This is a genomic window from Polynucleobacter meluiroseus (assembly GCF_900205755.1).
GTDB lineage: Bacteria > Pseudomonadota > Gammaproteobacteria > Burkholderiales > Burkholderiaceae > Polynucleobacter > Polynucleobacter meluiroseus.
Map to the genome: position 1 here is coordinate 1 of NZ_OANS01000003.1, position 113,657 is coordinate 113,657.

General features: G+C 45.3%; 112 protein-coding genes, 9 tRNA genes, 3 rRNA genes and 2 pseudogenes (1 of these 126 running past the window's edge). 72 read left to right on the top strand and 54 right to left on the bottom strand.

The window, feature by feature from the left end; all coding sequences use genetic code 11:
* Positions 1–718 precede the first annotated feature (718 nt).
* The 5 genes from CP950_RS05295 to CP950_RS05315 form a co-directional block, all read right to left on the bottom strand.
* Entirely contained in the window at positions 719–1,249 is a 531-nt protein-coding gene (locus tag CP950_RS05295) for a YeeE/YedE thiosulfate transporter family protein (protein WP_096673111.1), read from the bottom strand.
* Between the two features lie 2 nt (positions 1,250–1,251).
* Positions 1,252–1,806 (bottom strand): YeeE/YedE thiosulfate transporter family protein, encoded by a 555-nt coding sequence (locus tag CP950_RS05300; protein ID WP_096673113.1) that lies wholly within the window; start codon positions 1,804–1,806, stop codon positions 1,252–1,254.
* 45 nt (positions 1,807–1,851) lie between these two features.
* A complete protein-coding gene (locus CP950_RS05305; protein WP_096673115.1) occupies positions 1,852–2,064 on the bottom strand; it encodes a YgaP family membrane protein in 213 nt (70 codons plus the stop codon).
* A gap of 137 nt (positions 2,065–2,201) precedes the next feature.
* Positions 2,202–2,561 carry a hypothetical protein gene (locus CP950_RS05310; RefSeq protein WP_096673117.1) on the bottom strand — a complete coding sequence of 120 codons (360 nt, stop codon included), beginning with the start codon at positions 2,559–2,561 and terminating at the stop codon, positions 2,202–2,204.
* A gap of 22 nt (positions 2,562–2,583) precedes the next feature.
* Complete coding sequence (locus CP950_RS05315; protein WP_096673119.1) at positions 2,584–2,862, bottom strand: heavy-metal-associated domain-containing protein; 279 nt, start codon at positions 2,860–2,862, stop codon at positions 2,584–2,586.
* A gap of 11 nt (positions 2,863–2,873) precedes the next feature.
* On the opposite strand from CP950_RS05315, the gene CP950_RS05320 reads away from it, so the two are divergent.
* Positions 2,874–3,533: a Crp/Fnr family transcriptional regulator gene (locus CP950_RS05320; RefSeq protein ID WP_133092086.1), complete on the top strand. Its 660-nt coding sequence runs from the start codon at positions 2,874–2,876 to the stop codon at positions 3,531–3,533.
* A gap of 258 nt (positions 3,534–3,791) precedes the next feature.
* On the opposite strand, the gene CP950_RS05325 is transcribed toward CP950_RS05320, so the two are convergent.
* Complete coding sequence (locus CP950_RS05325) at positions 3,792–4,187, bottom strand: YkvA family protein (RefSeq protein ID WP_096673123.1); 396 nt, start codon at positions 4,185–4,187, stop codon at positions 3,792–3,794.
* Positions 4,188–4,316: 129 nt separating this feature from the next.
* Here CP950_RS05325 and CP950_RS05330 point away from each other — a divergent pair, with 129 nt between their 5' ends.
* Entirely contained in the window at positions 4,317–5,066 is a 750-nt protein-coding gene (locus CP950_RS05330) for a class I SAM-dependent methyltransferase (protein ID WP_096673125.1), read from the top strand.
* A gap of 111 nt (positions 5,067–5,177) precedes the next feature.
* On the opposite strand, the gene CP950_RS05335 is transcribed toward CP950_RS05330, so the two are convergent.
* The 9 genes from CP950_RS05335 to CP950_RS05370 all read right to left on the bottom strand — a co-directional run bounded on the left by CP950_RS05335 (position 5,178) and on the right by CP950_RS05370 (position 14,116).
* A complete protein-coding gene (locus CP950_RS05335) occupies positions 5,178–6,494 on the bottom strand; it encodes a tetratricopeptide repeat protein (protein ID WP_096673127.1) in 1,317 nt (438 codons plus the stop codon).
* Positions 6,495–6,619: 125 nt separating this feature from the next.
* On the bottom strand, positions 6,620–6,931 hold the full coding sequence (locus CP950_RS05340) for a hypothetical protein (protein WP_096673129.1): 312 nt from the start codon (positions 6,929–6,931) through the stop codon (positions 6,620–6,622).
* Between the two features lie 365 nt (positions 6,932–7,296).
* A tRNA-OTHER gene (locus CP950_RS09955) sits at positions 7,297–7,372 on the bottom strand.
* 249 nt (positions 7,373–7,621) lie between these two features.
* Positions 7,622–8,458: an alpha/beta hydrolase gene (locus tag CP950_RS05345; RefSeq protein ID WP_165766417.1), complete on the bottom strand. Its 837-nt coding sequence runs from the start codon at positions 8,456–8,458 to the stop codon at positions 7,622–7,624.
* On the bottom strand, positions 8,382–9,173 hold the full coding sequence (locus tag CP950_RS05350) for a hypothetical protein (RefSeq protein ID WP_133092088.1): 792 nt from the start codon (positions 9,171–9,173) through the stop codon (positions 8,382–8,384). The genes CP950_RS05345 and CP950_RS05350 overlap by 77 nt, the downstream gene beginning before the upstream one ends.
* Positions 9,173–9,610 (bottom strand): hypothetical protein, encoded by a 438-nt coding sequence (locus CP950_RS05355; RefSeq protein WP_096673135.1) that lies wholly within the window; start codon positions 9,608–9,610, stop codon positions 9,173–9,175. Before CP950_RS05355 ends, CP950_RS05350 begins: the two co-directional genes overlap by 1 nt.
* 26 nt (positions 9,611–9,636) lie before the next feature.
* Complete coding sequence (locus CP950_RS05360) at positions 9,637–12,795, bottom strand: CHAT domain-containing protein (RefSeq protein ID WP_207760221.1); 3,159 nt, start codon at positions 12,793–12,795, stop codon at positions 9,637–9,639.
* A gap of 305 nt (positions 12,796–13,100) precedes the next feature.
* Positions 13,101–13,176: transfer RNA gene (locus CP950_RS05365), tRNA-Phe, on the bottom strand.
* Between the two features lie 208 nt (positions 13,177–13,384).
* Positions 13,385–14,116, bottom strand: a complete 732-nt coding sequence (locus tag CP950_RS05370) for a hypothetical protein (RefSeq protein ID WP_096673139.1) — start codon at positions 14,114–14,116, stop codon at positions 13,385–13,387.
* 136 nt (positions 14,117–14,252) lie between these two features.
* On the opposite strand from CP950_RS05370, the gene CP950_RS05375 reads away from it, so the two are divergent.
* Together CP950_RS05375 and CP950_RS05380 are read left to right on the top strand one after the other, a co-directional pair.
* A complete protein-coding gene (locus CP950_RS05375) occupies positions 14,253–15,068 on the top strand; it encodes a hypothetical protein (protein WP_096673141.1) in 816 nt (271 codons plus the stop codon).
* A 65-nt stretch (positions 15,069–15,133) separates the two neighbouring features.
* Positions 15,134–15,829: an AAA family ATPase gene (locus CP950_RS05380; protein ID WP_096673143.1), complete on the top strand. Its 696-nt coding sequence runs from the start codon at positions 15,134–15,136 to the stop codon at positions 15,827–15,829.
* 72 nt (positions 15,830–15,901) lie between these two features.
* Here the strand turns inward: CP950_RS05380 and CP950_RS05385 are convergent, their stop codons facing one another.
* Together CP950_RS05385 and CP950_RS05390 are read right to left on the bottom strand one after the other, a co-directional pair.
* Entirely contained in the window at positions 15,902–16,294 is a 393-nt protein-coding gene (locus CP950_RS05385) for a DUF3568 family protein (RefSeq protein ID WP_096673145.1), read from the bottom strand.
* Between the two features lie 60 nt (positions 16,295–16,354).
* On the bottom strand, positions 16,355–17,053 hold the full coding sequence (locus CP950_RS05390) for an outer membrane protein (protein ID WP_207760222.1): 699 nt from the start codon (positions 17,051–17,053) through the stop codon (positions 16,355–16,357).
* Positions 17,054–17,215: 162 nt separating this feature from the next.
* Between CP950_RS05390 and CP950_RS05395 the strand changes: the two genes are divergently transcribed.
* Positions 17,216–17,605 (top strand): hypothetical protein, encoded by a 390-nt coding sequence (locus tag CP950_RS05395; protein WP_096673149.1) that lies wholly within the window; start codon positions 17,216–17,218, stop codon positions 17,603–17,605.
* Here the strand turns inward: CP950_RS05395 and CP950_RS05400 are convergent.
* From CP950_RS05400 to CP950_RS05410, 3 genes are all read right to left on the bottom strand, one after another.
* Positions 17,580–18,860 (bottom strand): tyrosine-type recombinase/integrase, encoded by a 1,281-nt coding sequence (locus CP950_RS05400; RefSeq protein WP_096673151.1) that lies wholly within the window; start codon positions 18,858–18,860, stop codon positions 17,580–17,582. The genes CP950_RS05395 and CP950_RS05400 overlap by 26 nt on opposite strands.
* Before the next feature lie 49 nt (positions 18,861–18,909).
* The gene (locus tag CP950_RS05405) at positions 18,910–19,482 is read right to left on the bottom strand and encodes a tyrosine-type recombinase/integrase (RefSeq protein ID WP_096673153.1); all 573 of its coding nucleotides are present in this window, start codon (positions 19,480–19,482) and stop codon (positions 18,910–18,912) included.
* A 431-nt stretch (positions 19,483–19,913) separates the two neighbouring features.
* The gene (locus CP950_RS05410; protein ID WP_133092089.1) at positions 19,914–20,396 is read right to left on the bottom strand and encodes a hypothetical protein; all 483 of its coding nucleotides are present in this window, start codon (positions 20,394–20,396) and stop codon (positions 19,914–19,916) included.
* Between the two features lie 335 nt (positions 20,397–20,731).
* On the opposite strand from CP950_RS05410, the gene CP950_RS05415 reads away from it, so the two are divergent.
* Entirely contained in the window at positions 20,732–21,169 is a 438-nt protein-coding gene (locus tag CP950_RS05415) for a DUF6641 family protein (protein WP_096673157.1), read from the top strand.
* Positions 21,170–21,225: 56 nt separating this feature from the next.
* Here CP950_RS05415 and CP950_RS05420 read toward each other — a convergent pair whose 3' ends face one another.
* Both CP950_RS05420 and CP950_RS05425 read right to left on the bottom strand, forming a co-directional pair.
* Positions 21,226–21,501, bottom strand: coding sequence for a type II toxin-antitoxin system RelE/ParE family toxin (locus CP950_RS05420; RefSeq protein ID WP_096673159.1), 276 nt, complete (start codon positions 21,499–21,501; stop codon positions 21,226–21,228).
* A 14-nt stretch (positions 21,502–21,515) separates the two neighbouring features.
* Positions 21,516–21,785 carry a type II toxin-antitoxin system RelB/DinJ family antitoxin gene (locus tag CP950_RS05425; RefSeq protein ID WP_096673161.1) on the bottom strand — a complete coding sequence of 90 codons (270 nt, stop codon included), beginning with the start codon at positions 21,783–21,785 and terminating at the stop codon, positions 21,516–21,518.
* Between the two features lie 138 nt (positions 21,786–21,923).
* Between CP950_RS05425 and CP950_RS05430 the strand changes: the two genes are divergently transcribed.
* On the top strand, positions 21,924–22,295 hold the full coding sequence (locus tag CP950_RS05430) for a hypothetical protein (RefSeq protein ID WP_096673163.1): 372 nt from the start codon (positions 21,924–21,926) through the stop codon (positions 22,293–22,295).
* A 483-nt stretch (positions 22,296–22,778) separates the two neighbouring features.
* On the opposite strand, the gene CP950_RS09960 is transcribed toward CP950_RS05430, so the two are convergent.
* From CP950_RS09960 to CP950_RS05445, 4 genes are all read right to left on the bottom strand, one after another.
* Positions 22,779–22,955, bottom strand: a complete 177-nt coding sequence (locus CP950_RS09960; RefSeq protein ID WP_165766419.1) for a hypothetical protein — start codon at positions 22,953–22,955, stop codon at positions 22,779–22,781.
* A gap of 276 nt (positions 22,956–23,231) precedes the next feature.
* A complete protein-coding gene (locus CP950_RS05435; protein WP_096673165.1) occupies positions 23,232–23,810 on the bottom strand; it encodes a hypothetical protein in 579 nt (192 codons plus the stop codon).
* Entirely contained in the window at positions 23,782–24,159 is a 378-nt protein-coding gene (locus CP950_RS05440; RefSeq protein WP_096673167.1) for a hypothetical protein, read from the bottom strand. The genes CP950_RS05435 and CP950_RS05440 overlap by 29 nt, the downstream gene beginning before the upstream one ends.
* Before the next feature lie 85 nt (positions 24,160–24,244).
* On the bottom strand, positions 24,245–24,685 hold the full coding sequence (locus CP950_RS05445) for a DUF6641 family protein (RefSeq protein ID WP_096673169.1): 441 nt from the start codon (positions 24,683–24,685) through the stop codon (positions 24,245–24,247).
* 337 nt (positions 24,686–25,022) lie between these two features.
* Between CP950_RS05445 and CP950_RS05450 the strand changes: the two genes are divergently transcribed.
* On the top strand, positions 25,023–25,472 hold the full coding sequence (locus CP950_RS05450) for a hypothetical protein (RefSeq protein ID WP_096673171.1): 450 nt from the start codon (positions 25,023–25,025) through the stop codon (positions 25,470–25,472).
* A 57-nt stretch (positions 25,473–25,529) separates the two neighbouring features.
* Here the strand turns inward: CP950_RS05450 and CP950_RS05455 are convergent, their stop codons facing one another.
* Positions 25,530–26,246 carry a hypothetical protein gene (locus CP950_RS05455; protein ID WP_133092090.1) on the bottom strand — a complete coding sequence of 239 codons (717 nt, stop codon included), beginning with the start codon at positions 26,244–26,246 and terminating at the stop codon, positions 25,530–25,532.
* 58 nt (positions 26,247–26,304) lie between these two features.
* Positions 26,305–27,267: a hypothetical protein gene (locus tag CP950_RS05460; protein WP_096673175.1), complete on the bottom strand. Its 963-nt coding sequence runs from the start codon at positions 27,265–27,267 to the stop codon at positions 26,305–26,307.
* A 108-nt stretch (positions 27,268–27,375) separates the two neighbouring features.
* Between CP950_RS05460 and CP950_RS05465 the strand changes: the two genes are divergently transcribed.
* Positions 27,376–28,227: a hypothetical protein gene (locus tag CP950_RS05465; protein ID WP_096673177.1), complete on the top strand. Its 852-nt coding sequence runs from the start codon at positions 27,376–27,378 to the stop codon at positions 28,225–28,227.
* Positions 28,228–28,231: 4 nt separating this feature from the next.
* Here CP950_RS05465 and CP950_RS05470 read toward each other — a convergent pair whose 3' ends face one another.
* The 3 genes from CP950_RS05470 to CP950_RS05480 all read right to left on the bottom strand — a co-directional run bounded on the left by CP950_RS05470 (position 28,232) and on the right by CP950_RS05480 (position 31,192).
* A complete protein-coding gene (locus CP950_RS05470; RefSeq protein ID WP_096673179.1) occupies positions 28,232–28,798 on the bottom strand; it encodes a tyrosine-type recombinase/integrase in 567 nt (188 codons plus the stop codon).
* A 464-nt stretch (positions 28,799–29,262) separates the two neighbouring features.
* On the bottom strand, positions 29,263–30,066 hold the full coding sequence (locus CP950_RS05475; protein ID WP_096673181.1) for a DUF3108 domain-containing protein: 804 nt from the start codon (positions 30,064–30,066) through the stop codon (positions 29,263–29,265).
* Position 30,067: 1 nt separating this feature from the next.
* Positions 30,068–31,192 carry a hypothetical protein gene (locus CP950_RS05480; RefSeq protein WP_096673183.1) on the bottom strand — a complete coding sequence of 375 codons (1,125 nt, stop codon included), beginning with the start codon at positions 31,190–31,192 and terminating at the stop codon, positions 30,068–30,070.
* A 315-nt stretch (positions 31,193–31,507) separates the two neighbouring features.
* Between CP950_RS05480 and CP950_RS05485 the strand changes: the two genes are divergently transcribed.
* A complete protein-coding gene (locus tag CP950_RS05485) occupies positions 31,508–31,870 on the top strand; it encodes a helix-turn-helix domain-containing protein (RefSeq protein ID WP_096673185.1) in 363 nt (120 codons plus the stop codon).
* 507 nt (positions 31,871–32,377) lie between these two features.
* Here CP950_RS05485 and CP950_RS05495 read toward each other — a convergent pair.
* The gene (locus tag CP950_RS05495) at positions 32,378–33,592 is read right to left on the bottom strand and encodes a tyrosine-type recombinase/integrase (protein ID WP_096673189.1); all 1,215 of its coding nucleotides are present in this window, start codon (positions 33,590–33,592) and stop codon (positions 32,378–32,380) included.
* A 495-nt stretch (positions 33,593–34,087) separates the two neighbouring features.
* Here CP950_RS05495 and CP950_RS05500 point away from each other — a divergent pair, with 495 nt between their 5' ends.
* Positions 34,088–34,402 carry a MarR family transcriptional regulator gene (locus tag CP950_RS05500; protein ID WP_096673191.1) on the top strand — a complete coding sequence of 105 codons (315 nt, stop codon included), beginning with the start codon at positions 34,088–34,090 and terminating at the stop codon, positions 34,400–34,402.
* A 12-nt stretch (positions 34,403–34,414) separates the two neighbouring features.
* On the opposite strand, the gene CP950_RS05505 is transcribed toward CP950_RS05500, so the two are convergent.
* Entirely contained in the window at positions 34,415–34,633 is a 219-nt protein-coding gene (locus CP950_RS05505) for a hypothetical protein (protein WP_096673193.1), read from the bottom strand.
* A gap of 197 nt (positions 34,634–34,830) precedes the next feature.
* Between CP950_RS05505 and CP950_RS05510 the strand changes: the two genes are divergently transcribed.
* Entirely contained in the window at positions 34,831–35,040 is a 210-nt protein-coding gene (locus CP950_RS05510) for a hypothetical protein (RefSeq protein WP_133092092.1), read from the top strand.
* Positions 35,041–35,066: 26 nt separating this feature from the next.
* On the opposite strand, the gene CP950_RS05515 is transcribed toward CP950_RS05510, so the two are convergent.
* Entirely contained in the window at positions 35,067–35,648 is a 582-nt protein-coding gene (locus CP950_RS05515; RefSeq protein WP_096673197.1) for a hypothetical protein, read from the bottom strand.
* A 92-nt stretch (positions 35,649–35,740) separates the two neighbouring features.
* Between CP950_RS05515 and ycaO the strand changes: the two genes are divergently transcribed.
* On the top strand, positions 35,741–37,450 hold the full coding sequence (ycaO, locus tag CP950_RS05520) for a 30S ribosomal protein S12 methylthiotransferase accessory factor YcaO (protein ID WP_096673199.1): 1,710 nt from the start codon (positions 35,741–35,743) through the stop codon (positions 37,448–37,450).
* A gap of 5 nt (positions 37,451–37,455) precedes the next feature.
* On the opposite strand, the gene CP950_RS05525 is transcribed toward ycaO, so the two are convergent.
* The 6 genes from CP950_RS05525 to def are packed head-to-tail and all read right to left on the bottom strand — an operon-like array spanning position 37,456 to position 43,866.
* Positions 37,456–38,139 carry a response regulator gene (locus CP950_RS05525; RefSeq protein WP_096673201.1) on the bottom strand — a complete coding sequence of 228 codons (684 nt, stop codon included), beginning with the start codon at positions 38,137–38,139 and terminating at the stop codon, positions 37,456–37,458.
* A gap of 2 nt (positions 38,140–38,141) precedes the next feature.
* Positions 38,142–40,454, bottom strand: a complete 2,313-nt coding sequence (locus CP950_RS05530; RefSeq protein WP_096673203.1) for an ATP-binding protein — start codon at positions 40,452–40,454, stop codon at positions 38,142–38,144.
* Positions 40,451–41,032 (bottom strand): DUF4390 domain-containing protein, encoded by a 582-nt coding sequence (locus tag CP950_RS05535; RefSeq protein WP_096673205.1) that lies wholly within the window; start codon positions 41,030–41,032, stop codon positions 40,451–40,453. Before CP950_RS05535 ends, CP950_RS05530 begins: the two co-directional genes overlap by 4 nt.
* Positions 41,016–42,344, bottom strand: a complete 1,329-nt coding sequence (gene rsmB / locus CP950_RS05540; RefSeq protein WP_096673207.1) for a 16S rRNA (cytosine(967)-C(5))-methyltransferase RsmB — start codon at positions 42,342–42,344, stop codon at positions 41,016–41,018. Before rsmB ends, CP950_RS05535 begins: the two co-directional genes overlap by 17 nt.
* 1 nt (position 42,345) lies before the next feature.
* On the bottom strand, positions 42,346–43,341 hold the full coding sequence (gene fmt / locus CP950_RS05545) for a methionyl-tRNA formyltransferase (protein ID WP_096673209.1): 996 nt from the start codon (positions 43,339–43,341) through the stop codon (positions 42,346–42,348).
* Positions 43,342–43,350: 9 nt separating this feature from the next.
* A complete protein-coding gene (gene def, locus CP950_RS05550) occupies positions 43,351–43,866 on the bottom strand; it encodes a peptide deformylase (protein WP_207760223.1) in 516 nt (171 codons plus the stop codon).
* A gap of 71 nt (positions 43,867–43,937) precedes the next feature.
* Between def and dprA the strand changes: the two genes are divergently transcribed.
* Together dprA and CP950_RS05560 are read left to right on the top strand one after the other, a co-directional pair.
* Complete coding sequence (dprA, locus tag CP950_RS05555) at positions 43,938–44,627, top strand: DNA-processing protein DprA (RefSeq protein WP_096673213.1); 690 nt, start codon at positions 43,938–43,940, stop codon at positions 44,625–44,627.
* Between the two features lie 171 nt (positions 44,628–44,798).
* The gene (locus CP950_RS05560; protein ID WP_243391929.1) at positions 44,799–47,465 is read left to right on the top strand and encodes a DNA topoisomerase III; all 2,667 of its coding nucleotides are present in this window, start codon (positions 44,799–44,801) and stop codon (positions 47,463–47,465) included.
* Positions 47,466–47,524: 59 nt separating this feature from the next.
* On the opposite strand, the pseudogene CP950_RS10080 reads toward CP950_RS05560, so the two are convergent.
* From CP950_RS10080 to rpmH, 6 genes and pseudogenes are all read right to left on the bottom strand, one after another.
* Positions 47,525–48,526, bottom strand: a pseudogene (locus CP950_RS10080) (FAD-dependent oxidoreductase); the annotation flags it as partial.
* 34 nt (positions 48,527–48,560) lie between these two features.
* Entirely contained in the window at positions 48,561–49,928 is a 1,368-nt protein-coding gene (gene mnmE / locus CP950_RS05570) for a tRNA uridine-5-carboxymethylaminomethyl(34) synthesis GTPase MnmE (RefSeq protein WP_165766426.1), read from the bottom strand.
* Between the two features lie 41 nt (positions 49,929–49,969).
* On the bottom strand, positions 49,970–51,646 hold the full coding sequence (gene yidC, locus CP950_RS05575; RefSeq protein ID WP_096673219.1) for a membrane protein insertase YidC: 1,677 nt from the start codon (positions 51,644–51,646) through the stop codon (positions 49,970–49,972).
* A 10-nt stretch (positions 51,647–51,656) separates the two neighbouring features.
* Positions 51,657–51,893 (bottom strand): membrane protein insertion efficiency factor YidD, encoded by a 237-nt coding sequence (gene yidD, locus CP950_RS05580; RefSeq protein WP_207760224.1) that lies wholly within the window; start codon positions 51,891–51,893, stop codon positions 51,657–51,659.
* Positions 51,894–52,211 (bottom strand): ribonuclease P protein component, encoded by a 318-nt coding sequence (locus CP950_RS05585; protein ID WP_243391930.1) that lies wholly within the window; start codon positions 52,209–52,211, stop codon positions 51,894–51,896.
* Positions 52,212–52,218: 7 nt separating this feature from the next.
* Positions 52,219–52,353: a 50S ribosomal protein L34 gene (gene rpmH, locus CP950_RS05590; RefSeq protein WP_011903922.1), complete on the bottom strand. Its 135-nt coding sequence runs from the start codon at positions 52,351–52,353 to the stop codon at positions 52,219–52,221.
* Between the two features lie 223 nt (positions 52,354–52,576).
* Here rpmH and dnaA point away from each other — a divergent pair, with 223 nt between their 5' ends.
* The 10 genes from dnaA to CP950_RS05640 all read left to right on the top strand — a co-directional run bounded on the left by dnaA (position 52,577) and on the right by CP950_RS05640 (position 63,274).
* Positions 52,577–54,013 (top strand): chromosomal replication initiator protein DnaA, encoded by a 1,437-nt coding sequence (dnaA, locus tag CP950_RS05595; RefSeq protein ID WP_096673835.1) that lies wholly within the window; start codon positions 52,577–52,579, stop codon positions 54,011–54,013.
* 262 nt (positions 54,014–54,275) lie between these two features.
* Entirely contained in the window at positions 54,276–55,391 is a 1,116-nt protein-coding gene (dnaN, locus tag CP950_RS05600) for a DNA polymerase III subunit beta (protein ID WP_096673223.1), read from the top strand.
* 11 nt (positions 55,392–55,402) lie between these two features.
* On the top strand, positions 55,403–57,901 hold the full coding sequence (gyrB, locus tag CP950_RS05605) for a DNA topoisomerase (ATP-hydrolyzing) subunit B (protein ID WP_096673225.1): 2,499 nt from the start codon (positions 55,403–55,405) through the stop codon (positions 57,899–57,901).
* Between the two features lie 4 nt (positions 57,902–57,905).
* The gene (locus CP950_RS05610) at positions 57,906–58,400 is read left to right on the top strand and encodes an SET domain-containing protein (protein WP_096673227.1); all 495 of its coding nucleotides are present in this window, start codon (positions 57,906–57,908) and stop codon (positions 58,398–58,400) included.
* 15 nt (positions 58,401–58,415) lie between these two features.
* Entirely contained in the window at positions 58,416–58,640 is a 225-nt protein-coding gene (locus tag CP950_RS05615; RefSeq protein WP_096673229.1) for a DUF3717 domain-containing protein, read from the top strand.
* Between the two features lie 97 nt (positions 58,641–58,737).
* Complete coding sequence (locus tag CP950_RS05620; RefSeq protein WP_096673231.1) at positions 58,738–59,499, top strand: ABC transporter ATP-binding protein; 762 nt, start codon at positions 58,738–58,740, stop codon at positions 59,497–59,499.
* Positions 59,496–60,200, top strand: a complete 705-nt coding sequence (locus tag CP950_RS05625; protein WP_096673233.1) for an ABC transporter ATP-binding protein — start codon at positions 59,496–59,498, stop codon at positions 60,198–60,200. Before CP950_RS05620 ends, CP950_RS05625 begins: the two co-directional genes overlap by 4 nt.
* Before the next feature lie 27 nt (positions 60,201–60,227).
* Positions 60,228–61,430 carry an ABC transporter substrate-binding protein gene (locus CP950_RS05630; RefSeq protein WP_096673235.1) on the top strand — a complete coding sequence of 401 codons (1,203 nt, stop codon included), beginning with the start codon at positions 60,228–60,230 and terminating at the stop codon, positions 61,428–61,430.
* A gap of 3 nt (positions 61,431–61,433) precedes the next feature.
* Positions 61,434–62,318 carry a branched-chain amino acid ABC transporter permease gene (locus tag CP950_RS05635; RefSeq protein ID WP_096673237.1) on the top strand — a complete coding sequence of 295 codons (885 nt, stop codon included), beginning with the start codon at positions 61,434–61,436 and terminating at the stop codon, positions 62,316–62,318.
* Positions 62,315–63,274 (top strand): branched-chain amino acid ABC transporter permease, encoded by a 960-nt coding sequence (locus tag CP950_RS05640; RefSeq protein ID WP_096673239.1) that lies wholly within the window; start codon positions 62,315–62,317, stop codon positions 63,272–63,274. The genes CP950_RS05635 and CP950_RS05640 overlap by 4 nt, the downstream gene beginning before the upstream one ends.
* Before the next feature lie 3 nt (positions 63,275–63,277).
* Here CP950_RS05640 and CP950_RS05645 read toward each other — a convergent pair whose 3' ends face one another.
* Genes CP950_RS05645 through CP950_RS05655 form a run of 3 tightly spaced genes read right to left on the bottom strand, consistent with a single transcriptional unit; the run spans position 63,278 to position 66,243 of the window.
* Positions 63,278–64,285 carry a phosphotransferase gene (locus tag CP950_RS05645; protein ID WP_096673241.1) on the bottom strand — a complete coding sequence of 336 codons (1,008 nt, stop codon included), beginning with the start codon at positions 64,283–64,285 and terminating at the stop codon, positions 63,278–63,280.
* 18 nt (positions 64,286–64,303) lie between these two features.
* The gene (locus CP950_RS05650) at positions 64,304–65,074 is read right to left on the bottom strand and encodes an SDR family NAD(P)-dependent oxidoreductase (RefSeq protein ID WP_096673243.1); all 771 of its coding nucleotides are present in this window, start codon (positions 65,072–65,074) and stop codon (positions 64,304–64,306) included.
* Complete coding sequence (locus tag CP950_RS05655) at positions 65,074–66,243, bottom strand: acyl-CoA dehydrogenase family protein (RefSeq protein WP_096673245.1); 1,170 nt, start codon at positions 66,241–66,243, stop codon at positions 65,074–65,076. Before CP950_RS05655 ends, CP950_RS05650 begins: the two co-directional genes overlap by 1 nt.
* A 203-nt stretch (positions 66,244–66,446) precedes the next feature.
* Between CP950_RS05655 and mnmG the strand changes: the two genes are divergently transcribed.
* From mnmG to priA, 15 genes are all read left to right on the top strand, one after another.
* Positions 66,447–68,366, top strand: coding sequence for a tRNA uridine-5-carboxymethylaminomethyl(34) synthesis enzyme MnmG (gene mnmG, locus CP950_RS05660; RefSeq protein ID WP_096673247.1), 1,920 nt, complete (start codon positions 66,447–66,449; stop codon positions 68,364–68,366).
* Positions 68,363–69,040 carry a 16S rRNA (guanine(527)-N(7))-methyltransferase RsmG gene (gene rsmG, locus CP950_RS05665; protein ID WP_096673249.1) on the top strand — a complete coding sequence of 226 codons (678 nt, stop codon included), beginning with the start codon at positions 68,363–68,365 and terminating at the stop codon, positions 69,038–69,040. Before mnmG ends, rsmG begins: the two co-directional genes overlap by 4 nt.
* 7 nt (positions 69,041–69,047) lie before the next feature.
* A complete protein-coding gene (locus tag CP950_RS05670; RefSeq protein ID WP_096673251.1) occupies positions 69,048–69,818 on the top strand; it encodes a ParA family protein in 771 nt (256 codons plus the stop codon).
* Positions 69,819–69,840: 22 nt separating this feature from the next.
* A complete protein-coding gene (locus CP950_RS05675; RefSeq protein WP_096673253.1) occupies positions 69,841–70,731 on the top strand; it encodes a ParB/RepB/Spo0J family partition protein in 891 nt (296 codons plus the stop codon).
* Positions 70,732–70,739: 8 nt separating this feature from the next.
* The gene (locus CP950_RS05680; protein WP_096673255.1) at positions 70,740–71,249 is read left to right on the top strand and encodes an ATP synthase subunit I; all 510 of its coding nucleotides are present in this window, start codon (positions 70,740–70,742) and stop codon (positions 71,247–71,249) included.
* A 32-nt stretch (positions 71,250–71,281) separates the two neighbouring features.
* Complete coding sequence (gene atpB / locus CP950_RS05685) at positions 71,282–72,130, top strand: F0F1 ATP synthase subunit A (protein WP_096673257.1); 849 nt, start codon at positions 71,282–71,284, stop codon at positions 72,128–72,130.
* A 49-nt stretch (positions 72,131–72,179) separates the two neighbouring features.
* Positions 72,180–72,446: a F0F1 ATP synthase subunit C gene (gene atpE, locus CP950_RS05690; protein ID WP_028818346.1), complete on the top strand. Its 267-nt coding sequence runs from the start codon at positions 72,180–72,182 to the stop codon at positions 72,444–72,446.
* Positions 72,447–72,509: 63 nt separating this feature from the next.
* Positions 72,510–72,980: a F0F1 ATP synthase subunit B gene (locus CP950_RS05695; RefSeq protein WP_096673259.1), complete on the top strand. Its 471-nt coding sequence runs from the start codon at positions 72,510–72,512 to the stop codon at positions 72,978–72,980.
* A 1-nt stretch (position 72,981) separates the two neighbouring features.
* Positions 72,982–73,518, top strand: coding sequence for a F0F1 ATP synthase subunit delta (locus tag CP950_RS05700; protein WP_096673261.1), 537 nt, complete (start codon positions 72,982–72,984; stop codon positions 73,516–73,518).
* Positions 73,519–73,563: 45 nt separating this feature from the next.
* Positions 73,564–75,105 (top strand): F0F1 ATP synthase subunit alpha, encoded by a 1,542-nt coding sequence (gene atpA, locus CP950_RS05705; protein WP_096673263.1) that lies wholly within the window; start codon positions 73,564–73,566, stop codon positions 75,103–75,105.
* An 18-nt stretch (positions 75,106–75,123) separates the two neighbouring features.
* Entirely contained in the window at positions 75,124–75,993 is an 870-nt protein-coding gene (atpG, locus tag CP950_RS05710; RefSeq protein WP_096673265.1) for a F0F1 ATP synthase subunit gamma, read from the top strand.
* 55 nt (positions 75,994–76,048) lie between these two features.
* Positions 76,049–77,449: a F0F1 ATP synthase subunit beta gene (gene atpD / locus CP950_RS05715; protein ID WP_096673267.1), complete on the top strand. Its 1,401-nt coding sequence runs from the start codon at positions 76,049–76,051 to the stop codon at positions 77,447–77,449.
* A gap of 21 nt (positions 77,450–77,470) precedes the next feature.
* Positions 77,471–77,887 carry a F0F1 ATP synthase subunit epsilon gene (locus CP950_RS05720; RefSeq protein WP_096673269.1) on the top strand — a complete coding sequence of 139 codons (417 nt, stop codon included), beginning with the start codon at positions 77,471–77,473 and terminating at the stop codon, positions 77,885–77,887.
* A 16-nt stretch (positions 77,888–77,903) separates the two neighbouring features.
* Positions 77,904–79,016 carry a uroporphyrinogen decarboxylase gene (gene hemE / locus CP950_RS05725; RefSeq protein WP_096673271.1) on the top strand — a complete coding sequence of 371 codons (1,113 nt, stop codon included), beginning with the start codon at positions 77,904–77,906 and terminating at the stop codon, positions 79,014–79,016.
* A 259-nt stretch (positions 79,017–79,275) separates the two neighbouring features.
* Complete coding sequence (priA, locus tag CP950_RS05730) at positions 79,276–81,405, top strand: replication restart helicase PriA (RefSeq protein WP_096673273.1); 2,130 nt, start codon at positions 79,276–79,278, stop codon at positions 81,403–81,405.
* A 16-nt stretch (positions 81,406–81,421) separates the two neighbouring features.
* Here the strand turns inward: priA and gcvH are convergent, their stop codons facing one another.
* Positions 81,422–81,814 carry a glycine cleavage system protein GcvH gene (gene gcvH / locus CP950_RS05735; RefSeq protein WP_096673275.1) on the bottom strand — a complete coding sequence of 131 codons (393 nt, stop codon included), beginning with the start codon at positions 81,812–81,814 and terminating at the stop codon, positions 81,422–81,424.
* Positions 81,815–81,894: 80 nt separating this feature from the next.
* Between gcvH and CP950_RS05740 the strand changes: the two genes are divergently transcribed.
* A complete protein-coding gene (locus CP950_RS05740; RefSeq protein ID WP_096673838.1) occupies positions 81,895–82,542 on the top strand; it encodes an MBL fold metallo-hydrolase in 648 nt (215 codons plus the stop codon).
* A gap of 2 nt (positions 82,543–82,544) precedes the next feature.
* Here CP950_RS05740 and CP950_RS05745 read toward each other — a convergent pair whose 3' ends face one another.
* From CP950_RS05745 to CP950_RS05755, 3 genes are all read right to left on the bottom strand, one after another.
* Complete coding sequence (locus CP950_RS05745) at positions 82,545–82,730, bottom strand: hypothetical protein (protein WP_096673277.1); 186 nt, start codon at positions 82,728–82,730, stop codon at positions 82,545–82,547.
* Between the two features lie 42 nt (positions 82,731–82,772).
* Complete coding sequence (locus CP950_RS05750; RefSeq protein ID WP_096673279.1) at positions 82,773–83,915, bottom strand: fatty acid desaturase; 1,143 nt, start codon at positions 83,913–83,915, stop codon at positions 82,773–82,775.
* Positions 83,916–83,996: 81 nt separating this feature from the next.
* Positions 83,997–84,072: transfer RNA gene (locus CP950_RS05755), tRNA-Arg, on the bottom strand.
* A gap of 105 nt (positions 84,073–84,177) precedes the next feature.
* Here CP950_RS05755 and CP950_RS05760 point away from each other — a divergent pair.
* Positions 84,178–84,387 carry a hypothetical protein gene (locus CP950_RS05760; RefSeq protein WP_243391931.1) on the top strand — a complete coding sequence of 70 codons (210 nt, stop codon included), beginning with the start codon at positions 84,178–84,180 and terminating at the stop codon, positions 84,385–84,387.
* A gap of 19 nt (positions 84,388–84,406) precedes the next feature.
* Here CP950_RS05760 and rsmI read toward each other — a convergent pair whose 3' ends face one another.
* Entirely contained in the window at positions 84,407–85,309 is a 903-nt protein-coding gene (rsmI, locus tag CP950_RS05765; RefSeq protein ID WP_096673281.1) for a 16S rRNA (cytidine(1402)-2'-O)-methyltransferase, read from the bottom strand.
* A 70-nt stretch (positions 85,310–85,379) separates the two neighbouring features.
* Here rsmI and CP950_RS05770 point away from each other — a divergent pair, with 70 nt between their 5' ends.
* From CP950_RS05770 to rplB, 30 genes and pseudogenes are all read left to right on the top strand, one after another.
* The gene (locus tag CP950_RS05770; protein ID WP_419185579.1) at positions 85,380–86,018 is read left to right on the top strand and encodes a phosphoheptose isomerase; all 639 of its coding nucleotides are present in this window, start codon (positions 85,380–85,382) and stop codon (positions 86,016–86,018) included.
* Between the two features lie 30 nt (positions 86,019–86,048).
* Positions 86,049–86,699 (top strand): BON domain-containing protein, encoded by a 651-nt coding sequence (locus CP950_RS05775; protein WP_096673283.1) that lies wholly within the window; start codon positions 86,049–86,051, stop codon positions 86,697–86,699.
* Positions 86,700–86,767: 68 nt separating this feature from the next.
* On the top strand, positions 86,768–87,070 hold the full coding sequence (locus CP950_RS05780) for a c-type cytochrome (RefSeq protein WP_096673285.1): 303 nt from the start codon (positions 86,768–86,770) through the stop codon (positions 87,068–87,070).
* Between the two features lie 438 nt (positions 87,071–87,508).
* Positions 87,509–89,045: ribosomal RNA gene (locus tag CP950_RS05785) — 16S ribosomal RNA — on the top strand.
* Positions 89,046–89,103: 58 nt separating this feature from the next.
* Positions 89,104–89,180 (top strand) — tRNA-Ile (locus CP950_RS05790).
* 29 nt (positions 89,181–89,209) lie between these two features.
* A tRNA-Ala gene (locus CP950_RS05795) sits at positions 89,210–89,285 on the top strand.
* Positions 89,286–89,556: 271 nt separating this feature from the next.
* A 23S ribosomal RNA gene (locus CP950_RS05800) occupies positions 89,557–92,430 on the top strand.
* A 105-nt stretch (positions 92,431–92,535) separates the two neighbouring features.
* A 5S ribosomal RNA gene (gene rrf / locus CP950_RS05805) occupies positions 92,536–92,649 on the top strand.
* Together the 16S, 23S and 5S rRNA genes with 5 tRNA genes alongside form the textbook arrangement of a ribosomal RNA operon.
* A gap of 103 nt (positions 92,650–92,752) precedes the next feature.
* Positions 92,753–92,837, top strand: a tRNA-Tyr gene (locus CP950_RS05810).
* Between the two features lie 5 nt (positions 92,838–92,842).
* Positions 92,843–92,916: transfer RNA gene (locus CP950_RS05815), tRNA-Gly, on the top strand.
* A 23-nt stretch (positions 92,917–92,939) separates the two neighbouring features.
* A tRNA-Thr gene (locus CP950_RS05820) sits at positions 92,940–93,014 on the top strand.
* 66 nt (positions 93,015–93,080) lie between these two features.
* A complete protein-coding gene (tuf, locus tag CP950_RS05825) occupies positions 93,081–94,271 on the top strand; it encodes an elongation factor Tu (RefSeq protein WP_096673287.1) in 1,191 nt (396 codons plus the stop codon).
* Between the two features lie 12 nt (positions 94,272–94,283).
* A tRNA-Trp gene (locus tag CP950_RS05830) sits at positions 94,284–94,359 on the top strand.
* 20 nt (positions 94,360–94,379) lie between these two features.
* Positions 94,380–94,757: a preprotein translocase subunit SecE gene (secE, locus tag CP950_RS05835; protein ID WP_096673289.1), complete on the top strand. Its 378-nt coding sequence runs from the start codon at positions 94,380–94,382 to the stop codon at positions 94,755–94,757.
* A 7-nt stretch (positions 94,758–94,764) separates the two neighbouring features.
* Positions 94,765–95,337 (top strand): transcription termination/antitermination protein NusG, encoded by a 573-nt coding sequence (nusG, locus tag CP950_RS05840; RefSeq protein ID WP_096673291.1) that lies wholly within the window; start codon positions 94,765–94,767, stop codon positions 95,335–95,337.
* Positions 95,338–95,504: 167 nt separating this feature from the next.
* Complete coding sequence (gene rplK / locus CP950_RS05845) at positions 95,505–95,936, top strand: 50S ribosomal protein L11 (protein WP_011901890.1); 432 nt, start codon at positions 95,505–95,507, stop codon at positions 95,934–95,936.
* A 2-nt stretch (positions 95,937–95,938) separates the two neighbouring features.
* Entirely contained in the window at positions 95,939–96,637 is a 699-nt protein-coding gene (rplA, locus tag CP950_RS05850; RefSeq protein ID WP_096673293.1) for a 50S ribosomal protein L1, read from the top strand.
* 237 nt (positions 96,638–96,874) lie between these two features.
* A pseudogene (gene rplJ, locus CP950_RS05855) lies at positions 96,875–97,393 on the top strand (50S ribosomal protein L10); the annotation flags it as partial.
* 168 nt (positions 97,394–97,561) lie between these two features.
* Positions 97,562–97,936, top strand: a complete 375-nt coding sequence (rplL, locus tag CP950_RS05860) for a 50S ribosomal protein L7/L12 (RefSeq protein ID WP_096673297.1) — start codon at positions 97,562–97,564, stop codon at positions 97,934–97,936.
* A gap of 225 nt (positions 97,937–98,161) precedes the next feature.
* On the top strand, positions 98,162–102,262 hold the full coding sequence (rpoB, locus tag CP950_RS05865; protein ID WP_096673299.1) for a DNA-directed RNA polymerase subunit beta: 4,101 nt from the start codon (positions 98,162–98,164) through the stop codon (positions 102,260–102,262).
* Between the two features lies 1 nt (position 102,263).
* Positions 102,264–106,526 (top strand): DNA-directed RNA polymerase subunit beta', encoded by a 4,263-nt coding sequence (rpoC, locus tag CP950_RS05870; RefSeq protein ID WP_096673301.1) that lies wholly within the window; start codon positions 102,264–102,266, stop codon positions 106,524–106,526.
* Between the two features lie 175 nt (positions 106,527–106,701).
* Complete coding sequence (gene rpsL / locus CP950_RS05875) at positions 106,702–107,082, top strand: 30S ribosomal protein S12 (RefSeq protein WP_062307031.1); 381 nt, start codon at positions 106,702–106,704, stop codon at positions 107,080–107,082.
* 168 nt (positions 107,083–107,250) lie between these two features.
* Positions 107,251–107,721, top strand: a complete 471-nt coding sequence (gene rpsG, locus CP950_RS05880) for a 30S ribosomal protein S7 (RefSeq protein ID WP_011901897.1) — start codon at positions 107,251–107,253, stop codon at positions 107,719–107,721.
* Positions 107,722–107,748: 27 nt separating this feature from the next.
* Entirely contained in the window at positions 107,749–109,851 is a 2,103-nt protein-coding gene (fusA, locus tag CP950_RS05885; RefSeq protein ID WP_096673303.1) for an elongation factor G, read from the top strand.
* A gap of 53 nt (positions 109,852–109,904) precedes the next feature.
* Positions 109,905–111,095: an elongation factor Tu gene (gene tuf / locus CP950_RS05890; protein ID WP_096673287.1), complete on the top strand. Its 1,191-nt coding sequence runs from the start codon at positions 109,905–109,907 to the stop codon at positions 111,093–111,095.
* 112 nt (positions 111,096–111,207) lie between these two features.
* Positions 111,208–111,519 carry a 30S ribosomal protein S10 gene (rpsJ, locus tag CP950_RS05895; protein ID WP_096673305.1) on the top strand — a complete coding sequence of 104 codons (312 nt, stop codon included), beginning with the start codon at positions 111,208–111,210 and terminating at the stop codon, positions 111,517–111,519.
* Positions 111,520–111,716: 197 nt separating this feature from the next.
* Positions 111,717–112,376 (top strand): 50S ribosomal protein L3, encoded by a 660-nt coding sequence (gene rplC, locus CP950_RS05900; protein WP_096673844.1) that lies wholly within the window; start codon positions 111,717–111,719, stop codon positions 112,374–112,376.
* Positions 112,377–112,387: 11 nt separating this feature from the next.
* Entirely contained in the window at positions 112,388–113,008 is a 621-nt protein-coding gene (gene rplD, locus CP950_RS05905) for a 50S ribosomal protein L4 (protein ID WP_096673307.1), read from the top strand.
* Positions 113,005–113,319: a 50S ribosomal protein L23 gene (rplW, locus tag CP950_RS05910; RefSeq protein ID WP_096673309.1), complete on the top strand. Its 315-nt coding sequence runs from the start codon at positions 113,005–113,007 to the stop codon at positions 113,317–113,319. Before rplD ends, rplW begins: the two co-directional genes overlap by 4 nt.
* A 2-nt stretch (positions 113,320–113,321) precedes the next feature.
* Positions 113,322–113,657, top strand: partial view of a 50S ribosomal protein L2 gene (gene rplB / locus CP950_RS05915; protein WP_096673311.1) — the start only. It continues 495 nt past the right edge of the window; 336 of the gene's 831 nt are visible here — the first part of the coding sequence; the start codon lies at positions 113,322–113,324; its stop codon lies off the right edge, out of view.

A 113,657-nucleotide genomic window follows, 5' to 3' on the forward strand; every position in this document is an offset into this window, starting at 1 on the left:
TGAGATTGATTAGCTGGTAGCTCAATAGGCATCACTGCCGCATGAATCAAGCTGGCAAATAGACTAAGGCAGAGGGCGACGCAGATCCTTCTCATGATTCAATTTTATGCTCATTATGGTTTTGTCGTTTTAAACGACGCGCCAAGCACTGACCTTAGATAAGCATCGCTTAAATCGACGCAAGGATGTCTAATTGGCACGTCCTTTTAAAGGGCATGTCTATATAGCGATATCCGGCTCTAATGGTGCCTAACCCTGCCAAGCCCCAAAAGAAAATAGCCCAACAAGTGGGCTATTGAGATGCTTGGTGGCCCGGGGCGGAATCGAACCACCGACACAAGGATTTTCAAATATCCTCCGATAGACCGCTTTCGCAAGCATTTCAAGGGCTTGGGTCACCAGTCTCGACTTGTCTAAAAATTGTGCGTCCTTGTGTCGGTCAAATTTGTCTATGGAATCAGAATCTTGCTACGGGCTGTTTCTCTGTGTGTACAGATTGTGTTGCCATATCCTTCCAGTCAACCACCATAGTGTCTATGAATGTCGTTTAAAACGACATCTATCGTTAATTATCGCGGCGACTTTTACTTGGGTTGCTATATATGCGTATATACGCATATATAAGATGTCCTTTTAAAGGACGTTTCAGTGAGTATCTATTTAATCGACGCTTAGGTTAAGGAATGGCGAGAGCCAACTACAAAGCTCTCGCATACCTTCAAAGTCCTTTTTTCTCAAACCAGCGAAACATACCAAGGGTAATCAACGCGAATACTACGGCAACAACCCATTGATTAACACCAATAGTCTCAGGTAAGCCAATCTTTCCTAAGTCGGCCCAAGCAAGCACCGTTGATTTAAAGAATGGATACATTTGGGCATAAATTCCAGCACCAACCACCATGCCGATGACGCCAAAGATTGCAGTCCAGCGACCTTCACCTACTGCGCCTACTGAGGTACCGGGACAATAGCCCAAGACTGCCCATCCAACACCAAACAATGCGCCGCCCACCAAAATACCGCCGACATTCATTGCTTTAAGGCTCAATGTAATAAGCCCCATCTCATGCAAAGCTAAAACACCAAACATACCCACAACAATGGCTGAGAGCATGAACTTAAATATGGTCATGTCTTTTAATAGCAATGCACCAACTTGCTTGTCATAGCGTAGAACACGCCCTTTTTGTAATAAGAAACCAAAGATAACGCCAGTTGCTAATCCTAATAGTTGATCTATAGACATGATTAGCTTGCCTTTCTGTACATGAAGTTTGCGACGATGACGCCAAAACCAAAGAACATGGCTAATGCGACAAAAGAACTTACGGATAACTGCATCATGCCGCTCAGTCCATGTCCACTTGGACAGCCATCAGCTAAGCGAGCGCCAATCATTGCCACGATGCCACCAACAAAAGCAAATACAGCACGCTTTGGAACTGAAGAGCCAAAACGTTTTTCCCATAATGGTGGCAAGCTTTCTAACTTAAAACTGCCATCCATTTTTGAGGGGAGCAATGCGCCGAAGAAGATGCCAATCACCATGAGAAATTGCCAATCAATGACAACCTTTTCTTTTGCGTAATAAACATTTTGTGTAACGTAGCTAGGGTCTACCACTTGAACTGCTAGACCTGCCGCGCGAACAAAAGTAGTTGATGCTCCTAAGTAGGTGGACTTGCCCATATAAACGGTAGTCAGATAGACAGAAACAATAGCCAGTACTCCAACTAAGGCTCCTGCCAAATAGGGGCTCCACCCTTTAGAGCTAGATGCTCTAGTTTGTTCTGGATTGATCATCGTAAATCCTTATTAGTGATTTGCTTTTTAGCTGTTGGCAAAAGATTACTTAGAACAACTACCATTGCCACGGCCAGCGCCACAAGAATTGATTCCCAAGATTGGATACATTGGGCAGAACTTAAATAAGCCAGTTGCCAAAGGAATAATGCCAATCCAGCCCCATACGCCAACCACATTGCTTGCGGCTAAACCAACTAAAACCAGTCCAACAGAGATGCGTAGTACGCGATCGATACGGCCAACATTACATTTCATATAACCCCCATTAATTATTATTTTTGCTTTGTTAAGACTATGCTCATAAGCACCAAGCCATTTGATCTATATCAATAACTTGTCTGCATTGAGCGGTGTTACCACCCGAAGGTGGCTTCTACCCACGCTCAACTGATTTATCCGCAGTTTCTGCCTGACATCATTTGCGGACCATGTCCTGCAGGCAAAGTAATGCCTTTTTCTTTGGCGCGCTTTTCCATCTCGGTATGTGTAGCTGTCATGATTGCTTGACGCTCTTCTACTGTCTTGGCGTCAATCATCTTGTCCATCATGGCCAATCTTTCGGCTGGGGTCATCAACTCACGCATAATTTTCATGTTGGCGTTTTGCTCCATCATCTGACCTTGCATCATTTGGCCGCGCATCATGCCTGGGCCCATGCCATTACCCATTGGACCTGGCTGAGCATAGGCCACAGCCAATCCAAGACCCATGACAGTGGCAACGCTAATTGCAATTTTGTTTACAGTTTTCATTTTGAATTTCCTATTCATTTAGTTAGTTACAGCAACAACTTGTGCCACTCTTACAAGAACCACTCTTAGCCTTTGCTTGAGGCGATGCATCAGAACTGATCTTTGCGGGATAACCATCCTCTTCTAATGCCGCAATAATCTCTTTTACCTGTTGCGAGATATTGCCTTCAACCTTGACTGCGCCAGAGGCAAGATCTACCTCAACCTTTTGCACCCCAGCAATTGAATTAATGGCTTTTTCAACATGCTTTACGCAAGCACCACAAGTCATTCCACTTACCGTTAAATTGATTGTTTCCATACCAACCTCCTTTGTATGAATTGATTATTCGCTCAATCATCCAAAGAGCGTATGATTTAAATCATATGGACATCTATATTCCTGAACTGCTAAAGGAGCTCCTGCCCAAAGGACTATTGGGGCAATGTCATGCCCATCACTTTGAAAAAGGTGATTACCTTTTCCATCAGGGCAAAAAACCTGAATACATGTTCTTTATTGTTTCGGGCGAAGCTGTTCTTACGAGAATCAGTAGCCATGGAGAGCCCACTACATTACAAAGATGTAAGGGTGGCTTTGTCAGTGAAGCCAGTTTGTTAGTAGATGCTTATCACTGTGATGCTATTGCGACTCACAATGGACAAGCGATCACGCTACCCATTAAATCTTTAAGAGAAGCACTCGCCGATAGCAAGTTCTCAATGAAATGGGTGCAGTTGCTTAGCAAAGAGATCATGCGCCTTCGAACACAATCTGAACGATTGGGGCTCAAAGACATTCGCAGTAAATTAATTCATCTGATTGAGACCGAAGGCAAACAAGGCGTATTGATACTTCAGTCTGATTTCAAATCCATGGCTTCAGAGATCGGCGTTACGCATGAGGCGTTATATAGGGCTATCGCCACATTAGAAAAAGAAGGTCTACTAGAAAAACATCCTGATTCCTTGGAATTGCTAAAGAAAAAATAATACTCAAGAGGTAATGTCGTTTAAAACGACATCTCAAGCACCGACCCTAGATGAGTGTCGCTTAAATCGACACTTGACCACTACAGGGATGACAAATCCCCCATTCATAAACTGTCCTTTAAAAGGACGCCTCTAGTCAAGAGGGAAGTTGGAAGAGCTTGGGAAATGGTGCCAAACCGCGGCCAACACTAGAGATTCTATGCGCCACATCTCGTGTTTGGAGAATTCTTGGTGGCCCGGGGCGGAATCGACCAGGGCTTAGGATATCTGGCTCTTAATAAACAGATATGCCATCCACACCATTAGTATCCAAATAACAGCAACGATCAAAAAGCCTAAGTTACTCTTGGGTTTGGATTGATTTTGTATAAGCCATTGATCAGCTCGAATTCTAGACTCTTGAAGGATAAAGTTTGGTATTAGTCTGACAGCCAGCCAAATCAAAATTGGCAACAAAAGTAAGTCGTCAACAAAGCCCAATATGGGAATAAAGTCAGGAATCAGATCAATTGGACTCAAGGCATACGCAACGATAAAAATACAAATAGCTTTGGGTGCCCATGGAGTATTGGGATTCTTGGTAGCAAACCAAAGCATCAATACATCCTGCTTTAGCAGTTGAGCCCAGTTCTTGAGTTTTTCTATCAAAGCCATTTGATAATGATATCCACCCCAAATAACTATCAAAGAAAATAGCCCAACAAGTGGGCTATTGAGATTCTTGGTGGCCCGGGGCGAAGGATTCCTTCTCCGCCCTTAGCAATGCTTTGCTAATATCAAGCTATGAAACGAATTGACTACGGTATTGATGCTCCCAATCTATTTAGGGGCTTTATCACTGGCTCGCTGATTAGCTTTAGCTTGCTGGTTATGAGTCGAGCCCTATTTGAGCCCAACCTCATTACATCTATTGTCGATATTCCTTTGGCTGTTATGGCTCTTTATTTAGGCTTTATGGGATGCCTAATGTATTGCTATAGCAAATTCGTCAAACTCATAGATGCTCAAAGGTTATTGGGTGTCAGAAATTGGACTGGTAACGAGCAAGTGCTTGATATTGGCTGTGGCAGAGGTTTGTTCTTGATCAATGCGGCACAAAGACTTTCCACTGGCAAAGCCATAGGAATTGATATTTGGTCTGCCACTGACCAGTCAGATAACTCACAAGCTCAAACCCTTGATAACTTAGCTTTAGCTAAAGTGACTGCCAAGTGTGAAGTTCAAACAGCGGATATGAGAAATCTTCCCTTTACCAATAATCACTTTGATGTCATTACCTCTGGTTGGGTAATTCACAATCTTGAAAAGCTCGAGGATCGCAAAGAGGTTATCCGAGAAATTGTTCGTACATTAAAACCCGGCGGAATGATTTTAGTCTCTGATATCGTCAATCAAACTGAGTATGTGGTGCTCTTCAAGGAGTTTGGGCTAATTAACATCACGCTTCATAGAAACCCTATTCGAGAGGCTTTCTTAAAGGCGGTATCTTTTGGAAGTTTTGGTCCTTTTGGAATATCCGCAACCAAGCCATAAAAGAAAATAGCCCTACAAGTGGGCTATTGAGATTCTTGGTGGCCCAGGGCGGAATCGACCAGGGGCCTAGGTTGTCGACTCATACTTAAGGATAATCACTTAAGCGCTTATTCAATGGGCAATTTGATCAAAATCATTGTTAAGTGCATCCTCTAATGAGCCCGAGAATAAATTGGTATGGCTTTTCTTAAACTCAGCTCCCTTGTTTAATAAAGCTTGCTTTTCAACTTTGGAATTATTTGCAACTGGGGCTCCAAATTTCGCTAACTCATGATTAAGCTCATAAGCTTTGAGTAATGCCTGATTAGCTTCTTCTAGTTTATCTTCTTTAGTTAATACTTCTGCCAATATCACAAAAGTGGCAGAGTCATTTGGAAAGGCGGTTACACCTTGATGTAACACTACATCAGCATCAGAGATTCTTCCCAAATTATTCAAATAGTCAGCCACTTTTACGTAAATAATCGGAGATGTGGGATGTAACGAAATAGCCTTCCTATAGCTTGACTGAGTTTGTTCTTTATTGCCGGACCCAGCATAGGCATCGCCCAAATTGATGTAAGACTGCCAACGCTCTGGATAAAATTCGGCCTCTTTTTTTGCAACCTCTAAAGCATCGCTAAATTTTTTCTGATTCAAATACAGCTGTACTTGTAAAGCTAATGCCGATGGAAACTTAGGATCAAGTTTTAATGCGGCGGACAAATCTTCCTGTGCTAATTTTAATTTACCCTGACGCATATATATATGAGCCCTTCCAGACAAAGCATAGGCATCATCCGAGCTGTCGTTATCCTGCAAAACTCGATCAATCATTGCAAGGGCTTTTTGATCTTGTTTATGATTTCTCAAGTAGGTTGCCGCCACTGCCGGATCTTTAGATTCAACGATGTTGAGTGCAATTAATTGAATCAGGTCTTTAGTCGGCATATCTACATTAAGATCTACAAGAATCTTATCTTCAGGCATTTGCCGAATCTTGACCCCATAAATTGTTTTCCCGCCCTCATTAATTGCGGTAATTTCCCCCGTCATCTTTTCATGCTTGATGCCAAACATATCTTGAATGAAGGTCTTTATAGACTTGACATCTAATGATCCTGCAACGGGCATTGAATCAAGCTTGATCAACTCATCACCAGGTTGATGGGCGTTAAACTTTTTATTATGTTTTGTACTGGTTACATTTATCAAAGCAATTTCATCCAAAACTCGCTTAGTGACCACCTCAGGAGTGTAGCCAGCCGACTCAAGACTACTGGGGACTTTAATTGGCTCTAAAAGAGTATTGTTCCAACTAAAGGCAGCAATAAACAAGGCACCAATAAGCAAAAGTGTAATGATTGAAACAATTGCAACCACACCGCTTTTGATACATTCAAATGCTTTTGTGATCTCATCAACTTTGGATAAAACTTTATTTTCCATTAGATTCTCAATATGTATTTCAAATATTCTTTATATCAGTTTCATATGACAAAACCCCCTTGGTTGGACATAGCGTCCAACTTTTGGGGGTCAGTTCAGAAGGTGGTCTATTTTTTAAAAAAGTACTAATAAACTACTCTTTGCCATCCACTAGGACAGGCTTGAGTTTGGGGATAGTACAAGCCATTTTCTGGACAGTAGGCTGCAGTCTGTTGTTGTGGGTAATAGTAGGCAGCAGGAGGGCCGTAATAAACGGGAGCTGGTCTGTAATAGGCGTTCGCCACTACTGCTCCCGCAACAGCACCCACCGCAAATGGTGCCCATCCACCTCCATGCCAACCACCGCCATAGCCACCTCGCCAACCATGGGCACTGGCGCTAGAAGCTAAGCTCAATAAAGTGACTGCAGTTACTAGGGAAACAAGAATCTTTTTCATTTTGACCTCCCAGTTATGAAAAGAGGTTATTTCACCTCTTGGTTCATTAACGTTTCACAAAAAGAGCGGGTTGACTTGATAAGGTGATTAAATTGTCGTTTTATACGACACGCCAAGCACCGACCCCAAATGAGCGTTGCTTAAATCGACGCTTGACCAACGTAGGGATGACAAATCCCCTGTTCATTAAGCGTCTTTTTAAAGGACACGCCATAAACCAGATACCCCAGTCTAGACTCAGAGTGGCTGAATCCTGATTGACGGATTAAATCTATAGGATTTGACTAAACACGCTAGGCGCTAGGTCTAAGCACCATTGAGTACTTCTAATAAAAATAACCCAACAAGTGGGCTATTGAGATGCTTGGTGGCCCGGGGCGGAATCGAACCACCGACACAAGGATTTTCAAATATCCTCCGATAGACCGCTTTCGCTTCTACTTCAAGGGCTTGAGTCACCAGGTTTAACTTGTCAAAAAATTGTGCGTCCTTGTGTCGGTCAAATTTGCGAATTAAATCAGAATCTTGCGAGGGGCATTTTTTCTGTGTGTATAGGTTGTGTTGCCATCCCTGCGCCAGTCACCCACCATAGTGTCTTTGGGTGTCGTTTTAAACGACATCTCTGGAAGCGTCTATTTAATTGACGCTTAGAGCCAGTTACTGCTCCAGGCTTTAGCTTTGCCTACCAACCTAATAGCTCAATATAAATTGGGCTGCAGCATCTATAAATTCAGGTTCAGTCTTATTAAAGCCATGATATGCAAATGCTTCACATTCATTGCTCTCACTGATGCCGCCGTCTATTAGTACCAGCTTAGAGGGGAGATTTTTAGGTCTGCCACCAATAATTCTTTTTGAATTTTCTGGAAGGCTTCCAAGACAAGAATCTTGAAAGTGATGTATCGCTTCTATTGGGATTGTTATATCATCATCTATCGATGCAGATCGAATAGTTCCCGCAATAATGGCGCCTTCAATCTTTTTCTGATTTCCAAGATTCCCATTCAGGAAATTTGATACTGTAGAAGTTCCCATGCTGTGTCCAAAAATCCAAATTGGAAGATTCAATTTAGAGCGATAGAAGTCAATGACTTCGTTTACTCGCTGTAAATGTTCTTCCCTACCGCGCATATCACCCCTTCTTAGATCACCCAAATCGTAGGGTGTATCAACCAATACTGCATCAATGCCATATTGAGCCCATAAATCTTTTGAGCGCACAAAGGTGTGTCCATTTCTCGTAGATCCGTCGCCTTGAAGTCTTAGCATGCCGCCCCCACCGGGATATAACAAAACCAATGCTTTTGGATTTGGAGTGGCTAACAGAAACGTCCTTGTCGGCTCACTATCTACATGAGCAATATCAAAAACTTGTGCGGGAGAGGAAAAGCTGGTTACTAAAAATCCTATTAGGACTAAAAGATTCTTAGCTTTCAAAGAAGACAACCCATCAAGACCCAATAATGCCCTTAAGGCCTGTATAGATTGAAAGAGCGGTTGTGCCCAAAGCCACAATTGTTCCACCATACTCTTGCAAGGTTTTCATCACTGCATGAATACCGCTGGGGCTAAGATGACCTTCAGCTAAACCAGTTGCCATTGCCTTCATAAATGGGTTGATTGTTGCAGCCCTACGATGTCTTTGTTTGCTCGCGTAGGCAACGCCACCAAGCAGCATTCCCGTTAAAAAACTAAATGCAATACTTGCAGAATACTCAATTACCTCTTTCCACTCAAAAAGACTTTGTGGAAAAACTGGCGAATGATCTACTTGGCTTGTAATCCAACTCATTCCAATCACCGATGAGATGGCCAAAAGAGCCACTCCAATAAACCATGGCAATAACTTATGTTGATGCCCTTTAAATAGCAAATAAGCAAAAGGCAAAGGAAGAATCATAGAGATGATTCTGAGATAAATCATTTTGGTGTCATAAACTACGGCAATCAACCAATGCGCAAACAATAGCAAAAGTAGTGGCACAAGCAAATAGAGAGTTATATCTATAACCCAGTTCGAAAAAGTCTTTGGCGAAATGAGCTTTTGCTCATGCTCATCAAGCATAACCTCAAGTTCTGCAATCCGTTTTTCGTATGCCTCTTGATTTGGAATCTCGCTCAGCTGCTTTTCTAATTCTGCAACCTTAGCCATCATTGGCTTAAATAGATACAAGTCGCGAGTACACGTCTTACAGACAACTGCCTCTTCTGCAACCTCAGATAAGCAATAAGGACAATTCATTACTTATTAACTACCAAGGTTAAAACGGAGTTCGTTTCACGCCCATCTGTATCTTTAACCGATATGCGGATTGTATGCGTTCCAGGCGGAACATCTGCCTTTGCAAGATCAATCCCATTGGTCGAGATTACACTCTTCAGTCTTGGGGTCAAATCCACAAATGGCGACTTCATATAAATTACTTTTACAGATGCAGGATCAATTTTGGCGTCGCCTCTAGCCTCAAATGCAACCTTGAAATCAAATGGAGACATCACGGGGGTATCAGCTTCAGGAGAATTTAATTTCACCGCCGGGCCGCGTGAAATACCACGCGTTGCCAATGTTCCTGATGCTGCTGGCAAAGCAGCTTCTTTCGCGCTGATTAAGGGCGCCGCAAAGATGATGGCTGAGGATAAAAATAAAACAGTAGAAATAGCAAATTTAATCAAGCTCATGTTTACTCCGACTTATAAGATATTCGTTAATCGCCTACGACCACAAAAGGTGCCCAAAATAAAGGGTGGGCATAGGCATACTTCATATTACCGCCTTCTTTCATGCCACCATTATCTATCTGATCAAGCATGGCTTGTCTGAGTAATTCTGCTTTACTTGTATTGCCTGCCTTTTGCTGATTTCTAAATAGGCCGGTCATCATAGTTCTTGATGCTACGGAATCAACTGGCCAATTTGAAACTAACAGGGCTTTTGCACCAGCAAAGAAAAAAGCTCTACCCAAGCCTGAAACTGCCTCAGAACCTGCCCCTTCTCCCGAAGCAGTGTTACAAGCTGATAGAACTACCCAATCAGCATCTAGTTTCAATGTCATTACTTTATCCATCGTAAGCAAGCCATCATCTTTGTCTCCCGTCACTTCTGGGGAGGATAGGGCTAGAGCTGGTTGCGTTAACCCATTAAGCTCTCCAGGCACCAAACCATGAGTAGCAAACATAACAACTTTTCGATTAGATAAATCGGTAGACATTACCTGCTTAACTGAAGCCTGTTGATGCAAATATATGTCGCCATCTCCCGCGCCAATTGCTTTGCCAACCTCCTCCAATTCAGTGCTGGTATCAGGTAGCCTTGGTAACAAAGCAAGTTCTGCCGAACTAACCCCAGAAGTTTTAGGGGCACTTCGTAAATTAAGCGGCTTACCTCGAGTAGCAAGTTGTGTAGCTTTAGCCTGCCTATCAGCTTGCTTTTCTTGATCTGCGCTAAAGTAAGGATCACCAAAACCAATAAAGTTTTTACGATTAACGTTACCTGGGGGTAATGAGCGCAACGCTGTCAGAGCAGTAACCGATGGCACTTGTGCTACTGCAATCTCGCGGGTTAACCAAGGCACGCTCTTATAGCCAATAAAGGGAGTAGCACCACCTTTAGCAGGTTGAGTGGTTGGCTTGATGACCAACAAAGATAAGGGTAGCTGGCCAAGCTCGGCGTGAGGCACTGTCAACATTACTTTCTTACCCATAAAAGCTGTTTGGACTGGACTCAAGACTTGTTGGTAAAGTTGGTTTGCAAGTGCAACGTCAAAGGCTGGAATCTCATCAATGGTAGCCACGCCAGGATCAAGAGCTTTACGGAGTTGAGCAACCTCTTTAGCAATTTGAGGGCGGCCAACTGAGAGTTGCGCAAACTGAACTGGCTTATCTTTAGTAATGGCCCAGACGTAACCAACGTTATCGCTAAAGTACCAAGATACCAAAACCTCGTCGGGCTTAAGTGCTTTTTGAGTCCGCTCTACTGAGGCAGGCTTAGGATCAATCAGCTCAGCATAATCAGGAAATTTGCGCTCAATCTCTCTTTTTAGTTCCTCGCGCTGAGTTTTAAAAGTAGTAATGTCATCACGTAACTTATTTTGAACTGCAGGTAATTGTTGTCCTGGAGGCGCAGACAAGAGGCCTGTTAACAACTCTGAAAGAGTATTGATACGCTTCTGTAAATCTTGCTCACGACGCGCAAGGGATGACAATTGCGGATCAGAGATGTTGGCACGAGCAGCGCTAGAGGTTAATGCACGCTGGACTCCACTTCCTCTGGCAAGATCGGCAATCTGAAATGCTTCTGAAGCAGCAGCACCTGAGGTGTCAGATTTAGCCTGTTGTGCCAAAGAGGCGAGATACTCTTCCAAAATAAAAGTCATTCGCTGAGTTTGACGAATACTTTCGGTTGCATTCTCAGTATCGTTACGAGCCTGATTAACAAGAATAGGGACTGACTGCTTAAATCCGGAAAGAGCCTGCACACCCTGCCCTGAAGCCTGCAAAGCAGCCGCGTTAAATGCTGTCAACATTGCCAACCTTGGGGACGTTTTTTCCATCCTGGACCCATCTTTTTCAAGCATCAAAGAGGTCATAGTCACCGCTTGAGAGGCCTTTCCAGATTTAACTAAAGCCAGCACCCAATCTAAATCTTGAGAAGGAAAACGAGCCGCTATTTCTGGGTCGCTCTTTACACCTTCGACCATTTCAGAAAATACTTTTTCGGCCTGCACATATTTTCCATCAGCAACTAATGCAGAGGCGAGAGTCTTGCGAGCATATGCAATAACAGTTGACCCTGGATAATTTGTTGATTGCTGAGCCACTTTTAATGCAGCAGTACCCAATAAAACAGCCTCTGCATTACGGCCCTGCTCTGCGATCACCCTTGTCAAAGTAAGGAGCATTTGTGAGGTTCTGCCTGAATTTGGACCAAACTGTGTAATCGACAGTAGCGTAGCTTCCCGAGCCCAATACTCAGCATCCACTAATCGTCTTTGCCCTAAAAATGCTTTAGACATATCGTTCATAAGATATGCACGCTGCATGTAATAACCACTTACATTTGTGGTGGTGTCTTGTAAGACCCGCTTTTCATTATCTAAAACATCTCTTCCTTTATCTTTAATGGCCTCTAATACTTGTTGATTGAGATATAGAGCCCTTCTAAATGATCTCTCAGCCTCTACAAATTTTCCCTCTGAAATAAAGTATCTACCTCGAGCCATCTCTAACCCAATTTCCCAAGCTGTTCTGTATAGAAAATTTGTATTTCTAGCTACGCCGACCAGAGCACTGTAATCTGTTTCTAAGGTATTTAAGCCTGACTTTGCACACTCAAAATCACCCAGGGCTAGACAATATGAAACAATTTGCCTATCAAAGTGCAATGTCCAACCTCTTAGGCTCTGAGGGATGATTGGCTTAGCATCCTCAGCAATTTTTTTTGCCTGCAACAAGCTTCCTTGAATAGATTCATACTGCATATAATGAGATAGCTCATCAATTCTCAAATCAATTTGAGGACTTGGATATTCAAGTACTGCTTTTTTAATTGCCTCTAAAGCGCCTTTACTGTTTTCCAAAACCTCTTCAGCCTTAGCTTTTCGATAGTAGTAATGATTGAGCACTTCAGGGTCATTGGCACTGGGGGCTGGCAATGCAAGAATTTTTGTTGCCTTCTCAATTAGAGTCTTATCTGGTCGCGCCTGATTAAGGACGAATAAAATGTCTTTTACGTCCCTAGGAGGCGCTTTTATGATCTCAATATCCACATCTTCTTTGCTTTGAGCTGCAAAAGCTGATTGCATAAAAATATTGCAACCAAACAAAATTGTGCAAACAAAGAAATTAATAATGAATTTTCTAGACATAAATCCCTCTCTAATTTTCATAAGTAATATATCAGTTATTAAAGGGGCGGGATGACACTTATTGGTCAAAAGTGCTCTCCTAGGTTTTAAGCATAAATTTTGTCGTTTAAAACGACATTACAAGCACCGACCCTAGATGAGCGTCGCTTAAATCGACGCAGGACCAACACAAGGATGTCGAATTGATTTGTCCTTTAAAAGGACGCTTCTACTCAAGGGGAAATCTGAAAGACTTAGGGAAATGGTGCCAGACCGCGGCTAACACTAGAGATTCTATGGACCAACTCTAATGTTTTGAGAATTCTTGGTGGCCCGGGGCGGAATCGAACCACCGACACAAGGATTTTCAATCCTCTGCTCTACCGACTGAGCTACCAGGCCATTTAAGACTGTCTATTATACGTAAACTGTAAAACCATTGCCCAATTTGCGGACTGTAGACTAATTCTGTCTGTCATTGTGCTTAAAACTGCCTACCTACCATAGCCAAATCTGCCTAAAAGTAGCTTGCGTACACGTAGCACACCGCACGTTGTTAAAAACGCCGCAAAACGTTTGGTTTACGTAAGTGACGTTTCAAAACGACTCTTTATGCGGGGAATTTACCCTCTGCTGTAGCAGCAATGATTTGTTTGGCTTGCTTAACGTAACGGCTAACGGACGCAGCTAATATATTGCGCCTCTCAATTTCCGTACGTCCCTCTTCTCCATATTTGGACTTTTCTGCTGATTTAACTACCCGCAGCTTGTCGCCCAACTGCCACACAGTTAACTTCTGCGCTTTTGGTAACTGGCTATTAGCAACATACGCTTCATACACAGTAAACGTTGTGCGTAAGTTATCTATTGTGTGGTTGCGGTTAATTGGGTATTTGGCTGTGCTTTTAGCCCACTGCTCTGCTGTACGTCCTCTTTCTGCTGTGTGATTCTTTTTAACTAAGTCCATAAACTTACTGTAGATATAGCGTTTACTCATACTCATTGGCACAGCTACAACCATTACGCTATCACCCCACGTATCGTCCCACTCTATTTTGTTAGTTAACTTAGTAAGGCTTTGTGGGAGAGGCTTTTCCGCAAACAACGCAACGGCTTTTTCATTCCACCACTGCTTAAAACTCTCACCCCTTACGTCACCAAAGTCTTTGTATAACTCTGCCAACTTGCCCTTACCGCCCAATTCACAACACTTAATGTAGTCCTCATTTAAGCGTAAGAAAGCCCACCACCAATAGTACGGACTGCGCTGTTGGTATGTGGGTGACTTTGGCTTGTGCTTAGTACCAAAAGTGGGGTGCTGTGCTGAAAAATGTACCTTCATTTATTAACATCCAAATAGTTATTAATTAGTTTGCCATCTACAAAATAGGGCAACTTCTGTATGATATTACATATGGTTAGTAAGGAATATTTGTTAACACTAACCTACTTTTAAACTACTTAAGAAAGAAACAAAAATGACACAAACTACTGTAACTACTGCTGTAAACACTATTGCTAACAACGCTGTTGTAACTGCTAACGCAGAGTCGTTTACAAACGACAACGCTAAAGCAATGTTAACAACTAATTCGCTGTCTTTTATTGAATTGCTTAAAAATGAGCAAGAGGTATGGGCAGACAATGCGTTTAAGAATAGCAATGACTTGTTATACGCAATTTTAGCTAAATGCTACGCAAAGTATGAAGAAATGTGCTTAGCTACTGAAAACGCTAAAACGCTGCGTACACAGTTGGACGACTATATGACACTACATAACGTAGCAGTTAATAAAAAGTCACACACACTACACAAAATTGTTAAATGCGTGTTTGGCGCAGACAGACGACGTGTAAGTGCGTACAGCATTGTTTTGCGTACTGCTAACGTTAATAAGATTAAAAGCGCAGCTATTGCGGACTTTATTAGAGAAAACGGCGGCGTAGAAGAAATACGCTTAGCTAAAAACGGCAATACGCTGTCCGCAAAGCAAAAAGCTGAAGTAGCTAAAACTACAGTAGCAAGTGCTGTTTTGGCTGAAGTTAGCAGCGAAGCTCTTGCTAAGCAAGTTGACGCTGCGTGTATTGGACGGCAAGTAGTGTTTGTTGCTACGCAGCAAGCTAATGGTAAGTTTGCTATTAACGCTGTAACTAATAGTACTACTGCGGTTAATGCTGCTTTAGCTGCGTACTACAGCGCAAACAAAGACGGCATTAAAAAGCAAGTGGCGGAGCGTAGCGTAGCAAGCAACGACGCACAGTTAAATGACGCTATTGCTAACGTAGCAGCTTAATTAACAACAACTATTGGGCAACGTGTAATAGCGTTGCTTTTTTTATTACAAATAAGGAGAAGTGTATGTTTAATGATTTTGAAGAGAAGTACAACCCAAAAACACTCAATGACATTGTATTTCACAGCGTTAACGCAAAGCAAACAGTAGAAGACATTGTTAGTGGCTTAATGGGCTTTCCAACTGGCGGCATTAACGGCATATTGCTATACGGCGTAAATGGCACTGGCAAAACAGCTTTAGCAAAGATACTGCCAGATTTAATAGAGGAAGCACGTGGTGGTGGCAGTCCGTATGTTGCCTATTACAAAATAGCGCAAGGTGGGGATAACGGCGCAAACGTAATTGAAAGCATTAAATCACAAGCGCAATTTATTCCGTTAATGGGTACGTACCACTACTTTATTTTGGACGAAGTAGATAACTTACGTGCTGAGTCAATGTCGTCCCTAAAAGTGGCAATGAATACCAACACAAACCAGTGTGTATATATCTTTACTACCAATAGGTTGGCGCTAATTGAAAATGGCGTACAAGATAGGTGTGAGCGTGTAGAGTGTAATGCTGCTACTGACGCTGAATGGCTACCAGTAGTTAAGCGCATATTGGCTGATTACAACGTGACTGGCGTAACAGACGGCGACATACTTAAAATTATTAGCTACTGTAATGGCAGCGCACGACGCATACTGAATGCGGCACGTAAGTTAGTGGTACAGCAATATAGGGCTAATAACTGGGACTTAAAGTTAGCAGCATAGTGCCGTCGTATACGCAGTCGTTTTAACACGACAACAAAAAAGCCCGCTGTAGTTAGCGGGTTTTTTTAATTGCTATTGATTTTTTAACGCAATATCAATTTCCTTAAATACATCTTCCGTCCAATCGGGCGCAAAAATGTTTGTTGCCATACTCTTTTTAGAAACTACTTCAACATTAGTTTCGTTATCAGTTTTCTTCCTTACAAAAACTGCTACATTCTCGCCATAGCTTCCCAGCGTCATACCTCTTTGCGCCAATATATAGCCCTTCTCTCTATTCTCACTTGCTATCTCCAACTTCAACTTATTAAGTGCTGTGTTACAAGCATTCCAAGTTTTTTCATACGAAACTGGGTATGTTTTTTTCACACCTTCACCCTCAGCCTTTCTTGCGTCAGCTAAAGTTGAACACCCCTGTATTAACAAAATACCAACCAATACAAGCAAAGAAATTAAACGCCTCATAAATAACTCCAAAGAAAAAGCCACTCTTAATGAGTGGCTTTAATTGTTACTAACTGTTAATTAGAACTTGTAACCAACACCCACAAGTACATTCATTGCGTTAGCGCTTACAGTTGATTTTACTGTGTATGTGCCGCCACCCGCCCAAGGGCCTGAGCCGCTTGAAGTTGTATTGCTATAGCTCGTGTAGTTAACCTCACCGAAACCATAGAGTCCGCCAGTGATAATTTGCTTGTAACCCAATCCCACCAAATAGCCGTTTAAATTATCCGTACCAGATGTTCCGCCAGTTGGAGTTGATTTAACTTGAGTAGCAGCGTAACCAAGTTTGGCATACACCAAGCTATCCTTAGTAACAGCCACACCAGGTGCGATATAGATGTTATAGGCGTTATTCTGCTTCCACTTACCTGTTGAAGTTGCTGGGCTCAATGAGTTATTTGTCATTGAATAGTTTGCCTCCTGTCCAGCAAATGGCTGATAGTCAACGCCCAATCCCAAAGTAAATTGCTTGTCCAAGTTAAATGTATAACCAGCAGACAAAACACCATTGAAACTATTTGAATTGCTGATTGAAGTAGAGAATGGATAGTTTGTACCAGATGGGATTGTCAGCGAAGAATTGCTAAGGCTTGGACTTACAGCAGAGTAGCCAATACCAGCTTGTCCATAAAAACCTTCAAATGCTGACTGTGCCATTGCGCTTGTCCCAGCTAAGGCAAATAAAGCGGCAACCAATAATTTCTTTTTCATTTTCATTTTCATACCCTATAGTTTTTAATATTGTTACGACATTTGTAACTATGTATGGTTATAAAAATTAGGTACATACAATATAAGTACGAACTTCGTAGCTTAATTTCGTAGGAATTTCAAAGTACTGAAATTACAGTACTTCTGTGCCTACCAATACTAACTACTGTGGAAATTAAGCAACAGCAAAGCGTTGTTGCCACACTTGCGCTTATACGCAAGCAAAGTGCTGCCCACTTGCCAATTGGGCATTCATTTATTCCGTACGATATTTTGGTAACAGTAGTTGACAGCTTTACAAGCGAAAAAGAGCTAACAGTAAAAGCGTTATTTGCCACTTTGCCTTATAGCGATATGGGATTACGTTACCACTTCCGCAAGCTGGTTGATACGGGTTGGATTGAATTACACGCTGTGAATGGCGACGCACGTGTAAAGCAAGTAAAGCCAACAGATAAGCTATCAAAACATTTTGAATTGCTTTCTAACTCTCTTACCCCGCTACTTAATATCCCGTCGTTTCAACACGACACTAAGATAACTTCTCCGCAGCCATAGTTGCCGTTAGCTTGCTGTAGTGCTTTTCTAACATTCCTACGCTTGTGCCCATTTGTCTTGCTAATGTGTGTATGTCTATTGCGTCGTCCATTAACGCCAACGTAGCGTAAGCGTGACGCAAGCTATATAAAGTCCTTTGCTGCTTTGTTTTAGCGTCATACGTTAAGTGGGCAAAGTGAAGTAGCCACTTAAACGTTGTATGTAGACTTTTGGGTTGTGTGCCGTCACTTAGCCTAAATACTCTAATTGTTGTTTTGCGCTTAATAGCTTCATTTAAGTTTTTAGCAATTAAGTCTTTCTGCCTAATAGCCAAACGCTCAAACGCAGCAATTCCAAAGTTTCTAACAATTAGCTGTCTACCGCCTGTTTTACCATTCACATACAAGCGTAAGTATCGTTTGCCAGTAACTGCCTCGTCATACCAGTCCACGTGCTTCCACTGTAAATTCATACTCTCTTTACCGCAGCGCATACCCGTTGCTATCAATATCTCTACATAGTCACGTAGCAGCTTACGCATATCACGTGCCAACTCTGTGTGTCCGCCATTAGCAAATTCTGGCAAGTACGCTAATAACTTGTGTACCTCTTCACGTGTAAAGCCCGCACGTGGTGTGCTTGCTTTGCCCCTTCTATTCAAAAACGCAATAGGACTATTGGCACTTACCCAACCACGCTGTACGGCTGATTTAATCACTCTGCTGTACGCACTGGCGTGTGTCATAAGCGTACTGGCTTTTGGCGTAATGCCCATTTTATTGTTACGCCACTGCTCATACTCGCTTACTACTTGCTCGTTAATGTTATCAACCATATAACTACCAAAAAACGGAATAAGGTATTTGTTAATGACACGCTTGTAGTCTTTATTGGTGTGCGCTTTAATGCCCGCTTGTATTTCTCTATCTATATCTTGTAAGCAGCGATTAGCCACAGTATCAAAACGACGGCTAACTACGGGCACACCAATGCGCTCCTTAAATCGTGCCTCGTCATACATTTCACAAGCTACTTGTTTAGCAAACTGTAGGTTGTAATGTTTAGTAGAGTGCCTGTGCCATTGCCTGTCAAATAACTTAAAACGCACTTGCCATACATTGCTACGTGCGTGTTTGTATAAAACTACTTCCCCGTCACGTAAGTAAATGATGTTGGTGTTTTCTTTACTGCTTAGCTTGGTGACAAACTCCCAATTAACTATTGGCTTTGCTGGTATTGGGAATAGTAGCTGCGTCTGTTTACGTCTTGTACGCATTACAGCCCCATATACGTAGTCGTGTCAAAACGACTATTACTTTCACTCATTACGCCAACTCCACTGCTTTACGCATTAACTCTGCGTTAACATCTATATATGACTGTGTAGTACTCATTGACTGGTGTCCTGCCAAACTCATTAGCACCCGCACACCTACACCCTTATTTGCTAATGACGTAATAAACGTACGTCTGCCACTGTGACTGCTTGCGCCGTCTATGCCAGCACCTCTGTACATTGTTAGAAAGTGCTGCGCTGCTGTATTGGGCGTAAAGCCACGCTCTCTATTCTTTTGTGTACCAAATAGTGGCTGCTGTGGACTGCGGATAGCAAGCGTAGCAACGTAAGCGGCTAACTCTTTACGTAACCGCTCGTTAATAAACACAGTACGTGCGTGTTGGTGTTTAGTACGCTCTTTGTCTAAATGTACTTCTGTCTTAATGGTGCCGTCTGCTGCTACTACGTCTTCTACCCGTAACTGCGCCAACTCACCTACACGCACACCACATAAAAATGTTGTCAAAATCATTGCTCTGTTGCGTAGTGCGTGTTTGCGGGTAGCAACGTAATCTAAAACACGGCGCACTTCTTGCTGGCTAAGCGTCTTTGCTTGTTTCATACACAGTCTCCTTAATCAATAAATAACTGTGTATAAGCGTAATTTCTGTTGTTTAGAAAGAGCAACCGCTTGTTGTGGGCGGTGCTCTTTCAGCTTTTTCAATGACTTACATAAAAAACCAAATACATTGCGTGTTGTATTTGGTTTTCTTTTTTACTTCTTTTCACTTGCTTTGTGGCTTTTAGACTACGGCTTGCTGTTATCTGCCTGCTAACAGCGCAGCAAGCCCTACAAGCTATTTAAGTGCTTCTCTGCTGTGCTGCTATGTACCCCACCAAATTGACAGCTTGTAGGGCTGATTAGCGGCGGATATGCGGTGAGTAAGCTGCGAAATGGGTACGCAGCACTTAAATTTCTGCGCTGCGGATTTTTTAACTTCTGTTTTTTATCAACCCCACCACTTTTTTACTCACCCCCCATTGCTTATTACGCTAAGCAGCTAAGTCGTAATTACTGGCAAATAAGTTGGGGCTGCGCTGCCCACTACTTGCGTCCCTACAACTTTTCACTGTTAGCCGCTCTTGTAGCTTTACGTCTTTCTCCTCGTCTATTACCAATAACTTAAAGTCACCAGTATTCAAATTCATTAAAGCAAAGCCAATAACACGAGGCTTTAATAAATTATTGTCAAATCGTTTAATCCAACTACACGCTAAGTCTTTGCGCTGTGCCTCTGTCTTAATGCCCACTTGCTCATAGCACTCTTCTGCGTAAGCCAATAACTCCATATCGTTATCTGTCTTAATGCTTGCTTCCCAATTAGCGTGTGGCACTAAGTCAATGAGGTACTTAATGCTTTGCTTATGTAAGTCCACTGTGCCATTCATTATTGCGTTGTGATATTGCCCTTTGCCATATGTCGTACCAAACTTTGGGTTGTTGTATAGGCGTACTGCTATTTCTGTTGTTGTCATTTCATTTTCCTTTTTCTGTTGTTGCGCTGTTGCTTCTTAGTTACAGAAGTGACGATGCCAAAAGAAGAAGTTACTTGTCTCTGTTGCTGTCACTAAGTCACATTACGAGTAACAGCAGTTACTTGTAACAAGTAACTTGTTTCTTTGTGTCACTACGTAACTGGCAACCAATAGCAACTCCAAAGCAACTCGCACTTTTATTTATCTAAACCAAATAAAACAGTAATAAATCTGGCTTAGAAATATGTGGTTATTAGGTATTTTGGTGAAATAGGTTGTCCATTTGTGGTGAGTGAAATTAACTTACAAGCACTCATTAACAAAAGGAGAAAGATATGAGCGCAATTGGTAACTTAAAACTAAGCAGCACTAAACGTCCAACAGCAATGCCTGCCGTACAGCTACGCCGTAATAAGCTGGCTAAAAAAGTATGGGAGCAAATTCAGTTAGCTAAAGCACAACAAAGCGGCACTACGTTTAGCGTTGTACGTCATAAAACTTTACGCAATGAAGACGGCACAAGTAGAAATGTTGAATTACATAAGCGTGTACGGCAATGGTGGTTTGTAGCGGATAACGGCAAGCTGTGCTTAAACGTCCGTTATGGCGCAAAGCTAATTGAAATTACAAAAGGTAAAAGCACAGTAGAAGTTGGCACAACAACAGAGCTTGTACCTACATTAGAAATTATTAAGGGTGCTGTAGAAGCTGGTGAGTTGGACACGCAGTTAGAGCAAGTTAGCGGCGCTGTAGCTGCTGCGTTCAAACACTAAGCGGCATTAAGCAGGTAAGGGTGCTGCCGTATGCGCAGCACCCACTTCTTATTCACTTATTTTTTGAATACTTCAGAGTGTGTACCAATGCGCACTAAGTACAACTCTTTTTCAATAATGCGGTAGATAAGCACACAGTCATTGGTAATGTGACAATCCCAAAAATCTTTGTATGTACCGATAAGCGAGTGGTTGGTATATTTCGCTGGTAATGCTTTGCCAGCAATAAGCAAACTCAACACCACCAAATATTCAGAGTGGTTAAATTTGGGGCTTTGGACAATCCGCTTAAAGTCTTTGCCGTACTGCGTACTGGTAATAGGAACAAGCATTAAGGTGGCGTCTATTAGCTACGAGCTAATGCTTTATTCATTTCTGCTACGGACTTATGACGTTTTAATTTAGCACGTGTTTTTGGATTTTCAATCTCCTCCATTGCCGCAATAGTTTTTGTGTTGGGCACACGCAAGTCAAACGGAATAGTACCGTCAGTAGCTACACGCTTTAAGAATAGGCGTATAGCGTCGGAGACATTAAGTCCCATTGCTTCAATCACCTCTGCTGCGTCTGCTTTTACTTTAGCGTCAATTCGGCAACGCACGTCTGTAGTTAGCATTTTGTGCTCCTTTTTCTATATGCCGCTATTGTAGCTACAAATTGTAACAACGTCAAATCTATGCCCTAATGCGCTTTTACTGTCGTTTCAACACGACTACGTAAGCATTTCCAATAAATACATAAAAGGAGAAGTGCTATGCGTATGAATGAATTTATGAAGGACGAGGATAAGAATGAATTGCTACAACTGCTAAACCAATTCTTTGCCAGTAAGTTTGCTGCGCCACAAGCTCAACCCAACCAACCCTCCCAACCTAAACCAACACCCCCGCCCAATAAAGCCATACCCTCACCAGCCTCTGCCCAACCCCCACAACAAAAAGCACCACCCCCACAAGCTAAGCCACCAACCCTTCCGCAAAAACTCCACAACGTACAGCAACGCAAAATGAATGCGCTTGCTAATCGCTATACCCAGTCCGCCTTAAAGCAGCAAGCCCAACCAACTGAAACAGATAAAGTGCTGGCGTTGCGTAACGTAGCGCAGCAAAAGTTTGACAACAAGTAAGTGTCGTTTCAACACGTCGCTTTATCTAAATGCGTTTATGCGCCAAAAGACGGGGTATTAGTGGTGAATATGGCTGTATAAAAAAATATTGGTGACACTGACGACAGGCATAGTAAAAATGGTTAAGCGTTGGCAACGTCACACGTTTTGAAATACGTAATTACGTTTTGCTACGCTACTTTTTATGTGAAGAAATTTTTAACGACTGTAAAAATATTCTGTGATTTTGTTTAGCAAACTTTGTAACTTACCAAACTCTAATCGCCCGCAAAGCCTTATTCTATATGGCTCTGCCGTCTTACAGGATGCTTTTCAATCCTCTGCTCTACCGACTGAGCTACCAGGCCAAGAGTTGGGATTATAAATGAAACTGTAAACAAGCTACGCAAATGTGTGTAACTGTAGTCAATCGCCTTGTATTTACTTAATCCTACGGCGAGTGGGGATGTGTAATCCTGTTCGACGGTGCTTTGCTTTTCCTGCTTACGCAAACAAGGCTTTAGTTAAGTTTTGCTGTGCTTTAACTACTTTTTGACGCTTGCGTTCGCTGTCTAACGCTCGGCTGACATTGTCTTTCTGCGTTTTTAATGCATCTAAGCGTGCTTGTTGCGGTGTAAGCGGACTAGTTTTAATCCTCTGCTCTATCTCTTTAATACGCATATGGCTGCATCCCTTATGCTACTTGGCTTGGCTGGTGGGGTACATTTGTCGTACCGAATATTGACTTAAACAACGCATACGCTTGTGCTTGATTTTGTGCGAACACGATTGTTTCTGTCCATAGTCCACTCGCTTTAACTGTTGCTCGGTATTTGTGCATATGAGTATTTATGAATGATGGGCTCTGGTGTCGAGTGCAAAACGACAGGCAACAAAAAACCCGCCTAAGCGGGTTGATTGATAATTAATGAATTAAATATTAATGGCTACTTCACCTTACTTTTGCTCAGCAGGCGTTAGTTCAATTGCCTGAACAAATAACGCATCGCCAATCTTTTTAAACTCTAGCGAATACAAATCAGGCTTTGTTATTTGCTCGCCTTTTAAATTATAAATTCTCATTCGCACGGTTGTCTCTTTTGGATTTGTAGCGACAACCTCATATTTAATGTTGCTCACCTGCTTCATCATATCGTCTTGTGCTACTGAAGCCATTCCAGCAGAAACAAGTCCACCAATAAATGGAATAAAGGCGGCTGCTGTTGCGCCAGCTGTATCAGCCTGCTTCGTATTCATTCTACAAGAGCCTTCCATACGCGTAAAAGAGCCATTAGCGGCAGTCGCTCCCGGCGCTTGGTAAATTGTGCAAGTGGCGCCCATGTCCTCTCCGCCATTTTTAATTGCCGAAGCTACTTCGTCCATCGGCTTTGTGAATTTTCTTGTTTGTGTTGCACGCAACTGAACAGGAGTGGCAGCCGCCGTATCATCATCAGCAGCGAAGGCAAATGAAGATGAGATGCACAGCAGGCAAGATAACGCTAAATTATTAATACGAAGTTTGTCTATATGCAACATTTGTCACCCTATGATTTTTATTAAATTTAAGCGTCACTATGAAGGTTCTTGTTGACCTTACAGCAACCGCACTTTGATATCCACCAGCAATTTCTGATTCAGTAGAAAATTTATCGTAAACCCAAGTTTCTGTTCCGTCGGGATTGGATGTAACAATATTTGGGCTGCCCATTACCTCTACCACTTCAGCTGATGATGTTCCTTCTTTGATTTTTGATTGAACTGCACCCAGCGTCAATTTCTGAGTCTCCATTTGTCTTGCTGGAATAGTTGCCAAAGGTGCGTAATTTGCACACGCACTAATAAAACAACAACCCATCAAAACAAATGAATAAGTCAATTTATTCATATTTTTACCATTTATATAAATTTTATAAAAATTAAATTTATCATAGTTTTTAATTAGGCTATTGTAAAAAACTAATAGTAAACCCTTACTTACCGAATCCTTTACGCAAATTCACACTTGCTGTTGCAATCTGAGCGTCTAGCTCACCTTGCTCTACAGCACTTTTAATAGTCTCCAATGCTTTAATTAAACCTTGTGCTGTGTCGCACTCTACGCTGTGCTTACCTTTTGCCAACTCAATAAGCTGACTGCCGTATTTAATGCTGACGCAAACTTTGCCAGCATCATTCTTAAACCACCATTCCCGAATACGCTTGGGGATTTCTACTTGGCGACGCAAACCAGTTTCTTTATCTTTAACGCTTTTGAACTTGGTCACAACAAATGGCGTGCCATCTATGTGACTTTTGGCTAGCTGGATTTGCTCCCATAGCTTGCTAGATAGTTTGTTCCTGCGAAATACTACGGCAGGGATATGGGTAGGTTTTTTAGCTGTTGTTAGCTTGAGTGATTCCAATGCGCTCATTTAATTCTCCTTGTTTGTTAATGGGCATATTTAATTTAGTACCTGATTTGCGATTTGGTCGACCTCAATTTGTCCAAAACCACCAAATATCACCATTATTTTTGTTTGACTTCCTTTAGCAAAGCTAAATAAGTGTGAGTGGCGAAGTGAGTTGCGAATGAGTTACTAAAGAGTCGCTGTAAAGAAGTAGTTGCTAGTTTCGATAGTTGCTATTGAGTTACTACTTGGGACAAATGAGTAACTCTGACTCGTAACTACGCAACCCGAAACAAGCAACCTTCTTTTGAGATCTGCAACTTCTTCTGCCACTCACTGCAACCAACAAGGAGAAATCAATATGCAGAAAGAAATCGCAGTCCGTCTATATCAAAACGCCAAATATGGCACCACCTACGCTAAAGGTGTGCGCCATCAAGCCCTGTTTAATGCTGCGGCAGATATTAAAAAACCCAAAGTCAAATATGTCTTGGATTTTTATACTTATGCACATTGGGAGTTTTTAGCTAAAGAAAATCAACTAGATATCGTCAATCAAGTTCGTAATGAAGTCGATAAAGACACATTGGTCAGTTGGGTACTGCGTTATGACTTGGCGACCAAGACAAAGACAGCAGTCTATGGCTTTAGCACACTCGATATGAAGACTAATAAGTTAATACTATGTATTTTAGATAATGATGCGGGAGTAGAAGATAGCTGGCAACTTACAGCCAAACCTTGCAGAGCGGTGGCTGGTAAGAATGTAGCTGAGCTATTGGCTACTAATTGTGAATTAGCCAGCTGGTAGGCAAGAAAAAACCACTGTCGTGCCAAACACGACAGTGGCTGTGGTCTTGCATATTGCTTATTGAGGCATAACACCGCCTAAACCTACTGCTGAAAAAACTATCTCATCCATAAAATTACGCATAGAGCCTTTTGCTTTTCCAGCTATAGCTTCAATTGCTTGGGAATTCATCGCCATTGAAGGCAATCCCATTACTTTAAGAATGGCTTGTCCAAGCGGGACATAACTGGCTAAATCCACTACTTGATTCATTTCTATAAGGTGACAGCGGTTTTGAATGCCGACATCCACTTTATTAAGATAATTTGTTGTATAGAAAAACATACAACGCTTTACCCCCATTACTGCTTTAAGTGATTGCTGAGCACCAACAGTTAATTTATCCACCTCATCAAATACAAAATAATGATGATTAGATTGATGCCAAATCGACACCTTGTCAGCACTTGCATATACGGCATTTGCAATACTGGTAATGCTTAAACCACCACCACAACGAAACATATCAGTCATTACACTATCACGGTTTGCTGCAGGCATTTCGCAAATGTTTTGCGATAAGTTCCATTCACCAGCATGACTTGCCTCAAATAATTCAGGCAATAGTTCAGCCAAGGTGCTTTTACCAGTACCCCAAGTGCCATGCAAAAGAATGCCATTTTTTCCAGCAAAAGGAAAAGGCATTTTTTGAGACAAAATATATTCCAGCTTCTGCTTTTCAGTTGCACTAGAAAATAAAAAGTCATTCAAACAATTTGGATTTAATCCATTCATTTCGATCTCCATTTCGTAAAGGAATAGGGAGGGCTTTCGCCCCCCCCCTTTATTTTTGTTAAGCAATTACTTCTTCAAACAAAGTGCTTACATGAGCTAAATTTGCCGCTTTACGCTCAGCCTCAGCTTTTTCAGCTTGCACTTTTACAAATTGCTCTGCCAACTTCTGTTCTTTTTTTGTTGCAGACTTTAGGACTTTTTCTTGTCCTGCCAATTCTTTGGCAAGCTCCTTTTCTGCATCCTTATCTGCCTTTAGATCAGCGCGAATCTTTGCCTGTTTAGAGCTGTAATAAGCCGCTAGTGCTGTATTAACTGCCCCATCATGGCGAATAACAGCATTTACTTCAAATTCGCCTGTAGGCAAGTAAGTAGCCACAAACACCACTTGCTTATCTACCCAGTCAGCATTTGCGCTCACTACTGAGGCATCAAACTTAACTGTATTTAGAACAGCTTCGCTTACTTCGGCTTTAACTAGCGCAGCTCGCTTAGTGGCTGACAAAGGCTTAGTGCCGCCCATACGAATTTGCTCAACACCACCGTTGTCTTGCAAAAATGCAACCAAGTCTTCAGCACCAACTTCTTGTCGCAATGCTTCGCGCAAGGCAATAGAGTAAGCAGATACACGACGACGATCTACGCCAAATACACACTTAACAACACGGGTCATATCGTGTGTTGTGGCGCCAAAGCTATTGGTATAGCCTTTATCAGCGATAAATGCTTCCATCGCTTCTAACTTAGCTTTACGCACTTCTTTATCAGCGTCTTGCTTCATAACTAGATAAAAGCTGTAAGCCTGCTTCAAAATACTATACAAGCGATTATTAGACTGAGCAAGCTCAACTGTTTCCCAGCTGATGCGAGCTGACTCCAAAGACTTCAATTGCTCAAATGCGCTAGGCTGAGTAGCAGGTGTCGTGTTTGACACGACAACATTGCTAGGCACGCCAAGAGCAGCCAAGTTGATGGATGGGTTTACTGAGTTTGCTACAGTAGAATCAATGATCAAATTTGTCATGATTTGTTACCTTTCTTAATAGCGCTTCCGTATTTGCAATATGCTTTTGGTCGCGTTAAATAAGATGATCAAGCCAATCTGAGGCTTCTTTTTAGGGTTTTGAAGAATATGGAACTACCTAAATCACCCGCAAAACCACCAGTCAAAAAAGCGCCTAAACCCAAGGCTGGTCAAGCACAGTTGTTCTTCAAGGGGTTGCCTGAGGATGTGCGCTTTAAGAGCTACAGCATTCCTGAGTCACTAGAAAGAGCTAAAGGAACGCTATACGAAACTTGGTTTAATGCCCTGCAGCTATCACCGCACTACCAATTACTTTGTGAAACTAATGAATTCCCAAGTAATGAAGCAAAACGCACATTTGAATTATTTGGCGACTTACGTAATGTCGTATTTGACACATGGTGGATAGAAGTGGGCTATGGCATCTTTGCTGAAAAAAAGCCATTTAATAAAGTTTCTGTAATCAATGAAACAGATGGCTTTGGTGAAGATGTCAAAGTCTTGCATTTAGAAATTCCACTTAATGTCTCACCTAAAACATTGCGAGCGCAGTTTGATAACTTATTGGAGCTACACCATCCTCATTACAAAGACTTTGATCGTTGGCATGCGAGCACAGCACCTGTGCGCATGGAGTCCCGCAAACTCACCTCAGTCTCACTCAATATTTGCTTGGATGTTTATCGCTTGTTTCTCGAAAAATCCAAGCAAGGTGAGGCATTGCTGTATGAGATAGGTGAGGAACTCAGAATTAACCCCAAGCTCAATGTAGTGCATTCAGATAGGGCAATTGAGGTTAACGAAAAACGCATCAAAATGTCATCTGCCGTCAGTGAGTATTTAGAAAAAGCTAAGAACTTAACGGCGCACGCTACTGAAGGGCGATTTCCTTGCACAGACAATCATGATTGGATTGAGCGACAAACCAGAGCGCCGCGCAAATCCCGCTACGGCGATTGAGTGCTCATATCAACTCAACTGCCGCTCTCTTCATATCGTCGTTCACATCAATGTATTTCTGCGTTACAGCAATACTCTTATGTCCCGCTAAGCTAGCCAAAATACGCACAGAGATGCCCTTATTCGCCAAGGTCGTAATAAATTGCCTACGACCACTGTGGCTACTAGCACCCGCAATACCCGCTCGCTTATAAAGCCAAAAGAAGTGCTGGCATAAGGTATTAGGCGTCCAGCCCAAACGCTTAGATGTATGGAACAAAGGAATATCGGGCATGGTGATATGGCGTGTTTTGAGATACACAGCCAATTCTTCTTTTAGCTTGGCTGGCAAGAATACGGTTCTGCCGTCATTCCCTTTGGTTTGCTGTGCACTTAAACGGATTTCGCTTTTAATCGTGCCATCGTCATTTAATACATCTCCCATTTTTAATTGGGCAATTTCTTTAACGCGAAGTCCTGCCCAATATCCCATGAGTAACATTGCGCGATTGCGCTCTGCATAAGTTGTGCTGCTGATGTAGCGTAAGACTTGTTCTAATTCATTTGTGGTGAGTGTTTTTGCTTGAGCCATTTTTGTCCTTTAGATAAATAAAACTGTGTATGCAGTTTGTATTCTTTTGCTCAAAAGGACGACCAGTTTGCGTCAAAAATAATCTTTCCAAGAATCAATGACTTAGCATTTAGCGCCGCCAAAGAAAATAGCAATAATCTTTGGTGGAGCTAAGTGTATTTATTCAAATCGTGGGATAAAGACGACGAATATAAGTAAACATCTCAAATCAGCTCTACACGCTTAAAACGGGGGTTCTCAGATGCACAGCTATTTGGCGCGCCGACAACACAGCGCATAGACGGTTTTTGAGGTGGATTTTTAGGGGCTACGGTGTCGTGTTGAACACGACGGTAATTAATCTCGCTCCAAACTCAACATAATTTTTTCAGCAAACCCTAAAAAGCCATTACTGACAACTTTAAAAAGCATCCCTATCGCATATGAAATGGACAGAGCTGTATATAAAAATGCCTTCTTAAACATTACAGAGCAGGAATTGTTTTTAGGTCTGCTTGTATAGTTGCGCCGTAGCGCTCACCAAGTCCAACAACCATCCTTAATGGAATATTATCTTTTTCTGTTAACCAAATCTCCAGTGTAGAACTGTCGTCCTTTGTGGCTGCTTTGAAATAGCGGTAGGCTTTGACCTTAATTCCATTAAATGGAAAATCCCACAACTCCGCCTTGGTCAGCGTATATTGTTTTAACGATTTTGAATCGGTAATGTTATAGCTAGCTGTTGTTGGTGGGGGCTTACGACCAACAAATGTGTACATCACATTTAATAAATCCAATAAGTTGCCTGTTATTGCAGCTGAGCCAGTCTCTGTTTTATCCTTAATAAAGAGGACTTTTCCAGCTTTGCTATCTAGCTTAGCTTGTAAGCGCTCAGTATTCCCACGCTTTTCTATGTAACTCATCGTAGAAAGTGAATCTTTGCTTACATCGCCATAAGACTGTCTGTGTAGTTTTTGATTTGATAGTGCCAAATTGAGCATGGGTGTGAGGGTACCGATAGAGTTTATTTGATAATTATCAGCGCCGATTTCAACGATATCGCTTATATCTGCTGCATGTACCGAACCAGAAATAAAACTTAGGGCTTTTTCATAAACAGCTGGTTCTTCACCGCTTTTTTTAAGAAACGCCTCTCGTTGCTTAAAGTCTACCTTCAAACGCAATTCGTAATCAAATTGTAATTTGGATGGAATTTGCTTTTGCCCATACGATGCATGAGTAAAGGATAGGAGGATGGCTACCATCAAAGTTTTATCTAATAACCCCATCTTATGCACTCTTTCCTTGCTGAGTTAGCTTTAGCGCAAAGGCTAACAGTAGGCCAGTAAAAAGACCAATCAACAAACCCATAGCCAGATATTTTATATGGGGTGGATTTTCAATATCTATAACTCCAGCCTGCTTAAGGCCGTATAATTTTTTTGTTTGGATCGTGGACAAAGATACTTTAATTTCCTCAACAGCAATTAACTGAATGTTATTCCTGATTTCTTTCTCGATTTGTCCAGCTACATTTAGCAACTTAGCCCCCAAATCATCCTCGCCCTGATTGTTCTCAACTAGAAGTATTGCTTGTTTTACAAATTGTTTATAAACAATATTTTGACTCTCTTCATCCCTGTATCTGGCCAGAGACTCCTTTAGATTATTAACATCTGTTGTGGCGGCAAAAATCTGAGTTGTGATGGGCAAATACTTTGCGCCACTGTCTTTTGCATCAACTACTTGACCCAATGTTGTTGTAGTTGCCGGAAACTGCCCCTTTAAATCATTAAGATTTTTGATTCTTTTTTGCAGATAATCTAACTCTACTTCTGCGCTACTGATTTTTTTTCTTAACCCACTATCAATGGTTATTGCCTTTAACTCGTATCCACGAACCAAATCTCTTAATTCGATATATGTTGAGCCATCAATAAAAAATTTACTTGCCTTCTCTACTCTTTTCTTCGCATCTTCTTGTGTAGCGCCTTTTGAATTTATCTGAATTGAAGAAATTTTTGATCCAGCAGCATTCAATGCAGTTGCATCAAGTAAATCTTTACTATCTGCTTTACTAACCAATATATTGGGCTTAATACTTTTTGACCAAAACGCCTCCGAACCCAAAAAGCTATCGTCGAGATTTTTTAGTTTTTGCTGATGTTCTTGCTCTAGCTTTGGTAATGCTGACTGAAGGTATCTAATGCGGGGTATATCCAAACCGTCATAGTTATAGAGGGTAATTGTTGCGGTATAAAGTCCAAAAATTATCGAGACAGCCAATCCGACAATGGCACCAATGAGTCCTACAACAATTATTCTTTTATAAAAATCTCTAATGAATTCAACAATATCTTTAATGCTTATTTCGCTCTGGTTATCTGATGGCGCAACTTCATTTACTGCCATCATTGTGAGATCCAATTCAGAATTATTGAAATGGCAAATACACAGATACCACTAAATATCAAAATATTTAGCAGAGCTATTTCTTTAAATATTTTCTTTAGATAGATTGCTCGTATATCAGTGGTAGGGTTTTCCATGAGGCTCGCTTATCATTAAAAACATAACTATTGAGCCTCAACACCAAAAGAACAAGTCAAACAAGATTTGTCTTTAAACATTTAATAAAAGTATTTAATTTAAATATTTTATTTCATTGACTTAAGTCAATAATAATTATATTTTTTATACATATACCTAATTTGAAAAAATGAGCAAATAATGAATGACAATGCGTTAGATGTGCTTGAAAAAATTCAAGCTGTGCGAAGCTGGGGTAAAGAAAATTTACCCTTCTATGAATCAGTTATCGCAAACGATCTAATCATTTTTCTGGCAATTGAATTTGTTAAGGGTAAGCCTTTAACTGTTAAGCGATTATTTGCCTCTCTTCCATATTCGTATACGGCAGTTAGACAACACTACAAGAGACTATTCAAAGATGGCTGGGTTGAACATATCTCTGATGATAGAGATAGGCGAATTAAGTACATCAAACCAAGTGAAAGATTTATTAATGTGATTGAAGCATACGTTCAAACTATCAAACATGCTTTTACCCCCCCCCGAGTTATCTCAACTTAATAATCAAGGATAAAAAAGCAAATATATGCTTAACAAATTATTTAGGTTTCTCTGCCCTATTCGAAGCTCTTTTGTAGTCGAAGAAATAGATCTATTGCGTAACATTGTTGTTTTAGAAGACAAAGCTTTTGGTATTCGTTGCGAAGTTAATATTGGCAATAAAGGATTAAAAGAGGCAAAAATAGCGGGGCCATATTGCGTATCCCTCTTATATAAAGACGGAAGCACAAAAAAAGCACACTTTTTACGCTAGCCCAAGACCATTTTGAAAAAACACGGGGTTTCAAATAACAACTCTTGATTTTGAGAGGCGATTAATCGTCGTTGAAAACATCTCAAAGGGCATTAGATATGAATTTCCTAATGAGTTTGAACAGCTTAAGAATGCACAAATTCATGACAACTATCTTTTAGTTATTGAATCAAAAGATGGAAGGAGAGAGTTAATTCAGTTGTTGGAATAACAATGCGTGCTGTCGTGTCAAACACGATACCCTGACCCCTCATTTACGCCAATCTCTCAGCTGCCATTGTTGCCGTCATCTTGCTGTAGTGCCGTTCAATCATATTTACACTTGTCCCCATTTGCCTAGCAAGCGTATGTATATCAATACCACTTGCTAATGCAAATGTCGCATAGGTGTGTCGCAAGCTGTATAGCGTTCTATGCTGTCCGCCACTATCCACACGCATACTGCTCCGCACCATTAAGTTTCTGAATATATTTTCCATATTGCTTATCTGCGTGTTGTTAGGCAAACAAAAGATGGCTTTGTCTAACTTAGCTTCAATTAGTCCATTCAAATTTGTGTAGTCCAACTTGTGCCAACGCATTAGACGCTCAAATACTTTTATCACTTCGTGCTTGGCAATTAAGTGTCGTGGACCAGTTTTGCCGCTTACCCAAATACGCAAATATTTTTTATTGCCAATCCAATGCCACTGCAAATGCTTCCAACGCAAGCGTAGTGCTTCTGTGCCGTGTCTTACTCCAGTGTTTACCAAAAATTTTATGTAAGCAACGCACAGCGTTCGCATTTGTCTTGTGCGTTCTGTATAGCTACTCTTTACCCAAGTCTCTGTATAACTTATCAACTCAATAATTTCCTCTTTAGTAAAGGCTGGGCGAGGCTGACTACGCTTGCCTTTGCTATCTAACATTGGCACAGCACGATTGTGTGCAACATAACCACGCTCTCTCGCTAAATTCACAACACGAATGTATGCGCTTGCGTGATTGCGTTTGGTACTTGCCATAGGCACTTTATTCATTTCAGTAATCCGCCACGCATCAAAGTCAGCAAGCATCTCAGTTGTAATGTTTTCTATTTCGTAGGCGCCAAAAAAAGGAATGAGATATTTATTGATTGCAAAAATATAATCTCTATAACAACGACGACCCGTGTTGTTATCCAATGCTCTACTCATATTTGCAATTTCATCTAATGCAATTTGCTTAAATGTTCTTGTTGTAATTGCCAAGCCAGCGTCTGTTTTTATTTTTACAGTCTCAATAATTGCAATTGCATTGATTTTTGCTTGCTCTATATCGTCTGTATTTGTTGTCGTGCTGTGCCACTTGTTGTTTGCTAACTTAAATCGTACTTGCCACTGCACCGACTGCGGACGCTTATACAGCAAGGCTTTGCCGTCCATCAGCCTTACTTGTTTAATAGCGTTTACGTCAAACTGTGTTGCGAATAATTGTTGTAGCGAGGACATACACGCAAGTATGTTTTCAAATGCCAACTTGGACGACGATTAGTTTTTTATCGTCGCAAAAATCCCACGCGATACTCTGCGAACAAAATTATGTGTGTGATTTTTTTATTGAGTGCCGCAGATTTTTCTACGAATTGAACGGCGCTGTGAAGAGGAGCTTTTGACTAATGTTTACAACTGTCAAACATCGAAAAATATTTTTTTCAATCCTCTGCTCTACCGACTGAGCTACCAGGCCAAGAGTTGGGATTATAAATGAAACTGAGTTTCCGCTCGGCAATCCCTGTTTAATGAGCTATTTAGCTCCACTTGGGTTGGTCGCGCTTAACTTTTTTGGCCATTTCACTGCGCTAGGTTAAAAGCAGTCAATTATTTAACCCGATCCCATAAATGGGGCTAACACACACTGATTAGTCAAAAACCTGACGCGATCGCTTTATTGTTTATTAAATTTATGGTTAAGTGTGTCTTTAGCCCTAAATTAAGTCACAAATAATGCTTAAGAAATACTTTGATTACCTTGCCATTTTGGATGACAGTAATCAGCAATTGAACTTGAACGCCATAGACGTTCTGCTATTGAACTACGTCGCCAAAGCAGAGTATGAGAACCGCAAGCTTAATGTAATGGATTTACTGTTGCAAAGACACATTGCTTCACAAGCTGCAATTCATGGCAGGCTGAAAAAATTAGTCGGCTCTGGCTTGATTGAGCTAAAAGAAAATAAGAGTGATGGCAGGGTAAAAGGGGTAACACTCACTAAGCTTGCGCGCAAACGCTACGAAATATTGAGTAAGGCTATTGCCTGAGTAGACCTCCCTTTACTCAAATAAATCAATAATATTCTCGTGAGCCCAACTCAGTAAATCCCTATTCTCGTCTTTGCTCAGCTCATTCTGCAAAATGTCACTCAGAATGACATCGCCACTATCGCTTAAAAAAAAGGGTGTATATCCATCGGGATAACGCTTATCTTTTCCATATAAGTCATAAATAATATCTAACAGTCTTACCGAATTTTCTGCGTGTTCGTTTGTCATATAAGTAAGGTTATTAATTTATAGAAACTATAATATTAAACAAGCATAGTTGAAAAAAGCGCGTTTTGGAATGAAAGAATTAATCTCAATAAGAAGCTACTAGCTTAATTCAGCACCTTAAATAGGAAGAGCTCATCAATGAGTTTTACGGTTTATGCAGCACTCAGATTAAAGTTTTGAATGCTTTGGCGATCCTTTTGTATGATAAAAAAGATGCTAAGGTGGGCGATCTCATTAGTCTTGGTCATATTGCCTCCCCGGCAACCATTCATGCGGCCCTAAAAAAACTTACCCATAGCGAGCTAATTTGCTTTAGAAATGCGGTGGATAGTCGTGCAAAATATGCAGAGTTGACTGAGCTGGGCTTAAAACGCTTTAATGAATTAGCTAAAGCGATAACCAAGTAATTCCATCAATTGGGCGTTTTTGGGCCTTATCTAACCCTATTAATAAGACTCTTAATCGAATCCTTATGCCGCATGATTAGCACTAAGGCGCAAACAAATATGGCATTGCCCGCAAAATTCGCGATGATAGCGGCGAAGCCGCTATGCAAGAGATTGCGGCTGATTTGACTGGTTGTGAGGCTGTTAACCCCATAGGCAAATACTATCCCGTTCACCACGCTGGATACGGTGGCCAGTGCCACCACTTGGTAATAGCCAAGATTTGATAAATCTTTGTTTACCTTAAACAATTTCAGCCCTAACACCACAATCATATAAAGCACTGAGCTGGTTGATAGCGCAACAATGAACCAGCTCATCCAAGGCTGGCTAGGATCAGTAATGAGAAGGCGTGTAAATGCTGCGACCGCGATGCCTACAAAACCCCGCCATTTGAATACCATCATCGCAAAGAGCTTGACTCCCGCCGGGAGAAACAAATAATAAGTGACTGGCCCAATCTGAAATTGCGGCAAGAAGAATACCGGTGCCACGAAAATCCAATACAGCACAAATGAGAGCAACATCTCAATAATGTAGCTTTTGTTAATTTGGGGGATTTTGATCATTCGTTGGCAGGACTCTTTACAAGTATTGTAAGTGCCTTTATTTCAAGCTGATACTTTGGCTTACTTGCTAGCTAAGCCCTTTAGAATAGGGAATGACTACAGAAAGCTTTATTCCGGGCAAAGATGCCTCTTTAGAATCCACAATTGCCACGATGCAAGCAAAGTTGGCGAGTCGCGGATTTTTTCTCAACGAGTCCTCTTTACTCAATCCAGTTCAAGGGATTTGGTCGACTCACGTTAAGGATAGAGACTGCCCGATGCTATTTGCCAATGGCAAGGGGGCAACTGAGTTAGCGGCTAGAGCCAGTGCGTTTGGCGAGTTCTTTGAGCGCCTTGGCACACATTACTTTTGGACCCACTTTTATCTTGGGAAGGCCCGCAGCGAACGTGCCTTTGTGCACTATCCGCAGGAAAAGTGGTTTCCGCTAGAGGGTCCAATCTGGCCCGCAGGCCTTCTAAATGAAGAGTTGCATGCTTTCTACAACCCGGAAGGAGAGATTGACAGCTCAGTATTAGTCGATTTGAATTCTGGCAATATTGAGCGCGGTATCTGCGCTTTGCCGTATGCCCGCCTACGCGATGGCGAAATAAGCTATTTTCCGGTGAATATTATTGGCAATTTGTATGTCAGCAACGGCATGGCCGCGGGTAATACGCTGATGGAAGCACGCAGTCAGGCGCTTTCTGAAATCTACGAACGCCATATTAAATACCGCATTATTAGTGAAGGTCTGTGTCTTCCAGATGTTCCGGAAGAAGTGATAAACCGCTATCCGAAGATAGCATCTGGAATTGCGGGATTACGTGACGCAGGTTTTGGCATCTTGGTCAAAGATGCCTCTCTTGGCGGCGAGTATCCAGTAATGAATGTCACCTTGTTGCATCCAAAAGATCAGGGATGCTTTGCGAGCTTTGGTGCCCATCCCCGCTTTGAGATTGCCCTAGAGCGCGCCCTAACAGAGTTGTTGCAGGGACGTGCCCTAGATGCCTTAGAGAACTTTGCTGAGCCAGGGTTTGATATGGATGAGATTAATTCAGTAGCCAATTTAGAGATTCATTTTGTGGATTCTAGTGGGGTGATTAGCTGGAACTTTTTGAGCAGTCAGGCTGACTTTCCCTTTGTGGACTGGAACTTTAGCAGCACTACTGCTGAAGATTACGAGTGGCTCTGTAAACGCATAGAGAAAGATGGTTACGACGCCTACGTGGCTGACTTTTCAGAACAAGGGGCATATGCCTGCCGCATTCTAGTTCCGGGGATGTCTGAAATTTATCCTGTGGAAGATTTAGAGTGGGAGAACAATAGTGTGGGCAACCTCATTCGCCCAGCGCTAGTGAGACTTTCGACGCTGAGTGACGCTGAAATAGAAAATCTCTTGGCTGAGCTACAAACACTGAACCTGAATGATGAGCGCCCCCTTTGGGAAATATTAGGCTTGGCTATTCCCGTACAAACCGCTTGGAAAGAGCTGCGTATTGGTGAGTTGAAAACCTTGCTGGCGTTAGCGATCGGCGATAAAGAAGCCGCCCTCGAGGGATGCGATTGGATTCATCACTACAAACAAATGAGCGCGTCGCGTCGCCTGGTATATCGCTGTATTCAGAATTGCTTGCAGTTAGAGGATCCCGGCCTTTACGATGCGTCGCTGGAGTTGCTGTACGGACCATCCACCCTGCGTCAAGCCAAAGCGCTTATATCTGGTGAAGAGCGCTTCTTTGATCTGGCGGATTTAGGTGAAAATATGGAAGCCAGCCAGATGCATCAAAGCCTACTAGCGGCATACGATAAGTTGTTTCTTTAGGGCGCTTAAGCCTCACCTTTATTACGCGATGTATCGATTCCTAAGGCCTTGAGCTTGCGATAAAGGTGGGTTCTTTCTAGGCCAGTGTAATCCGATATTTTGGTCATGCTGCCACCCATGATGAGCATTTGATGTTCAAAGTAGGCTTTTTCAAATAGGTCTCTGGCCTCTCGCAACGGCAGATCAAAGTAGGTTTTAGCGATGCCGCTAATATATTCGCCGCTCGGTTGCGCTGCTGGCTGCTCACTTGGCACAGGTTTAGCATTCTGGCCACCGGTGACCATCGTCTGCGTTAACTTGCCTTCAAGTGGCTCTACATATTTAGGCGAACTTTCCAAAGCTTTGTTAACTGTTTTCAGCAGCTTTTGTAAAGCAATCGGCTTCTCTAAGAAATTCAGGGCCCCAATGCGGGTCGCCTCAACAGCCGTATCAATGGTTGCATGACCAGACATCATGACCACTGGCATGGTCAGTTGACCGGTTTTAGACCACTCTTTCAGCAAAGTAATGCCGTCTGTCTCTGGCATCCAAATATCGAGTAAGACCATATCTGGGCGCATTTGCTCACGTATTTTCCGAGCTTGGATAGCACTCTCAGCCGCATAAACCGTATGGCCTTCGTCGGTGAGAATCTCGTTGAGAAGCTCGCGAATACCCATCTCATCATCCACCACCAGAATACTAGCCATGCTTAAGCTGCCTCATTTGCAAGATTCATAAATAAAATTGATACCCGAGCTCCAACCAGTTCTTCTCCCTGCTGACGATTGCGAATTTCAATCTTTGCGCCATGATCGTCAATAATTTTTTTAACTACTGCCAAGCCTAGGCCAGTGCCTTTAATTTTCGAAGTTACGTAAGGCTCAAATGCCCTTGCCAGTATCTTAGCTGGAAATCCTGACCCACTATCACTAATTGAGAGTCTTACCGCATTTTGAGCTACGCCACTCATTTCGCCATAGGGAACGACTTCTGTTTTTATCTCTACTGGCGCCTCTTGATGATGGCCCTCTAAAGTCGCATCTTGCGCATTTTGCAAAAGGTTATGAATCACTTGTCGCAGCTGAGTAGGGTCGCCCATGATGTTCGGGCAATTGGCATCCAATCTGGTGTTGATAGGGCTACCTTCATATAAGCCTAAGATTTCAGAGATCAAAGTATTGATCGAGACCGGTTTTAATTGGGGTGTAGGGGTTTTTGCAAAATCCCTGAAGTCATTGACCATTTCTTTCATGGCTTGCACTTGGCCAATGATAGTCTCCGTACTGCGGTTGATCATTTCTTCCTGTTCGGGACTTAATTTACCCGCTAACTTATGTTGCAGTCTTTCTGCTGAAAGCTGAATTGGAGTGAGGGGATTTTTAATCTCATGGGCTAGGCGTCTTGCCACTTCACTCCAGGCAATTGAGCGCTGGGCGCTCACAACGTCAGTAATGTCATCGAATACGACCATGCGTAAATCTGGCGCTAACTCAGTGCCGCGCACAAATAAGGTAACGCCGAGCTCGCTTTCAAATTCATTGGTGGCATGTAGTTGAATTTGCTTTTGCCAGACTGGGGAGGTCTTGTCTGTGGCTAACTGGGCAGCATCTTCAGGTGCAGTTAACTTCAGAGTATCGAAGCCCTCCTTAATCGCTTGCTCAAACTCAACCAAACTTGGATTGTCACTTAGTGGTCGCCCATCGTATTTGGTCAGGTCCTTACCAAAGATACGATCCGCTCCTGAATTGCTAGAGACTACATTGAAATTTGCGTCGAAAATACAAACCCCAGCAGTTAAGTTTCCTAAGACGGTTTCTAAAAAAGCTTTGGATTCTTGTAAAGAAGTTCGTGCATCTGCTAGCTGCCTCGTCATCACATTAAATTGACGAGTAAGCATGCCGAGCTCATCGCCGGTATTTAATTCAGGTTTCGGCGACAAGTCTCCCTGAGCTACGGCTTGCGTCCCCTTGAGCAACATCAGCAACGGTTTTGCCAATTGCCGCCCGAGTGTCAGGGCTAAAGTAACCGCAACAAACAAAGCAAAAAATAAGGTGAGCGTCAGGGTGCCCACAAACATCTTGCGCAAACCCGTTCTTCCTAGAGATTTTTCTTGGTAGTCACTATAGGCCGCCTGCACAGCAACAATATTTTTGGCAATATCTTCTGGCACGGTTTTGATCAGCTGAAGATACCAAATTTCCTTTTGTTGCTGAATGCTGAGCCCAAAGCCGCCACCGCTAGAAGGCCGCTCAAGCACGAGGGGAACCACCGCACGCAAGCGATAGGCTTGCTGTTCACCGTTATTTTGAGGCTCATCGATAAAGCCAACACTCTTTAGGCTTGAAGATTGTTTCATCAACTCTAAACTTGGGGGCGCTGATGGCTCCTGCACATTGCTGGAGGCTGCCATCGCTATCATTCCTTGCTGGCTATTAAAGATCGTAATTTCTTCAATACCAAATTGATCCCTGTAACGCGATAGAAGTAGACTGAGCTCGGCCGGACTTGAGCGATTAGGCAATCCCTGAATTTGATTCGCCACAATCTTGCCTTCATCTTGCAGCTCTTGTAGTGAAGTAGAAAAAGTGGCGCGCCCAAGTTGGAGTGCGGACTCTAAGGCGGACTCCACCTTAACGTCAAACCAGGTTTCAATACTGCGTGATACGAATTGCAAGGAAACGCCATACAAAATGAGGCCAGGTACCACGCCGACCAACGCAAAAATCATGGCCAACTTGGCGATCAATCTTGTGCCAAAGCGACCCTTACGCCAACGAATAGCAATCGCGATCACCAAAGTGAGGATGACGATGATAAGACAGATACCAACGACCACATTGGCCGCGTAAAGCCAAATAAAGTAATTATCAAAAAACTCTGTATTTGATGAAGCGATGGATAACAAGACCAATAACAGCAATGCAAAAACAATAATGGCTGCTGTCGCAATCGATAGAGCACGCCTTTTCCAAACATCCTTTTTAAAGAGGTTCAGAAATATAGGTGCGCCCAGACCCTTCATCGCTTAATGAGGTTAGGTCCGTTAGGAAGAAATGGAAAGCGCACCCAATCGCTAGTAATGTTCCAGTCCTTATTGTTGAGTGCATTCACCTGAAATGGCTTCGGCAGCTTACTCAGATCTAGCGTCATTCTGAAAGCAGCGGCATAGGACTTGCCAGGATCAATTTGAATATTATCAATCACTCGCCAACCCCCAATGCTGCCTACGGCTTGTAATGCTTCAGCAATGGTTTTCTCTGAAAAAGAAAAGCCCTCAGATGATATGCGGTATTGCTGAGTCAAGGGCTGGTAAGACAAGCGGGTCTGCCGTTGTGTCAAAACCGTTTTTTCTTCGAACCAATACCAGCGAGCGCGGGTTAACTCAAACTCAGTCTGGAAGTACAGTACGACGCCTTTTTGAACTGCGTCCTCAAGCCCAGGGGTGAGTTCAATTTGAAATGAGGCATTCAAGAGCCAGTCGTTATCCACCCGCTCGAGCTCAGCCGATCTGATTTTGATGCCCTCAGCATTGGCCGCACCCGACAGAACTCCTAGTAGCAGCAAACAAGCGCAGAAAAATTGTTTAATGCGTGGGCTCATGGCTCATTTTCTGAAATAAGGCATAGTAAAAACCATCATTTGTCTCAGTCGGCAAAATTTGTCCGGGGGCGTTCAATCGTAACGCATCGGACTGGTTTAGAGCAAACCAAATTGCTTGCACCTCGCCCTCCTCTGGAAATAGCGAGCAGGTCACGTACAAAAGTAAACCCCCTGGCTTAAGCATCTTCCAAGCCTGAGTCAATATTCCCCGTTGCTTCTCTTGCAAGTTGCGGATATCCGCCTCACGTCGCAGGAAAGGAATATCAGGATGCCGTGAGACGATGCCAGATGCAGAGCAAGGGGCATCAAGCAAGATCTTGTCAAATAGTTTGCCATCCCACCAGCTTGCTTTTGAGGCGTCGCCTCGAATAATCTTTACTACATCTGAATGCAATTGCAGGCGGTCTAAATTGCCACCTATCTTTCCTAAGCGACTCTGATCAAGCTCAAGCGCAATAATCTCGCAATCGGCCAGCTCCAATAGATGTGCGGTCTTGCCGCCAGGGGCAGCACAGGCGTCCAGAATGCGTTCACCAGGCTGTGGATTCAGAAGGACTGCTGCTAACTGAGCACCCGCATCTTGCACAGAAACAGACCCACTATAAAACCCGGGCAATGCGGAAACCGGGACGGGATTCTTTAATAGCAAGGCGGAGTGCAGGGGAATTTCGGCAAGTGCTGCAATTGGACTGGCAGAGATGCCTTCGGCCTCTAACAGCTCTTGATATTGACTACGCGTATATTGCCGTTGATTCACGCGCAAAATCATTGGGGCACGCTGCGCCTGCGCAATGAGCATTGCTCGCCATGACTGCGGATAGTTTTTCTTGAGACTGGCACGCCACCAGGGAGGAAAAAACATCGGAATAGGATCTGGTGGATAACTCTTTTCCCCTTTTGGCGGCGCTACTGTCAGACTCACTTTGCGCAGCACGGCGTTGACTAAGCCCTTGGCATACATTGTCTGATCATATAAATCGCAGGCGCGCACAGCCTGATCGACAATGGTGTGGGCGGCGTAACCTTTGCCGTCTGTATTTTCTTGCAAAAACAAAGCAATAGCTACGCTTAATAAGTGATCTACTTCAGGCGGAGGTGCTTTGGGAATCAATAATGCAATCAGCTCGTGCGAGCGCACCCATTTTCGTAGCGCATCGAAAGTTAAGCTTTGGACAATTGGTCGCTCATGGGCATCTAACTCTTCTAAAACTTCTGTGAGAGAGCGCCCTTGCATCACTTCAGTTACCACTTGAGCGGCAATGGTCATCGCTTCAGCTAGCGGCAAACTATGGGGTGTTTTTAAGTCAGACAAGCTATTCCTTTAGAAACTGCATCCTATTTTCTTGTGAAGTGGCGGATTGCAAACAAGCACTTGCACTCATTTTCTTCCCGCCCGGCTTTTGCATTTCCTGAACCTCAATCACGCCCTGCCCACATTGAATATAGGCCGAGCCATCACTCAATCCAAGAACCTCCCCGGCTAATGCCGTTTTGGTAACAGGCGCGCTTTCTGCTACAGCAGATTGCCAAAACTTAAACGCCTCTCCATTCAGGCTGCTAGTCGATCCAGGAAATGGATTAAATGCACGAATACGTCGATCAATTTCTACTGCACTTAAAGCCCAGTCAATCTCTGCTTCTTTTTTTAATATTTTTTCCGCATACGTAATGCCGTCGGTTGGCTGTGGGGTACGTTGCAATTCCTTGCCCTCCTGCAAGCGTGCCAAGGTTTCTACCACGAGAGTGGCGCCCAACACTGCTAACTTATCGTGCAGGGTACTGCTGGTCTCAGCTACCGCAATAGGAATCGCGCCCGTCAAAACGACATCTCCCGTATCAAGGCCGGCATTCATTTGCATAATACTTACGCCGGTCGTCGGGTCGCCTGCCTCTATTGCTCTTTGAATCGGCGCAGCACCACGCCAGCGGGGCAATAGAGAGGCATGAATGTTAAAACACCCATGGCGTCCTGCAGTCTGAGCAACGTCAAGAATCTCTTGGGGAAGTATTAGGCCGTAAGCCACTACTACCATTGCATCAAAGCTAATCTGATTTAAAAGCGCATACGCTTGCGATGCCTCTAATTGCTTGTGGGGATCAGAAGCATTGCGCTTAAGAGATTCAGGTTGAATAAGAGGAATTTGTTTCTCGAGGGCTGCCAATTTTACTGGGCTGGCGTGCAGCTGCATTCCTCTGCCAGCACGTCGATCCGGTTGCGTGAGAACTAAAACGATTTCATGACCAGCTTGTTCGATTGCACGCATCGCATGCGCAGCAAACTCCGGGGTACCAGCAAATACGATTTTCATTGGGGGCGCTTAGCGCTGACTCGCCAATTCTTTAGCGCGCTTTTTCATTTTAAGAGAGATCCGATTGCGCTTCAAGATGGATAGGTACTCCACGAAAACCTTGCCCCGCAAATGATCCATCTCATGCTGCAAGCAAACCGATAAAAGACCGTCGGCCTCAATCTCGAACTCCTTGCCATTTTGGTCTAAGGCTTTTACGTGAATAACGTCTGGTCTATCGACCTCGTCGTAATACTCCGGAACTGAGAGGCAACCTTCACGCCATGATTTTTTTTCGGTACTTGCCCAAACCAATTCTGGGTTGATAAATACCATCAATGCATCTTGGTTTTCTGACACATCAATTACCAAAATCCGTTCGTGAATATCTACTTGGGTTGCAGCTAGGCCTACGCCGGGAGCGTCGTACATTGTTTCCGCCATATCAGCCACAATTTTCTTGATGCGGGCGTCCACTTGCGCGACCGGTTTAGCAACCTTGTGCAAGCGGGGATCGGGATAGCAGAGAACTGGTAATAAAGCCATGTAGGAATTATCCAACAGAGTAATGAGACTGTCCTGATTGTGTAAATTTAAGCACGGTTCAGAATTTCTGCATGAACCCACTAAACACGCCAATTGTCACTTGCCTCTCTTGGCAGGACCCCGCATACCCCAAGCGCCTGAGGGATCTTTTTGACCCTCCTAAGGCTATATATATAGAAGGCGATATTGAACTATTAAAGCTTCCGATGATTGCCATCGTGGGCGCACGGGCTGCTAGCCCTAATGGGCTGCAAAATGCACTTTTCTTTGCCCAGGGGCTAGCCAGAGCGGGTGCCCTCGTCGTTTCTGGTTTGGCTCGTGGCATTGATGGGGCGGCTCATCGAGGCGCCTTGGGCGAAAAGCCCTATCAAGCAACACTGGCAGTGTGCGGCACTGGCCTAGACCTGGTTTACCCTCCAGAACACGTCTATTTGGCCAATTGCATTAGAAATAAGGGCTTGTTGTTATCGGAATTACCCCCGGGCGTTGGCCCAAAAGCATTTCATTTCCCTAGGCGTAACCGCTTAATCGCAGCCCTTGCTCTTGGCGTTGTGGTCATTGAGGCCGCCAATAAGTCTGGCTCGCTAATTACGGCGAGACTTGCATTGGAAATGGGCAGGGAAGTGTTTGCAGTGCCTGGCGCCATCAATAACCCCCTTTCTCAGGGCTGCCACCAATTGATTCAGCAAGGGGCCAAGCTGGTTTGTCGCCCTGAAGAGGTCTTAGAAGAGTTGTATGTTCAGCCTAAAAGTCGCATTTAAGGCCTCCAGCGCGGGGTTTTTAGCGAATTTGGCTCGTATTTGGACTTTTGTCAATTTATCGGTTAATAATAAAAAAGGGATAAATTCATAATCAACTTTCCATTTGGTTTAAATTGATCATCCTTTTTTAGTATCCAGAACTTCTTTTTAGGCTCTTATTTAGGCAAAAGCGTGGCTAAAGCATCTACCAAAAGCACTTCCAAAACCTCCAGTGTGGATCACCCAAAGGCGCTCATCATTGCGGAGAAACCATCCGTTGCAAACGACATCGCCAAGGCATTGGGCGGATTTACTAAGCACGAAGACTATTTTGAAAGCGACACTTACGTAGTTTCTTCGGCTGTAGGTCACTTATTAGAAATAGCTGCTCCCGAAGAATTTGATGTGAAGCGCGGTAAATGGTCTTTTGCCAACTTACCAGTAGTTCCGCCTTACTTTGATCTGCGCCCAATCGCCAAAACAGAGGCCCGCTTAAAGGTATTGCAAAAACTGATCAAGCGCAAAGATATTAACGAGTTGATTAATGCCTGTGACGCGGGACGCGAAGGTGAATTGATTTTTCGCTTAATTGCACAACATGCCAAAGCACCCCAATCAATTAAGAGGCTTTGGCTACAGTCGATGACACCGAATGCCATTCGGGAGGGCTTTGCCTCCTTACGCAGCGATGTCGACATGCAGCCCTTAGCTGATGCAGCGCGTTGCCGTTCAGAAGCAGATTGGCTGGTAGGCATTAACGGCACTAGGGCTATGACGGCCTTTAATAGCAAGAGTGGTGGATTTTTCTTGACCACCGTTGGGCGAGTCCAAACACCTACGCTCTCTATCGTGGTTGAGCGCGAAGAATTAATTCGTAAGTTCGTCTCAAAAGATTATTGGGAAGTAAAGGCGGAATTTATTGCCTCTGCCGGTGTCTATGAAGGTCGCTGGTTTGATCCTAAATTTAAGAAGGATGCCGCAGAGCCCGATGCGCGTGAAAATCGCTTGTGGAGTGAGGCCGCCGCCCAAAGCATTGTGGCCGCTTGTCGCGACAAAAAAGCGGCCGTTACTGAAGAAGCCAAACCAGCTACTCAGTTAGCGCCGCAACTGTTTGATTTAACTAGCTTGCAGCGCGAAGCCAATGCCCGCTTCGGCTTTTCTGCAAAGAATACTTTGGGCTTAGCGCAAGCGCTTTATGAGCGTCATAAGGTACTAACCTATCCGCGTACCGATTCAAAAGCACTTCCCGAAGACTACTTGGATACTGTCAAGCAGACCATGGAGAATTTGGTCGAGAATTCACTAGAGTATCGTCCGTTCGCCAAACAGATTCTGCAAGGCGACGGCAAGGACACAAAAGCGGGTTATGGCTGGATTAAGCCTAACAAGCGTATTTTCGACAATACAAAAATTTCAGATCACTTCGCCATTATTCCTACTTTGGAGGCCCCAAAAACCTTAAGTGAGCCGGAGTTGAAGTTGTATGACTTGGTAGTGCGTCGTTTCTTGGCCGTCTTTTATCCAGCCGCTGAATTCCGGGTCACTACCCGCATTACCGAAGCGCTCGGTCACCACTTTAAAACTGAAGGACGCGTCCTCGTTCACCCTGGTTGGCTCACGGTCTATGGCAGATCAAACCAAGCGGATGATGAGCTCGTGCCAGTACAAGAGGGTGAGAGCGTCCAAACAGACTCTATTGCAGCTGTGCCATTAAAAACCAAACCGCCTGCACGCTATACCGAAGCCACTTTACTGTCGGCCATGGAAAGCGCGGGTAAGTGGGTTGACAATGACGACATGCGTGAAGCGATGGCCGAGAAAGGTTTGGGTACGCCCGCTACCCGCGCCGCAATTATCGAAGGCTTATTGGCTGAGCGCTATATGGTTCGTGAGGCGCGAGAATTAATTCCCACTGCAAAAGCATTTCAGTTGATGACTTTATTGCGCGGTCTCGATGTCGAAGAACTGACTCGCCCCGACCTTACGGGTAACTGGGAAAACAAGTTGTCGCTGATTGAACAAGGCAAGATGAATCGCGATACCTTCATGCAAGAAATTGCGCAGATGACGCAGCGAATTGTGAAGCGTGCCAAGGAATATGACAGCGACACCATTCCCGGCGACTATGCCACGATGGCTACACCATGCCCTCATTGCAAGGGTCATGTCAAAGAAAACTACCGTCGCTTTGCTTGTGAAAAATGTGGTTTTACAATCAGCAAAACACCTGGTGGGCGTGCCTTTGAATACCCCGAAGTAGAAGAGCTCTTGCGTGAAAAAACGATTGGGCCTTTACAAGGATTCCGTAGCAAAATTGGTCGCCCATTCGCCGCTATTATTAAATTAAGCGAGATCCCCGAGGATGACGCAGATTATCCAAATGCGGGATTCAAACTTGAATTCGACTTTGGCAATTCCCAAGAAGATGAATCTGAGGCGATTGACTTTACCGGTAGGTTGGCCTTGGGCGTGTGCCCCAAATGTTCGGGCGCAGTGTATGAAGACGGCATGCGCTATTTATGTGAGAACAATACGGGCCCCAATAAATCCTGTGATTTCAAAACGGGCAAGGTTGTTCTCCAGCAAGAAATTGCTAGCGAGCAGGTCCAGAAATTACTTAAAGAAGGTAAGACGGATTTGTTGACCAACTTTAAATCGAATCGAACCGGTCGTGGCTTTAAGGCTTATTTAGCTTTAGACGCTACAGGCAAAATCGGTTTTGAATTCGAAGCTAAAGCCCCCAAGGCTGAAGGCGCAGCTAAGGCTCCAGCGAAAAAACGTGCGGGGGCCAGTGCGGCTAGCAAATCAGCCGTTAAGCCCAAGCGCGTGAGTAAGGCTAAGTCTTCCTCGAGCACTTGAGCGCAGATTAGCTTTGCCGCTAGGGCGGACCACAAAATGCCGCGCGACCCAAAGGCGGTTGCTAAAAAAATGCCGGGTCGCTGAGCAAGCTTTCCAATAATGGGTAGGCGGTCACCTGCGACGCAGCGCACGCCAATGAAACTATCTTCTTTAATTAGAGAGTCGACGTTGCCTTGCGGATAATTCAGCAGACCTTTCGCTTGCTCGCGATTGAATTGGTCGCTGGAATCACGTTCGGCGAGATCGTCTTCCCCCTCATCAAAACTAGAGCCCACTATCCAGCGATAGCTTCCGTCTGCACGCTGCTCTGCTGGTAAGCAATAACCTTCTCCGGAGATAGCCGTTTTGGGGAGTCTGTTGACCCAAGGGTCATCAGCGGTCACTGAGAATATGCTGAGCTGGCCGCGCACCGGTCTTAAGGGCAGGCGGATGTCCATGCTTGCAGCCAAGGGCTTGCTACCCATTGCGGCAGCAATGATGACCTTGTTAGCACTCACCTTACGCACTCCGGCTTCATCACTTAAGACCCAAGAGTTACCGAGTTTTTCTAAATGCGTAATTTGAGTGCTCCATTGAGAATGGAGAAGGGCATGGGGCTTAAGTAAGTTAAAGGCTGCGGTGGCAAGATCAAGTGAGGCACCGACCTGCATCCAAACACCATTTTGCTCTAAACCACAGCTCCTTTTGGCCTCTTGAGCATCAAGAACCCGCGCAATACCCTCATCCAACTCGAGGTCAAGCAAGTGCTTAACGAGCTCTTCACGATCAAAGACTCTATCTTTTTTACTGGGCTGAAATACGCCATGCTGATTCCAGTCCTCACCCCAACGCGCCCGCGCCAATAAGAAGGCGATCCGTGTAAGGCGCAACAAGCGCGGTGACCCCTTGCCAATGTGTGGATGGGCAAGCGCATAGCTGTGCTTAGAGCATGCGGTGGCTGGACCCTTCGCAGAATCAATAATGCATACCGCCTGTCCACGCATCAAAAACTCATTAGCAATTGTTGCGCCCGCTATACCGGCGCCAATAATAACAATCTCGTGGTGGGGGAGTTGCTGCATTAATGAAAGATAAATCGCCAGTTGGGGACGATCTTTATTTGCCTATGCAAAATTGACTAAAAATCTTTCCCAATAAATCATCGGGTAGAAGTTTTCCGGTGATTTGCCCTAACTGATCCTGGGCCAAGCGAAGCTCTTCTGCAAACAGCTCTAAAGAAATATTGCCGTGACTTGCGAACGCCGCAGATTGATGAAGATGTTCGGCAGCGCGCTCTAGGCAATCAAGGTGGCGGCGGCGCGCTGAAATAACGCCTTCGTGCGCTCCACCCCAACCAACCATTTTTAGAATTCTTGCCTTGAGGTCATCGATACCCTCTCCCGTCTTTGCAGAAATATAAAGGGTTTCTGGATTTGCAGTTCCTTTGACTTCTAGGCCAAGCAAGTCTGCTTTGTTGCCAAGCTCCAAGACTGGGCATCTCGGAGGAATGGCTTGTAAGATTTGTGCTCTTAAAAAATTATCTTCCTCATCTGGCGTCCGCGCATCGCGCAAAAAGATAACCAAGTCCGCCAAGCGGATCGCATCCCAGGAACGCTCAATGCCTTTGGCCTCAACCACATCGCTTGTATCTCTTAGCCCGGCGGTATCAATAATGTTGATGGGGACGCCATCAATACTGATGCTTTCTTTAACGCGGTCCCGTGTAGTGCCGGCAATCGGGGTTACGATAGCCACCTCTTCGCCAGCAAGGCGGTTGAGGAGAGAGCTTTTACCCACATTAGGGGCGCCAGCTAGAACCAACTGAATACCCTCGCGCAAAATCTTACCTTGTTGCGCGCCTTGTCTTAAAACTGCTAACTGATCGCTGACCTTCTTGAGGCGTTCGCGTGCTTGAGCGCTTTCTAGAAACTCAATTTCTTCTTCAGGAAAATCTAGGGTGGACTCCACCAATATTCTTAGTTGGGTAATCTCTTCAATCAAGTTGTTGATGTCTGTAGAAAATACACCCTGCAAAGAGCGTGCTGCGCCACGAACAGCGGCCTCGCTTTGGGCATCTATTAAATCAGCAATTGCCTCCGCTTGGGCTAAATCAATTTTGTTGTTTAGGTATGCCCTCAGGGTAAACTCGCCCGGCTCAGCAATTACCAGTCCTGCAATTTTTCCCAGCTCAAGACAGCGCTTCATCACCAACTCAAGGAGCTGTGGCCCACCATGGCATTGCAGCTCTAAAACATCTTCGCCCGTGAAAGAGGCGGGGCCAGCAAAATAGATTGCAATCAACTGATCAATCGCTTGCCCATCCACTTCATGCAAAGTGAGGAGAGTGGCCTGCCTAGGTAAAAGATTTTTTTGAAAGAGGGCGCCAATAATGGCGTTCAAGTTGCGCCCGCTGATTCGGATGACGCCAACCCCAGCTTTGCCGGGGGCAGTAGCCACGGCAATGATGGGCAGCTCTCTAGTCATCATTGCAGGGCGTTCGTATTTGTGAGTCTACTAAGCAAAAACTATTTGGCTATCTTTTTTCCAAACATCTTATTGATCTGCCATTGCTGGGCAATTGACAGCATATTGTTCACCACCCAATAAAGCACGAGACCCGCTGGGAAGAAGAAGAACATGACAGAGAAAAGAATTGGCATATACAACATCACCTTCGCCTGGATTGGGTCTGGTGGTGTTGGGTTGAGTTTAGTTTGCACAAACATCGATACGGCCATGATGACGGGCAGAATGTAATAAGGGTCCGGTACCGATAGATCTTGAATCCAGAGAATCCAAGGTGCGCCACGCATCTCTACGGAAGATAACAGCACCCAGTACAAGGAGATGAATACCGGGATTTGAATTACTACTGGTAGACATCCGCCAAGGGGATTAATTTTTTCCTTACGATACATCTCCATCATGGCTTGATTGAGTTTTTGTGGTTCGCCTTTATATTGCTCTTTCATGGCTGTTAGGCGTGGCTGAACTTCCTTCATGCGTGCCATGGATTTATAGCTCGCTGCAGAAAGCGGGAAGAACACCAGCTTAATAAGGATGGTTAAGAGAATAATTGACCAACCCCAATTACCAACGTAGGTATGGATATTTTCTAAAAGCCAAAAAATGGGTTTTGCCAGAATGGTGAGATAGCCATAATCTTTTAATAAGGCAAAGCCGGGCGTGATGCTTTCCAACATTCTTTCTTCTTGGGGACCGATAAATAGTCTCGCTTTTTCTTCAACAACAACTCCTTGAGAAATCACCCCCAAAGGTGTCTGCATGCCAATGCGATAAAGATTGTTATCAATTTTTCCAGCGTAAATATCGCGCGCCAATTTGTCGCTGGGTATCCATGCGCTGGCAAAATAATGCTGCACCAATGCAATCCAAGCTGGGTCACCCGCCGGCACTTGAGTTGGAATGCTGATTTTATTTTTATCTATTTCTGTAAATTCGAGTTTATTAAATTTTTCTTTTTCGGTATACGCTGCTGGCCCAGTAAAGGTGCTTGCAGAAAAGGCGCCATTGAATGGTCCAATTTTCTTTTCTTGTGAAGCGTCACGCACAATTTCTGTATAGAGGACGAGTGGGGTGTTAACACCGCCACCTTGGGTAACTCGATGACTTACTTCAATCACATAACTACCGGGTGTTAGGGTAAATGTTTTCTCTAGCTTAACTCCGCCACGCTCACTTGCCAAAGTCACAAAAGATAGGCCCGACGCATCTTTGCCAGTCTTCACCAATTTAAAGGTGCTTGTGTGATTTGGTAAATCGGCATTGCCCATGGCAATCAAGCCTGAGCGAGCAAAGTATTTATGAAGCGGGTTGTACTGCAGGAGCTCTACCGGCTTTCCGTCTTCAGTGAGCTCTTTAAGTAATTTGGCGTCTACGACATTGGCGCCGTTGGCACTAATTTGCAGTTCCAAAACATCATTTTGTAGTTGGTACTTTGCGGAGTCTTCGATTGAGCCAGAATTCACACTGGGCGTTTGAGCCACTAAAGGTGTACCGCTTGCCGAGCTCGCAATAGGAAGATCGGGTTTTTGAGTATTTGCTTTTTCACCGGCTATTGGGGAGCTCGCTACAGGGCCGCCAAAAAGGGCTGGTTTGCCGTCGCTTACCAACCAATTGTTGTAAAGCATGATTCCTGATATTGAAAATACTGCCCACAATATTGTTTTTTTAAAGTCCATTTGTATTCTCTTAATGTTCAGGGGTTTGTTTTACAGCAGGGTCATGACCACCGTGTGACCATGGGTTGCAACGCAATATGCGCCACACCGTAAGCACCAAGCCTTTTGAAAAGCCGTAATGCTTAAAGCAATCACAAGCGTATTCAGAGCAGGTGGGTAAATATTTGCATTGCATGCCCACGTATGGGCTAAGAAATATTTGGTAGGCTCGTATCGAACCAATTGCGGCTTGGTTAAGGATGCGCATTTACACCAGCCCCGCAAATTCACGACGCAAAAGATGTTGTTCTTTTTTTCTGAGTCTTCCGCGCGTTTCTCGGCCGATGGGCTTTTTAAGCTTGACAACTACATCTTGATTAAGCTCGGCTGCTTGTGCGGTCCAGACCAATGCTCGAATCATGCGCTTTAATTTGTTTCGATCGACCGCGCGCTTAGCCAATTTCTTAGCCACGGCGATGCCCAAGTCAGGCTTGGCACTAGGATGTGGGGATGCCAAATACATACCCCAATACTGACTTGTCTTGGGGCGCGTTTTTAGTAAATCCGCAATCCTTGCGCCGTTCAATGCTTTTTTAAACTGCTAGACGTTTACGGCCTTTGGCACGACGAGCATTTAACACTGCGCGCCCACTCTTGGTTTTCATACGAATACGAAATCCATGGGTGCGTTTGCGGCGGGTTACTGAGGGTTGGTATGTTCTTTTCATGATTCATCCTGCAAAACCCAGTATTTTCCTTGTTGCAAGGCAAAAGGTCAACCTCTTAAAAGAAATATATAGGTGTTTTTCACTATTTTGTAGGTTGTTGTGCTTTAAACCATTGATTCATATTGTGTATTTATCTTTGTACACAAGTTATCCACAGGTTTTCCACGATTTTCCGTCTTGTGGATAACTTTCAGCCATGGCTACACTGGATCCTCCAAAAAATATGCATAAATTACAAAACCCCCTCGTTTTAAGCTCTACCAATCCTTCCGGGTTTTGGGAAAGTGCGCTCAACTCACTGTCTCGTGAGCTCTCCCCCCAACAATTTAAGACCTGGATATCACCATTGACCTTGGTGGCGCACGATGAAGGTGATCACTCACTTACGATAGGTGCGCCGAACAGATTCAAGCTCGACTGGACAAAGAAGACTTTTGCCGATCGCCTTCAGGAGTTAGCGTCCCAGCACTTCAACCGCCCTATGACCATTCACTTTGTGTTGGCTGTTGAGGGTGGTGGCGTCGAAAACCCAAACCCAACCGTCATGGTGAAGCAGGCGCCAGCACCACTTGATCATGCTGGGGGACCGAAAACTGAAGAGCGGGTTTTAGTTGAGGAGCAGTCCTTTGAAATCGAGGATCACTCTAAACTCAACCCCAACCTCACTTTCGAGACTTTTGTAACCGGCAAGGCAAATCAACTCGCTCGCGCTGCATCTATTCAGGTGGCGCACAACCCTGGCACTTCATATAACCCAATGTTTCTATATGGTGGGGTTGGGTTGGGTAAAACCCATTTGATTCATGCCATAGGTAATCATTTATTAAAAGAACGTCCAGGCGCCCGAATTCGTTATATCCACGCCGAGCAATACGTCTCCGATGTTGTGCGGGCGTACCAGCAGAAGGCGTTTGATCGCTTTAAGCGCTATTACCACTCATTAGATTTATTGCTGATTGACGATATTCAGTTTTTTAGCGGCAAGTCTCGCACTCAAGAAGAATTTTTTTACGCTTTTGAGGCGCTTTTAAGCAACAAAGCTCAGGTCATTATTACGAGCGACACCTACCCCAAGGAGATGGCGGGGATAGATGATCGTTTAATTTCACGCTTCGATTCAGGTTTAACTGTCGCAATTGAGCCCCCCGAACTGGAGATGCGCGTTGCGATTTTGATGAAAAAAGCCTTAAGCGAGGGCATCCCCATGAGTGAGGATGTGGCTTTCTTTGTAGCCAAGCACTTACGGTCAAACGTTCGTGAGCTCGAGGGTGCCCTGCGGAAGATATTGGCCTATGTGCGCTTCCATGACCGCGAGGTGACTATTGAGGTGGCGCGAGTTGCCCTTAAAGACCTGTTATCCATTCAGAATAGACAAATCTCTGTGGAGAACATTCAAAAGGCGGTTGCTGATTTTTATAGCATTAAGGTTGCCGACATGTACTCCAAAAGAAGGCCCGCCAACATTGCTAGGCCTCGTCAGATTGCGATGTTTATGGCAAAAGAGCTTACCCAAAAAAGCCTTCCAGAGATTGGTGAGCTTTTTGGTGGCAGGGACCATACGACGGTACTACATGCGGTTCGTAAGATTGGGGAAGAAAGGGCTCTTGATGGGCAACTTAACCATGAAATCCATGTTATTGAACAAACTTTAAAGGCTTAGTTTGGCCTGTGGATAAGCTTGTGGATAGTAGAAGGGATAACTTTGGGGAATGTATGTGGATAAATTGTGGAAAGCTCACGCTTCATGCAAAAATAGCGTATTGAGATAAAGTTATGCAGAATTTATGCAGCGCTTATACAAAAGTTTTCCACAGGTTTTTTTGCTTGCAACACACTGTTATAGATAGATTTTTTGACTTATCCACTAAAAAACGAAGCCTTATTACTACTACTAATAAGATATATACAAGGATTTAAAAGCAATGCAACTAGTAAACACTTCGCGTGATAATTTATTAAAACCACTTCAGGTTGTTAGTGGCATTGTTGAACGTCGTCACACCTTGCCAATTTTGGCGAACTTGTTGTTAAAAAAGCAAGGGGAAAAGATTTCCTTTGTTTCAACAGATATCGAAATTCAAATTACTACCAATGCCAATTTTGGGGTTGGGAGTGAAGATGTCACCACCACGGTTGCCGCCAGAAAATTATTAGATATTTTGCGCGCTCTCCCAGAGGGGCCTGTGTCACTAAACTTAAAAGACAATCGCTTGGTGGTTCAGAGTGGCAAGAGCCGTTTTTCTTTACAGACATTGTCCGCAGCAGAATTTCCCACCATGCAAAGTGTGAGTAAGGTTTCATCAACTTGGACGATGACACAGAAAAGCTTTCGGCAGCTTATTAATCAAGTTCACTTTGCCATGGCGCAGCAAGATATTCGCTACTACCTAAACGGCATGCTTTTAGTGGTGGATGGCAAGCAAGTTATTGCAGTTGCTACTGATGGTCACCGATTAGCTTACTCACAGGTTGAGCTAGCAGAGGCGCCCACCGGCTCTGGCGAGCGTCAAGAAATAATTATTCCCCGCAAAACCATTTTGGAGTGCCAGCACCTACTCGAGGATTCCGATGAGACATTGGAAATTAGCTTAAGCGCAAATCAAGCTAAGTTTCAGTTTGGGGATATTGAGTTAATTTCCAAACTTGTTGAAGGTAAATTCCCGGATTTTCAAAGAGTCATTCCTAAGGGACATAAAAACTCTTTAGTTGTAGGGCGTGATGTTTTGCAAGCCGCCTTACAGCGCGCAGCAATCTTAACAACTGATAAGTTTAAAGGGGTGCGCTTTTCTCTTTCACCTGATCGTATTACGGTTCAATCAACCAATGCCGAGCAAGAAGAAGCGCAAGAAGAAATTGAAACAGAATATGGTGGCGACGAAGTGGAGATCGGTTTCAATGTGAGTTATTTGCTAGATGTTCTTTCTAATTTAAAGAATGAAAAAATTCAAATTAGTTTAGGGGATGCCAACAGCAGCGCAGTTGTCACCCTTCCGGGGTCCGAGAACTTCAAGTATGTTGTGATGCCCATGCGTATTTAATTTAGAAAAAAATGATAGAAGAAAAAAAAGTAGTTGAGCAGTATGGTGCTTCATCAATTCAAATTCTGGAGGGTCTTGAAGCGGTTCGTAAGCGCCCAGGTATGTACATTGGCGACACCTCGGACGGTACAGGTTTACATCATCTCGTCTTTGAGGTTTTAGATAACTCGATTGATGAGGCTTTAGCCGGCTACTGCTCTGAAATCACGGTTGTTATTCAAACCGACAACTCTATTTCTATTGTTGATAACGGTAGGGGCGTACCCACAGGCATTAAGTTTGATGACAAGCACGACCCTAAGAGAAGTGCTGCAGAAATTGTAATGACCGAACTGCACGCAGGTGGTAAGTTCGATCAAAACAGTTATAAGGTTTCAGGTGGTTTGCACGGGGTTGGCGTTAGTTGCGTTAACGCCCTATCGAAATGGTTAAAACTTACCATTCGTCGTGATGGTAAAGCGCACTACATGGAATTCGCGCGCGGCGTCATTCAAAATCGCAATATAGAAGAAATCAACGGCGTCATCACGTCGCCCATTACAGTAACCGGTGATACGGAGTTGTCGGGCACTGAAGTGCACTTCTTAGCGGACGTGGACATTTTTGGCCACGTTGAATTCCATTATGAAATTTTAGTAAAGCGAATTCGTGAACTTTCTTTTTTAAATAACGGGGTTCATATTAAGTTGATTGACCAGCGCACAGGTCAAGAAGAAGACTTTGCCTTTTCTGGCGGCGTTAAAGGGTTTGTGGAGTACATCAACCAAACTAAAAATGTATTGCACCCCAATGTGTTTTACGCGGAAGGTATTCGTCCTTCTGATTTGGGCGGCAACATTACTGCAGAAGTGTCGATGCAGTGGAACGATAGTTTTAGTGAGCAAGTACTTTGTTTTACTAATAACATTCCCCAGCGCGACGGCGGTACCCACCTCACTGGTTTGCGCGCAGCAATGACGCGCGTCATCAATAAATATATTGATGAGCATGAGGTTGCTAAAAAGGCGAAGGTAGAAATTTCAGGTGAAGATATGCGCGAGGGGCTTGCCTGCGTTTTGTCTGTCAAAGTTCCCGAACCTAAATTTTCTAGTCAAACAAAAGATAAATTAGTTTCTAGTGAGGTCCGCGGACCTGTAGAAGAGATTGTTGCAGAGGCATTAAGCGCCTATCTTCAAGAGCGCCCAGCCGACGCGAAAATCCTGTGCGGCAAGATTGTTGATGCCGCCCGTGCGCGTGAGGCTGCCCGTAAGGCGCGGGACATGACGCGTCGCAAAGGCGTTTTAGATGGCTTAGGTTTGCCTGGGAAGTTAGCAGACTGCCAAGAGAAAGACCCAACCAAATCTGAATTGTTTATTGTTGAGGGCGACTCCGCGGGAGGCTCTGCTAAACAAGGCCGTGACCGCCGATTTCAGGCGATTCTTCCTTTAAAAGGAAAGATCCTGAACGTCGAGAAAGCCCGCTTCGATAAGATGTTGGCTAGTCAAGAGGTGGTGACATTAATTACCGTTCTCGGTACTGGCATCGGCATTGAAGAATATAAGGCGGATAAGTTGCGCTATCACCGCATTATTATCATGACCGACGCGGATGTCGATGGTAGCCATATTCGCACTTTATTACTCACCTTCTTTTACAGACAAATGCCGGAGCTCATTGAGCGAGGACATATCTATATTGCCCAACCGCCACTATATAAAGTGAAGTTTGGTAAGCAAGAGCAATACATTAAGGACGATGCCGAGCTAAATCAATTGTTGCTGAAAATTGCGCTTGAGACAGCATCCCTGCAAACCCCTTCAGGAGAAATTATTGAGGGAGCAGCGCTAGATGAGTTGGCCAAACACTATCAAGTGATTCAGTCGATTGTTGATCGCCTCTCTCGCACAATTGATGGGGATGCTTTGCGCGCCATTGCTTCCGGCACCCAGTTAAATCTAGATACTGAAAAGTCGGCACATGAATCCGCGGCGCGGCTTGGCTTGGCTCTTGCCGATGCCTTAAACCCTTTAGCCCTTCCGCCTGAGATTATTGTTCAAAAAGAAGAGCGGACCGAGCGCTACAAGCTCTTACTGTCCCGTCGTATTCATGGTAATTTGAGGTTGTCAGCGATTAATTCAGACTTCGTCCATGGTGATGATTATCAGAGCTTAGCCAATGCAGCCGCGGTACTGTCCGGCAAAGTCTTGCCTGGCACAAAGGTGCGCCGTGGTGATCCAGATAAAAACCAAAAACAACAGGCCGTTCAAAACTTCAGGGCAGCCTTTGCATGGCTTCTATCTGAGGCGGAGCGTATTCTGAGTCGCCAACGCTACAAAGGTCTGGGGGAGATGAATCCCTCACAGCTTTGGGAGACCACCATGGATGCAAATTCTCGCACCTTGCTACAGGTTCGGATTGAGGACGCAATTGCAGCGGATCAGGTCTTTACAACACTAATGGGTGATGATGTTGAGCCACGGCGCGCTTTCATTGAGAAGAATGCGCTTATCGCCCGCAACCTAGACGTTTAAGATTATGGGAAAGAAAAAACCTTCACCCCCCAAGGTCGATCGGTCAAGCATTGTTGTCAAAACCTCTCCCATTCATGGCAAGGGTGTTTTTGTTGTTAAGCCTATTAAAAAAGGCGCACCAATTATTGAGTACAAGGGCGAGATTATTGGTTGGAAATTGGCTGAGAAGCGCCACCCTCACGATAAAAGTGATCCCAATCACACTTTTTACTTTTCTCTAGAGGATGGTCGTTGTATTGATGCTAAGTTTGGTGGCAATGCGGCCCGCTGGATAAACCATTCTTGTAAGCCAAGTTGCGAGACTAGGGAAGAAAATTTTGGTGGTGAGCCGCAAGTATTTATCTTCGCCAAGCGCAACCTAGAGGTTGGCGAAGAACTTTTTTATGACTATTCCTTGGGTATTGATGGCCGCATTACCAAGAAAATGAAAAAGGATTACGAGTGTCGTTGTGGCGCCAAGAAGTGCCGCGGCACCATGCTAGCCGTTAAAGAAAAATAAACCAGGCCCATAAGCATGCTTTTTTTATCAATTCAAGAACTTGAGGCGGCCATCAATTATTGGCGTAGCCAGTCACCAGCCTATGGTGAAGAGCTTCGTCTTTGTCCAGAGGCCGCCAGTTTAGCTAAGCCTTATGCGCTGATGATTGTGCAGGGCTCTCAAAGAGTCCCGATGGATGTGCTTGATGAGACTGCAAAGCAGGCAATTCAAAGCTTTCTTATCAACAAAGCAAAACCCTAAATTGACTTTACCTATTTAGGGTTTTCGCTATATTGCGCTCTTAAAATTTAAGCTATCCTTTATCTCTTGCTTTGTTGGGTAGTTATGGGACGCTAAATTGCAAGAAACAATACTAAAGACGATTGGACTAGGAAAAACCTTCAAAGGTTTTTCTGCTGTGACAGATGTCAACCTAGAGGTTGCTCGCGGCTCAATTCATACTCTTATAGGCCCCAATGGCGCCGGCAAAACAACCTGCTTTAACTTATTAACTAAATTTTTGGAACCCTCCAGCGGGCAAATTTTATTTAATGGCATTGATATCACTCGCGAGGCGCCTGCGGAGATTGCGCGACGTGGCGTTATTAGATCTTTTCAAATATCAGCGATATTTCCCAACCTAACCGTATTGGAAAATGTGCGCATTGCATTGCAGCGCAACTTGGGTACAGAGCTTCATTTTTGGAAATCAGGGCGTTCGCTCGAAAGATTAAACTCGCGTGCGATGGGGTTTTTAGAAGAGGTCGGCCTAGCCGATTTTGCTAACGAAGACGCGGTGAGTTTAGCTTATGGGCGAAAAAGAGCGCTAGAGATTGCCACAACTTTGGCAATGGAGCCAGAGCTTATGTTGTTAGATGAGCCTACCCAGGGTATGGGGCACGAAGATGTTGAGCGTGTCACTGAGTTGATAAAGCGCGTTGCAAAAGGCCGCACCATCTTAATGGTTGAGCACAACATGAAGGTGGTTGCTTCTATTGCGGACACAATTACCGTTTTACAAAGGGGCGAGGTCTTGGCTGAAGGTAGTTACGGCGAAGTATCTAGGAATCCCTTGGTAATGGAGGCTTATATGGGTAGCCATAGAGGTGAAGCGCTGTGAGCACACTGGCATTGGGGGTTGACAATCTTCAATCTTGGTATGGAGAGTCGCACATTCTTCATGGGGTTAATTTCTCTGTAAGCGATGGTGAAGTGGTCACCTTGCTGGGAAGAAATGGTGCCGGCAGAAGCACTATCCTTAAAACAATTCTTGGCCTTACCAGCAAACGAACCGGCTCTATTTTGGTATACGGCAAAGAAACGATTGGTATGCCCACCTATCAAATTGCCCATCTTGGAATTGGTTATTGTCCAGAGGAAAGGGGTATTTTCGCCAGCTTGAGTACGGAAGAAAATTTATTGCTTCCACCCCAAATAGCGAAAGGCGGAATGAGCCTTGATGAAATTTACGAAATGTTCCCCAATTTATATGAGCGCCGAAGTAGTCCGGGCACCCGTTTGTCAGGCGGGGAGCAACAAATGTTAGCCATGGCAAGAATTTTAAGGACTGGAGCCAGATTACTATTGCTCGATGAGATTACTGAGGGTCTTGCCCCAGTGATTGTTGAAAAATTGGGTGAAGTGGTTTCCAAACTCAGAGTGCGGGGATACACCATTGTCTTGGTTGAGCAAAACTTTAAATTTGCCGCCCAACTTGCGGATAGGCATTACGTTGTGGAGGGTGGTTTGATTGTTGAGGTGGTGGAAAGGGTTGAGTTAGGGGCCAAAGCAGATGTGTTGAATGGGTACTTGGGTGTGTAACGGAAACTTTACTTTTAGGGAAAAATAATGAAAAAAACTTTAATTTCTATAGCAACAGCGGCTTTAGTCGCAGTTTCAGGTGCAGCCGCAGGCGCGGATCAACCACCACTTAAAATCGGATTTATTACAGATATGTCTGGCTTGTATGCAGATATTGATGGTCAAGGGGGTTTGGAGGCCATGAAAATGGCGGTCGCTGACTTCGGAGGCAGTGTGCTGGGTAGGAAGATAGAAATTATTTCTGCCGATCATCAAAATAAAGCAGAAATTGCTGCATCTAAAGCAAGAGAGTGGATTGATCAAGATGGGGTTAGTGTCATCTTTGGCGGCACCAATTCAGGTACTGCGTTGGCAACCTCAAAAGTGGCGGCTGAGAAAAAGCGCATTTATATCAACAATGGCGCTGGAACCTCTGCATTAACCAATGAGCAATGCACCCCATACACCATTCATTACACCTACGATACGATTGCCCTGGCCAATGGCTCTGCTAATGGCATGCTCGATAAGGGATATAAGAATTGGTATTTTTTAACCGCGGATTATGCGTTCGGATACGCGCTTGAAAAAGATGCTTCAAATGTAGTTATTGCGGGGGGCGGCAAAGTCTTAGGCAATGTAAAGCACCCACTAAACGCAAGCGATTTTTCATCCTACCTATTGCAAGCGCAAAGCTCTAAAGCGCAAGTACTTGGTCTTGCCAATGCTGGCGGCGACACCATCAATTCAGTGAAGGCCGCAAATGAGTTTGGTATTACAAAGACCATGAAGTTAGCTGGATTGTTAGTCTTTATTTCTGACGTCCACGCTATTGGTCCTAAGAATGCACAAGGGCTTTTGGCTACCACCGCATGGTATTGGGATCAAAACGATCAATCGCGTAAGTTTGCCGCCCGTTTTTTTGAAAAAATGAGAAGAATGCCAGGCATGGTTCAGGCTGGAGACTACTCATCAACTATGACATATTTAAATGCGGTTAAAGCGGCAGGAACCGATGATTCAGACAAGGTGATGGCGCAATTACGCAAAACCAAAATTAATGACATGTTTACGAAGAATGGTTATATCCGCAAGGATGGCACGATGGTTCACGATATGTATCTTTACGAGGTTAAGGCGCCCGCTGATGTGAAGAGCCCTTGGGATTATTACAAGTTGGTTTCGACCCTTCCAGGAGAAAAGGCTTTCACTATTCCGCCTGACTCTAAATGTGCTTTGTTAAATAAGTAAGCCTTGGAAATCTTCGGACTTTCTAGCTCAATGCTGTTAAGCCAGCTCCTTTTGGGGCTGGTTAACGGCAGCTTTTATGCCATCCTTAGTTTGGGGCTGGCGGTGATATTTGGCTTGTTAAATGTAATTAATTTTTCACATGGCGCCATGTTTATGTTGGGCGCTATTGTCACTTGGATGGGCGGTCAATACTTTGGTATTAACTATTGGGCGATGCTTATCTTGGCCCCCCTAACTGTTGGCTTGGTGGGCATCATCATTGAGCGTTTATTTTTAAAACACCTATACCACCTTGACCACCTATATGGGCTTTTGCTTACGTTCGGGCTAACCCTATTCATTGAAGGCATTTTGCGCTCTATTTATGGGGCCTCAGGACTTTCTTACAGTGCGCCCGAGCTGCTCAGTGGGGCTACCGATTTGGGTTTTATGGTGTTGCCAAATTATCGCGCATGGGTGGTGTTTTCTTCGCTCATAGTGTGCTTTGCAACTTGGTATGTTATTGAAAAAACGAGCCTTGGGGCCTACTTGCGCGCGGGCACAGAAAATCCAAAATTGGTTCAAGCGTTTGGAGTCAACTTCCCACTGATGACCACTTTGACTTATGGTTTTGGTGTGGCGCTTGCCGCATTCTCGGGTGTTCTTGCCGCGCCCATTATTCAAATTTCTCCTTTGATGGGATCTAACCTCATCATTATTGTTTTTGCGGTAGTAGTAATCGGAGGTATGGGCTCAATTATGGGCTCGATTCTTACTGGGCTTGGCCTAGGTTTGATTGAGGGACTTACAAAAGTTTTTTATCCACAAGCCTCTAATACCGTAGTGTTTGTAATCATGGTGATTGTTTTATTGTTTAGACCCGCTGGATTATTTGGGCGAGAAAAATGAAGTTGTTAAAAAATCTCCTCCTCATCATTCTGATTGGCGCTGCGATTGTTGCGCCCTTATATGCTTATCCAATTTTTTTGATGAAGATTTTATGCTTCGCTTTATTTGCCGCAGCATTTAATTTGTTACTGGGCTATACCGGGCTTTTATCTTTTGGTCACGCTGCATTTTTTGGTGGTGCGGGCTATTGTGTGGGCTATCTTATGCGTGATGCGGGCTTTGGCCCTGCTGGCGGCATTATTTGTGGGGTGTTGTTTGCTGCAACTTTGGGTGCTTTGGTAGGGGGCTTAGCCATTCGTCGACAAGGTATTTATTTTTCAATGATTACTCTGGCCTTGGCGCAAATGTTTTATTTCATTTGCTTGCAAATTCCTTTATCAGGTGGCGAGGATGGGTTTCAAGGAATTCCGAGGGGCGAACTCTTTGGCTTGCTAAATCTACAGAGCGATTTAAATTTGTACTATCTGGTTTTGTTGATTGTTCTTGGCGGCTTCTTTTTCATCAACAGGGTTATTTCCTCTCCGTTCGGCCAAATTCTAAAAGCCATTAAGGAGAACGAGCCGCGGGCAATTTCTTTGGGTTACAAAGTTAATCTTTTTAAGTTTTTAGCTTTCGTGCTGTCTGCATCAATCGCTGGTTTGGCTGGGGGCACTCAAGCCATCGTATTTGGTTTTGAAACACTAAGCGATGTGCATTGGACCATGTCGGGCTTAGTCATTTTAATGACCTTGTTGGGTGGAGTCGGCACGATGTTGGGCCCTTTGGTGGGGGCTACGGTAATCGTATTACTCGAGCATAAGGTTGGTGAGCTTGGTAGTTATTTAACCCAACTCACCGGGGTTGCTTGGTTTAATTCTTTAGGTGAATCGGTAACGATTGTTACTGGTTTCATATTTATTATTTGTGTCATGTCTTTCAGACGTGGCTTGGTCGGTGTCTTTATAAAAAAGAATTAGTCTTTATTGCATTGCGCAGGACCAACCGAGATCTGCAAGCGCCCCTGCTTTTCGGCCATTTTCAATAGCATCACTAGCATTTGCATTGCCATCCAGAGCGCGCTTGCTTACCCCATGCAAAATAGCCGCGATGCGAAATAAGTTGTACGCCATTAAGAAGCGCCAATGCGCTCCTATTGACTGTCCAATGATTTTTTCATAAGCGGAGATATATTCCACTTCATTTGGAATGCCCAAGGCAGAAAAATCAAGCCCTTGAATGCCTCGCCACAAGCTAGGCGAAATTCTCCAGGCCATACATTGGTAAGCAAAATCTGCTAACGGGTTTCCCAGGGTCGAGAGCTCCCAATCTAACACCCCTATTACACGCAATTGCGTCGGATGAAATAGAAGGTTGTCCATGCGAAAGTCGCCATGAATTAAGGAAGTAATATCTTCGTTGGGGATGTGCTCTGGTAACCAGGTCATTAACCGATTTAGTGATTCAGGTATAGGAATGTTTGCCTCGCGCACCTGTCGTGACCATCGATTAATTTGCCTAAAAAAATAATTACCTGGCTTACCAAAATCTTCCAGCCCCAGCGAGACATAATCCAATTTATGGATTGAAGCGATGGTGCGATTCATTTCGGCATAGATAATCGCGCGCTCGTGGTTTTTTAATTGTGGCAATGACTGATCTACAAACACGCGCCCTTCAAGATATTCCATGATAAAAAAAGCGGTTCCAATAATATTTTCATCGGCGCAGTAGTGCAACATTTTGGGAACAGGAACATCGGTGGTGGCAAGTGCAGTCATCACTCGATACTCTCTATCAACGGCATGTGCGGATGGCAAGAGCGCTCCCTCAGGTTTTTTCCTGAGCACAAATTGACCATCGCTACAGCTCAGTTTGAAGGTTGGATTGGATTGTCCGCCAGTTAGCGGGCTCAGCTCAATTGCGCCTTTAGTAAAACCAATGTAATTTAAATAATCCGTAAGGCGCACTTGAAAATGGGGTGTCATCATGACGCCATCAATACTTACTTAGAGACCACTAACAAGATGACCACCATCAACGGCGATGGTTGCGCCGGTCATTGCCTTGCTTGCATCTGAGGCCAAAAGTAATAGTGGGCCATTCAAATCATCTAGCTGATTAAATCGCCGCGTTGGGATGCGAGTCAACAATTTCAGCCCCGCTTCACTTTGTAAGAATTCTCTATTGAGATCGGTAACAACATATCCAGGCAGGAGCGCATTCACTCTAATTTGATGGCGCGCAAATTCTAATGCCATCACCTTCGTGCACTGAATCATTCCGGCTTTAGAAATAACATATGGGGCGGCCCCAGCAGTAACGCGCTCTCCTAAAATAGAGGCGATATTAATAATATTCCCCGCTACATCAGCAGCGATCATGCGCCTCGCAGCTTCGCTTGCCACCAACCAAGAGCCCTTTAGGTTGGTGCTCATGACTTGATCCCAATCTTGTTCCGTTTGATCGAGTAATTTGCCCTGAGTGCTGATTCCTGCATTGTTAATGATGATGTTCGGTGCTGACCATTCGGTCAACTCATCAAAGCAGCGCACAATATTCTTTTGTTGCGTGACATCTAATTGAAAGGCTTTTGCTTGTCCTCCAAGCTGAACGATTTCATCGACCACCATCCTCAGATCATCAATACGTCGCGATGCTATTGCTACCTTTGCTCCAGCTTGCGCTAATAGCAAGGCGCAGTGCTTACCAATGCCGCTAGAGGCGCCTGTAATGAAAGCGGTTTTATTATCTAAGCGAAAAAGTGATTCGAGCTGCATTATTTATTTTCTTTGCTGCCTAAAATTTTTCGCGCCATGCTCCATCGATGTACTTCGCTGGGGCCGTCATAAATCCGAAAGCCACGCATATCTTGAAATATTTTCATGAGTTCTGTTTCACCGGTAACGCCTTGGCCGCCTAAAATTTGTACACAACGGTCCACGACTCGCCATTCAGCTTCAGAGCAAACTACTTTAGCGCGACTAGATTCAAAGTTTCCACGTACCCCTTGATCAAGTAGCCATGCCGTATGCCAAATGTGTAAGCGCGCGGTTTGTAGGTCCATGTCATTGTCTGCAAGCATGAAGCCAACGCCCTCATGTTCACCAAGTTGCTTGCCAAAAGCTTGCCTTTGTTGAGCGTAAGCAATTGCTATGTCTTGAGCACGGCGTGCTTGCCCCAGCCAACGCATGCAATGGGTGAGGCGCGCTGGCGCGAGACGAATTTGAGCATATTTAAAGCCTTGACCGGGTTCGCCTAGTATTTGTTTGGCGGGTACTCGTAAGTCAGTAAATTGCAATACAGCGTGCCCACCTGTAAAGCAGTTATCCATTGCATCCATCTTGCGTACCAACTCTAAGCCAGGTGTATTCATGTCCACTAAAAACATGGTTGCTGAGCCATCTTCGAGCCGCGCCATAATGATGACGAAATCCGCACCCTCTGCGCCTGTAATAAACCACTTGGTACCATTAACTACATAGTCATCACCATCTCTTACCGCAGTCGTTAAGAGCATGGAGGGGTCTGAGCCAGCGCCCGGTGTGGGCTCTGTCATCGCAAAGCAGGAGCGAGTGCGCCCAGAAACCAATGGCTTTAGCCAACGCTCTTTTTGTTCTTCAGTTGCAACGGCTTCAAGCAAGTGAATATTGCCTTCATCGGGGGCGTGGATATTCATGGCTGTTGGACCAAGACAAGAGTAGCCCGCCTCTTCAAAAACAATCGCCTTTTCGATATGGCTTAAACCGAGCCCCCCCATTTCAATTGAGGCGTGAGGGGTCAGAAGGCCTGCTTGCCGCGCTAATGCTATTAACTCTTTGCGGAGCTCTTCTGAGGGGCCGTGTTTATCTTGGCGCGGGTCCCGCTCTAAAGGAATAATTTGCTCGCGTATAAACTTTTGGGTTCGTTCCCGCAGTTCTTCGGCTTTGGGTGATATAGAAAGATCCATATGGCGATTGTAATAGTGATTAAACAACCTGGATTTGTGAAAATAAGCCCCATGCGGTGCAAACTTTAATATACTTTTTTTACAATTATCCAATTAAATCAAGTACTTACAAATATTGTGTTATTAAGTAAATAATTTAGAAAAACTTTGTTTCACGTGAAACCAACAAAATGCTATGATCATCGCCCTATCTAAGGCAAAACATGCGTTATTCAAAGAATTTTGATGTCATTGTGGTTGGCGGCGGGCACGCTGGGACTGAGGCCGCCTTGGCAGCGGCCCGCATGGGTTGCGACACCCTACTAATTACACACAGCATCGAAAATTTAGGTGCCATGAGTTGCAACCCTTCTATTGGAGGTATTGGTAAGGGCCACTTAGTAAAAGAAATTGATGCGATGGGCGGCGCCATGGCAGCAGCAACTGATGAAGCTGGGATTCAGTTTCGTATTCTGAATTCAAGCAAGGGCCCCGCAGTGAGGGCTACCCGCGCTCAAGGCGATCGAATTTTATATAAAGCTGCCATCCGCCGCCGTTTAGAGAACCAGGTAAACCTTAGCCTCTTTCAGGCCGCAGTAGATGATTTAATTGTGGTGGGTGACCAAGTTCAGGGGGTAGTAACCCAATTGGGCTTAGAGTTCATTGCCAAAAAGGTGGTTTTAACGGCCGGTACTTTTTTAGATGGAAAGATTCATGTCGGCCTAAACAACCATGCTGGTGGACGAGCTGGAGATCCGGCCGCTGCAACCCTTTCGTCTCGACTAAAAGAGCTGAAGCTTCCACAAGGAAGGCTTAAAACCGGCACCCCTCCACGAATTGATGGCCGCACAATCGACTTTTCCGTCATGCTCGAGCAGCCGGGCGATTTGGATCCCATTCCTGTCTTTTCTTATTTGGGCAGACCAGAGCAGCACCCTAAACAGGTCCCCTGCTGGATTTCACACACTAACGAACAAACCCACGACATTATTCGGGGTGGTTTGGACCGTTCCCCAATGTATACAGGCGTTATTGAGGGGGTTGGTCCGCGCTATTGCCCATCAATTGAAGACAAAATTCATCGTTTTGCTTCCAGAAATAGTCACCAAATCTTTTTGGAGCCGGAGGGATTAACAACAAACGAGTTTTATCCCAACGGAATTTCAACTAGCCTCCCCTTCGATGTGCAGCTAAATTTTGTTCGCAGCATCCGCGGCTTAGAGTCAGCGGTGATTGTGCGTCCAGGCTATGCAATTGAATACGACTTCTTTGATCCGCGGCACCTGAGACATAGCCTAGAAACGAAAGCAATTTCAGGTTTGTATTTTGCGGGTCAAATTAATGGCACAACAGGTTACGAAGAGGCTGCAGCCCAAGGCATGCTGGCCGGAATTAATGCTGGCCTATCCTCAAAAGGCAAAGATCCCTGGATTCCTAAGCGTAGCGAGTCCTACATCGGGGTTTTGGTCGATGATTTAATTACGCTCGGCGTTCAAGAGCCCTATCGCATGTTTACCAGTCGAGCTGAGTATCGCCTGAGTCTGCGAGAAGATAACGCCGACCTGCGCCTAACCCCTATTGGCCGAGAGCTTGGTTTGGTGAATGATGAGCGTTGGCGGGTTTTCTGCAGAAAGCAGGAGGCTGTTTCACGTGAAACATCCCGCTTGCAAGGGGTACGCATTGGCCCAAAACACGAGTCAGCAAAGGTGGTTTCTGAACTGCTGGGGCAGGACTTAACGCAAGAATGTACGTTGGCAGATATTCTCAGGCGCCCTGGCGTAAGTTACGAGGCAATGACTGGCTTGGCGAGCGGCAAATGGTCGCCTGGAATTTTGGACGAGGATCTCGGACTAGCTCAGCAGATTGCCGATCAGGTTGAAATATCCATTAAATATCAAGGATATATAGATCGACAATCAGCAGAGATTGCGCGTCAAGAGCATAACGAACACTTCCCTTTATCCGAATCGCTGGATTACACGAAAGTGGTCGGCTTATCTAAAGAGGTGCAACAAAAACTCAATTTGTATAAACCTGAAACTCTTGGCCAAGCGGGCAGAATCTCTGGGGTCACTCCAGCCGCCCTCTCCCTCTTGCTAGTTCATCTAAAAAAAGGTTTGGGACGAGCCCAGGAGTTGGTGTGACGCAGGGACTTTTGGCGCTAGGAATCCAAGAGCTTGGTCTCGACTTAAGCGCAGACAATATTGCCGACTTAGAGACTTTTATGCGGGAAATGAGTCGCTGGAATCGCGTACACAACTTAACTGCTATTGAAGGCGAGGATGACTCGATACGCTTGCATCTAATTGATTCTATTGCTGTTTTGCCAGTTATGAGAAAATATTTGAAGGCTTCCTCACCTGCTATCGCTGATCTTGGGTCCGGCGGCGGCTTACCCGCGATTCCAATTGCCTTGGTCGAGTCCGGCTGGAATTTAACCCTGATTGAGGCCATTCGAAAAAAGACGGCCTTCTTGCAGCATATCCGCGGGAAACTCGGATTAGGCAACACAGAGATTCTGAGCGAAAGAGTAGAGGCGGTAGCCATTCAACGACCGGCACAATTTGATGCGGTTATTTCGCGCGCATTTACCAATCTTGCACGCTTCTTAGAGCTTTCAATGCCCCTGCTGAAGCCGGATGGCTTGGTTTTTGCGATGAAAGCTAAACGCGCAGATGAGGAAATGCAAGCTGTAAATCCTAGAGATTGGCACTTAATTGCTGACGAGCCATTACATATTCCAAACCTCTCGGTTGAAAGACGCTTATTAGTACTTTCTCCCGTGAGAAAATCACCCCCTTTGATGCTGGATCAATAAGACAACCATGGCAAAAATATTCTGTATTGCAAATCAAAAGGGCGGTGTAGGCAAGACTACAACCGCAGTAAATTTAGCCGCGGGTCTAGCGGGACATCATCAACGTGTTTTATTGGTGGACTTAGATCCTCAAGGCAATGCCACTATGGGTTCTGGCATTGAAAAAGCCGGCCTAGAGAATACTGTGTACCAAGTGCTTATCGGACTTGCATCGGTTAAAGAGTGTGCTCTGCCATGCGAAAGCTCTGGCTTCGACGTACTGCCTGCTAATCGAGATTTGGCCGGCGCAGAAATTGAGTTGGTTGATTTCGACTCACGAGAACAGCGCTTAAGGGATGCGCTCTCTTCCGTTGCACAAGACTACGATTTTATTTTGATTGACTGCCCACCCGCATTGTCACTATTGACCTTGAACGGCTTATGCGCTGCGAATGGTGTGATTGTGCCTATGCAGTGTGAATACTTTGCTCTAGAGGGCTTGTCAGACTTGGTAAACACCATTAAACAGGTGCATGCCAATTTGAATCCAGAGCTGGTAATTATTGGTTTATTGCGGGTGATGTTTGACGCGCGCATGACTTTACAGCAGCAAGTGTCAGATCAACTAATTGAACATTTTGGCGATAAGGTATTTAAGACGATTGTTCCGCGCAATGTTCGTTTAGCAGAGGCGCCCTCTTACGGCCTTCCAGGGGTTGCCTTTGACAGATCGTCTCGGGGCGCGAAAGCCTATCTTGATTTTGGCGCAGAAATGATTGAGCGCATTGAGCAAATGTAATTTTTAGGAAGACAAAAAAGACATGGTTGTAATTAAGAAAAAAGGCTTGGGTAGGGGGCTAGAGGCGTTGCTAGGTGATAAGGCGCTGAATGAAACGCCAAGCACGATTAACCAACTTCCCCTGACGGCACTTCAGGCGGGAAAATATCAGCCAAGACAAAAGATGGAGGCTGGAGCGTTACAAGAGCTGGCAGAAAGTATCCGTGAACAAGGCGTAATGCAGCCACTATTGGTGCGATTGATTGGTCCTGGTCAATATGAAATCATTGCCGGAGAGAGGCGCTTTAGAGCCGCTGCCATTGCTGGCCTGAAAGAGGTGCCCGTATTGGTCACCGGTGCTGATGATCAAGCTGCTGCTGCTATGGCACTGGTGGAAAATATGCAGCGGGAGGACTTAAATCCTCTAGAGGAATCGCAGGGCTTGGCTAGATTGATTGAAGAGTTTGGCTTTACACATGAGCAAGCGGCGAAAGCAGTTGGGAAATCACGGAGTGCTATCAGCAATCTTCTGCGCTTAAGTCAGCTTGCCAAGGTGGTGCAGTCAATGCTTCTGGCTGGCGATATTGATATGGGCCATGCGCGCGCGCTGATCCCCTTACCGGGCGCAAGCCAGGTTGCTTTAGCCCAAAGGATTGCGGCACAAGGCCTTTCCGTTCGCGAGGCGGAAAAAATGGCAGCCGCATATGCTTTAGCAGGCGGAACTATTGGCGGGAAAAAAACGCTAGGCGCAACGCAAGCCCTTCAAGCGAATAATGATCCTGATGTACGGCATTTAACACAGGAAATTGCGGATTTAATCGGACTTACTGCCGAATTTAAACTAAAGGGCAAGGGCGGAGAGTTGAGAATTCGGTTTAGTCGTTTTGATGAACTTGACTCTTTATTAAAGAAATTAGGCATAGCGTCAAGTTAAGAAAAAGAATGCCCAGCACCAAAACTATAATGAGTAAACACCCGCTTACACAGAGCAATCAATGGGATGAACCAGAAGAAGATTTTGTTAGGCCATTAAGCAAGGCGGAAATGGATGCTTTACGCCAAAAGGACCCTAAAAAATTTATGTCCATTAATGGTTGGGTGGTAGTTTCAAGTCAGATAGTACTTACCCTGATCATTGGAACACTTTGTTATTTTTTTGGTAATGCCACAGAAAGATCAATGTATACTTACTCTGCTTTTGTGGGTGGCTTGATTGGTTTTTTGCCTTCGGCGTTGTTTTTAGCGCGCTTAGAAGTGGCAAAAAGAAGTGCAATTTCTAGTCCCGGCGGATATTTAACGGCAGTAGTTTCTGGCGAGTTCTTAAAAATTCTTGCGACTGTCCTCTTGTTTATTGCCTTTGCCCTCAAGCAGCCTGATTTGAAATGGATACCATTGCTGGTTACTTATTTTCTTACACTGAAATGTTATTTAGTCGTGTGGGTCTTGAGGTAAGCGGCAGTTAATAAACAAGGACTAGTAAAGAGATGTCTAGCGAAGCGCTTACACCTACAGCCTATATTGCAGAGCATTTGCAAAACCTCAACTCTAGTGGGGGCGCGCAATCGTCCGTTGTTGATTTCAGCATCATCAATTTAGACACTATTTTCTGGACCACTTTAATGGGGTTCGTCGCCGTTTTTCTTCTGTTAATTGCAGCTCGAAAATCAACCCCAGGCGTTCCCGGCCGTTTTCAGTGTTTAGTTGAAATGCTGGTGGAGATGGTAGAAAATCAATCGAAGAGCATTGTCAATGGCGATCGCACTTACATCGCTCCCTTAGCGCTGTTTGTTTTTTGCTGGATTATTCTTCTGAATACCTTGGATCTTGTGCCGGTGGACTGGATCTTTGGAGTAAATCAATTCATCGGTAGTTTCGGGGTCCATGTCCCGCATCACAAAATCGTACCTACTACCGACTTAAACGCCACCCTCGGCCTATCTTTTTCTGTTCTGCTTTTAATCTTTTTCTACAGTATCAAAATTAAGGGCATTGGCGGCTTTTTGCATGAGCTAGTTTCTGCTCCATTCGGGGCGAAATGGTACCTAGCCCCTTTCAACTTGATTTTGAATCTCATCGAATATGTTGCAAAAGGTGTTTCACTAGGTATGCGACTTTTCGGCAACATGTATGCTGGCGAGCTGATCTTTTTACTTATCGCGCTTTTGGGCAGTATGTGGACTTTTAATTTCGACCTGTACATGCTGGGCTTTGTCGGTAATGTCATAGCGGGTTCCGCCTGGGCAATTTTCCATATTTTGGTCATTTTGTTGCAAGCATTTATCTTTATGATGTTGACATTGGTCTACATTGGCCAAGCCCATAGCCATCATTAATTTTTTTATTTTTTAACCTCACCCTCACTTTTAATACTTAGGAGCAAACATGCAAGCATTCTTAGCCAACATTCAAGGACTAACCGCTATTGGTATCGGCCTCATCATCGGCCTCGGCGCTTTAGGAGCCTGTTTGGGTATTGGCCTTATGGGCGGCAAATTCATTGAGGGCGCTGCCCGTCAACCAGAATTGATTAATGAACTGCAAACCAAAATGTTCCTCTTGGCCGGCTTGATCGACGCTGCGTTCTTAATCGGCGTTGGTGTTGCAATGTTATTTGCTTTCGCAAACCCACTGCTCGCAGTTATTAAGTAATTGTTCTGGCGCGGATGACCACTTGGTCATCCCATCGTTCTCAACAATACTGAAAGGAATATCGTGAATCTGAACGCGACCCTATTCGCGCAAATGATCGTTTTCTTTGTCTTATGGTGGGTTGTCGCACGCTTTGTGTGGCCACCACTTGTAAAGGCATTGGACGAACGCTCAGCCAAAATTGCTGAGGGCTTGGCAGCTGCTCAGCGCGGAAAAGAAGAATTAGCGCTTGCAAACAATGAAGTTGAATTAGAGCTCTCTAAAGCACGACAAGAAGGTGCCCAGCGTGTTGCCGAAGCTGAAAAACGCGCCCAAATGTCTGCAGATGAAATTCGCTCTAATGCACAAGCCGATGCGGCTCGCATAATTGCTCAGGCAAAACAAGATGCAGATCAGCAGGTGACTCGTGCACGTGAAGCATTGCGCACTGAAGTGGCGGTACTCGCAGTAAAGGGCGCAGAACAAATTTTGCGCCGCGAGGTAGACGCTAAAACACACGGCGCCTTACTTGATCAACTAAAGGCAGAGCTTTGATATGGCTGAATTAGCCACGATTGCTCGCCCTTATGCTGAGGCACTCTTTCAAGATGCAGAGCCTGCTGAGCGCGCAGTTTTTTTAGAGCAGCTTGGCGAGTTAGCTCAACTTGCAGGCATGCCCGAAATCGCCTCTTTGTCTAATAGTCCAAAGGTATCAGCTGATGATTTAACTAAGCTGTTGTCCAGTATGGTGAAGACAAAGTTGGATGGCAAACTCGCTAGCTTTCTAAGCTTGGTGAATCAAAACCATCGCTTGGCAGCGGTACCTGAAATTGCTCGGCAATTTGAAGGCATGAAGAACCAAAGCGAAGATGCCGCGGAAGTAATTATTACAAGTGCATTTCCGCTAGATGGTGCAGCGCTGAAAGAATTGTTATCAAGTTTGAAGAAGCGTTTTGGGGGTAAAGAATTACGCCCAGCTATTCAAATTGATCCAAGCTTGATTGGTGGTGTACGCATTCAAGTTGGTGATGAGGTGTTGGATAGTTCAGTTAAGGCGCGTTTGGCTCAAATGCAAGTTAGTCTTAGCGCATAAGTAATCCCTATTAAGAACATACGAAATAAGACCCAGGAGTAAGTAATGCAACTCAACCCTTCCGAGATCAGCGAACTGATCAAAAACCGAATTAGCGAAATGGGCGTTGACTCACAGCTTCGCAACGAGGGCACCGTCATTTCGGTGACCGATGGTATTTGCCGCGTTCACGGTCTGTCTGGCGTGATGCAGGGCGAAATGCTGGAGTTCCCAAATAATACGATTGGCCTTGCGTTAAACCTAGAGCGTGATTCAGTTGGTGCTGTAGTGTTGGGTGAATATACCCACATTAAAGAAGGCGACTCAGTCAAATGCACGGGACGCATTTTAGAAGTGCCAGTTGGCCCAGAATTGCTCGGCCGAGTAGTAAATGCATTGGGTCAACCGATTGATGGCAAAGGCCCTATTAATACAAAGCTTACTGACTTTATTGAAAAAGTTGCTCCAGGCGTTATTGCCCGCCAATCGGTTAGCCAGCCACTGCAAACTGGACTAAAAGCGGTGGATGCCATGGTTCCTATCGGGCGCGGTCAGCGCGAGCTCATCATTGGTGATCGCCAAACTGGTAAATCTGCGGTTGCGATTGATGCCATCATTAATCAAAAAGGTAAAGGCGTTTATTGCGTTTATGTCGCTATCGGCCAAAAAGCATCGACCATTGCAAACGTAGTTCGTAAGCTCACAGAGTTGGGCGCAATGCATTACACCGTGGTAGTAGCGGCAAGTGCATCCGAATCCGCAGCGATGCAGTATCTTTCCGCCTATGCTGGCTGCACAATGGGCGAATACTTCCGCGATCGTGGTGAAGATGCTCTGATCGTATATGACGACTTAACTAAGCAAGCGGTTGCATATCGTCAGATCTCCTTGTTGTTACGTCGCCCACCAGGCCGCGAAGCTTATCCTGGCGACGTGTTTTATCTCCACTCACGTTTGCTTGAGCGCGCTGCTCGTGTCAACGAAGAGTATGTCGAGAAATTTACTAATGGTTCAGTTAAAGGCAAGACAGGTTCATTGACCGCATTGCCTATTATTGAAACTCAAGCTGGTGACGTTTCAGCATTCGTGCCAACCAACGTGATTTCGATTACCGACGGCCAGATTTTCTTGGAAACAGACTTATTTAATGCGGGTGTTCGCCCTGCTATTAACGCCGGTATTTCAGTTTCCCGCGTGGGTGGTGCAGCACAAACTAAAGTAATCAAGAAGTTGTCTGGCGGTATTCGTACTGACTTGGCGCAATATCGTGAATTGGCTGCTTTTGCGCAGTTCGCTTCTGATCTTGATGACGTTACCCGCAGGCAATTAGAGCGCGGTAAGCGCGTTACCGAGTTATGCAAGCAAGCTCAATATAAGCCAATGCAAGTTTGGGAAATGGCAGCCTCCCTCTATGCAATGAATAACGGCTTCTTTGACGACATTGAAGTCAAGCATGTATTGTCATTCGAAAAAGGTTTGCATGAGCACTTGAAGTCCAAATATGCAGACTTAGTTGCCCGCATTGAAGACACCAAAGAGCTCAACAAAGAAGATGAAGCATCTTTACGTGCAGCCATCGAGGACTACAAGCGCTCAGCCTCTTTCTAAAGAGGTCGCGTACACATCATGGCAAGCACAAAAGAAATACGATCTAAGATCAAGAGCGTGCAAAACACGCGCAAGATCACCAAAGCGATGGAGATGGTGGCAGCATCTAAGATGCGCCGCGCTCAGGAGCGTATGCGTAATGCGCGCCCCTACGCTGAGAAAATTCGTGAAATTGTTGCGAACCTTTCAAAGGCGAATCCAGAGTACCGCCCCGCTTACATGGCAGTTCGTAAAGTCAAAAAGATTGGCACTATTCTGGTTACAACGGACAAGGGATTATGCGGCGGCCTGAATACCAACGTTTTACGCTTGATTACAAATCAAGTTCGTGAAATGGGCGATGCGCAAATTGATATTGAGTTCACCGCCATTGGTACAAAGGGCCTGCAGTTCTTAAATCGCGCTAAAGCTAAGCTCATATCGCAAACGGTTCAACTTGGCGACACACCACATATGGATGTGTTGATTGGTGCAATTACAGCGCAGCTAGATGCATTTGAGCGTGGCGAAATTGATGCCGTGTATTTGGCGTACAACCGCTTTGTTAATGCGATGAAGCAAGAGGCGGTCATTGAAAAGTTATTGCCATTAGAGTCAGCGGCAATGACGCCAAATGCAGAGACGGGCAACACTTGGGACTATCTCTATGAGCCAGATGCAGAATCTATTCTGAATGGCTTATTAAAGCGTTACGTAGAGGCAATGATTTATCAAGCACTTGCCGAGAACATGGCGTCAGAGCAATCTGCGCGAATGGTCTCAATGAAGGCAGCTTCAGATAATGCGAAGAACGTGATTGGCGAATTGCAATTGGAATACAACAAAACTCGACAGGCTGCCATTACGAAAGAGTTGTCAGAAATTGTTGGTGGAGCGGCTGCTGTTTAAGCGGTCAGCGTTTAAGAACATAAAAGAATTCAAGAATTAAAAGCGGAGAAATGCGATGAGTAACGGAAATATCGTGCAATGTATCGGTCCAGTAGTGGACATTCAATTCCCACGTGATGCAATGCCAAACATTTATGATGCGTTGACATTGGTTGATAGTGGAGAAAAATCATTTGCTGAAAAAGGTTTGACCTTTGAAGTGCAACAGCAAATTGGTGATGGCGTAGTGCGTACCATTGCCATGGGGCCAAGTGATGGATTGCGTCGCGGCATGGAAGTTAAGGCAACTGGTAAGCCAATCTCTGTTCCTGTTGGGCCAGCTACTCTTGGCCGAATCATGGATGTATTGGGCCGCCCTATTGACGATGCTGGTCCTATCGCAACTGAAGAGCGTCGGGCAATTCACCAACCTGCTCCTAAGTTTGAAGATCTTTCACCATCAGTTGACCTTCTCGAAACTGGTATTAAGGTGATCGACTTGGTTTGCCCATTCGCTAAAGGCGGTAAGGTCGGCTTGTTCGGCGGTGCTGGCGTAGGCAAGACCGTGAACATGATGGAGTTGATTAATAACATTGCCAAGCAACACTCTGGCTTATCTGTTTTTGCCGGTGTAGGTGAGCGTACTCGTGAAGGTAATGACTTCTATCATGAGATGAAAGAGTCCAACGTGGTTGATAAAGTCGCGATGGTATTCGGGCAGATGAATGAGCCACCTGGTAACCGTTTGCGCGTAGCGTTAACTGGTTTGACCATGGCGGAAGCGTTCCGCGACGAAGGCCGTGACATTTTGTTCTTCGTAGACAATATTTACCGCTATACCCTCGCAGGTACAGAGGTCTCCGCATTGTTAGGCCGTATGCCATCCGCCGTGGGTTATCAGCCTACCTTGGCTGAAGAGATGGGTAAATTGCAAGAGCGAATTACTTCTACAAAAACAGGTTCCGTTACTTCTATCCAGGCGGTATACGTACCTGCAGATGACTTAACCGATCCCTCCCCTGCTACTACCTTCTTGCATCTCGATTCCACAGTGGTGTTGTCACGTGACATCGCGGCTCTGGGTATTTACCCAGCGGTTGATCCATTGGATTCAACCAGCCGTCAGCTCGACCCACAAGTAGTTGGTCAGGAACATTACGAAGTAGCTCGTGAAGTGCAGATGACTTTGCAGCGTTATAAAGAGTTGCGCGACATTATTGCAATTTTAGGTATGGATGAATTGTCACCAGAAGACAAGTTGGCCGTATCCCGCGCCCGAAAAATTCAACGCTTCTTGTCACAGCCTTTCCACGTTGCCGAAGTATTTACTGGCTCACCAGGCAAATATGTGCCATTGAAAGAAACCATTCGTGGTTTCAAGATGATTTGTAACGGTGAGTTGGATCACTTGCCAGAGCAGGCGTTCTACATGGTGGGTTCAATTGACGAAGCCATCGAGAAAGCTAAGAAGCTTTAATCGAATTCATCTAGGGAAATTATGTCAACCATTCGCGTCGATGTCGTCAGTGCCGAGCGCTCTATTTTTAGCGGAGAGGCCAAGTTTGTAGCGCTTCCCGGTGAAACTGGTGAGCTGGGTATTCTGCACGGCCATACACCATTGATTACCCGCATACGGCCAGGTTCAGTTCGTATTGAAAAAGCAGACGGAGACGAGGAGTTCGTTTTTGTTGCCGGCGGTTATTTAGAGGTGCAGCCCGATCACGTCACTGTACTAGCAGATACTGCTATTCGCGGTCATGATCTTGACGAAGCAAAGGCACTTGAAGCGAAGAAGCGTGCTGAAGAAGCAATGGAAAATCGCGGCACTGATTTTGATTTAGCATTGGCACAATCCGAATTTGCTATGGCAACTGCACAGCTCGCTGCGCTTGCTCGCTTCCGTCGTAAAAAGTAAAAACCGGCCATTTAGCTTGTTGGTAAATGACCGGTTTTTAAGGGCCTGCTTCGGCGAAGCGGTTGATCAAACACCGCTTTGGCTCATGCGACAAGCGGGGCGCTATCTTCCTGAATACAATGCCACGCGAGCAAGAGCGGGCAGCTTTTTAGGTTTAGCAAAAAATCCCTCATACGCAACTGAAGTAACACTCCAGCCATTAGAGCGTTATCCTTTAGACGCCGCTATCTTATTTTCAGATATTTTGACCATTCCAGATGCAATGGGATTGGGTCTCAAATTTACGGCTGGCGAAGGCCCAAGCTTCGAGCATCCTTTGCGTACCGAAGAGGCCATTAAAAAGTTGCGTCCAGCCGACTTAGATCAACTTCAATATGTATTTGATGCCGTTTCTGAAATCCGCAAAGCATTGACACAGGATGGTCAGCAGCGATTGCCACTCATTGGTTTTTCTGGAAGTCCTTGGACCTTAGCTTGTTACATGATTGATGGCTCAGGCTCAGATGACTTTCGTCATGCTAAGACTATGCTCTTTAGTCGGCCAGATTTACTAGAACATATTCTTGCTCTAAACATTGAGTCTGTCGCCGCGTATCTGGGTGAGCAAGTTAAGGCGGGCGCTCAGGCCTTGATGATTTTTGATACTTGGGGCGGATTACTTCCTGACGGGTGGTATCAGCGTTATTCTTTGGCCGCGATGCAAAAAGTCATTGCGCGATTGCCGCGAGACCACGAGGGTAGAAAAGTTCCTGTAATCATTTTCACCAAAGGTGGCGGGCTTTGGCTAAATGATATGGCACAAATCGGGGCAGACGTGATCGCGCTAGATTGGACTATGTCAATTAGTCGCGCTAGAAAACAATTGTTAGCCATAAACAAACCTTTAGCCTTGCAGGGCAACTTAGATCCGTTGATTTTATTTTCTGGGTCAAAACAGATAACGTCAGCAGCTAAGACGCTGTTAGATGATTTGGCAGATGCGCCGCCCCTAAATTCGGGACTGCATTCCTTGGATGGCCATATTTTTAATTTGGGTCACGGCATCAATCAATTTACGCCGCCTGAGAGCGTTCAGGCCCTAGCGGAAACAGTGATTTCTCATTCTAAAGCCCTAAGAATCAAGCAATAATCACAAGTAATTACTAACTTAGCTGAGATTTGGTAGAAAGTTATGCACAGAAATGGGCAATAACAAAAAAACAGTGGGATTCGAGCTAAAGATAAACATTCACTTTTAGTAAGTTTTATAAATTACTGATTTATATAGATAAATAGTAATTTTCGCCAAATGAAACACATTCTTGATTCCTATAGAATGGCATTGAATAACCTAATTAAAGAATGATATCCACAGACTTATCCACAGGCGAAAATAGGAAGTCAAGCAAATGACTATGAAGCCTATAGTGGTGGCGGTGGTATTCGATAATCCCCTGGCCCAAAGCTTTGATTACTTGTGGAATATTGAAAAATTAGGCGCCTTACCCGAAATTGGCCAAATGGTAGAGGCCCCACTCGGCAGGGCAATGGGTGTAGGCATCGTGATCAAAGTAAGCGATCACTCCGATTATGAAATCAACAAATTAAAGCAAATAGAGCGTTTGGGCCCCCTCCCCCCTCTAGATACAGCATTGCTAAGGCTCATGAATTTCGCTAGCCAATATTACATCCATGCTTTAGGTGAAACCATATTGCCAAGTATTCCAAAGATGTGGAAAAAACCAGATGATTGGGAAAAGATACCCAAAAAATTAGAGGCGGCGCGCAGGAAAGTTGCAGCGACTTCAAGGGCTAAAGAGGGGTTTATCAGCAAAGAGCAGCTGAACGCCGAACAAAAAAAAGCGCTTTTGGCATTGGTTGGAAATGAAGACAACGAGAGGCAATTTAGAGCGATCTTGTTGCAAGGACAAACAGGGAGCGGCAAAACAGCAGTATTTTTAAACTGGCTTGCTGATGTCTTGAGTGATCCCCAAGCACAAGTACTGATATTGGTGCCAGAAATCAATTTAACGCCTCAACTAGAGCGCAGAGTCATGGCTTATTTTCCCGACAAAGTAATGTCCGTTTTGCATAGTGGAGTTAGCGAAAATAAACGGGGTGTTGCTTGGTTTGATGCAATGTCTGGAAAAGCGCAGATTATTCTTGGCACTCGTTTGGCTGCACTAACGCCAATTCCGAATTTGCGTGCCATTGTCGTAGATGAAGAGCATGACCCATCGTATAAGCAACAAGAGGGCACTCGCTATTCGGCTCGCGACTTAGCAATTTGGCGCGCACATGATCAGGCAATTCCAATTCTGTTAGCTTCCGCTACGCCCTCCTTAGAAACATGGATGGCGGCGCAGTCGGGGCGTTACGAATACATTCGCCTTGATCAGCGTGCGCAAGGGGCGAGCTTGCCAAAGGTGAACTTAATTAACACTCGGGACCCCCAGCATCAATTTAGCCCCGGAGATGTAGGCGCAACAAAAGAAAAAAATGTTATTTCGAAAACCTTGTTTAAGGCGATAACGCGAAATTTAGCTGCCAAAAAACAATGTCTGATTCTGATCAATCGCAGGGGTTATGCGCCCGTATTAAGTTGTACTGCGTGTAACTGGTTATCAAGGTGCACCCATTGCACGGCCTATATGGTTTTACATAAGGCAGGTGCAATCAGCAAACGATCCGTATTGAGCTGTCATCATTGTGGATTGGTGAAGAATATTCCTACTCACTGCCCAGAGTGCGGCAATGCTGACTTAAAAATGCTTGGTCAGGGCACGCAAAAAATAGAAGATGCAATTGAGCAAATGTGGCCAGAAGCAAATATATTGAGAGTGGATACAGATTCGAGTAGATCAAGCAAAGGAGTTGAGGCCCTCTTTCAGGAAATACATAATGGAAACGTGGACATCGTGGTCGGCACTCAGATGATTGCAAAAGGGCATGATTATCAAAACATCGGATTAGTGGCGGTGTTGGATGTCGATGGCCGACTTTACTCGGCAGACTTTAGGGCGGCTGAAAGACTATTTGCTCAATTGGTGCAAGTTGCTGGTAGAGCTGGAAGATCCAATACAGATGGCCAAGCCAGTGGAGATATTTATATTGAGACGCAGTACCCAGAGGCCGCTGTATTTCAATATCTTTTGCAGCATGATGTTGATGGATTTCTGACGCACACCGCACAAGAAAGAGGTGAGGCGAAATTACCGCCCTACACTTACCAGGCCTTAGTGCACGCGGAGGCTAGAAGCCTAGACAAGGCCATTGAATTTTTAAGCGCCCTAAAAGGGAGATTAAAGGATCAAGGCTTAATGGCAAAGGATTTGAAGATTCACGATCCCGTGCCCAAAACCATGATGCGGGTTGCAGGATCAGAGCGGGCCCAATTAGTTATTGAATCTGCCAATCGAAAAATATTACAAAAGACTTTAGAAATCATTGATCAGCAATTGCGCCAAGAGTCGACTGGGCGCATAAGCAAAGCATCCCGGATTCGCTGGCTCATAGAGCGCGACCCGATCGCCATCTAAAGGACGGGTAATTACCTTAGGCGTCAGCACCCGAGTTGTATTGCTCCAGACTCATCAGTCGTTCAAACTCGCTAGTGAGAACTTCTTGGGACGCAGGTTTGATTTTAAAAAGCCATGTTGTGTAAGGCTCAGCGTTCACTAGCTCGGGGGTGTTATCCATTGTGGAATTGAGGGCCACTATTTCGCCGCTGATAGGAGCATGAATATCACTTGCTGCCTTAACAGATTCAATTGCTGCAACTACTTCTCCTTGCTGAACTAGTTGCCCAAGCTTGGGCGCCTGAAAAAAGGTGACGTCACCCAAAGCTTCTTGCGCATGGTTGCTAATGCCCACCCAAACAAGTGCATCGCTTTCAAGCGAGGCCCATTCGTGAGTTTGTGCAAAACTAAAGGTATCTTGTGTTTTCATGTTTTTTCCTAAGTGAGATATTTTATCTTTACTGCCTATACTAAGCACTTAGTTACTCAATAAACACTTTTCATATGCCTATCAAACTAGGAATTGTCCCCGTCACACCCTTTGAACAAAACTGCTCAATACTCGTCTGCCAAGAAACGGGGGATGCAGCAGTGGTGGATCCAGGCGGCGATATTGAAAAGATTTTAGATGGCGTCAAGCAACTGGGCGGTACCGTTAAAAAGATTTTGCTCACCCATGGGCATCTTGATCATTGCGCTGCTGCAAAGGACTTGGCAGATCAGTTACATGTGCCTATTGAGGGGCCCCAGATAGAAGAGCGATTTTGGTTAGATCAACTACCAGAGCAAACTGTCCGGTTTGGTTTTGGTCATGCAAAAGCATTTACTCCAACGCGTTGGCTTGAAGACGGCGATCACGTGAAGGTAGGTAATGTAGATTTGGAGGTATTTCATTGTCCGGGGCATACGCCAGGACATGTTGTGTTCTTTGATCGGGAGGATAGACTCGCCATCGTCGGCGACGTTCTTTTTGCGGGATCTATTGGTAGAACCGATTTCCCAAGGGGCAATCATGCGGATTTGATTAACGCAATTAAAACAAAACTCTGGCCATTGGGTGACGATGTTCAGTTTGTTCCAGGGCATGGCCCAATGTCTACTTTTGGAGAAGAACGCGCATCAAACCCCTATGTGGGCGACCAAGCTAGCCAGCAATAAAACTAGGCTTTAGCGGAGCCAGTGCGATGTGTGCGGTTATAAAGGCAGCTAGCGCAAATCCAACGCTGCTTGCGATTGCTAGTAGGAATCCAAGTGCCGCCCTCGAGTCGTTTTTCACGACTGCAAGAGGAGCAAAATTTTAGGCTTTGCGAAGCGTCTTGGGTAGCTGCTGGGGTAGAAGTCGTCATGGGCAATCCAGGTAAGCCAAATCTTATACAGAGAGATCTATTTTACCCGTTTTGCGCCACTGGAGCTGGACTTAGAACAACCCGAACCGAATCCGCAGTCTTGTTACCGTCAAAATCTAACCAAGCTTTATTTTCAAAGTCGTAAAGCTTGCACTTACGAGCCACATCAAAGTACCAGGCCCAAGAGAATTTTTCGATAAAAATACGCTCTGGGAGGATGGTTTCCAGTGTATTTTGGGCTTCTTTAAGGCGATACAAGGGCACACTCATATCAACGTGGTGGGCGGTATGTTCCATGATGTGGTGCATTAGAGCGCCCCACATCCAACTGAAAGTCAAATGCACAGTGGTTGATACAAAAGGCTGGGCGCGTAACCACTCGGACTTTTTGCCATACCAAGAAACTGAGGGGTGGGTGTGGTGCACATACGTAACAAAACCAATCATGCCGTTCCAAAATAAGAATGGAACGACAAAGCCAGTAACCAGGCCAAGCAAAATTGATTGGCCAGTGGCTACTGCACCGGCAACTAAGCATGCAAGCCATACAACTGCAAAAGCAGTCACTAAAAGATTGTCTTTAAGGAAAACAGGACGATCGCCTGGTTTGTTTTTAGCATTGGGGAAATACTCTCTTCTCCACCAGATCTCAATCAGGTAATAAAAGACAGGGCCCCAGCCGCTTCTGTAAAGGCGCTCTAAGGTCTTGCGCCATGCAGGCAAGGCATCAAACTCTGCTTTGGAGAGCGGCGCCCAAACAAAGTCAAAGCCCTTTAAATTGGTTTGCCCGTGGTGCACCACGTTGTGCCCCACGTCCCAAAGACTATATGGAGTAAGGGATGGCAAGAAAGCGATCCGGCCCAATACTTTATTGAGCTCGCGATTGGGGGTAAAGCTCTGATGGCAGGCATCATGACCTAGGATAAAAATTCGGCCAGTAACAAAACCAGCAATTACGCCCAAAACGATTTTAAGCAGCAGGCTTTCGACAAAAATGGTGCCAGCGATACAGGCAAGCCATAAAACAGCGTCAAATACCAAAAGTAGTACCGCTTTGGCAGTTTCACCTTGCGCCATCGGGATTAACCAACTGCGAATGATTTTTCTATGGGGCAAAGGCAAGTCAGGGGCCAAGGGGTTGGCTAGTGATGGCTCTGCAAATGAAGAATTTAAATGATTGGACATATATAGGACCTAATAGTTAGGCATGAATGATAGCCTTTAACATAAATTTTCGCTTGGTAGGCATCAAAAAACCCCTAGAATTGGTGCGCCCGGCAGGAATCGAACCTGCGACCCTTGGCTTCGGAGGCCAATACTCTATCCACTGAGCTACGGGCGCTAGTAGCAAATTGCTAATGCCGCTATTGTAAGTGCCAATACCCGACCGCTCTAGCTATAATCTCGTCAAAGGTAATTAACAAGACGCTTAACGATAGAAGGCCCCATGAGCAACGACCACGGAAACCTGATTAAATCGCCCAAACAACTCATCATTATGGTGTTTGCGAGCTTTTTTGTGCCCCTCTTTGTCATTTTGTTGCTAATGGTGTTTGTTAACAATGGCAAGCGCGGTGAGCATAGTGAGCGCACTGAGATGCTTATTAAGCCAGTAGCGCAGCTCAATTTTAAGGATGCGAGTGCTCCGCGCGAATAGTTAACCGGCGCAGTAAGTTTTAACCCCCAAGCGCTGTCTTAGCATCTAGTGCAACCTGGTAGGCCTCTTTTTTGCTGAGTCCCAGGGTTTGAGCAAGAACCGCCGCAATTTCTTTGCTTCCTAAGAATGGGCTCAGAGCATTAGCCCAAAGTAACAGCTTGGCTTGGTCTGGCGCCTCGTCTTGACCTGCCTGTCTACCTGCAACTAAAACGACAAACTCCCCTTTTAAGCTCGGAGTGGTTTCTAGCCACGCCGGAATCTCACCGGCTTTCAGGGTGGCGATTTGCTCAAATTTCTTAGTGAGTTCTCTGCCTATTAAAACGGACCTCTCATCTTCCAGTTGTTCGTGCAGCGCCAAAAGCGTCTCTTGAATGTGGTGTGGAGATTCAAAAAAAATACTAGTTTTAGTGCTGCTACGGATATCTTGCAGGAGCGCCCCCCGGTCCTTGGCTTTATTGGGCCAAAAACCCAAAAATTGGTAACGCCCCTCGGACGGAAGCATTACCGCCCCGCTAGCGGAGATTGCCGCAGAAACAGCGCTAGCACCAGGAATAGGAATAATTCGAAAGCCCGACTTTTGCACTTCGTTAACCAATCGCGCGCCTGGATCTGAAACGCCTGGGGTGCCAGCGTCTGATATGTAGGCCCAGCGCTCACCATTTGCAAGACGTTGGATGACCGACTGGGCACCCTCCAGCTCATTGTGCTCATGTAAAGCCACACAGCGCTTATGAATTCCAAATTGCTGCAATAAGGCTGCGCTGTGCCTAGTGTCTTCGCAAGCAATGCCATCAACGGCATTTAATACGTGTAGGGCGCGCAAAGTAATGTCCCCCAAGTTGCCGATGGGAGTGGCAACCATATAAAGAGCCCCAGCAGGCAAATCTTGTTGCTTTAAAAACTCATAAGAGCTCAATTCCATAGGGGTGTCGCTTCTGAAGGTTCGGTCAATAAGAAAGAGAATACGTCGCTTTTCATTAGAGGGGCGCGAGATGCAATATCGCCCTACTTTGGCGCATAATAATGTGATGAACAAAGAGACAATTGAGCGCCTGAGCTCCCGCACATCACAGCACTTTTTAGACAGCATTGCAGTTAAACAAGAGGCTGAAAAGATCCTGCCAGAGTTCGTCGCGCGCGGCATTGTGGCAATGACAGACTGCCTGCAAGCCGGTGGGAAGATTATGGTTTGTGGCAACGGAGGCTCCGCAGCCGATGCGCAGCACTTTGCCGCGGAACTTATTGGTCGTTTTGAACGAGAGCGGCAAGAGCTTGCCGCAATTGCGCTCACAACGGATACCTCGATTTTGACCGCCGTTGGAAATGACTATAGTTACGAAGAGATTTTTAGCAAACAAGTCCGAGGCCTTGGGAAAAAAGGCGACATCCTCATGGGTATCTCAACTTCGGGAAATTCCAAAAATGTAGTAAAGGCAATTGAGGCGGCGAAAAAAATGGGCATGAAGGTGATTGCCCTGACTGGGAATGGCGGCGGAAAAATTGCGACCTTATTGGATGAAAACGACATTCACCTTTGCGCACCTTCCACTAGAACGGCTCGGATTCAAGAAACCCATCTAGTTTTACTCCATAGTCTCTGCGATGGGGTTGACCACCTCTTGCTCGATTAATCTCCCATAAAGACAAACAAAGGATTGAAGATGCGCAGCCAGTTGATTATCAAAGTTTTGCTTACGCTAACACTCACATCATTTCTCTCTGCGTGTGGAGTGCTGGCAGTTGGCGGTGTGGTTGCAGGGGCAAGCGTGCTGGCAGACCGTCGCACTCCAGCCGTGCAAGCAATCGATAAGGGGATTGAGCTCGAGCTTGGGGGCGCGCTAAGCAAGCGCTTTGGCGATAGCGCTCATATCAACGTCACTTCATTCAATCAGAAGGTGCTCTTAACTGGTGAAGCAAAAGATCAAGAAATTAAGGGGCAGGCCGCCGCTTATGCAAAAACGAATAAAAATGTTCGTGCGGTATTTGATGAGTTGATCATTGGCCCTAATAGTAGCTACACAGCACGCGCCAATGATTCCTACTTGGAGTCGAAAATAAAAACCCAAATGATCTTCACTGAAAAGTTGCCTTCAAACTCTATGAACATCGTTGCGGAAGGTAGCAATATCTATTTAATGGGGATTTTGACCGCATCGGAGGCGGAGATTGCTAAAAAAGTGGCAAGCAATGCTAATGGCGTGAAGAACGTGTATACCTACTTCGACATTATTTCTGATGCTGAAAAAACGCGCCTTGAGAAAGATAGCAAGGCCTATGAAACACAGCCTACTAGTCCGCCAAAATATCAATAACCACTAGGTAGCCGATCTTGCGATGCTCTGGGTCAATAAGCGTGCCATGGTTGTTAGCAATCTTAGGCATGTGCTTTGCAAGCGGAGTAGCCGCCAACGCTGATGATGCTAAGGCCTCAGCGCTTGCAAAGCAAAATGGTTGTTTAGGTTGTCATGCTGTGAATAAAAAAATTGTTGGACCTGGCTATATTGAGGTTGCAAAAAAATACGCCAATGACCCAAACGCCACAGCCTATTTGAAAAACAAAATCCTTAAAGGTGGCGCAGGATCTTGGGGTGTAGTCCCCATGCCAGCATTCAAGGGCCTCAGCGACATAGAGTTAACTTATCTGGCCACATGGATATTACGAGGCGCCCCAGATAGCAGGTAGCGTGGACAAGACTTATAGACATAAATGGGCGCTGAAATAACAAGTCACGCGCTTGTAGGAATAGATTTAAGTAAAACTCCAAATTTTTTTAAAAATAATTTAAATTTTTTCTCAAAGCTATGTAGTTGATTTACCTAGGCTATTTGCTTGTGACAGAAAAAACTTCAACTTATTTAAGAAAAAGACTGCGAAAGGTGTTGACGAACCTCAAAGTGTGGGATATAGTCTTATCTCTCTGCTGGAAGTTTTTAATAAATACGAAACAAGCCAGCCCTCTTTAAAAATTAGTCAACCGATAATTGTGGGTACTAAGTGAAAGCATCAAGTCCTTCGGGACAGATGTAAATAAATAGTACTCATAGACAGTAAAAAGATTTGGTTTTATTACCAAGTCAATTTCTTGAATGAGTGCGACGATCCGCAAGGATCACAGGAATTAAACTGAAGAGTTTGATCCTGGCTCAGATTGAACGCTGGCGGCATGCCTTACACATGCAAGTCGAACGGCAGCACGGGTACTTGTACCTGGTGGCGAGTGGCGAACGGGTGAGTAATACATCGGAACGTACCTTATCGTGGGGGATAACGCAGCGAAAGCTGTGCTAATACCGCATACGCCCTGAGGGGGAAAGCGGGGGATCGAAAGACCTCGCGCGATTAGAGCGGCCGATGCCTGATTAGCTTGTTGGTGGGGTAAAAGCCCACCAAGGCGACGATCAGTAGCTGGTCTGAGAGGACGATCAGCCACACTGGGACTGAGACACGGCCCAGACTCCTACGGGAGGCAGCAGTGGGGAATTTTGGACAATGGGGGAAACCCTGATCCAGCAATGCCGCGTGAGTGAAGAAGGCCTTCGGGTTGTAAAGCTCTTTTGTCAGGGAAGAAACACCGGCTCTAACACAGTCCGGGAATGACGGTACCTGAAGAATAAGCACCGGCTAACTACGTGCCAGCAGCCGCGGTAATACGTAGGGTGCAAGCGTTAATCGGAATTACTGGGCGTAAAGCGTGCGCAGGCGGTTATACAAGACAGGCGTGAAATCCCCGGGCTTAACCTGGGAATGGCGCCTGTGACTGTATAGCTAGAGTGTGTCAGAGGGGGGTAGAATTCCACGTGTAGCAGTGAAATGCGTAGATATGTGGAGGAATACCAATGGCGAAGGCAGCCCCCTGGGATAACACTGACGCTCATGCACGAAAGCGTGGGGAGCAAACAGGATTAGATACCCTGGTAGTCCACGCCCTAAACGATGCTGACTAGTTGTTCGGGATTTTCATCCTGAGTAACGTAGCTAACGCGTGAAGTCAGCCGCCTGGGGAGTACGGTCGCAAGATTAAAACTCAAAGGAATTGACGGGGACCCGCACAAGCGGTGGATGATGTGGATTAATTCGATGCAACGCGAAAAACCTTACCTACCCTTGACATGTCACTAACGAAGTAGAGATACATTAGGTGCTCGTAAGAGAAAGTGAACACAGGTGCTGCATGGCTGTCGTCAGCTCGTGTCGTGAGATGTTGGGTTAAGTCCCGCAACGAGCGCAACCCTTGTCTTTAGTTGCTACATTTAGTTGAGCACTCTAGAGAGACTGCCGGTGACAAACCGGAGGAAGGTGGGGATGACGTCAAGTCCTCATGGCCCTTATGGGTAGGGCTTCACACGTCATACAATGGTGCATACAGAGGGTTGCCAACCCGCGAGGGGGAGCTAATCTCAGAAAATGCATCGTAGTCCGGATCGTAGTCTGCAACTCGACTACGTGAAGCTGGAATCGCTAGTAATCGCGGATCAGAATGTCGCGGTGAATACGTTCCCGGGTCTTGTACACACCGCCCGTCATACCATGGGAGTGGGTTTTGCCAGAAGCTGTTAGCCTAACCGCAAGGAGGGCGATTGCCACGGCAGGGTTCATGACTGGGGTAAAGTCGTAACAAGGTAGCCGTATCGGAAGGTGCGGCTGGATCACCTCCTTTCTAGAAAAAGATGCTGGAGCTCTAGTGCCCACACTTATCGGTTGACAATAAAAGCCACGGGTCTGTAGCTCAGCTGGTTAGAGCACTGTGTTGATAACGCAGGGGTCGTAGGTTCAAGTCCTACCAGACCCACCACCAGCCAGAAACAAACTTAGTGGGACGTTGGGGGATTAGCTCAGCTGGGAGAGCACCTGCTTTGCAAGCAGGGGGTCGTCGGTTCGATCCCGTCATCCTCCACCATCATCTAAATGTCAAAACTAAGCGAACATTTAATTGTTTAGTTTTGCCATTTATGGCTGTTCTTTAAAAATTTGAGTAAGCAAAGTGTCTAATGTTTCTTTGAGAGGACATTAGACAATGTAATAAGGGTAAAGATTGAATCATCAATCAGTAATAACAAACGAGTTTTTACAAGTTCTTTTAACAAGTACTTACAGTTTGGATTACGGCAAACATGTCAGAAGTAGAAGTAAAAACCTGTAACGGTTACTAGCAATGGTGCTCGTTATAGGATCAAGTGAATAAGTGCACATGATGGATGCCTTGGCGATTACAGGCGACGAAAGACGTTATAACCTGCGATAAGCCCCGGGGAGCTGGTAAATAAGCTTTGATCCGGGGATTTCTGAATGGGGAAACCCACCACTTTTGTGGTATCCATACCTGAATACATAGGGTATGAGAAGCGAACCTCGTGAACTGAAACATCTAAGTAGCGAGAGGAAAAGACATCAACCGAGATTCCCAGAGTAGTGGCGAGCGAAATGGGAACAGCCTTCTAGTGATATCTCAGTAATTAACAGAATGGAATGGAAAGTCCAACAATAAAGGGTGATAGTCCCGTATGTGAAAATTATTGAGTGGTACTAGGCTAGAGACAAGTAGGGCGGGACACGTGAAATCCTGTCTGAATATGGGGGGACCATCCTCCAAGGCTAAATACTCGTAATCGACCGATAGTGAACAAGTACCGTGAGGGAAAGGCGAAAAGAACCCCGGGAGGGGAGTGAAATAGATCCTGAAATTGTGTGCATACAAACAGTAGGAGCCTCGTAAGGGGTGACTGCGTACCTTTTGTATAATGGGTCAGCGACTTACATTCAGTAGCAAGCTTAACCGAATAGGGAAGGCGTAGCGAAAGCGAGTCCGAATAGGGCGTTAGTTGCTGGGTGTAGACCCGAAACCAGTTGATCTATCCATGGCCAGGTTGAAGGTGCGGTAACACGTACTGGAGGACCGAACCCACTAACGTTGAAAAGTTAGGGGATGAGCTGTGGATAGGGGTGAAAGGCTAAACAAAACTGGAAATAGCTGGTTCTCTCCGAAAACTATTTAGGTAGTGCCTCGTGTATCACTGTAGGGGGTAGAGCACTGTCATGGTAGTGGGGTCCATTGCGGATTACTGCGCCATAGCAAACTCCGAATACCTACAAGTGCAAGCACGGGAGACAGACATCGGGTGCTAACGTCCGGTGTCAAGAGGGAAACAACCCAGACCGCCAGCTAAGGTCCCTAATATATGCTAAGTGGGAAACGAAGTGGGAAGGCTAAAACAGTCAGGAGGTTGGCTTAGAAGCAGCCATCCTTTAAAGAAAGCGTAATAGCTCACTGATCGAGTCGTCCTGCGCGGAAGATGTAACGGGGCTAAGCATATAACCGAAGCTGCGGATCACAGCAATGTGATGGTAGGAGAGCGTTCTGTAAGCCTGTGAAGGTGTCTTGTAAAGGATGCTGGAGGTATCAGAAGTGCGAATGCTGACATGAGTAGCGATAAAGGGGGTGAAAAGCCCCCTCGCCGTAAGCCCAAGGTTTCCTGTTCAACGTTCATCGGAACAGGGTGAGTCGGCCCCTAAGGCGAGGCAGAGATGCGTAGCTGATGGGAACAAGGTTAATATTCCTTGACCATTGTTAGATGCGATGGGGGGACGGATCGCGGAAAGTTGTCCGGGTGTTGGAAGTCCCGGTTCTTGCGTTGGAGATGGCTATTAGGTAAATCCGGTAGCGTAATTCAAGGGCGTGAGACGAGCGAATTTATTCGCGAAGCAATTGGAAGTGGTTCCAAGAAAAGCCTCTAAGCTTCAGTCTAACAAGACCGTACCGCAAACCGACACAGGTGGGCGAGATGAGTATTCTAAGGCGCTTGAGAGAACTCAGGAGAAGGAACTCGGCAAATTTGTACCGTAACTTCGGGATAAGGTACGCCCTCGTAGTTTGACCCTGTACAAGGGGAGGACGATAGGGTTGCAATAAAAAGGTGGCTGCGACTGTTTAATAAAAACACAGCACTCTGCAAACACGAAAGTGGACGTATAGGGTGTGACTCCTGCCCGGTGCTGGAAGATTAAATGATGGGGTGCAAGCTCTTGATTGAAGTCCCAGTAAACGGCGGCCGTAACTATAACGGTCCTAAGGTAGCGAAATTCCTTGTCGGGTAAGTTCCGACCTGCACGAATGGAGTAACGATGGCCACACTGTCTCCTCCTGAGACTCAGCGAAGTTGAAATGTTTGTGATGATGCAATCTACCCGTGGCTAGACGGAAAGACCCCATGAACCTTTACTGTAGCTTTGCATTGAATTTTGAACCGGTCTGTGTAGGATAGGTGGGAGGCGTTGAAAGCGGGATGCTAGTTCCGCTGGAGCCAACCTTGAAATACCACCCTGGTTTGTTTGAGATTCTAACCTTGGCCCATTATCTGGGTCGGGAACAGTGCATGGTAGGCAGTTTGACTGGGGCGGTCTCCTCCCAAAGTGTAACGGAGGAGTACGAAGGTACGCTTGGTACGGTCGGACATCGTACCTAAAGTGCAATGGCAAAAGCGTGCTTAACTGCGAGACCGACAAGTCGAGCAGGTGCGAAAGCAGGTCATAGTGATCCGGTGGTTCTGTATGGAAGGGCCATCGCTCAACGGATAAAAGGTACTCTGGGGATAACAGGCTGATACCGCCCAAGAGTTCATATCGACGGCGGTGTTTGGCACCTCGATGTCGGCTCATCTCATCCTGGGGCTGTAGCCGGTCCCAAGGGTATGGCTGTTCGCCATTTAAAGAGGTACGTGAGCTGGGTTTAAAACGTCGTGAGACAGTTTGGTCCCTATCTGCCATGGGCGTTGGAGATTTGACGGGGGCTGCTCCTAGTACGAGAGGACCGGAGTGGACGTACCGCTGGTGTACCTGTTGTTTCGCCAGAAGCATCGCAGGGTAGCTATGTACGGAAGAGATAACCGCTGAAAGCATCTAAGCGGGAAACTTGCCTGAAGATGAGATCTCCCGTAGGTTTAACCTACATAAAGGGTCGTTGAAGACCACAACGTTGATAGGTCGGGTGTGTAAGTGCAGTAATGCATTGAGCTAACCGATACTAATTGCCCGTTAGGCTTGATCCTATAACCAGCACTATTGTGTTGGATGTTTGCCAGATTTAATCGCAACTCAAATTACATGCTTACTCAAATAGAGCTGTTGATTTATCAACAGCTCAACCCTCTACGCCCGGTGACCATAGCGAATTGGAACCACTCCTTCCCATCCCGAACAGGACAGTGAAACGATTCTACGCCGATGATAGTGCGGATTACCCGTGTGAAAGTAGGTAACTGCCGGGCACCAATGCAACACGCCCAGACCATACAGGTCTGGGCGTTTTTGCTTGTGCGCAGCGTATGAGATTGACAGCAATACCGGAAAATGACAGAATATTGGGTTTACGGAGGGGTGTCCGAGCGGCTAAAGGAGGCAGACTGTAAATCTGTTGGCTATGCCTACGTAGGTTCGAATCCTACCCCCTCCACCAGATGTGCGGGATTAGTTTAATGGTAAAACAGCAGATTTCCAATCTTCGGTCAAGAGTTCGATTCTCTTATCCCGCTCCAGAATTTGTTGATAATGAATTTTGGCCCATGTGGCTCAGTGGTAGAGCACTCCCTTGGTAAGGGAGAGGTCGGCAGTTCGATCCTGCCCATGGGCACCATGTTTAGATTTGTAAATTGTATATTTCATGTGTTGGTTTAAGAGTTAACTAAAGGCAGACAAAAAAATGGCAAAAGAAAAGTTTGAGCGGACAAAACCGCACGTAAACGTAGGTACTATTGGTCACGTTGACCACGGTAAAACCACCTTAACTGCAGCGATTGCAACCGTGCTCTCTAAACAGTTTGGCGGCGAAGCCAAAGCCTACGATCAGATCGATGCTGCTCCAGAAGAAAAAGCCCGTGGTATTACGATTAATACTGCCCACGTAGAGTACGAGACAGCGAACCGTCACTACGCACACGTGGATTGCCCAGGACACGCTGACTACGTTAAGAACATGATTACTGGCGCGGCCCAAATGGACGGCGCAATTTTGGTATGTTCTGCTGCTGACGGTCCTATGCCACAAACTCGTGAACATATCCTCTTGGCACGCCAAGTAGGTGTTCCTTACATCATCGTGTTCCTCAACAAATGCGACATGGTTGATGACGAAGAGTTGTTAGAGCTCGTTGAAATGGAAGTGCGCGAGCTTTTATCTAAGTACAAGTTCCCTGGTGATGACACCCCAATCGTGCGTGGTTCTGCTAAGTTAGCTTTAGAAGGCGACGAAGGCCCATTGGGTAAAGAAGCCATCATGAAATTGGCTGAAGCATTAGATACTTTTATTCCAACTCCAGAGCGTGCAGTTGACGGTGCGTTCTTGATGCCAGTAGAAGATGTGTTCTCGATCTCCGGTCGCGGTACTGTAGTAACAGGCCGTATTGAGCGCGGTATCGTTAAAGTCGGCGAAGAAATCGAAATCATCGGTATCAAGCCAACACTAAAGACTACTTGTACTGGCGTAGAGATGTTCCGCAAATTGCTCGACCAAGGTCAAGCTGGCGATAACGTGGGTATCTTGTTGCGCGGCACTAAGCGTGAAGAAGTTGAGCGTGGCCAAGTATTGGCTAAGCCAGGTTCCATTACGCCACACACCCACTTTACTGCCGAGGTATATATCTTGGGTAAAGATGAAGGTGGCCGTCATACCCCATTCTTTAACAACTATCGTCCCCAGTTTTACTTCCGTACTACGGACGTAACAGGTTCGATCGAGTTGCCAAAAGACAAAGAAATGGTGATGCCAGGCGATAACGTCTCTATTACCGTTAAACTCATCGCGCCAATTGCGATGGAAGAAGGTTTACGTTTTGCAATCCGCGAAGGTGGCCGTACTGTAGGCGCTGGTGTGGTTGCGAAGATTTTGGCTTAATTAGTAGAAAATAGGGGTGTAGCTCAATTGGCAGAGCGTTGGTCTCCAAAACCAAAGGTTGGGGGTTCGATGCCCTCCGCCCCTGCCACGATTTGAACCGAAAGCAAAATGTCTCAACAAACTGCAAGTCAAACTGAAGGAAAAAGCAGCTGGGTCTCTGGACTCGCTGCTTTGGTCGTTGTCGGTGCGTTAGTTCTTTACTACACGCTGGCCGATCAATCTATGTTGGTTCGCCTGGCGGTTTTGTTTGGTGGTATTGCTGTTGCTGTTCTTATTGTGGTGATTTCGCCAGAAGGACGTCGTTTCATCTCTTACGCAAAAGATTCTATATATGAAGTAAAGAAAGTTGTTTGGCCTACTCGCAAAGAGACTACCCAAATGACTTTAGTTGTATTTGGTTTTGTCCTGATCATGTCCTTATTTTTATGGGCGGCAGATAAATTAATTGAATGGCTAGTTTTTTCAGTCTTTCTGGGCTGGAAGTGAGTAAAAAATGACTGATACTGAATTAGCAATAAATCCACAAGCAACAGGAAATATGCGTTGGTATGTTATTCACGCATATTCTGGCATGGAAAAAAGCGTCAAAAAAGGTCTAGAGGAGCGGATTAGCCGCTCAGGAATGGCTGAGAAATTTGGCCGCATTCTGGTGCCTTCCGAGGAAGTAGTGGAGATCAAGTCCGGACAAAAATCGGTTTCTGAGCGTCGCTTCTTCCCAGGCTATGTCTTGATAGAGATGGAAATGACTGACGAGAGTTGGCACTTGGTGAAGAACACACCAAAAGTGACTGGATTTGTCGGTGGCGTACGAAATCGTCCAAGCCCAATTTCTACCGCTGAAGTATCAAAGATCATGGATCAAATGCAGGCTGGGGTTGATAAGCCTAAGCCTAAGACCTTATTTGAGGTAGGCGAGATTGTGCGTGTTAAAGAAGGCCCATTTATTGATTTCAACGGAAATATTGAAGAAGTCAATTACGAGAAGTCAAGATTGCGCGTTTCTGTTACAATCTTCGGTCGCGGTACTCCAGTCGAATTGGAGTTCGGCCAGGTTGAAAAAATGTAATAAAGCTTCACTTTTAACGAATAGTTAAAAGCGGAAGTTATTAAATAGTTGTATTTATTGGTTAGTAGTTAACCGAGGAGCCAAGCTAGTAAGCCAAAAAACTAGCGAAGCGTTTACTCAACGGCGGTCTTATCTAATCAGGTTTGACGCGCTTTAAGGAGCAAGTTATGGCAAAAAAGATTATTGGCTTTATTAAGCTGCAGATTCCTGCCGGCAAAGCAAATCCATCACCACCTGTTGGTCCAGCATTGGGTCAACGTGGCCTCAATATTATGGAATTCTGTAAGGCGTTCAATGCTCAAACCCAGAGCATGGAGCCAGGCCTTCCAATTCCTGTTGTGATTACAGCGTTTGCTGATAAGAGCTTCACTTTCATCATGAAGACGCCTCCAGCGACCATCATGATTAAAAAGGCCGCCAAGATTGAAAAAGGTTCACCACGTCCCCATACCGATAAGGTTGGAAAAATTACCCGTGCCCAGGCTGAAGAAATTGCCAAAGCAAAAATGCCAGATTTGACAGCAGCCGATATGGATGCAGCTGTAAGAACAATCGCTGGTAGCGCCCGCTCCATGGGCATCACTGTGGAAGGTCTCTAATCATGACTAAATTATCTAAACGTTTAAAAGCAATCGAATCCAAAGTTGACCATAACAAGTTTTACGCATTAGATGATGCGTTGAACCTTGTTAAAGAGTGCGCAACAGCAAAATTCGATGAGTCCATTGATGTTGCAGTTCAATTGGGTATCGATGCCAAGAAATCTGACCAAGTTGTGCGTGGCGCAGTGGTATTGCCAGCAGGTACTGGTAAGCATGTGCGTGTAGCGGTTTTTGCTCAGGGCGAAAAAGCGGAACAAGCAAAAGCTGCTGGCGCCGAAATTGTTGGCATGGAAGAGCTCGCCGAGCAAATTAAAGGCGGCAAAATCGACTTTGACATTTTGATCGCATCTCCAGACACAATGAAGATTGTCGGTACCTTAGGTCAAGTGTTAGGCCCACGTGGCTTGATGCCAAATCCAAAAGTAGGAACAGTAACGCCTGACGTAGCTACTGCTGTTAAAAACGCTAAAGCAGGTCAAGTTCAGTTCCGCGTGGACAAAGCCGGTATCGTGCATGCCAGTATTGGTCGTCGCTCATTTGAGTCAGCAGCATTGAAGTCCAATTTATTGGCGTTGCTCGATGCATTGAACAAAGCGAAGCCACCTGCATCAAAAGGTATTTATTTAAGAAAAGTTGCCGTAAGCAGCACCATGGGTGCAGGCGTACGTGTAGACCAAGCATCGTTACAGGCAGCTTAATAAGGGCTTGTAGCAAAAAAGAACTTTGGGTCGACTTTCTCTTTTATGAGGGAGTCGAACATCAAAGACCGTTGGTGAATTTACAGCTTGTAAGGGTGAATTCTTAATTGTTACGAAAGTAATAGCCAACGCAGATGGCGACCCTGAACAGATTTTGCAAGATTTTCTTGTAACTGAAGAATCAGACGCTGGTAATTAACCCCAACTGGAAACGGTTGGTTTTTATGGAGTTGAACCATGCCTTTGAATGTACAAGACAAAAAAGCGATTGTTGCTGATGTCGGCGCTCAGTTGGCTGGGGCACAAACAGTCGTGCTCGCTGAATACCGTGGTATTCCAGTAGAGCAGTTGACAAAGCTTCGTGCTAGCGCACGTGACCAAGGTGTTTACCTTCGAGTTTTGAAGAACACACTGGCACGCCGTGCAGCACAAGGTACACCGTTTGAGCCTCTTGCTGATTCGATGGTTGGCCCCTTGATTTATGGCATCTCTGCTGATCCAATTGCCTCGGCAAAAGTATTGCAGAACTTTGCTAAAACTCAAGACAAGCTAGTCATTACCGCTGGTTTATATAACGGAAAACTGTTAGATGTGGCAGGCGTAAAGTCTCTCGCGTCTATTCCAAGCCGCGACGAGTTGTTATCTCAGTTGTTGGGTGTCATGTTGGCCCCTGTATCTGCAATGGCGCGTGTATTGGGCGCAGTAGCAGCACAAAAGGCAGAAGGAGCACCCGCTCCAGTTGCCGCACCTGAAGCCGAAGTTGCTGAAGTTGCAGTAGCCCCAGCAGAAGTTGTTGCTGAGGCAGTTGCCGAAACAGCTGCTCCCGAAGCAAGTGCAGAGCCTGCAGCCGCAGCCCCAGAAGCAAACGAAACCCCTGCCGCTGAATAAGCGACAGATTAACTATTTAAGTATTAGGAGCTAAAAATGGCGATTACTAAAGAAGAAATTATTGATGCAGTAGGTAGCATGTCTGTTATGGATCTGAATGATCTGGTTAAGGCATTCGAAGAAAAGTTTGGCGTATCCGCTGCAGCGATGGCTGTTGCTGGTCCCGCTGGTGCCGGTGGTGGTGCAGCTGCTGAAGAGCAGACAGAATTTACTGTGAACTTGGTCGAAGTTGGCGTAAACAAGGTTTCAGTAATTAAAGCTGTTCGTGAAATCACTGGTCTTGGCCTCAAAGAAGCTAAAGACTTGGTTGATGGCGCACCAAAGCCAATCAAGGAAGCTGTTGACAAGAAAACTGCTGAAGAAGCTAAGAAGAAGCTCGAAGAAGCTGGCGCTAAAGCAGAACTCAAGTAATAAGAACTTAACTAATACACCCGTAACAGGGGTATTAGTAATGTTGGGTTTGACCATTAGTGGTCAAACCCGATTTCATTTTTAATTGAAATCGGGTTTGCCTTCTGATACGACTGCAGATTGCAAGTTTGGTCGGACACTATGCCCAAGGCTTAGTGTTGTCCGCCAGTGGTTGGTAGTGGCCAACCGCCAAATCTTTGTACAGTCGCTGAATTCGGAGATAGAATGAACTATAGCTTCACCGAACGCAAGCGAGTCCGTAAAAGCTTTGCTAAGCGAGTAAATAATCACCAGGTTCCGTACCTGATTGCAACCCAGCTCGAGTCTTACGCTAAATTCTTACAGGCCGAAAAGCCAGTAATGTCGCGCCTGACCGAAGGCCTTCAAGCAGCATTCACATCTGCATTTCCAATCGTGTCTAACAACGGTTACGCACGCATGGAGTATGTATCTTATCAATTGGCACAACCACCGTTTGACGTTAAAGAGTGTCAGCAACGTGGTTACACCTATCACTCTGCCTTGCGCGCTAAAGTTCGCTTGATCATTTATGATCGCGAAGCGCCTACCAAGGTAAAAGAAGTTAAAGAGAGCGAAGTTTACATGGGCGAAATTCCGCTCATGACAGATAACGGTTCTTTTGTAATTAACGGCACTGAGCGCGTGATCGTTTCTCAGTTGCATCGTTCCCCAGGCGTGTTCTTTGAGCACGATAAAGGCAAAACCCACAGTTCTGGTAAGTTGTTGTTCTCTGCTCGCATTATTCCTTACCGTGGTTCATGGTTAGATTTCGAGTTTGATCCAAAAGACATTTTGTATTTCCGTGTTGACCGCCGTCGCAAGATGCCCGTCACCATTTTGCTTAAAGCAATTGGCTTAAACAACGAACAGATTCTGTCGAACTTCTTCAATTTTGATAACTTCTCACTGAGTGCCAATGGCGCTTCCATGGAATTTATCCCTGAGCGCTTACGCGGCCAGGTAGCCAATTTTGATGTGCTCGATAAGAATGGCGTTGTCGTCATTCAAAAAGACAAGCGTATTAACGCAAAACATATTCGCGAACTCGAAGCTGCAAAAACCAAGAACATCATCGTGCCAGATGACTACCTGATTGGTCGTGTAGTAGCGCGCAACATTATTGATCCAGATTCTGGTGAAATTTTGGCTTACGCTAACGATGAGATCACTGAAGAGTTATTGGCAACATTACGTGATGCTGGTATCAAGCAATTGGAAACCATCTACACCAATGATTTAGATTCTGGTGCTTATATTTCCCAGACTCTTCGCACTGATGAAACTGCTGATCAAATGGCTGCCCGTATTGCCATCTATCGCATGATGCGTCCTGGCGAGCCTCCAACAGAAGATGCGGTTGAAGCTTTGTTCCAGCGCCTGTTCTACAACGAAGATAGTTACGACTTATCTCGTGTTGGTCGTATGAAGGTAAATAGCCGTCTCGGCCGCGCTGAGATGGAAGGCCTCATGGTCCTCTCGAATGAAGATATTCTCGAGACTATTAAGTTGCTCGTAGACTTGCGTAACGGTAAAGGCGAGGTGGATGATATCGATCACTTAGGCAATCGTCGCGTACGTTGCGTTGGTGAGTTAGCAGAGAATCAATTCCGCGCTGGTTTGTCACGTGTTGAGCGTGCAGTGAAAGAACGTCTCGGCCAAGCCGAAACTGAAAACCTCATGCCGCATGACTTGATTAACAGCAAGCCTATTTCATCGGCGATTCGTGAGTTCTTCGGTTCTTCACAGCTATCCCAGTTTATGGACCAAACAAACCCATTGTCAGAGATCACGCACAAGCGTCGTATTTCCGCACTGGGACCTGGTGGTTTAACACGTGAGCGCGCAGGCTTCGAAGTGCGCGACGTGCATCCAACCCATTACGGTCGTGTTTGCCCAATTGAAACTCCAGAAGGACCAAACATTGGTCTGATCAACTCACTCGCGTTATTTGCGCGTTTGAATGAGCATGGTTTCTTAGAGACGCCTTATCGTAAAGTTGCCAACAGCAAAGTGAGTGATGAGGTCATGTATCTCTCCGCTATTGAAGAGGCAAAGTACATCATTGCTCAGGCTAACGCCACAATCGATAGCAGCGGTAAATTGGCTGATGAATTGGTTTCAGCGCGTCAAGCGGGTGAAACATTGATGGTTAGCCCAGAGCGCGTTGATTTCATTGACGTTGCTCCTAGCCAGATCGTCTCTGCGGCTGCTTCGCTTGTGCCATTCTTAGAGCATGATGATGCTAACCGTGCTTTGATGGGTGCGAACATGCAGCGTCAAGCGGTTCCTTGCTTGCGTCCTGATAAGCCGTTGGTTGGTACGGGCTTAGAGCGTATTGTTGCAGTTGACTCTGGCACAGTAGTGTTGGCAAGCCGTGGCGGTATTGTTGATTACGTGGATGCAAATCGTGTTGTGATTCGCGTGAACGACGATGAAACTGCTGCCGGTGAAGTTGGTGTTGATATTTATAACCTCATCAAATACACCCGCTCAAACCAAAATACCAATATCAATCAGCGCCCTATCGTCAAAGTTGGTGATCGCGTTGAGCGTGGTGACGTGGTTGGAGACGGTGCATCTACCGATTTGGGTGAGTTGGCCCTTGGTCAAAACATGACTGTGGCATTTATGCCATGGAACGGCTACAACTTCGAGGATTCGATTTTAATCTCTGAAAAAGTCGTTGCTGATGATCGCTACACTTCGATTCATATTGAAGAGTTGTCGGTTGTTGCGCGTGATACCAAGCTCGGTTCCGAAGAAATTACTCGCGATATTTCTAACTTGGCAGAGTCACAACTCTCCCGTTTAGATGAAAGCGGTATTGTTTACATTGGTGCGGAAGTTGAAGCTGGCGACGTATTGGTTGGTAAAGTGACTCCAAAGGGTGAAACAACTCTCACACCAGAAGAGAAATTACTCCGTGCGATCTTTGGTGAAAAAGCATCTGATGTAAAAGATACTTCTTTGCGCGTTCCATCAGGAATGATTGGTACTGTCATTGATGTTCAGGTCTTTACTCGTGAAGGTATTGAGCGCGATGCACGTGCGCAAGCAATTATTCAAGAAGAGTTACAGCGTTATCGCTTGGACTTAAATGACCAGTTGCGCATTGTTGAGGGCGATGCCTTCATGCGTTTAGAAAAGCTCTTGCTTGGTAAGGTTGCTAACGGTGGACCACAGAAGTTAGCCAAAGGCAGCAAGATCGAAAAAGAATACCTTGCCGATCTTGATAAATACCACTGGTTTGATGTGCGCCCTGCAGATGACGATGTTGCCTCGCAAGTAGAAGCAATTAAATCTTCTATCGAAGCTAAGCGTAAACAGTTTGATGAGGCTTTTGAAGAGAAGCGCACTAAACTGACTCAAGGCGATGATCTGCAGCCTGGCGTAACGAAGATGGTTAAGGTGTATTTAGCCGTTAAGCGCCGCTTGCAACCTGGTGACAAGATGGCCGGTCGTCACGGTAATAAAGGGGTGGTTTCTAAAATTGCGCCTGCCGAAGATATGCCATTTATGGCTGACGGTCGTCCAGTTGATATCGTATTGAATCCATTGGGTGTTCCATCCCGCATGAACGTAGGTCAGATTCTGGAAACCCACTTAGGTTGGGCTGCTCAGGGTATTGGTAAGCGTATCGACGAAATGGTTCGTGAACAAGCCAAGCAAGCAGAACTGCGTAAGTTCCTAAAGCAGCTTTACAACGAAACAGGCCGTATTGAGGATATCGACAACTTCTCAGACGAGCAAATCACGGTTTTGGCCGAGAATCTTCGCCAAGGTCTGCCATTTGCTACACCAGTATTTGACGGTGCCACTGAAGCAGAAATTAGCAGAATGCTCGAGTTGGCTTATCCAGACGAAGTTGCAACTTCTTTGAAGATGACGCCTTCCCGTCAGCAAATGATTCTTTGCGATGGTCGTACTGGTGATCAGTTTGAGCGTCCAGTCACTGTCGGTGTCATGCACGTCTTGAAGCTCCACCATTTGGTCGATGACAAGATGCACGCGCGTTCAACCGGACCTTACTCTTTAGTTACGCAGCAGCCATTGGGCGGAAAAGCCCAGTTTGGTGGTCAGCGCTTTGGTGAGATGGAAGTTTGGGCTCTCGAGGCATACGGTGCTTCTTATGTTCTGCAGGAAATGCTGACAGTGAAGTCCGATGACGTCACAGGCCGTACCAAGGTATATGAAAACATCGTTAAGGGCGAGCACACGATTGATGCTGGCATGCCCGAATCCTTCAACGTACTCGTAAAAGAGATCCGTTCGTTGGGTATTGACATTGATATGGAGCGCAACTGATATGAAAGCATTGCTCGATTTATTTAAGCAAACGCAGGGCGAAGAGCAGTTTGATGTCATCAAAATTGGTCTCGCATCTCCTGAGAAAATTCGCTCATGGTCTTTTGGTGAAGTTCGCAAACCAGAAACCATCAACTATCGGACGTTTAAGCCCGAGCGTGATGGTCTCTTTTGTGCCAAAATTTTTGGACCAACTAAAGACTACGAGTGCCTATGCGGTAAATACAAGCGCTTAAAGTTTCGCGGAGTAATCTGCGAGAAGTGTGGCGTTGAAGTTACTCTCGCAAAAGTACGTCGCGAGCGTATGGGACACATTGAGTTGGCAGCCCCGGTTGCCCACATTTGGTTCCTAAAGTCTTTGCCATCCCGCTTGGGTATGGTGCTCGATATGACCTTGCGGGATATCGAACGGGTTCTGTACTTTGAAGCCTATGTTGTTGTTGATGCTGGCTTGACTCCTGAAGGCGCTATGAAGCGTGGTCAGATCATGTCCGAAGATGAGTACATTGCCAAGACTGAAGAGTATGGCGATGGTGCTTTCACAGCAATTATGGGTGCTGAGGGTATTCGTGACCTGTTACGTTCGATTGATATCGACCGTGAAGTTGAAACGATTCGTGCTGACTTAAAAGCTACTGGTAGCGATGCCAAGATCAAGAAATATGCCAAGCGCTTAAAAGTGCTCGAGGCGTTCCAGACTTCAGGAATTAAGCCTGACTGGATGATCATGGAAGTATTGCCAGTATTGCCACCTGAATTGCGCCCATTGGTGCCATTGGATGGCGGACGCTTTGCAACTTCCGATTTGAATGATCTTTATCGTCGCGTGATTAACCGTAACAACCGTTTAAAGCGCTTGTTAGAGTTGCGCGCACCAGAGATCATTGTTCGCAATGAAAAACGGATGTTGCAAGAAGCAGTTGACTCATTGCTCGATAACGGTCGTCGCGGCAAGGCGATGACTGGCGCGAATAAGCGTCCGTTGAAGTCCTTGGCAGAGATGATTAAGGGTAAGAGCGGTCGTTTCCGTCAGAACTTGTTAGGTAAGCGCGTTGACTACTCAGGTCGTTCCGTCATCGTGGTTGGCCCAACACTGAAATTACATCAGTGCGGCTTGCCAAAATTAATGGCTTTGGAATTATTCAAGCCATTTATTTACAACAAACTCGAAACCTTGGGCATTGCAACAACAATCAAAGCGGCTAAGAAAGAAGTTGAAAGCCAGACTCCAGTTGTTTGGGACATTCTCGAAGAAGTGATACGTGAGCATCCAATCATGCTGAACCGTGCGCCTACATTGCACCGTCTTGGTATTCAGGCTTTTGAGCCAATGTTGATTGAAGGCAAAGCAATTCAATTACATCCATTAGTCTGCGCAGCATTTAACGCTGACTTTGACGGTGACCAAATGGCTGTTCACGTGCCTTTGTCGCTCGAAGCGCAAATGGAAGCACGTACATTGATGTTGGCTTCGAATAACGTATTGTTCCCAGCCAACGGCGAGCCTTCTATTGTTCCTTCTCAGGACGTGGTGTTGGGTCTGTATTACGCTACTCGCGACAAGATCAACGGTAAAGGCGAGGGCATGGTCTTCGCTAACATTACTGAAGTCGTGCGCGCATACGAGGCAAGTCAAGTTGAGTTGGCCTCACGCGTGGCCGTACGTATTACTGAGTTTGAGATTGTGGATAAAAAAGCAGAGGGCGATGCCCGTTTTGCTGAAAAAACCAAGATCTACCAAACCTCAGTTGGCCGTGCAATCTTGTCAGAGATTCTGCCAAAAGGGATGTCTTTTGAGGAAATCAATAAGCCCCTGAAGAAAAAGGAAATCTCACGTTTGATCAACACGTCATTCCGTAAGTGTGGTCTGCGTGAAACAGTGATCTTTGCTGACCGCTTATTGCAGTCTGGTTTCCGCTTGGCTACGAATGCCGGTATCTCGGTTGCGATCGACGATATGTTGATCCCTACCTCTAAAGAGCGGATCATTTCTGAAGCTACTACCAAGGTTAGAGAATATGACAAGCAGTTCATGTCAGGTCTCGTAACCAATCAAGAGCGTTATAACAACGTGGTTGATATTTGGGGTGCTGCAGGCGACCAAGTGGGTAAAGCCATGATGGATGAGTTGTCACACGTTGACGTGCTCGACCGCAATGGTAAAACTGTGCGTCAAGAATCCTTTAACTCTATCTACATGATGGCGGACTCGGGTGCACGTGGATCTGCAGCGCAGATTCGTCAGTTGGCAGGTATGCGTGGTCTGATGGCTAAGCCTGATGGTTCAATCATTGAGACTCCAATTACAGCCAACTTCCGTGAAGGCTTGAACGTGTTGCAGTACTTCATTTCAACCCACGGTGCTCGTAAAGGCTTGGCTGATACCGCGCTCAAAACTGCGAACTCTGGTTACTTAACACGTCGTTTATGTGACGTAACGCAAGATCTTGTTGTTATTGAAGATGATTGCGGTGCCACTACTGGCGTAACAATGAAGGCCCTAGTTGAGGGCGGCGAAGTCATCGAAGCATTGCGTGATCGTATTTTGGGCCGCGTATGTATCGGCGATATCGTTCATCCAGATACTCAAGAGGTCATCGTTGCCGATGACACTTTGCTTGACGAAGATGATGTGGACAAAATCGTTGCGTTGGGAATTGATGAAGTTAAAGTTCGCACCGTGTTGTCTTGCTTAACGCGCTTTGGTTTGTGCGCTAAGTGCTACGGACGTGATTTAGGTCGAGGTGGTTTGGTCAACGTAGGCGAGGCAGTGGGTGTGATTGCTGCTCAGTCTATCGGTGAGCCAGGCACACAGTTGACTATGCGTACCTTCCACATTGGTGGTGCAGCGTCACGTGCCTTAGTAGCCAGCAATATCGAAGCCAAATCAAACGGTACTTTGAAATTCTCGGCAACGATGCGGGTTGTTAAAAACGCTAAGGGTGAGCAGATCGTGATTTCACGTTCTGGCGAAGCTTTGATCGTGGATGACAATGGCCGTGAGCGCGAGCGTCATAAAGTTCCTTACGGCGCGACTCTTTTATTGAAAGAAGATGCCACAGTGAAAGCTGGTGCAAGCTTAGCTAACTGGGATCCATTAACCCGTCCAATCATCTCTGAGTACGCAGGTATCGCTCGCTTTGATAACGTGGAAGAAGGCGTAACTGTTGCTAAGCAGGTTGACGAAGTAACCGGCCTCTCCACATTAGTGGTGATTGACGGTAAGCGTCGTAGTGCTGCTAGCAAGGGCGTTCGTCCATTCATTAACTTGATCGATGCTAAAGGCGAAGAAGTCATGATCGCCGGTACTGATCATCCAGTAAACATTGGCTTGCAAGTCGGTGCTTTGATTACTGTTAAGGATGGTCAACAGGTTGAAGTTGGTGAAGTATTGGCGCGTATTCCAATCGAGTCACAGAAAACCCGCGATATTACCGGTGGTTTACCTCGTGTTGCTGAGTTGTTTGAAGCGCGCTCACCAAAAGATGCTGCTGTATTGGCTAAAGTTACTGGAACAGTTTCCTTCGGTAAAGAAACTAAAGGTAAGCAGCGTTTGGTCATTACTGATATGGATGGTGAGGCAAACGAGTTCTTGATTGTTAAAGAAAAGCAAGTATTGGTTCACGACGGTCAAGTTGTTAATAAAGGCGAGATGATTGTGGAAGGCCCAGCCGATCCACACGATATCTTGACCTTAAGAGGCATTGAAGAATTGGCGATCTACATCGTTGATGAAGTTCAAGACGTTTACCGTCTGCAGGGCGTGAAGATTAACGACAAGCACATTGAAGTGATTGTGCGTCAGATGTTGCGCCGCGTGCAGATTACAGATGGTGGCGATACTGCTTACATCATCGGTGAACAAGTTGAGCGTTCAAAACTCTATGATGCAAATGATTTGGTGATTGCGGCAGGTAAGCGTCCAGCGCAGTTTGAAAACGTATTACTGGGTATCACCAAAGCATCTCTGTCTACCGACAGCTTCATTTCAGCGGCTTCTTTCCAAGAAACCACCCGTGTATTGACCGAAGCCGCCATTATGGGCAAGACCGATACATTGCGCGGCCTCAAGGAAAACGTCATTATTGGTCGCCTGATCCCAGCTGGTACCGGCTTAGCATATCGCCGTGCACGCAAGGTCAGAGAGCAATTCGAGCGTGATCGCGCTCAAATGATTGCCGCTGAAGAGGATGCCATTTCCAATATGCCTGTTGAAGTTGAGGCTGAGGTAGTTGCACCTGCTGGGGAGGCGGATCCAAGCTAATTCAGGATTTCTATGCATAAATGGTCAGTTTTTTCCAAGAAGGTTGACGGAAAAGGCTGACCAAGCTAGAATGCTGAGTTCTACAGATTCAGATAAGAGTGTCTTTTGACTTAGAGTTTTATAAGCCACTGATTTTCTTAAAGAAAGCAACAAAGAAGTACTAACCGAGCTATTTATGCCAACAATTAATCAATTATTACGCAAGCCAAGAAGTCGGCTGACCGTTAAAAGTAAAAGTCCTGCGCTGCAAAACAGCCCGCAGCGTCGTGGTGTATGCACACGTGTATATACAACAACTCCTAAGAAGCCAAACTCTGCGCTACGTAAAGTAGCTAAAGTACGCTTAACCAATGGTTTTGAAGTGATTTCATACATTGGTGGTGAAGGCCATAACCTCCAGGAACACTCAGTTGTGTTGATCCGCGGTGGTCGTGTAAAGGATTTGCCAGGTGTTCGTTACCACATTGTGCGTGGCTCACTTGACTTGCAAGGTGTTAAAGACCGTAAGCAGTCACGTTCCAAATACGGTGCAAAACGCGCTAAAAAGGCAGCTTAATCACTGCCTCAGAAATTTGCTGTAAGTAATAAGTCATTGTTTGTCAGACTTTAAAGACAAGTAAGTGGTTGCTCCGTTTGGGATTGAATTCATTTTTATCCTAAATAGTAGGGCAACCAGAGTGGGTAGGCTATTTTGTCTACCCCTAACTGAACTGAAGGAGTTGTTATGCCACGTCGTCGTGAAGTCCCCAAACGGGAAATCTTGCCAGATCCAAAATTCGGCAATGTAGAAGTAGCAAAATTCATGAACGTCCTCATGTTGGACGGTAAGAAATCGGTTGCAGAGCGTATCGTTTACGGTGCCTTTGATCACATCGAGAAAAAAGCAAACAAAGAACCACTCGAAATTTTTTCTACAGCCATGGGTAATGTAAAGCCAATGGTTGAGGTGAAAAGTCGTCGTGTGGGTGGAGCCAACTATCAGGTTCCTGTTGAAGTTCGCCCCTCACGCCGCTCTGCTTTGGCAATGCGCTGGGTGCGCGAAGCTGCTAAAAAGCGTGGTGAAAAATCCATGGCTCAGCGTTTAGCAAATGAATTATTAGAAGCCGCCGAAGGTCGTGGCGGCGCCATGAAGAAGCGTGAAGAAGTTCACCGTATGGCAGAAGCGAACAAAGCTTTCTCCCATTTCCGCTTCTAATTACACAGCAAAGAAAAGGCACCAACAGTGGCACGTAAAACTCCTATCGAAAGATACCGCAACATCGGTATCTCTGCGCACATTGACGCAGGCAAAACAACCACGACAGAACGCGTTTTGTTCTACACAGGTGTTAATCACAAAATTGGTGAAGTGCATGATGGCGCAGCTACCATGGACTGGATGGAGCAAGAGCAGGAGCGTGGTATCACGATTACTTCTGCTGCTACCACAACGTTCTGGAAGGGTATGGCCGGTAATTTTGCGGAACACCGCATCAACATTATTGATACCCCAGGCCACGTAGACTTCACTATTGAAGTTGAGCGTTCAATGCGCGTGCTTGATGGCGCATGTATGGTTTACTGTGCTGTTGGTGGTGTACAGCCCCAATCTGAAACTGTTTGGCGTCAGGCAAACAAGTATCAAGTTCCTCGCTTAGCGTTCGTTAATAAAATGGATCGTACCGGCGCCAATTTCTTCAAGGTCTATGACCAAATGAAGTTGCGCTTAAAAGCAAATCCTATTTTGATTCAAATTCCAATTGGCGCTGAAGAAAACTTCAAGGGCGTTGTGGACTTGGTCAAGATGAAAGCAGTTTATTGGGACGAAGCGTCACAAGGTACAAAGTTTACCTACGAAGATATCCCTGCTGAATTGCAAGCTTCCGCTGAAGAGTGGCGCGAGAAAATGCTTGAAGCTGCTGCCGAAAGCTCAGAAGAGTTAATGGAAAAGTACCTCGGTGGCGAAGCGCTGACCGAAGAAGAAATTAAAGCGGCATTACGTCAACGTACCATTGCAAATGAAATTGTTCCCATGTTATGCGGAACCGCTTTCAAAAACAAAGGTGTTCAGGCGATGTTGGATGCGGTAGTTGAGTTGTTGCCATCCCCATTAGATGTGCCACCAGTTCCTTGCGAATTGGAAGACGGCACACTTACAACACGTAAAGCTGCTGATGATGAGAAATTCTCTGCATTGGCATTTAAGATCATGACTGACCCATTTGTTGGCCAGCTCATTTTCTTCCGCGTGTATTCAGGCGTAATGAAATCAGGCGACACCATCTATAACCCAATCAAGGGCAAAAAAGAACGTGTTGGTCGTTTATTGCAGATGCATGCAAACCAACGTGAAGAAATCAAAGAAGTTTATGCGGGCGATATCGCCGCAGCTGTTGGTTTGAAAGATGCTACTACTGGCGAAACTTTATGTGATCCAGACGGTATTGTGATTTTGGAGCGCATGGTATTCCCAGAGCCAGTTATTTCTCAAGCAGTTGAGCCAAAAACAAAACCTGACCAAGAAAAAATGGGTCTGGCTTTGAATCGCTTGGCTCAAGAAGATCCATCATTCCGCGTAAAGACGGACGAAGAGTCTGGCCAAACCATTATTTCCGGAATGGGCGAGCTCCACTTGGAAATTTTGGTTGACCGTATGCGTCGCGAGTTCGGTGTTGAGGCAACTGTAGGTAAGCCACAGGTTGCTTATCGCGAAACAATTCGCAAAGTATGCGAAGAGATTGAAGGTAAGTTTGTTAAGCAGTCCGGTGGTCGCGGTCAATATGGTCACGTTGTTCTCAAGTTAGAGCCACAAGCACCTGGCAAAGGCTTTGAATTCATCGACGCAATTAAGGGCGGTGTAGTTCCTCGTGAATACATTCCTGCGGTTGAAAAAGGTATTCGTGAAACCTTGAACTCTGGTATTTTGGCTGGCTACCCAGTAGTCGATGTCAAAGCAACCTTGTTCTTCGGTTCATACCATGATGTTGACTCCAATGAAAATGCATTTAAGATGGCAGGTTCAATGGCGTTTAAAGATGGTATGCGCAAGGCTTCACCTGTGCTACTCGAGCCAATGATGGCTGTTGAAGTTGAAACACCTGAAGATTTCATGGGTAACGTGATGGGTGATCTTTCATCCCGCCGCGGTATTTTGCAAGGTATGGACGACATTCCAGGCGGCGGTAAGATCGTGCGCGCTGAAGTGCCATTGGCAGAGATGTTTGGATACTCAACTGGCTTGCGCTCGTTGACCCAAGGTCGCGCTACCTACACCATGGAATTTAAGCATTACACAGAAGCACCTAAAAACGTTGCTGAAGCAGTTATGGCTGCTAAAGCGAAGTAATATTTATCCACATTATTTTGATTATTGACTAGCTAAAGAAGGCAGACAAAAAAATGGCAAAAGAAAAGTTTGAGCGGACAAAACCGCACGTAAACGTAGGTACTATTGGTCACGTTGACCACGGTAAAACCACCTTAACTGCAGCGATTGCAACCGTGCTCTCTAAACAGTTTGGCGGCGAAGCCAAAGCCTACGATCAGATCGATGCTGCTCCAGAAGAAAAAGCCCGTGGTATTACGATTAATACTGCCCACGTAGAGTACGAGACAGCGAACCGTCACTACGCACACGTGGATTGCCCAGGACACGCTGACTACGTTAAGAACATGATTACTGGCGCGGCCCAAATGGACGGCGCAATTTTGGTATGTTCTGCTGCTGACGGTCCTATGCCACAAACTCGTGAACATATCCTCTTGGCACGCCAAGTAGGTGTTCCTTACATCATCGTGTTCCTCAACAAATGCGACATGGTTGATGACGAAGAGTTGTTAGAGCTCGTTGAAATGGAAGTGCGCGAGCTTTTATCTAAGTACAAGTTCCCTGGTGATGACACCCCAATCGTGCGTGGTTCTGCTAAGTTAGCTTTAGAAGGCGACGAAGGCCCATTGGGTAAAGAAGCCATCATGAAATTGGCTGAAGCATTAGATACTTTTATTCCAACTCCAGAGCGTGCAGTTGACGGTGCGTTCTTGATGCCAGTAGAAGATGTGTTCTCGATCTCCGGTCGCGGTACTGTAGTAACAGGCCGTATTGAGCGCGGTATCGTTAAAGTCGGCGAAGAAATCGAAATCATCGGTATCAAGCCAACACTAAAGACTACTTGTACTGGCGTAGAGATGTTCCGCAAATTGCTCGACCAAGGTCAAGCTGGCGATAACGTGGGTATCTTGTTGCGCGGCACTAAGCGTGAAGAAGTTGAGCGTGGCCAAGTATTGGCTAAGCCAGGTTCCATTACGCCACACACCCACTTTACTGCCGAGGTATATATCTTGGGTAAAGATGAAGGTGGCCGTCATACCCCATTCTTTAACAACTATCGTCCCCAGTTTTACTTCCGTACTACGGACGTAACAGGTTCGATCGAGTTGCCAAAAGACAAAGAAATGGTGATGCCAGGCGATAACGTCTCTATTACCGTTAAACTCATCGCGCCAATTGCGATGGAAGAAGGTTTACGTTTTGCAATCCGCGAAGGTGGCCGTACTGTAGGCGCTGGTGTGGTTGCGAAGATTTTGGCTTAATTAGTAGAAAATAGCTTTAGCGGTTTGCTAACCGGTGACGTCTGTGCTGCAGATGTCACCGTGCTCTTTAGATGGTTAACGTGGCAGCACCACATCGCTCTTTGGAATTACTATGCAAAACCAAAAAATTCGTATTCGTCTTAAAGCATTTGATTACCGTTTGATTGACCAGTCAGCTGCTGAAATCGTTGACACAGCTAAGCGCACTGGCGCTGTAGTTAAGGGTCCGATTCCATTGCCAACCCGTATTGAGCGTTTCGATTTACTTCGCTCACCACACGTCAATAAGACTTCACGTGACCAAATGGAAATTCGTACTCACTTGCGTTTAATGGACATCATCGATCCTACAGAGAAAACCGTAGATGCTTTGATGAAATTGGATTTACCTGCAGGTGTTGATGTAGAAATTAAGTTGCAATAAATCAGTATTTATCCATTTCGGCGCTTGCCAATATGGAGTTTTCAGGATAGAATCTAAGGCTTCGCTCAATTAAACGGGCGAAAACTTAGGTTTCTAAGAGTTTAAATTGCAGTAAGTTATTGATTTAGAAGTACTTTTACTTGTAAATCACTTAAATTAATTTTGCCGACCAATCGTAGTCGGCGTGGAGCATGAATATGAGCTTAGGCTTAATCGGTCGCAAGATCGGCATGACCCGTCTTTTCACGGACGAAGGGGAAGCAATTCCTGTCACCGTAATCGACGTGAGCGACAACAGAATCGCTCAAATCAAAACTCAGGCTACTGATGGCTATAACGCTATCCAGTTGGCACATGGGACCCGTAGAGCCACCCGCGTAACTAAAGCATTGGCTGGCCATTTTGCCAAAGCCGGTGTGATGGCCGGTAATGCGCTTAACGAGTTTCAATTAGACGCAGCAAAAATTGCAGAAATGACAACAGGGCAAGTTATCCCTGCTGATACTGCATTTACAGCTGGACAAAAAGTGGACGTGCAAGGGGTAACAATTGGTAAAGGCTACGCCGGCACCATTAAACGCCATCACTTCGCTTCGGGTCGCGCATCACACGGAAACTCACGTTCACATAACGTGCCAGGTTCCATTGGTATGGCACAAGATCCAGGTCGTGTTTTCCCAGGTAAGCGCATGACAGGCCACCTAGGTGATGAAACGCGCACCGTACAAAATTTAGTTATCGCACGCATTGATGCAGAACGTAATCTCATCATGGTTAAAGGCGCCATTCCAGGTGCCCCAGGCGGTAAAGTGATTGTTACTCCAGCGGTGAAAACACCGTTGAAGAAGAAGAACTAAGGAGAGCAAATATGGAACTGAAGCTTCTCCAAGACAACGGTACTTTAGCTGCAGGCATTCAAGCCTCACCTGAAGTATTCGAACGCGAATATAACGAAGCACTGATTCACCAAGTTGTAGTGGCTTATCAAGCCAATGCACGTAGTGGTAATCGTGCCCAGAAAGACCGTGAGCAAGTAAGCCACACAACCAAAAAACCTTGGCGTCAAAAGGGAACTGGTCGTGCCCGTGCTGGTATGAGCTCTTCACCATTGTGGCGTGGAGGAGGTCGGATATTCCCGAACTCCCCAGAAGAGAATTTCAGCCAAAAGGTAAATAAAAAAATGTACCGCGCAGGTATGAGATCAATCTTGTCTCAGTTAGCCCGCGAAGGTCGTTTAAATGTAGTTGATCAATTTAATCTAGATGCGCCTAAGACCAAAGAACTCGCTGACAAAGTGAAGGCAATGGGGTTGGATTCAGTATTGATTATTGTTGATCAAGTTAGCGAGAATTTGTTCTTAGCATCACGTAACTTGCATAAGGTGGCTGTATGTGAGCCACAGCATGCCGATCCATTAGCTCTAGTTCAATACAAAAAAGTATTGGTCAGCAAAGCAGCGATCGCAAAAATTGAGGAGTTGCTGAAATGAGTCAAGTCCGTAAAAACGATCACAATTTGATGAAGGTTCTACTTGGACCTGTTATCTCTGAAAAAGCCACAATGGTTGCAGAGAAAAATGAACAAGTAGTATTCCAAGTAACCCGCGACGCAAACAAAAGCGATGTGAAATTGGCTGTTGAATTGCTCTTTAAAGTGCAAGTTGACTCTGTTCAAATCGTGAATCAAAAAGGCAAGCCAAAGCGCTACGGCCGTTTTGAAGGTCGTCGTGACCACACTAAGAAGGCCTACGTGAGCTTGAAGCCAGGTCAAGAAATTAACTTTGAAGCGGAGGCGAACTAATCATGCCTTTGATGAAAACAAAACCGACCTCACCAGGTCGTCGTTCAATGGTCAAGGTGGTCAATCCTGATCTGCACAAAGGGAAACCTTTCGCAGCATTAGTAGAGCCACAGTTCCAAAAAGCAGGTCGTAACAATAACGGTCATATCACTACTCGTCACAAGGGTGGTGGCCATAAGCATCACTACCGTGTAGTCGATTTCAAGCGTAATGATAAAGATGGTATTCCAGCAAAAGTTGAGCGCTTAGAATACGATCCAAACCGTAGCGCCAATATTGCATTGATCGTATTTGCTGACGGCGAGCGTCGTTATATCCTTGCAACTAAAGGAATGACT

What these genes read in the sequence shown, in the direction of transcription:
- CP950_RS05295 (WP_096673111.1), bottom strand. Translation starts at nt 1,249, where the DNA reads ATGTCTATAGATCAACTATTAGGATTAGCAACTGGCGTTATCTTTGGT.
- CP950_RS05300 (WP_096673113.1), bottom strand. Translation starts at nt 1,806, where the DNA reads ATGATCAATCCAGAACAAACTAGAGCATCTAGCTCTAAAGGGTGGAGC.
- CP950_RS05305 (WP_096673115.1), bottom strand. Translation starts at nt 2,064, where the DNA reads ATGAAATGTAATGTTGGCCGTATCGATCGCGTACTACGCATCTCTGTT.
- CP950_RS05310 (WP_096673117.1), bottom strand. Translation starts at nt 2,561, where the DNA reads ATGAAAACTGTAAACAAAATTGCAATTAGCGTTGCCACTGTCATGGGT.
- CP950_RS05315 (WP_096673119.1), bottom strand. Translation starts at nt 2,862, where the DNA reads ATGGAAACAATCAATTTAACGGTAAGTGGAATGACTTGTGGTGCTTGC.
- CP950_RS05325 (WP_096673123.1), bottom strand. Translation starts at nt 4,187, where the DNA reads ATGGCTTTGATAGAAAAACTCAAGAACTGGGCTCAACTGCTAAAGCAG.
- CP950_RS05330 (WP_096673125.1), top strand. Translation starts at nt 4,317, where the DNA reads ATGAAACGAATTGACTACGGTATTGATGCTCCCAATCTATTTAGGGGC.
- CP950_RS05335 (WP_096673127.1), bottom strand. Translation starts at nt 6,494, where the DNA reads ATGGAAAATAAAGTTTTATCCAAAGTTGATGAGATCACAAAAGCATTT.
- CP950_RS05340 (WP_096673129.1), bottom strand. Translation starts at nt 6,931, where the DNA reads ATGAAAAAGATTCTTGTTTCCCTAGTAACTGCAGTCACTTTATTGAGC.
- CP950_RS05345 (WP_165766417.1), bottom strand. Translation starts at nt 8,458, where the DNA reads ATGGTGGAACAATTGTGGCTTTGGGCACAACCGCTCTTTCAATCTATA.
- CP950_RS05350 (WP_133092088.1), bottom strand. Translation starts at nt 9,173, where the DNA reads ATGAATTGTCCTTATTGCTTATCTGAGGTTGCAGAAGAGGCAGTTGTC.
- CP950_RS05355 (WP_096673135.1), bottom strand. Translation starts at nt 9,610, where the DNA reads ATGAGCTTGATTAAATTTGCTATTTCTACTGTTTTATTTTTATCCTCA.
- CP950_RS05360 (WP_207760221.1), bottom strand. Translation starts at nt 12,795, where the DNA reads ATGTCTAGAAAATTCATTATTAATTTCTTTGTTTGCACAATTTTGTTT.
- CP950_RS05370 (WP_096673139.1), bottom strand. Translation starts at nt 14,116, where the DNA reads ATGAAGGTACATTTTTCAGCACAGCACCCCACTTTTGGTACTAAGCAC.
- CP950_RS05375 (WP_096673141.1), top strand. Translation starts at nt 14,253, where the DNA reads ATGACACAAACTACTGTAACTACTGCTGTAAACACTATTGCTAACAAC.
- CP950_RS05380 (WP_096673143.1), top strand. Translation starts at nt 15,134, where the DNA reads ATGTTTAATGATTTTGAAGAGAAGTACAACCCAAAAACACTCAATGAC.
- CP950_RS05385 (WP_096673145.1), bottom strand. Translation starts at nt 16,294, where the DNA reads ATGAGGCGTTTAATTTCTTTGCTTGTATTGGTTGGTATTTTGTTAATA.
- CP950_RS05390 (WP_207760222.1), bottom strand. Translation starts at nt 17,053, where the DNA reads ATGAAAATGAAAAAGAAATTATTGGTTGCCGCTTTATTTGCCTTAGCT.
- CP950_RS05400 (WP_096673151.1), bottom strand. Translation starts at nt 18,860, where the DNA reads ATGCGTACAAGACGTAAACAGACGCAGCTACTATTCCCAATACCAGCA.
- CP950_RS05405 (WP_096673153.1), bottom strand. Translation starts at nt 19,482, where the DNA reads ATGAAACAAGCAAAGACGCTTAGCCAGCAAGAAGTGCGCCGTGTTTTA.
- CP950_RS05410 (WP_133092089.1), bottom strand. Translation starts at nt 20,396, where the DNA reads ATGACAACAACAGAAATAGCAGTACGCCTATACAACAACCCAAAGTTT.
- CP950_RS05415 (WP_096673157.1), top strand. Translation starts at nt 20,732, where the DNA reads ATGAGCGCAATTGGTAACTTAAAACTAAGCAGCACTAAACGTCCAACA.
- CP950_RS05420 (WP_096673159.1), bottom strand. Translation starts at nt 21,501, where the DNA reads ATGCTTGTTCCTATTACCAGTACGCAGTACGGCAAAGACTTTAAGCGG.
- CP950_RS05425 (WP_096673161.1), bottom strand. Translation starts at nt 21,785, where the DNA reads ATGCTAACTACAGACGTGCGTTGCCGAATTGACGCTAAAGTAAAAGCA.
- CP950_RS05430 (WP_096673163.1), top strand. Translation starts at nt 21,924, where the DNA reads ATGCGTATGAATGAATTTATGAAGGACGAGGATAAGAATGAATTGCTA.
- CP950_RS09960 (WP_165766419.1), bottom strand. Translation starts at nt 22,955, where the DNA reads ATGCGTATTAAAGAGATAGAGCAGAGGATTAAAACTAGTCCGCTTACA.
- CP950_RS05435 (WP_096673165.1), bottom strand. Translation starts at nt 23,810, where the DNA reads ATGTTGCATATAGACAAACTTCGTATTAATAATTTAGCGTTATCTTGC.
- CP950_RS05440 (WP_096673167.1), bottom strand. Translation starts at nt 24,159, where the DNA reads ATGAATAAATTGACTTATTCATTTGTTTTGATGGGTTGTTGTTTTATT.
- CP950_RS05445 (WP_096673169.1), bottom strand. Translation starts at nt 24,685, where the DNA reads ATGAGCGCATTGGAATCACTCAAGCTAACAACAGCTAAAAAACCTACC.
- CP950_RS05450 (WP_096673171.1), top strand. Translation starts at nt 25,023, where the DNA reads ATGCAGAAAGAAATCGCAGTCCGTCTATATCAAAACGCCAAATATGGC.
- CP950_RS05455 (WP_133092090.1), bottom strand. Translation starts at nt 26,246, where the DNA reads ATGAATGGATTAAATCCAAATTGTTTGAATGACTTTTTATTTTCTAGT.
- CP950_RS05460 (WP_096673175.1), bottom strand. Translation starts at nt 27,267, where the DNA reads ATGACAAATTTGATCATTGATTCTACTGTAGCAAACTCAGTAAACCCA.
- CP950_RS05465 (WP_096673177.1), top strand. Translation starts at nt 27,376, where the DNA reads ATGGAACTACCTAAATCACCCGCAAAACCACCAGTCAAAAAAGCGCCT.
- CP950_RS05470 (WP_096673179.1), bottom strand. Translation starts at nt 28,798, where the DNA reads ATGGCTCAAGCAAAAACACTCACCACAAATGAATTAGAACAAGTCTTA.
- CP950_RS05475 (WP_096673181.1), bottom strand. Translation starts at nt 30,066, where the DNA reads ATGGGGTTATTAGATAAAACTTTGATGGTAGCCATCCTCCTATCCTTT.
- CP950_RS05480 (WP_096673183.1), bottom strand. Translation starts at nt 31,192, where the DNA reads ATGATGGCAGTAAATGAAGTTGCGCCATCAGATAACCAGAGCGAAATA.
- CP950_RS05485 (WP_096673185.1), top strand. Translation starts at nt 31,508, where the DNA reads ATGAATGACAATGCGTTAGATGTGCTTGAAAAAATTCAAGCTGTGCGA.
- CP950_RS05495 (WP_096673189.1), bottom strand. Translation starts at nt 33,592, where the DNA reads ATGTCCTCGCTACAACAATTATTCGCAACACAGTTTGACGTAAACGCT.
- CP950_RS05500 (WP_096673191.1), top strand. Translation starts at nt 34,088, where the DNA reads ATGCTTAAGAAATACTTTGATTACCTTGCCATTTTGGATGACAGTAAT.
- CP950_RS05505 (WP_096673193.1), bottom strand. Translation starts at nt 34,633, where the DNA reads ATGACAAACGAACACGCAGAAAATTCGGTAAGACTGTTAGATATTATT.
- CP950_RS05515 (WP_096673197.1), bottom strand. Translation starts at nt 35,648, where the DNA reads ATGATCAAAATCCCCCAAATTAACAAAAGCTACATTATTGAGATGTTG.
- ycaO (WP_096673199.1), top strand. Translation starts at nt 35,741, where the DNA reads ATGACTACAGAAAGCTTTATTCCGGGCAAAGATGCCTCTTTAGAATCC.
- CP950_RS05525 (WP_096673201.1), bottom strand. Translation starts at nt 38,139, where the DNA reads ATGGCTAGTATTCTGGTGGTGGATGATGAGATGGGTATTCGCGAGCTT.
- CP950_RS05530 (WP_096673203.1), bottom strand. Translation starts at nt 40,454, where the DNA reads ATGAAGGGTCTGGGCGCACCTATATTTCTGAACCTCTTTAAAAAGGAT.
- CP950_RS05535 (WP_096673205.1), bottom strand. Translation starts at nt 41,032, where the DNA reads ATGAGCCCACGCATTAAACAATTTTTCTGCGCTTGTTTGCTGCTACTA.
- fmt (WP_096673209.1), bottom strand. Translation starts at nt 43,341, where the DNA reads ATGAAAATCGTATTTGCTGGTACCCCGGAGTTTGCTGCGCATGCGATG.
- def (WP_207760223.1), bottom strand. Translation starts at nt 43,866, where the DNA reads ATGGCTTTATTACCAGTTCTCTGCTATCCCGATCCCCGCTTGCACAAG.
- dprA (WP_096673213.1), top strand. Translation starts at nt 43,938, where the DNA reads ATGAACCCACTAAACACGCCAATTGTCACTTGCCTCTCTTGGCAGGAC.
- mnmE (WP_165766426.1), bottom strand. Translation starts at nt 49,928, where the DNA reads ATGACTAGAGAGCTGCCCATCATTGCCGTGGCTACTGCCCCCGGCAAA.
- yidC (WP_096673219.1), bottom strand. Translation starts at nt 51,646, where the DNA reads ATGGACTTTAAAAAAACAATATTGTGGGCAGTATTTTCAATATCAGGA.
- yidD (WP_207760224.1), bottom strand. Translation starts at nt 51,893, where the DNA reads ATGCGCATCCTTAACCAAGCCGCAATTGGTTCGATACGAGCCTACCAA.
- rpmH (WP_011903922.1), bottom strand. Translation starts at nt 52,353, where the DNA reads ATGAAAAGAACATACCAACCCTCAGTAACCCGCCGCAAACGCACCCAT.
- dnaA (WP_096673835.1), top strand. Translation starts at nt 52,577, where the DNA reads ATGCATAAATTACAAAACCCCCTCGTTTTAAGCTCTACCAATCCTTCC.
- dnaN (WP_096673223.1), top strand. Translation starts at nt 54,276, where the DNA reads ATGCAACTAGTAAACACTTCGCGTGATAATTTATTAAAACCACTTCAG.
- gyrB (WP_096673225.1), top strand. Translation starts at nt 55,403, where the DNA reads ATGATAGAAGAAAAAAAAGTAGTTGAGCAGTATGGTGCTTCATCAATT.
- CP950_RS05610 (WP_096673227.1), top strand. Translation starts at nt 57,906, where the DNA reads ATGGGAAAGAAAAAACCTTCACCCCCCAAGGTCGATCGGTCAAGCATT.
- CP950_RS05615 (WP_096673229.1), top strand. Translation starts at nt 58,416, where the DNA reads ATGCTTTTTTTATCAATTCAAGAACTTGAGGCGGCCATCAATTATTGG.
- CP950_RS05630 (WP_096673235.1), top strand. Translation starts at nt 60,228, where the DNA reads ATGAAAAAAACTTTAATTTCTATAGCAACAGCGGCTTTAGTCGCAGTT.
- CP950_RS05640 (WP_096673239.1), top strand. Translation starts at nt 62,315, where the DNA reads ATGAAGTTGTTAAAAAATCTCCTCCTCATCATTCTGATTGGCGCTGCG.
- CP950_RS05645 (WP_096673241.1), bottom strand. Translation starts at nt 64,285, where the DNA reads ATGATGACACCCCATTTTCAAGTGCGCCTTACGGATTATTTAAATTAC.
- CP950_RS05650 (WP_096673243.1), bottom strand. Translation starts at nt 65,074, where the DNA reads ATGCAGCTCGAATCACTTTTTCGCTTAGATAATAAAACCGCTTTCATT.
- CP950_RS05655 (WP_096673245.1), bottom strand. Translation starts at nt 66,243, where the DNA reads ATGGATCTTTCTATATCACCCAAAGCCGAAGAACTGCGGGAACGAACC.
- mnmG (WP_096673247.1), top strand. Translation starts at nt 66,447, where the DNA reads ATGCGTTATTCAAAGAATTTTGATGTCATTGTGGTTGGCGGCGGGCAC.
- CP950_RS05670 (WP_096673251.1), top strand. Translation starts at nt 69,048, where the DNA reads ATGGCAAAAATATTCTGTATTGCAAATCAAAAGGGCGGTGTAGGCAAG.
- CP950_RS05675 (WP_096673253.1), top strand. Translation starts at nt 69,841, where the DNA reads ATGGTTGTAATTAAGAAAAAAGGCTTGGGTAGGGGGCTAGAGGCGTTG.
- CP950_RS05680 (WP_096673255.1), top strand. Translation starts at nt 70,740, where the DNA reads ATGCCCAGCACCAAAACTATAATGAGTAAACACCCGCTTACACAGAGC.
- atpB (WP_096673257.1), top strand. Translation starts at nt 71,282, where the DNA reads ATGTCTAGCGAAGCGCTTACACCTACAGCCTATATTGCAGAGCATTTG.
- atpE (WP_028818346.1), top strand. Translation starts at nt 72,180, where the DNA reads ATGCAAGCATTCTTAGCCAACATTCAAGGACTAACCGCTATTGGTATC.
- CP950_RS05700 (WP_096673261.1), top strand. Translation starts at nt 72,982, where the DNA reads ATGGCTGAATTAGCCACGATTGCTCGCCCTTATGCTGAGGCACTCTTT.
- atpA (WP_096673263.1), top strand. Translation starts at nt 73,564, where the DNA reads ATGCAACTCAACCCTTCCGAGATCAGCGAACTGATCAAAAACCGAATT.
- atpG (WP_096673265.1), top strand. Translation starts at nt 75,124, where the DNA reads ATGGCAAGCACAAAAGAAATACGATCTAAGATCAAGAGCGTGCAAAAC.
- atpD (WP_096673267.1), top strand. Translation starts at nt 76,049, where the DNA reads ATGAGTAACGGAAATATCGTGCAATGTATCGGTCCAGTAGTGGACATT.
- CP950_RS05720 (WP_096673269.1), top strand. Translation starts at nt 77,471, where the DNA reads ATGTCAACCATTCGCGTCGATGTCGTCAGTGCCGAGCGCTCTATTTTT.
- priA (WP_096673273.1), top strand. Translation starts at nt 79,276, where the DNA reads ATGACTATGAAGCCTATAGTGGTGGCGGTGGTATTCGATAATCCCCTG.
- gcvH (WP_096673275.1), bottom strand. Translation starts at nt 81,814, where the DNA reads ATGAAAACACAAGATACCTTTAGTTTTGCACAAACTCACGAATGGGCC.
- CP950_RS05745 (WP_096673277.1), bottom strand. Translation starts at nt 82,730, where the DNA reads ATGACGACTTCTACCCCAGCAGCTACCCAAGACGCTTCGCAAAGCCTA.
- CP950_RS05750 (WP_096673279.1), bottom strand. Translation starts at nt 83,915, where the DNA reads ATGTCCAATCATTTAAATTCTTCATTTGCAGAGCCATCACTAGCCAAC.
- CP950_RS05760 (WP_243391931.1), top strand. Translation starts at nt 84,178, where the DNA reads ATGAGCAACGACCACGGAAACCTGATTAAATCGCCCAAACAACTCATC.
- rsmI (WP_096673281.1), bottom strand. Translation starts at nt 85,309, where the DNA reads ATGGAATTGAGCTCTTATGAGTTTTTAAAGCAACAAGATTTGCCTGCT.
- CP950_RS05770 (WP_419185579.1), top strand. Translation starts at nt 85,380, where the DNA reads ATGCAATATCGCCCTACTTTGGCGCATAATAATGTGATGAACAAAGAG.
- CP950_RS05775 (WP_096673283.1), top strand. Translation starts at nt 86,049, where the DNA reads ATGCGCAGCCAGTTGATTATCAAAGTTTTGCTTACGCTAACACTCACA.
- CP950_RS05780 (WP_096673285.1), top strand. Translation starts at nt 86,768, where the DNA reads ATGTGCTTTGCAAGCGGAGTAGCCGCCAACGCTGATGATGCTAAGGCC.
- tuf (WP_096673287.1), top strand. Translation starts at nt 93,081, where the DNA reads ATGGCAAAAGAAAAGTTTGAGCGGACAAAACCGCACGTAAACGTAGGT.
- secE (WP_096673289.1), top strand. Translation starts at nt 94,380, where the DNA reads ATGTCTCAACAAACTGCAAGTCAAACTGAAGGAAAAAGCAGCTGGGTC.
- nusG (WP_096673291.1), top strand. Translation starts at nt 94,765, where the DNA reads ATGACTGATACTGAATTAGCAATAAATCCACAAGCAACAGGAAATATG.
- rplK (WP_011901890.1), top strand. Translation starts at nt 95,505, where the DNA reads ATGGCAAAAAAGATTATTGGCTTTATTAAGCTGCAGATTCCTGCCGGC.
- rplA (WP_096673293.1), top strand. Translation starts at nt 95,939, where the DNA reads ATGACTAAATTATCTAAACGTTTAAAAGCAATCGAATCCAAAGTTGAC.
- rplL (WP_096673297.1), top strand. Translation starts at nt 97,562, where the DNA reads ATGGCGATTACTAAAGAAGAAATTATTGATGCAGTAGGTAGCATGTCT.
- rpoB (WP_096673299.1), top strand. Translation starts at nt 98,162, where the DNA reads ATGAACTATAGCTTCACCGAACGCAAGCGAGTCCGTAAAAGCTTTGCT.
- rpoC (WP_096673301.1), top strand. Translation starts at nt 102,264, where the DNA reads ATGAAAGCATTGCTCGATTTATTTAAGCAAACGCAGGGCGAAGAGCAG.
- rpsL (WP_062307031.1), top strand. Translation starts at nt 106,702, where the DNA reads ATGCCAACAATTAATCAATTATTACGCAAGCCAAGAAGTCGGCTGACC.
- rpsG (WP_011901897.1), top strand. Translation starts at nt 107,251, where the DNA reads ATGCCACGTCGTCGTGAAGTCCCCAAACGGGAAATCTTGCCAGATCCA.
- tuf (WP_096673287.1), top strand. Translation starts at nt 109,905, where the DNA reads ATGGCAAAAGAAAAGTTTGAGCGGACAAAACCGCACGTAAACGTAGGT.
- rpsJ (WP_096673305.1), top strand. Translation starts at nt 111,208, where the DNA reads ATGCAAAACCAAAAAATTCGTATTCGTCTTAAAGCATTTGATTACCGT.
- rplC (WP_096673844.1), top strand. Translation starts at nt 111,717, where the DNA reads ATGAGCTTAGGCTTAATCGGTCGCAAGATCGGCATGACCCGTCTTTTC.
- rplD (WP_096673307.1), top strand. Translation starts at nt 112,388, where the DNA reads ATGGAACTGAAGCTTCTCCAAGACAACGGTACTTTAGCTGCAGGCATT.
- rplW (WP_096673309.1), top strand. Translation starts at nt 113,005, where the DNA reads ATGAGTCAAGTCCGTAAAAACGATCACAATTTGATGAAGGTTCTACTT.